We start from the raw sequence: 115,343 nt of genomic DNA, 5'->3' as shown, positions 1-115,343 counted from the left end.
GGGTACCGGCAGGCAGTAGCGACCGCCGTTGAGCGTATGAAAGCGCATCAGCTGGATAAGATTGTGCTCTCTCGCCTGCTGCGGGCCGATTACGCGCCGGGCGCCCTCGACTGTGCCGGGGTGTACAACAACCTGCGCGCACAGCAGCCCAACACGTTTGTTTTTAGCGTTAAACTGCCGCAGGGGCATCGCGGGTTGGAACGTCCGTACCTGATGGGTGCCTCCCCGGAACTGATTTTCAGTACTGAACCAGACACCGGGGAAGGCAGCGCTTTCAAAACGCACCCGTTGGCGGGCAGCGCCCCGCGCATCGCTGAGCGCGGCAGCACCGAGGATGAGGCTATTGGGCGGCGGCTTATGGCTTCGCCGAAGGATCGTGGCGAACATGCGACCGTTATTGCCAGTATTCGCGCGCAGCTGGAACCCATGACCCGCCAGCTCACTATTCCTGAGGAACCTTCGCTTCTGCAAACCCCGCAGCTGTGGCACCTTGGCACCCCCATCTCGGGTGTGCTCAAGCAGGGTATGACCTGCCTGGATGGTGCGCACGCTATTCACCCCACCCCCGCGATCTGCGGCACCCCCACCGAGGTTGCGCGGCGTATGATTACCGAGCTTGAGCCGTTTAGCCGCGACTATTTCGGCGGGCTTGTTGGCTATATGAACGCGGACGGAAGCGGCCAGTGGGCGCTCGTGCTGCGCTGCGCTGAAGTTGATGCGCAAACCGCCATCCTCTACGCGGGCGCGGGCATTGTGGCTAAATCAGACCCGGTGCTGGAACACACCGAAACCGGCACGAAGCTGCGCAGTTTCGGGCGTGCGCTGGGGATTAATACGCTCCCTGAAGCGCCCCCGGCGGCGTAGGGCGCTTCCTCATCGTCTTTCACTGCGCCGCCCGGTGCGCCAGTATACGGCAGGGGTGGTTAGGCGGTGACGGGGTCAGCCCCCATCCTCATGGCGGGCAGTTGGGAAAAAGTGAGCGGCGCCAGGTTATTGCGCAGCTCAACGGGGGTGGCCACCGGGTGTACGTGCACGCTGTTGGGCACCCCTTCAGTTGCGGTGGCTAGGAGGAATTGTTCGGCAGCGACATCGCTGCCGTGCGCCGGGTTGGTGCTCTGCGGGCTGTTGTGGGCGGGCTGCTTCTCGGGGTGTAGGGTGAGCGCCGTCCAGGTGATATAGAACGACCGTTCTTCCGTGGTGTCGCTGTTATCTCGTGAAGGCACGGTGAACACTGCGCGCGCGGAGCAGACGGATGCGGCCGTCACCTCTTCGTCAGCCAGCTCATGGGATGCCTCGAAAGCCTCCGCCAGCTGGTCTGTTAGGGAGTCGCTGAAAAATACGCGCACCGCCGCCGGGGAGACGCTCAGCCCGTGGCCGGTGGCTTTGAGCACTGCCTCTTTCGCGGTCCATAACGCCACCCCCAGCAGGTTGCGTGCCTCACCGGTGGTTGCCTCATATATTTCACGTTCACGCAGTGACAGCGCCACCCGCGCGAACCCGGGGAATAGGCGGTCTCGACGGGGCTCAAGATCAACCCCGAGCACCTGCGCATCGTCGGGGCAGAACCCGCCCACCGCCAGGGATGAAACCTGCGACATATTAAAGTTCATGCCCGCAATGCGGGGCTTACCGTGCGGCTTGGTGCTGTTGCATAGGGTGCAGGTACGATCCACTTCGATCGTGTGCGCCGCGCTGGAGGCAACCCCCAGCCGGCATGCCGCCATAGAGCGCATGAGCGCCTGGGTGGAGAGGTAGCTGACCGCCCCGACGGGGGTGGGCAATTCGGCGGCGCGGCGTTGTTCAGCCGCACCTAGGTAGCTGAGCCAGCTGACCCGCAGGCCGCTGTACATGGTGCGTGTGGGCAAGGCAAATACCGCCACCTGTGCACCGCCGGAAGTAGAGACAGTGGTGATCATGCTCTACAGTCTACTCCCACCGGAGGGAAAATATACAGATATGTGCATGACGAACATGTCACTGTTTGCACCCGCCGGTAGGGTAAAGTCGAGTGCATGAGCGAGATTATTGCGGCTGCTGACGGTTCGGCGCTGGGCAACCCCGGCCCGGCGGGATGGGCCTGGTATATTGACGACAATCACTGGGCGGCTGGGGGCTGGGAGCACGGCACCAACAATATGGGTGAGCTGAAGGCTGTCCTTGACCTGTTCGAGGCGACCGCGCACATGCCCGAACGTAAACTTGTGGTGTACTGCGATAGCCAGTATGTGATTAATTCCCTCACCAAGTGGATGCCCGGCTGGAAGAGCCGCGGCTGGAAAAAAGCCGACGGCAAGCCGGTATTGAACCGTGAACTGCTGCAAGAGCTGGATGCTGCCACCGCTGGGCGTGACTACCAGCTGGTGTGGGTCAAGGGCCACTCCGGCCACGAACTGAACGAGGCCGCGGATGCGCGCGCAAACGCCGCCGCGCAGGCGTACCAGCAAGGGAACACCCCGGATGCCGGCCCGGGCTTTGGTGCGGCTGCGGGGGCATCTTCAAGGGCCTCCGGCGGGCAGGCTCCGGCTGCGGAGACCGAGCCTGAGCAGGGCCCCTCGGCAGATGCGCATCTGAGCGTTGAAGAGTTCACGATGGAGCAGGCGCAGCAGGCCCGTGAAGGATTCAACGCCCTCAAACTCAACGGTGTGCTCAAACCCGCCTCTGCTGTTGCTGCCCCCGACCCGCAGGCGGTGGCGGAGCGTAAGGAGAAATTAGCGCAGGCGGCGCAGCGAGCCGAGCGGCAGGAGCAGGCCGCTCATATTCAGAGCCCACAGCAGACACAGCAGCAGCTCACCGCCGACCCTGATGAGGCGCTTGCCGCAGAAGAAGAGCTTGAAGCCAACGGCGCGGCCATGGGCGAGGAGGAAATCGCCGAGCTGCTGGATGAGAACCTGGTGTGGGTTACCTCTGCTGGCCGCCCGGTTTCGCGAGCCTCCACCATTGAGTACCGTGCCCGCGCATTTACTCAACGTGGGGAACCAACTCACCGCGTAGTGGAACTGGTGGACACCGCGAATGTGCTGGTGATGGCGGTGGTGGATACTGCGCGCGGTCGGGTGAACCGTTCCAGCCTGTGGCATTATGATGCGCCAGCGGGCTCTTGGCGCCTGCGGTTCAGGCAGGATACCGCCATGCCCGGCTAGTTTCACCTGCCGCGCCCGGCCTCACATCGCTGTGTGCTGCTGGCTAGCAGCCGCCAAAAGTGCGGCGCTGGCCGGTTCGGTACGTTCGGGCGGGTGAGCCTGCGCCCAGAAGGGGCGGAGCGCGGGCCTGCGGGTACTGGGATGGTAGCAGGTTAAAAGATTGGGGCGGGTACATCATGTACCCGCCCCAAACCGTTAAGATAGACTCACCACATATCTTGAGTTACTTATATCGGTTTATTGAATTGAAATTGCAGAATTCGCTTATTATATTACCCCATAAACATCGAAGCGTTCGACTGTTCGGTATCGGAGTAGTTAACACCGGCGCGTGAAAGCGCTTCGTTGATCTGGGCGATGGACTCTTCCACCTGCCGCTGGGTTGCACGCCACTTATCGAGCACGCCCTGGAAGTTGGTTGAGGCCGAGCCGGTCCAAGAGCTCTGCAAATCCTGCAGGGAAGCAGTCATGCCGTTCACCTCTGCGGTGATGGAAGCAACGTGTGCTTTTGCCTGCGCGCTCTTTGACGCAATAACTTCGGAATCGACAATGAACTGTGCCATGATAGGTTCTCCTTCAGTAGGGTATGTATTGGTTGTGCCTCTAGCACCTAATTCCTAAGCGCTTGTTACAAGACTAAAACGAATCAAAAAATATTTTCATGAATTAAAATAAATCTGTGGATAACTTACGTTGCCTGGTCGTAAAACCAGCTTATCCACAGAATAAAACTCAATTTTCAGCCCTGAATACCCCCACAGGCCCCATCAGTATGAAGAAATGTGAAGCTACGTGGGGCTGGCGGCGCCCAGACCACCAGCCCGTGGAACATCCCTGCACACGCGAAAGGGGCGCACGGTTCGGCTCTTACACCGTCACCGTGCGCCCGCATGTACCGCAGCTTCTTTTAGCCAGCGCCCGCCAAAACCGGCAGCGACACCACGAACGTGGCCCCGCCTCCATCAGTCTCTTCAATACGGATATGCCCGTCGTGCTGCTCCACGATTGCGGCCACAATCGACAGGCCCAGACCCGTGCCCCCGGTCTCCCGGGAGCGTGAAGTGTCGGTGCGGTAGAAACGCTCAAACACGCGCTCACGATCCTCACCGTGAATACCGGGGCCGTGGTCGCGCACCTCAATAATGGCGCGCGGCACCCCGGGGGCCTCCTGCCGCACACCCACCGCAACTTCAAGAGGCGAGCCCTCAGGGGTGTACCGCATGGCGTTGGTGAGCAGGTTCGCCACCACCTGACGCATCCGCGGCTCATCACCAACCACCGGTGCGGAGCAGGGCGCCACATCGTCGGTCAGGCCCACCAGGGTAATCTCACGGTCGGGGGAGGTGGCGAAGGCATCGTTGGTGGCGTCCACCGCCAGGTGGAACATATCGAACGGGGCCAGCTTCGATTCTCGGCGCTCATCAATGCGGGCCAGCGTCAGCAGATCCTCCACCAGCTGCCCCATACGTTTAGATTCCGCCTCAATACGGCCCATAGCGGTGGCCACGGCGTCCTCATTCGGCAACGCCCCCTGCCGGTACAACTCGGAGTACCCGCGAATACTCACCAGGGGGGTGCGTAGCTCGTGGGATGCATCGCCCACGAACTGGCGCATCTTCGCCTCAGATTTTGCCTGCGCATTGAACGAGGTCTCGATCTGGGCGAGCATGGTGTTCAGCGACGTGGCAAGACTGCCAATCTCATTGCCGGGGTTGTAGTCCTCAATACGTTGTGACAGATCCCCTTTAGCGATCTTCGCCGCCGTCTGCTCCACGCGCGCCAGCGGCTCGAAAGTGCGGGTGACAATCACCCACGTCATTGCAATAGCCGAGGCGAGCGTGGCCAGCCCGAACGCGAAGGTGAGCACACCTACGAGAGCAACCACCTGGTTGGTTTGCTCCAGGGGTAAGGCAACCACCATGGACGTGGCGTGCACCCCGTTCACGCTGGTGTCGTTATTAAGCGTCATCGGCAGCAGGCGCCAGTCTTTCGACCCTTCCACCGAGTTAACAGTAGTGCCGACCCCGTTATTTTTGCGCACTTTATCGGCTGTCCAGCCGGTTACTTGCGGCTCGTCCCGGGAGCTCGTATCGGGGCTGAGCGCGTACAGGGTGTTGCCGTGCTCATCCAGCAGGTACACGTGGTACGAACCGAGCGTGGCCTCCTGCACGGGATGCTGGCTATTGTTCGAGACAAGGGAAAGCAGGTTCGCCGAGTTCGCCTTCATCTCGTCATCCAGCTGATGCACCATCTGCGCACGCAACGCCGAAATCGCCACAAGGGAGGTCACAACGATCGCCAAAGCAATCAGTGCAGAGGTCACCAGCACCAGCTGCGTGCGCAGCGACAGTGTGAACGGTATACGCTCAAGGGGTCTGCGCCCCATGTGCTTCTGCGTGGAGGTGTTCTGTTGAGCCGCTTCCGGGGCCTCCGGGGGCTGCTGTGCGGGTTCGCGGTTGAACAGTTTAATAGGTACCGCCCCTAGCTGCGGGAACCACGAACCATGTACCCTACGCCGCGTTTGGTGTGGATCAGGGGTTCGTGGCCCTCACGGTTGTTATCGATCTTGCGGCGCAGGTACGAGATATACGACTCCACAATGGACGAGTCGCCGTTAAAATCGTACTCCCACACGTGGTCGAGGATCTGCGCCTTCGACAGCACCCGGTTTGCGTTGAGCATCAGGTAGTGCAGCAGATTGAACTCGGTGGGGGAGAGGTCAATCTCCTCCTCGCCAAGGAACACCTCATGGGTGTCGGTATTCAGGCTCAGATCATCCACCCGCAAAATAGCAGTATCTTCCTCCTGCAGCGAGCGGGAACGGCGCAGGATGGCTCGGATACGGGCGATCACCTCATCCAGTGAGAACGGCTTAGTCACGTAGTCGTCACCGCCTGCTGAGAGACCAGCAACTTTATCTTCGGTGGCGTCTTTCGCGGTCAAGAACAGCACAGGGTAGGTGCGTCCGCCTTCACGCAGGCGGCGCGTCACATCAAACCCGTCCATGCCCGGCATCATCACGTCAAGCACAATCAGGTCGGGCTGTTCCTGCTCGGCCTTCTCAATGGCCTCGCGTCCGTTTCCGGCGGTCACCACTTCAAACCCGGCAAAACGCAGGGAGGTGGCGAGTAGTTCAAGAATGTTGAACTCGTCATCAACGACGAGCAGCTTAGCTTCAGCAGACATGTTCACTCTTTTCTGACGTATATATGTGGTTGCGCGGCCGGAAGGCCCTCTAACTTGACTTACGCCGAAGAACCGCAAGGAGGAGGGCAAGCATTAGCGCGATGAAAGCGACGGGGAACAGCACCAGGGGAACCTGGCTCATAACGGCGGGAGGATGAGCATCCACCCACTTGAGTACTAGCATCACCACCCCCGAAAGGGTGCACAGCAGTGCGAGGATGCCGCCACCGGCTCCCAACCAGCGGATAGCGCGGGTGTAGGGGAGCTCATTGGCTACTTCAAGAGGCGTTTCTCGTTCGCTAGTCATGGCATAACCGTAGCAGGTTTAGACCCCTTTAACGGGGTGGAAATACTAATATTGCGGCGTTGTGGACGGTATTCACATCTTTTTTGCAGGTTCCCTTCGGAGGTTTGCCAGCCCGATAGCGCGCATACCGTATTCTCTGCGAGGAATAAGAAGCCGCATCAGGGCAGAAAAACGGCGGAAAACCGCGCCATAATGGCATACCGGCGCGAACCGTGAGCGTAAGAGGTCAAGGCAGGCCGCCCCGCCCTCCCAGCGAACCTTAAGAATGCTTTAATAGTGGTATGTCTGAACAGGTGATTGACCAGAACCCGACCGAAACCGCCAGCTTTGACCCGTTTGCCGACCACACATACGAGCAGGTTGGTGAACCCACCCTTGGGCAGCCGCATAAGCGCCGCCGCACCAGCCGTGTGGACACGGTCTTGGCACAGGCCAAAGACGTGGCGTTGGCCGGTATTGAGCAGATCGCCCCCAAAAACACCATTGGCCTGCTGCACCATCTGCGCGGTGAAGAGGATCGTTTAACCACCCACCTGTTTGAGTGCACCCTGCCCGGTTACCGGGGGTGGTTCTGGTTCGCCACATTAGCGCGGGCGCCACGTTCGAAGGTGGCGACCGTATGCGAGGTTGGTCTGCTGCCCGGCGATGACGCACTGCTAGCCCCCGACTGGGTTCCGTGGGCGCAGCGTCTTCAGGAGCTGCCTGATACCGCCGATCTTGACGAGGCGCTCGCTGCGGACCCTGAGGATGTATACGAGGATGAGGAGCCTCAATTCGACGCTGCTACTGAGGCACCCGAAACCGGCGGCAAGAGCCGTAAGGCGCGCCGTAGCGCCCGAAAAGCACAGAACCGGAAGAACCTGAACCGGCAGCGAGCAGGCGGGCAGAAAGCATCCCAGGGGGATTCCGCTCCGCAGCAGGACGCCCCGCAGAAGAGTGGCGGACGTAAGGGCTCCGGGCGGGGATCGGGCGGGCGCAAACGCGCAAAAACCTCCGCCGCACGTAACTCTGAGGGCTAGACTGCGTGGCGATACAGGCCCGCCAGGTGTACCTGGCGGGACGTTCGCTTCGGGCGACGCGCCACGCAATCCGTGGCGAAACACGCTAAAAAGGTACATAATAGTTACTCAGAAGAGCATCATAACTAAGGCTAGGTTGTCCTAGTCGGCAGGGAAAAGGGATACAGGCGGCATGACCGATCTTATTGACACTACCGAAATGTACCTGCGCACCATCCTTGAGCTTGAGGAAGAGGGCATTACCCCCATGCGTGCGCGCATCGCCGAACGTCTGGAGCACTCCGGGCCGACTGTTTCGCAGACTGTTGCCCGTATGGAGAAGCACGGGCTACTCAGCGTTGAGCCTGACCGTCACTTGGCGCTCACCGATGCTGGCCGTAAGAAAGCGGTCGAGGTGATGCGTAAGCACCGCCTGGCGGAGCGCCTGCTCTCCGATGTGATTGGGCTGGACATTGAGTATGTGCACGATGAGGCGTGCCGCTGGGAGCACGTGATGAGCGACCATGTGGAAAAACGCATCCTGGCGATGCTCAATAACCCCAAGTTCTCGCCGTACGGAAATGCAATTCCCGGTCTTGAAGAGCTGGGCGTGGAAAGTGAACACAACGACGAACGGACCGTGCCCATGTCGATTGCGGCCCGTGATTCGGGGCCGGAAGACCGGTTTACTGTCTCCCGATTCCCAGAGTCGATTCAGACCGATATTGAGCTTCTCAAGCTTTTGGCGGATGCCGGTATCTCATTCGGTGCCAGCGTGTCGGTTGTCGCTGGTAAAGACGACGACGTGATTGTGCGTGCAGATGGGGAGGAGACCTCCCTGTCGCTTGATGAGGACGTTGCCAACGCTATTGTGGTGAAGCGTTCGTAGCGCGGTGCCGCCGGATGCGGGGCGGTGCGGCCAGTTATGGCCGCACCGCCCCGCATTATTTGTTAAGCTCTTCCCTAAGGGGCAGCGTTTCTTGAGGGTCACCTGAGCCTTTTTAGCCCGAAGCCAAATTTTTTTATATTCATCGGCAGGTGCGCCCTTACCGGCCGCCTGTTTCCTATGGGATACGTGGTTTCACCTGGGATTATGCCTGTTTGTTATCGGAAAAATATTTAAGAGATAAAGCACACCTGTGTTTTTCTTAAGAAAATTTATGCACGCATCGGTTTGCCTGTCTCTTAGCCCCTGAATCTATCGAATTCCCTTGTCAGAGAAGGGTCTACAGGGGGTGGCGGGGACCGTTTGAGGGGCCGCTGTGGGCCATGATTTATGTATATAAACCGTAGGTTTTTGAGAAAAAACTCAGATTGGGATGTGACAGCTGGGAGTTTTCTGTGTATTCTCGTATCTGTGTCCAAATCCTAATCGTAAGAGGGCACCACGGAGCGGATCCGCTTAGTCCTGCCGCCGCAACGTGAAACATCTACCCATAATGGCAGGAGCGGGGGAACCAATTTTTGGCTCCCTTATAGGGGGCCTAGGGGCTAAGCTACTTCGGTAGCCGGGTGAATCCATACCCGAGTCCGACAGCTCACCTCGTGAAGCAATGGAGGAAACATACACAATGGCTAAGAAGATCGTTCGTAACGCAGGTATCGTGGCATTCGCTGGTGCAGCTCTGGTGGGTTCCACTGTTCCCGCTAACGCATTCGCACAGGTTCCCGCAGCAGCAGACCTGAGCTACGATTACAACAACTACGAGACTGACTACACCAGCTACCAGACCGGTGCTACCAACTACGTTGCACCCCAGGCTGAGTACCAGACCGAGTACGTTGCTCCTACCCCGAGCTTCAGTCAGCAGCAGACCACCAACACCAGCTCCACCACCCCCTCCGCTCCTGTACAGACCGCAACCGGTGGCCACGAGGGCGTTGTAGAAACCGCTAAGACCGGTATCGGTGGCGGCTACGTTTGGGGCGGCCGCAGCTTTGGTGCATGGGACTGCTCCGGCTTCGTATCCTACGTTTACGCACAGCACGGCGTGAAGCTGACCCCCTACACCTTCGCTATGAAGAACGAACTGCGTGCAACCGCTAACCCCCAGCCCGGCGACATCGTCTTCCAGAACGGCTACAACCACGTGGGCATCTACGTTGGTAACGGCATGATGATCTCCGCTCTGAACCCGAGCCAGGGTACCCAGCTGCACCCGGTTTCCTGGATGTCGGTTGACGGTTACTACACCGCATTCTAATCTCGACTCCAGAGATATTTAGACTCGGAGGAAGGCACCCCCAACGGGGTGCCTTCCCCATGTTAAACCGCGCATCACGCGCTGACCCCGAATACACTGGTCGGGGCTACACGCGGGGCACGGGGCGTACCGAAGGGTAGCGGACGCCCGGTAGAATAATGAACATGCAGTACCAAAGCCCCAAAAGTAGCTCCGATCAGGAATTCACCTACCTGGCCGTCGGCATGGTCGCTGGCGCCATACCAGGCATTATTATCGGCCTGCTGCTGGCTATTCCTCTTGGCAACCCCGCCATGTGGGTCTCTATCACCGGCGGGATTGGCATCGTGATTGGCATGGTCACCGGTAAATTCATCTACCGTAAGAAATACAGTAACCAGCCTCAAAGCCCTTCTGAAGGCCCGCAGCACCCCAACGATAAAAAGCAGTAAGGCGCGCGCTCCATATCTATATGGGCCGTGCTAGCACTACGTGAGCGCTTTAGAAGAGGGCTTTTAGGTGTAGCTCTCTAGCTCAGCGGCCATATTCGTCCGAGCCGCCGCATCCCACAGCGAATGCCCCGCCGCAGAGGCAAAAATACGGTCTCTGCCTAAGAACTCCCGTAAAAACCCTGACCTTCCCTGCGCAAACGCCTGCGGCCCGTAGTGGCTGTACTCCGTGCGTACACCTGCAATGTAACGGCCATACCGGGCGGTTTCTGCTGCGAGAATCGCAAGGTCGGCATCCATGAAAAAATCGGCGTCGGCGCGGGTGAGCGCACCACCGGTCAGCCCGGCAAGCTCTTCAGGCACCCGGTGGGAGGCGGTGAACTCCACCAGCTGTGCGGCGGCGGTAACCTCCGCAGCGGTCAGAACACCGGTTCTGGTGAGAGGCATAAGATTGGTACGTACCAATTCGGCGCTGGCGGCCTCGTCCTGGCCGGGCTGCGCCTCATATACGGCATCATGGAACCACGCCGCAAAGAGCACAGTGCGCGGCACCGGTTGGGGGGAGTACAAAAGGGTAAGAGCGGCGAGCATCTCTGAAAGATGAACACTATTGTGATAGGCCCGGTGCGGCTGCTCCCACCGCTCAAGCAGGTCAGTGCCCACAGCGGAAGCACCGGGCGCGAGCGCCTCCCAGGCACGCAGAAGACGCGGACGGATCTTACTGGGGCGCTCTTTGAGCGGAACCCGCAGCCCGCTGCGGATGAGTATGCGAGTTAGTTGGGTGCCGGTTACTTCCTGCGCCCCAGCGTTTACGAGGGCCGCGTAGCGGTGCTGCGGCACGTCGTAGTGGTCGGCGTCGAAGGCGCGCGGGCTGATCTCGTGGGCGGCCGCGAAGTCATGCAGTTCCTTCAGGCTGGTGTCTGAGATAAGGTGCGAGAAGAAAGTGCCGTGTGCCGGCCAGAGGGGCGGGTCAATGAAAATACTCACCTACCTATTGTAGTGAGCGTGACGCGCCGGGGCCCGGGTGGAAAACTGCCGTGATGTTGCCGCTATAATAGAGAACGTTGCCCCCGTAGCTCAGGGGATAGAGCACTTCTCTCCTAAAGAAGGTGTCGGACGTTCGAATCGTCTCGGGGGCACAGTTACAGAACCCGCTTGATGCGGCTTCCTCACGGAGGCGCACCAAGCGGGTTCTGCTGTATGCCTGAGTTTTAGGGGGCGTGTACTGCGCAAGCTTGGGCCAAAGGTCTACATTTCATAGAACGTAACATTGAAGTTTTATTAAAGACACACCTAAAAATTATGATGTGACACATAACATGTGGGCTAGTCTGAAAGTGACGGTATTGACCGATTCTAAGGAGGCTAAAGATGTCTTCCCATCTTAATCGTCGAGCCGCACTGCTGCTGCTCGGCGGCGGCGCAGGAGCCGCTTTTCTCAGCGCATGCGGCAGCTCGTCCTCAAACGCAGGAGGCGCTTCATCCTCAGCGAGTGCTTCAAGTAGTGCATCGTCCCCAGCGCACGGGCCTGAAACCGGTGGTGGTGCTGCCAGCAGTTCTGCGGCTGCAGTGAATGAGCCCAGTACGCAGCAGCCAGCGGGACCTAACAGCGCCGCATCCAATAACACCACCCAGAACGGCACAGCATCTAGTAGCGCAGCCCAGAGCGGTGCCGCGGATGCTACCCCTCTTGAATCCGGAAATACTCCCGGTGAGGGGCATACTGAGCTATCTGGGGAAGTCTCGCTTGAAGTGGACAGTTCCGGCCCCCGCCAGGAGTATGCAACACGCGAGAAACCGCAGCAGAACACCTACCCGCCGAAGAAGCCCTCCACCATTAATGACCGCACGGAACGGGGCCTGTACAGCAGCATCTCGTTCGCGGTGACCTCTCTGGATTATGCGCTGCAGACCGGTAATGCCCGCTACATGGAGCAGTCGGCGATCGTTGAATCGGAGCAGCTGTATTTCAAGAAGTCTACTAACCTGATCGATACCCGCGACGGAAAATACTGGACGGCGGCAGGCAGCATTTTGCAGTACACACTGGTGGGCTCGCACCCTGTGGCATCCAGCGGAGGCGAGTACGTGTGGGCGTACAACCTGGTGCTGCTCAATGGCGACTTCTATGTGAAGGACGGCAAGGTGCATGAGGTAACCAAGGAAACTTACTCCGGTAAGGGCGACTGGGGTAAACGCTACCACACGAACGGCGAAATTCGCGCTAAGTATGTGAACGGGCAGTGGCAGATTAGCGGGCTGCTCTCCAATGATCTGCCTCTCGTGCCACCAGAAAATGGTGGTCAGTAGGTGCGTATCCTCCTCAACCATGGAAGAGGAAAGCTTTAATGGTGCCGCTATAGCAGGGCATACTGCCGGTGGTTTAGGTCTGTCAAAGACTTCTCTTCCGGGGCGGGTGCTGAATGCCCGCCATGTGTTGAGGTGCGGTATCCGCCCGGCGTGGTCTCTCATAGCGGAGGCTGCACCGGGCGGTTTCGCCTGAGGACCTGGGCGGGACAGCAGGTAGAACCTTGAGAACATGAAGGTTACTGCTGAGCTTTAAAGTTAATGGTTTATTGTTAGGGCTCAGAGAGGAGAGTAATAATGTCTTCCATTTTTAACCGTCGTGCAGCATTGGGCGTACTAGGCGCAAGCGCTGGTGCCTTTGTTCTGGCGGCATGTGATGCCAACCGTTCCGTTTCAAAAGGGTCATCTTCCTCATCAAGCGAACCCTCAGAGACTAGCCCATCCGCATCGTCTGCTACCACGCAGACCGATATAGATATGAGCGGCGACTATAAGGGAAAGATTAACTTCGAGTCCGTTTTAGAGTATAAGAAGTCGGGCACCTACGAACCTGCCACGGAGGAACATGCGGCGCGAAACGTGCCCCAGCCTAAGAAACCGGAGGATGCCAACGATAAATCTTTGAAAGGTCTCTACCTGAGTGTCGCGTTTGCGGCGGCAGCCACCCAGTACGCCTACAACACTGGGGACTACTCCCTGGCGGAGGAGAGCGCCCTATCAGAGTCGGAACGCGACAACTACAAAGGGCTTGAGAAGGTGCGGCTTAAGAAAATCCGTGAAGGCAACTACTGGCCGGATAACGTCACCATTGAATACGAGATTACCGAGCCGCAACCGTTACAAGAAGATGACCGGTATCTGTGGTCCCGTACTTTCAAGATTACATACGGCAAGTTTGAGGTGGAAGACGGCCGGGTAATCTACCCCAAGAGCGGTAAAGGAACCGTTGCAGCCGAAGAGTTTATTGGCCTGGTATCCGCGCAGTATGTGAATGGGGCGTGGGAGATTAGCTCACACGATAACCGTCGCAAAGAGTAATGTGGCTTCGGCCCGAACGATTACCGGGTACGCAGGGGGATTGGTTGTTCCGCGGATGGCGGGTGCCTTCCGGCAGCGTGTCGGACGTAAATTCTACTGCCTCGTGCAGTCTGGAGGGGCGGCGCTACTCGGTGGGCGGCCCACCCGCAATAAAAGCAGCAACCGCCCGCTTGAACGCCCGCACACCACGGTATGCCAGGCTCAGAAGCGAGAGCACCAGAAGAGCCCAGCCCAGAGGCAGAAGCACCACAAGTGCACCCGGCTGATGCGCAGGGTCAGCCAATGATGCGTCCACCGCAAAAATTGTGGCCGTAAACACCGCACTGTACACCAGCGGAAGCGCCGTCAATAACACCCGAAGCGGCTTTTTCGCCGTCGCCGCCCACGACAGGCCCGCCACAGACAACCCGAAAAACACTGCAAACGCCAAACCCACTGAACGGTGCGCATACGTGTAAGGCCCCAGGGCGTCACCCGCGGGGGAGGAAGAAAGCCCGTGTGCGAACGACCCCAGCGCATCCGTACTCAGGGCCAGTGACAGCTCGGGAACGGGGGCACCCGCCAGCCTGCCGTAGCCGGGAAGCACCCACGCGAAAAGGTACACGCCCATGAGCAGGGAAATAGCGACCGCAACGTGGAGGAAAACACGTGAACCCCGCCCGGTCGCTTGATCGTGGGCGGCGCGTTCCTCCATAAACTGCCGAAGCTCACGGGTTTCGCTATGCTGCGGGTCGGGGATTCCGCCCCCTGGAATGTGAGCGGCTTTCGTGTTCGCGCCGTAGCGGCGTTTCTTCTGACCTTGTGATAGACCCATACCTTCCATTATTGCGCAGAGCGGTTGGGTGCGTCAGCGTGGGGCCTTTACCAAAAGAATGCTGTGGAGTATATATACGGGGCAGGCTTCTTGGTCTTCTGCCGCGCGACATTGCTTATTTGCTACCGGAAACTGACAGCCGCAAAGTCGGTTATATCCTGACATACCATACCTAGTTTTCTTTACTTGCGCGTATTACTCACCCAGACTCGCAATTGTCCTCTCTCCGCTTTCCCAGTCACTACGGATCACCGCATATCCCATGACATCGCACCTGATACCCTGAACGGTAACTCCAGCTTCTCGATAATGCGCCTCGTGAACCCAACCTGCAGAGTTAAAAGCACGACGCATAGCAATATTGTCGCTTCGTGTATTGCCCTCAACACGGATAATGGAGCTTTTGGATTCAAAAATAAGGTCAGTTAGCTTAATGAGCGCAATACTCCCAATCCCTTGATTTCTATATTTCGCTGCCATACGCATATCTATTTCTGCTGTGGAATCTTGCAGTCCGTGTACTATGGCAATACCGACGTGCTCTCCATCGTTGTGAATAAAGGCAACACGGTTATTAGGTTCCGAGAATTCCTGCTCTTCAAACCGGCGTATGAGGCTCTCATGCGATACGTTATGTTCAAGATGGAATGGCCAATCGCTGCCGCAGAACACATTCTCAAATGGTTCCCATTCGTGCTTTATATCTGCCCAACGAACAACACAATTCATGTTTTTCCTAACTTATTTTTCAGCTCAAATTTTGTGTTTCGAGAACGTATGAATCTTATCTTCAACACTGAGCGCACATAATAAAACATAGGAGGAATCAACCGTAATAATCTGATAGTACAGGGTATTACTTTCGGACCTTATACCACCGATTACGCCAAGGGGTTTCATGGTGGAAATTCCTTTTACTATTTACTGAGGAGTCCTCACAGTAGGGTCAGATGATGTCAGTACCCTATAGCTTGGCCAGGTCGATCTTGCCCATGTGCAGGATCTTATCGCGTGTGGCGGCGTCGGCCATGAGCTCGGCGATGTTGTAGGGGACGACCTGCCACGAGACACCCCAGCAGTCGACGCACCAGCCGCAGCGCTCGGCCTCGGGCACAGCAGAGAGCCCCGCCCAGTAGCGGTCGATCTCTTCCTGGTCGCGGCAGGAGACGATCATGGAGACTCCGGGCGTGAAGGTGAAATCGTGGAAGGTCCCAGAGTCCGTGGCTGCCATCCAGGTGCCGCGCAGGGTAAAGTCGGTGAATATGACCGTACCCGCATCCAGCGGTCCGCCTTCCTCGTAACGGTACAGAGCACCGCGGCGGGCGTTATCAAACAGGGCGATCCAAGCGTCTGTGGCTTCCTCGGCATGAGCGTGATTAGTACCGCCGAACATGAAGGATGGGATAACAAAGGGGCGCGGATCGCCGTCCGGGTCGGTGAGCATGAGCTGCCAGGTCATGCCGAAACGGTCACGAACCCAAGCGTAGCGCGGGGAGAAGGGGTACTCACCCAGCTCCATGAGTACGCCGCCGGTGCTGAGCCGCTCATAGAGCTCATCAAGGTAGTCTCGGGCCTGTTCCTCTCCGCCGAATAAGAGCGGATCAAAGTTCAGGATGCAGCTGATCGACGGGTTCGGGGCATATTGGTTACCGCCGTTGATGAGCGAGAGCTTGAAACCGTGGATGCTGACCGTCGCCGTGAGCCCGGGCGCCTGCTCGGCAATGGATGTATCGCGGAAAACATCAGTATAGAACTGTGCTGCTTCGTCGGCGGTGCCGTCGCACCACATAGCGGGAGTGATGACCTGATCCATCCGGTCATCGTAACATGGGTGCACCGCGCGGTGGGGTACCGCTAAGAGCGAATTATGCGCGGCAAACGGGCGCTATGGGTGGGAGCGAGAGGGCAAATACGGTAGCATGGAATATCGAACGTGTATTCTAGGCAGCGAGGTAGATCATGAGCGAACCCACCAACTCCGCATCCGGCGTTGAGCCTGCCGCAGATACCCTCTTTGCCGATCTCGAAAACACGCAGCCGCCCTACGATCCCGAATATGATGCCCATATTCCGCCGGAAGATACTTCCGCACCGGAAGAAGACCCCTTCGCGCACGAATCTTTTATGCCAGAGCTCAACCCTGAAGCGGTGACCTCCCAAACCGTCACCGCTCACGAGGATGCGCTCGGCGAGTTCATGCCGCCCGCCTACCGAGTGGGCGGGTACGGAAGCGAGTACAACCCCGAAGACCCTTATGGGGAGCGCACTTATTCGCTGAGCACCATCGACCCTGAAACCCTGATCGACGGGCTTAACGACCGGCAGCGCGAAGCTGTTTTACACGCCGGTTCACCCCTGTTGATCGTCGCCGGGGCCGGGTCTGGCAAAACCCGCGTGCTGACGCACCGCATCGCCCATCTGCTCGTAACCGGGCGGGCGACTCCCGGGCAGATTCTCGCCATCACCTTCACAAACAAGGCTGCGGCGGAAATGCGTGAGCGCATCCAAGCGCTGATCGGCCCGCGTGCACAGCACATGTGGATTTCCACCTTCCATAGTTTCTGTGTGCGCGTGCTGCGCCGAGAAGCCAAGGCACTCGGGCTCAAATCGACCTTCACGATCTACGATTCGGCGGATTCGCAGCGCCTGCTCACGCTCATTATTAAAGAGCTGAACCTGGACACTAAAAAGTTTGCCCCCAAGGCCGTGGGGCACAGGATTTCTGCCCTCAAAAACGAGCTGGTGAGCGCCGAAGAATACAGTGCGGCGGCAGCGAATAACCCGTGGGAAAAGACTATCGCGCAGATTTACACCGTCTACACCCAGCGCCTTCGCGCCGCGAACTCCCTCGACTTTGACGACCTTATTGGCAAAACCGTGTTTTTGCTCAAGAAATTCCCCGAAATCGCAAACTATTATCGCCGCAAATTCCGGCATATTCTGGTGGACGAATACCAAGACACCAACCACGCCCAGTACGCACTCGTGCGGGAGTTGGTGGGGGCGCATCCGCAGGGAAACACCCGTGAGCAGGGGCCGTACCCGGATGCTCCGCCGCCCGGCGAACTGACCGTCGTGGGCGACTCAGACCAGTCGATTTACGCCTTCCGCGGCGCCGACATTCGCAATATTACGGATTTCGAGAGCGACTACCCCAATGCGCACATTATTCTGCTGGAACAGAACTACCGTTCCACGCAGAACATTCTCTCCGCCGCGAACGCCGTGATTGAACGCAACCCCAACCGCCGCCCCAAGAAGTTGTGGACGGCATCGGGGGAGGGCACCAAAATCGTGGGGTACGTCGCTGAATCCGAACATGCGGAGGCGCGCTACATTGCCCAAGAAATAGACCGGCTTGCCGACGAACACGGCATCAAACCCTCGGATGTGGCGATTTTCTACCGCACCAACGCTCAGTCCCGCGCCCTCGAAGAACTCCTGATGCGCGCCGGACTGCCGTACCGCGTGGTCGGCGGCACCCGGTTCTACGAGCGCAAAGAAATTAAAGATGCGCTCGCCTACCTGCGCGCCCTCTCAAACCCGGACGACGACGTGAGTGTGCGGCGTATTCTCAACGAACCTAAACGCGGTATCGGTGCGAAATCTGAGACCGTGGTTGCCGAACACGCATCGGCACAGCGAATTTCTTTCTTCGCCGCCGCCCGTGCCGCTGCCGCGGAGCCAGGGAGTGTGCCGGGTTTGGGCGCTGCCGCCGTGAAAAAGTATGCTCAGTTCGTCAAGCTCATGGACGACCTCGCCCAGATTGCGCGCACTGAATCAGCCGCCACAACCCTAGAGGCGGTGCTTGAACAGTCCGGCTATCTCGCCGCCCTGCGCGAATCTAAGGATATTCAGGACGAATCCCGGGTGGAAAACCTCTCGGAGCTGCTGGATGCGATGGTCGAGTTTGAGGCGGAGAACCCCGGCGCGGATTTAGAACAGTTCTTAGAGCATGTCTCGCTGGTGGCGGATGCCGACTCGATCCCCTCCCGAGGCGCCTCCGCCGACGGGCAGACCCCGTCTGCCGCGCAGATTGCCGCCGAGGCCGCGGAGGCGAAGGCGCAGGGCATGATTACCCTGATGACCCTGCACACCGCCAAAGGTTTGGAGTTCCCGGTTGTTTTCCTGACCGGGCTGGAACACGGGCTGTTTCCGCATCAGCGGGCGCTGACCGACGAGGGCGAGATGAGCGAGGAACGCCGCCTTGCCTACGTGGGGCTCACGCGCGCGATGCAGCGGCTCTATATCACCCGCTCTGAGACCCGCACGATGTGGGGCAAGAGCCAGTTCAACCCGCCCTCACCCTTCCTGGAAGAGATTCCCGAGGAGCTGATCGAGTGGCGCCGCCTGGGCGGTTTTGCCGGGTTTGGTGCCTCCGGGATGGGGGCATACGCCAATGGCGCCAGCGGGTATGGCGGCTATCGCGGGGCGAGCGGATACAGCTCCGGCGGTGGGCGCAATGCTGATGGGCACGGTTTTGACGGGCGCAGCACGGGCGGCTACGGCACGGGATACGAGGACTCTCGCTCCCGGGCGAACCGTGAACCATCAACCGCCGAGGTCAATGGTTCGGCAAGCTACGGTTTGGCGGCCGCAGCCAGCGCATCCGGAGCGGTGCGTAACCGCTCGCGGGTGCATCAAGGCAAGGAAATTCCGCAGCTGACGGTGGGTGATACGGTGCGCCATAAATCCTTCGGCGAGGGCCGGGTTCTTGCCCTGGAAGGCACCGGCGATAAGACTGTGGCGAAGGTGCGTTTTGCCTCCGAGGAGAAGCGCCTGCTGCTGCGGTACGCACCGATTGAGAAGGTCTAGCCAAAACCCAACACACCGAATAGTGATGCCCATTACAAAAATAGCGTGTGTGTTGTCTGATAAGTACACCCTCAACCAAATATCCGATAGAGTAGAACCGAGAGAAATTTAGAGCGTGACAGCGCGCCCTCTCAGGGGCGTAAAACACGTCGAATAGTAACTCACCAGACCAAGCCGCCGCACCCTAAAACGGCGGCACCACTTCGACGAAGAAGGACACCTGTGGACCTTTTCGAATACCAGGCGCGCGATCTCTTCGCAAAGCACGGTGTACCCGTGCTCAAGGGCATTGTTGCGACCACTCCCGAAGAAGCAAAGGCAGCAGCTGAGGAAATCGGCGGCCTGACCGTCATTAAGGCTCAGGTTAAGACCGGCGGCCGCGGTAAGGCTGGCGGCGTGAAGCTCGCTAAAAACCCTGACGAGGCATACGAGCACGCTCAGCAGATTCTTGGTATGGATATCAAGGGTCACACCGTTCACCGCGTGCTGGTCGCACAGGGTGCTGACATTGCTGAAGAATACTATTTCTCGATTCTGCTTGACCGTGCAAACCGTTCGTACCTTGCCATGTGCTCGGTCGAAGGCGGCATGGAAATTGAGCAGCTCGCCGCTGAACGTCCCGAGGCTCTCGCCAAGGTTGAGGTAGACCCGCTGGTGGGTATCGACTCCGCTAAGGCGCAGGAGATCGTTGAGGCCGCCGGGTTCTCCGCTGAACTGCAGCCCAAGGTGGTTGAGGTTCTCGTGAAGCTGGGCGATGTCTTCAAGAAGGAAGACGCAACCCTTGTTGAGGTTAACCCCCTCGTGCAGACCCCCGAAGGCGATATTCTGGCTCTTGACGGCAAGGTCTCTCTCGACGATAACGCGGAATTCCGCCAGCCCGATCACGTGGCGCTTGTCGATAAATCCGCCGAAAACCCGCTGGAAGCTAAGGCTAAGCAGCACGACCTGAACTATGTGAAGCTCGACGGTGAAGTTGGTGTTGTCGGCAACGGCGCCGGTCTGGTGATGTCTACCCTGGATGTGGTGGCATACGCTGGCGAAAAACACGGCAACGTGAAGCCCGCCAACTTCCTCGACATCGGTGGCGGCGCATCCGCTGAGGTTATGGCTGCGGGCCTTGAGATTATTCTGGGCGATGAACAGGTTAAGAGCGTTTTCGTGAACGTTTTCGGCGGTATCACCTCGTGCGATGCTGTGGCTGAGGGCATTGTGAAGGCGCTTGAGATTCTGGGCGATTCCGCAACTAAGCCGCTTGTGGTGCGGCTGGACGGCAACAACGTGGAGGAAGGCCGCCGCATCCTCTCTGAGGCAAACCACCCGCTTGTGGTGCAGGCAACCACCATGGATTCAGGCGCCGACAAGGCAGCAGAGCTCGCTAACAAGGCGTAATCGCCACCGAAGGATTTATAGGAAAAAACTATGTCTATCTTTGTGAACAAAGACTCTAAGGTCATCGTTCAGGGCATCACCGGCGGCGAAGGCACCAAGCACACCGCTCGTATGCTCGCAGCCGGCACAAACATTGTGGGCGGCGTGAATGCCCGCAAGGCTGGCACCACCGTTACCCACAAGGCAAAGGACGGCTCCGATGTTGAGCTGAAGGTTTTCGGTACTGTTGCCGAGGCTATTGCCGAAACCGGTGCGGACGTTTCGATCGTTTTCGTGCCGCCCGCCTTCACCAAAGCCGCCGTGCTGGAGGCTATTGAGGCTAAGATCGGTCTGGTCGTCGTCATTACCGAGGGCGTGCCGGTGCAGGATACCGCCGAGTTCTGGGCTGCCGCGAAAGCTTCGGTGGACGAGAACGGCAAGCAGATTACCCGCATTATCGGGCCGAACTGCCCCGGCATTATCACCCCTGAGGAGTGCCTGGTTGGCATTACCCCGGCGAATATCACCGGCAAGGGCAAGATCGGTCTTGTCTCCAAGTCGGGTACCCTCACCTACCAGATGATGTTCGAGCTCGCCGACATTGGGTTCACCACCGCTATCGGTATTGGCGGCGACCCGATTATCGGCACCACCCATATTGACGCTCTGGAGGCTTTCGAGGCTGACCCGGAGACTGAGGGTATTGTGATGATTGGTGAGATTGGTGGCGACGCGGAGGAGCGTGCCGCCGAGTACATCAAGGCGAACGTCACCAAGCCCGTGGTCGGTTATGTGGCTGGCTTTACCGCTCCTGAGGGCAAGACCATGGGCCACGCTGGTGCGATCGTTTCGGGTTCTTCGGGTACCGCTCAGGCGAAGAAAGAGGCCCTGGAGGCTGCTGGCGTGAAGGTTGGCAAGACCCCCTCCGAGGCCGCTAATTTGATGCGCGAAATCTTCGCCAACAAGTAGCATCCCGCCCGGTTCGGGCAGCTAATAAGACCCCCGGCGGTGCGAGTATTACGCTCGCGCCGCCGGGGGCTTGTGTATTTGGGATAGAAAATTTATCGAAAAGAGCTGAAGGAACCTACCCCAGCGTAGTGCCGAAGGCTAGACCCAGCAGGTAGGTGATGCCCGCCGCGCCCAGTCCAATGAGGATTTGGCGCAGCCCGCGGCGCATCGGGGAAGACCCCGAGAGTAGGCCCACAATACCGCCGGTGAAGCCCAGCGCCATGGTGACGAACAGGAGCGAAAGCGCCATCGCCCAGACGCCGGAAAGCCCGAAAATATAGGGCAGAATCGGCACGAGCGCCCCGGATGCGAAGAAGCTAAACGATGCCGCCGCCGCGCCAATATCCGTACCCAGTGCTACGTTTTCTTCCTCGCCTTCCTCATTCGCACGGTGTGACAGCGACGGGTCGCAGTCGCAGTCGAGGTACCCGAAACGTTCCAGCGCGCGGTGATGCGCCGCCTCCTCATCCATACCGCGTGCCCGGTAAATGAGCTCAAGCTCGTTCGCATCAATATCAAGGTCGCCCGCCACGCGCAGGGTCACCTGGGTCGGCTGGGATGCATCCAAAAGTTCGCGCTGGGAACGCACCGAAACGAACTCGCCCGCCGCCATGGAAAGCGCGCCCGCGAGCAGCCCGGCAATCCCCGAAAGCAGCACCATAGAGCTGGATGCGCCCGAGGCCGTGATGCCAATCGTTAGCGCCAGATTCGAGACCAGCCCGTCGTTCGCGCCGAACACCGCCGCGCGGAAGTTGCCGGAGAGTTTTTCGCGCCCGCTGGTGGCTAGGGCGCGAATGATTTCTTCGTGAATAGCCTCGTCAGCCGCCATTTCTTCGGTGGCGTCCGGGTCTTCGGCGTAGGGGGAGCGGGATTCGGCCATTTGCGCCATTGCCAGAATAAAGACCGACCCGAAATGCTTCGCCATGAACTGCAAAAATGCGGATGAGAGCGACGGGCGGACGGGTTTGCCAACGTGTTCACCGAGCATGTCGCGCCAGTGCTGTTGGTGGCGTTTCTCAGCCTCGGCAACCTGCATCAGAATCTCACGGTCTTTACCTTCGGTGCGCTGGGCCAGGTAGCGGTAGATGCGCGCCTCCGACTCTTCATCGGCGAGGTAGCGCCGCCACCGCCGGATTTGCGCTTCACTTGGCTGGGTGACGGGGTGGTGCCGTGCCGGTACATGGTCAAGCGCTCCTGTGCGTGCCGCCGTTGGGGAAGGGGCTGAGTGTTCGGGGTTGCGGCATGCGGGGACATCCGGTGCGGTGAACGCCTGCGTGGTGATGGGCTCTCGCCGGTTTCTACCGGGTGTTGCCTGGGCGGGGGAGTGGTTGTTGCTGCCGGGTGCTTCGGGTGTGTGTTTGCGGGGCTCGGGTGACATGGGGTGTCTTCCTCAGGGTGGCTGGTGCGTGCAAAACACTAGAATAGACGGGCGCTGGGCGAAAATCTAGGTAAACCCGACCGGGTGCTGATGTTCGCCGGGCCGAAAAATGCGGGCAGCCGTCACCATGCTGATCGGGCTTATTCGCCTAAGTGTCGCACCCACCTGCGCCCGCACTTCTGCCGGAATATGCGGCGCATATGGTTATGCCGTGGCTGGTGGTTCCCAGGCAGCAGGCGTGAGGGGTGGCAGCAAAAAGGGTGGGTGCTTTCCCCAGTTAGGGGAGGGCACCCACCCGGTGAACCTATAGGGCTCAGAAAGGCTGCCTGTTAGGAGATTTCGCCTGCGCTGTTCTCTAGGAATGCGCGAATGAACCACTGGAACTTCTCCAGTTCGGCGGTCTGGCCGATCAGCAGGTCTTCGGTGATGGGGTCAACCTTGCCCGCAAATTCGATAGCCTTGCGCTGCTCCTTGATCACGCGGGTGTACACCTCGTTCAGGGCGTGCAGGTGGTCGGTGACGCGGGCACGGCCTACGGGATAGTCTTCGTGGCTGCGCGCTGCGACTAGGGCACCTGCGAGGCCGTTGGGGGTTGCACCCAGGGTTGCCATACGCTCTGCGATGTCGTCTACGAAGTTACGCACAGTATCAACCTGCGGGTCGATCATTTCGTGCACGGCGATGAAGCCGGGGCCGGTCACGTTCCAGTGTGCGTGCTTCAGGGACAGGTGCAGCTCGTTCAGATCGTGCAGGCGGCTCTGCAGAACTTCCGAGATTTCTTTGCCCTCGTCAAGGGTAAGACCGGGTGCGGTGTATTTTGCGAATGCCATAGTGACGACTCCTTAATGCTGTGTAGATGCCCGCCCGGTGGTTATCGTGAGAAAACCCGGTCGGTACGTTGATATTAGTAAATCATTTTTAGACCGTCCCGTCAAGATTATTCTTATTTATTCATAATAAGCATTGCTTGATATGACGCCTTGAAAACCCTAAGAGTTTGAGAAAGCTAGGCTAACCTCAAGACTAGCGTCCGAGCGCCTTAAACACGCTCAGCTCCAGCTCCTCATGCCGAAGACGCACATCCCCTAAACCGGCGGGAACCTCAAGCTCACCGGGGACTACAATCACCTTCATGCCCGCATCCGTAGCGCTGCGCACCCCGGAAGGGGAATCCTCAATCGCCACGCACTGGCTGGGATCCACACCCAAACGCTGTGCCGCTAAAAGATACGGCTGCGGGTTTGGCTTCGGGTGCGTGGTCTCATCATTACCAATAACAACCGAGAACGTTCCCTCAGGGGCGGCATCAGCCGTGCGCTGAGCCACCGCAGTCGTAGCATTTGTAACTATTGCCGCCGGGATACCCGCATCACGAACCTGCACCAGAAAACGCTCAATCCCGGGCAGAAACTCCACCGGAGAATCCGCCAATGCCGCACGCACCTTACCCACCAGCCGATCATTAATCTGCTGATCCGGCAGGTTCACCCCGCGCTCACGTAACCTATCCAGCGTGAACTTCATGGAATAACCCAGGCAATCCAGGGTGTCCTGCGCGGTCCACACACCACCAAACTCCGCCGCCAGCTCAACCTTCGCGGCTGCCCACACCGGCTCAGTATCAACCAGCGTGCCATCATGATCAAAAAGAATCGCCTGAGGAAAATCCCCCTGAATATTACTGCTCATGCCATTAAGCCTACCGGGCATTTCTAGGCCGCCCGTATGACAACATCCTCAATCGTCACCAGAAAATCGGTACCCGCATTCAGTGGGTCTCCCGCAATATCGAGCAGAGCATCGGCAACGTCCTCACGGGCAATCGTTGGGATACCCGGAACATGCGCAACACTCGTCACGTCAACCACCTTCGCCCCGCCCTTACCAGGCTCATCTGTGAGCCTGCCCGGCAACGCCCGCGAAATATACGGCTGATACTTAGCAACCATAGCGTCGGCCTTCGCGCGGTCCCTAAAAATACTGCGCATAATGGTCTTGCATGCCACACGCATGAAAAAAGATGCGCTCCGTACCGTATCACCCACCCCGTAGGCGCTCATAAGAACACAGTGCGGTACACCCGCACCCACCACCGCCTCCATAATGAGCGGCAGGCGCTTCTGCATGAACTTGGTCGATAGAAACTCCCGTACCGTAGCTTTCTGCCCCAGGATGCTAACCATCACATCCTGCCCGGAAGAAATCGTGTCAAGCTGCTCGGAATCGTTCAGGGCACCTGGAACAATAATGAGGTTCTGGTGCGCTCCCAAAAGCGCCACCGCCTTATCGGGGTTACGCACATAGGCGGTGACCGTGTGCCCCTCCTCTAACGCTTTGCGGGTGAAAAGACTTCCGGTGCGACCGCTCGCTCCTAAAACCAGTATTTTCATGTAGGCTCCCATTATTTATCGGTGTGGTTGGTATGGGTTTAACGTGGTTGGTGTGGGCACCCGCAAGCACCCAATGTGCTCAGTATAACAATAAAGTTTTTGGCTAAAGTTTAGGTTTATGTGGGTTTTACTGCGGAAAAACCACTGACATGGTGAGTGCTGCCCCAACCCGGGGCGCAAACCGTTTAGGATGGCACAGTGAACGAAAAATCAGAGCGCTCCGGATCGCACCCGCACGTAAACTCATTGGCTGCACGCACACCTGCCGTCATACAGGTTGCAGCCCTCTACGCCGCCTACCCCATGGCGTTTGTCTCTGCCGCCTGGATTACCGTAGGCCGTGCCCTCTTCGGTGCAGCCGGTGACCTTGTACCTATTTTTGCTATCTCATTCGGCCCGGCGCTCGCGCTCATACTGTGCCTGGCGGCCCGCTGGGCCTTTGCGGATGCGCGCCGCGCTGTCGCGGCCGCAGAGCTCACCCGCCCCGCCTGCCGCTGGGGTGTGGCGATTGCGCAGTCTACCTGCTGGGTGCTCGCATTTCTCTTTGGGATGTTCATTCCCGACTACCGTGCCGGGGTGCCGGTGTCAGGAATGGGTGCGCTTGTGGGCGGCGAGTACGTGGGGTATGCGGCAGGGTTCGGTAACACCTTCGGTATTCTGACGTTCGCGGCCGCTATTACTGCCGCCGCGTTGGCGTACAGTGCGAACCGGCGTGGGGCGCGCCTGCAGCAGGGTGTTACCGACGAGGTTTTGGAGGAGCAGGCGCGACAACAAAGCCCGTATGACTTCCTGGACTGAGACCTAGTCTGATCCTCTTATCCCGCGCCCTAAAAAGGCTCTTGATGCGAATAAAGCGTATTTTTCGCCGATTTATTCGCATCAAGAGCCTTTTTTAGCACTGAATTTTGGTCCCGAAAATCGGCAGTAGCCCCTTGCATCCAAACCTTGAGTGTAGTAGACTCAAGTTAGCTGTAAAAAGAAGGCGCAGGATGCGCCCCGCACAAGACGCGAAAGGATAAGATTTATGGACGCAAAATTCACCACCAAGAGCCAAGAAGCGCTCTCCGCCGCTAATATGAACGCGCAGACAGCGGGTAACCCCAGCATTGAACCTGCGCACATCCTCAAAGCACTGATGGACCAGCGAGAAGGCGTTGCCGTAGCGGTTCTCAAGGCCGCAGGGCTCGATATCGACGCCATCTCGGAAGCTGCATCCGCAGAGATTAAGAAGCTGCCGAAGGCATCTGGCGCATCTGTGCAGAACGCAAACTTCAGCCGCAGCGCCCTCGCCGCCATTCAGAGCGCACAGACCCACGCACAGAAATTCGGTGACACTTATATCTCCACCGAAATGCTGCTGCTGGGCATCGCAAGCGGCGATAGCGATACCGCTCGCGCGCTTGAAAACCTGGGCGCAACCGCCAAAGTCATCGAAGAGACCATTCCCCAAGTACGAGGAGACCGCACCGTGGATACCCCGGACCCCGAAGGCACCTTCCAAGCCCTTGAAAAGTACGGAACCGACCTGACCGCGCTCGCCCGCGAAGGTAAGCTCGACCCCGTGATCGGCCGAGACTCCGAAATCCGCCGCGTGGTGCAGGTGCTCTCACGGCGCACCAAGAACAACCCCGTGCTCATTGGTGAACCCGGCGTCGGCAAAACCGCCGTGGTCGAAGGGCTGGCGCAGCGCATGGTCTCCGGCGACGTCCCCGAATCCCTGCGCGGTAAAACCCTGATCAGCCTTGACCTTGGGTCCATGGTTGCGGGCGCTAAATACCGCGGAGAATTCGAGGAACGTCTCAAGGCTGTGCTTGAAGAAATCAAGAAATCCGAAGGCCAGATCGTCACCTTTATCGACGAGATGCACACCGTGGTTGGTGCGGGCGCATCCGAAGGTTCTATGGATGCGGGCAATATGCTCAAGCCCATGCTGGCGCGCGGCGAGCTGCGCATGATTGGTGCCACTACGCTTGACGAGTTCCGCGAGAACATTGAGAAAGACCCCGCCCTGGAACGTCGTTTCCAGCAGGTGTACGTGGGTGAGCCTAGTGTTGATGACACTATCGGTATTCTGCGCGGGCTCAAGGAACGCTACGAGGCGCATCATAAGGTGCAAATCTCGGATGCCGCCCTGGTTGCCGCCGCAGCACTTTCAAATAGGTACATTCCCTCACGTCAGCTGCCCGATAAGGCGATCGACCTGGTGGATGAGGCCGCATCGCGCCTGCGCATGGAGATCGACTCGGCCCCCGAGGAAATCGACCAGCTGCGCCGCGCCGTAGACCGCCTGACTATGGAAGAACTGGCCCTCAAGAACGAGACCGACCCGGCGTCGAAGGAACGCTTGGCGGCGCTGCGCAAAGACATGGCCGATAAGAAAGAACAGCTGGATGCGCTCAACGCCCGCTGGGAAGCCGAAAAGGCCGGTCTGAACCGCGTGGGCGATCTCAAGAGTGAAATCGACGAGCTGCGCTCGCGTGCCGAGGTGGCACAGCGCGAGGGTAACCTGGCGGACGCATCCCGCCTGCTCTACGGCGAAATTCCCGCCAAGGAGAAGGAGCTGGAGGAAGCTCAGCGCGCCGAAACTGAGGCCCATGGCGAGGCTATGGTCTCTGAAGAGGTCACGGCTGACGACATTGCCGAGGTTATCTCTTCCTGGACGGGTATTCCCGCCGGGCGCATGCTTCAGGGCGAATCTGAGAAGCTGCTGGAGATGGAGAAACGTATCGGTGAACGCCTGATCGGTCAGGAAGCTGCCGTGGTTGCCGTAGCGGATGCGGTTCGCCGCGCCCGCGCCGGAATTTCCGACCCGAACCGCCCGATTGGTTCCTTCCTGTTCCTGGGGCCGACCGGTGTGGGTAAGACCGAGCTTGCGAAGGCTCTGGCGGAGTTCCAGTTTGATGACGAGCACGCCCTGGTGCGTATCGACATGAGTGAGTACGGCGAGAAGCACAGCGTTTCCCGCCTGGTGGGTGCGCCTCCCGGATACGTGGGTCACGAAGAGGGCGGTCAGCTGACCGAGGCTGTGCGCCGTCGCCCCTATTCCGTGGTGCTGCTGGACGAGGTTGAGAAGGCTCACCCCGAGGTCTTCGATATTCTGCTGCAGGTGCTTGATGACGGTCGTCTGACCGACGGTCAGGGCCGCACCGTGGACTTCCGCAACGTGATTCTGATTCTGACCTCGAACCTGGGTTCGCAGTACCTGGTCGATCAGGAGATGCCGTTTGAGGAGCGCAGCGAAAAGGCGATGCAGGTGGTTCACCAGGCGTTCCGTCCCGAGTTCCTGAACCGTCTGGACGACATCATCATGTTCGAGCCGCTCTCTTCCGAGCATCTGGGGCAGATTGTGAACCTGCAGATTCAGGGCATGGGCAAGCGTCTGACTGACCGCCGCCTGACCCTGGATGTTACCCCCGCCGCCCTGGAGTGGCTGGGCTTGGCAGGGTACGATCCGGCCTTCGGTGCCCGTCCGCTGCGCCGCCTGGTACAGCGCGAGATCGGCGACCGTCTGGCGAAGGGCATCCTCTCGGGCGCCATTCACGACGGCGATACCGTAGAGGTGGATGTGAACCCGGATGTTGCAATGGACGGTCTGTCAGTGACCTCTAAGCGGTAACGGGTAACGCAGCTCGCACAGATAATGCGCGCCGCACTGGGAAGTATCCCGGTACGGCGCGCATTCTTGCTAACAGATGAAAGGTGTTATGCCTGCTTGCGGCGGCGTGCCACCAGTACGACGGTGGTACCCGCTACGAGGGTGAACAGGCCAACCCCGGCAATGGTTAGCGCACCCGAAGCGCCGGTGCTTGCCAGCCTGCCGCGAGTGGTTGAAGCCGCCGAGTAGCTGCCCGTGCTGCCGGTTGAGGCGACAGTCCCGGAGGAAGAGACACGCGATGCGGAGCCACCCGAGTAGCTGCCGGATACCCTGGACTCGCACGCTACCCCGTCTTTGTCACGGTCAAGGTGGCCGCTGTAGTGTTCGCTGCCTGCCTTAATATTGTTCAGACCGCGGGCACGGGCTTCGGTGCAGTTATCAAGCTCATCATTGGTGGAGGTGTCAGCGGCTGCTGCCTGCTTGCCTCCGGTGGTGCTGGCGGTGCCGGAACCGGAAGTGCCGGTTGCTTTAGTCTCGCACCCCACCCCGTCCTTGTCACGGTCAAGGTGCTCACTGTAGTGCGGGCTGTTCGCATCAATATTGCTGAGTCCGCGCGCCGATGCTTCGGTGCAGTTCGTGGGGATTTCCCCAGCTACGGCCGAGCCCTGAGCGGCGGCGGCCAGGTGTTCCGCGTTTGCGGATGCGTTCGGCACGTTATGTTCAGCAGAGGAAGGGTCCTGCGCCGAATTGTTTGCTGCCTGCTCGCTCTGGCTGGGGACAGCGGAAGGCTGCACCGCAGGCTGCGGCTTGCCCGTCACCGCTGCGGAGGCGCTTGAAGCAGCGGGTGCCTCGGTAGTGCTCTGCGCGGCAGAGGCTGAGGAGCTGGGGGCCGCTTCGGTCGGTGCGGGCGCAGCGGAAGCAGCAGCCGTATCGGTGGGGGAAGCGCTAGGAGCTGCTGCCGCCTGGATTGTCACGGTTGCAGCGTCGCCGCCGCGGCGGGGATCCTGCTTATTGAGCGACCCGGTGAGCACCGTGAGGGTCACGGTCTGCCCGGGTTTGAGCCCTTCCTGCCAGGGGATGGTGCCCGCCACGTTGCCGTTTGCGTCGGCCTCAACACGCAGGTAGGGCTGTCCGCTTACGCCACCGCCATCAATTTTGAGGGCGAGTACCGAGGGTGAGCCGTCTTTGGCTTTGAACCCGGTGCCGGTGAAGCTTAGACCCTGCCCCACGGTCCAGGAGCTGGGGAAGGTGATGGTTGCCCCGTCGTCGTAGGTGTGGCTTGTGTTTGCTGCGGGTGCTACGGCGGCGGTGTTGGTTGCGGGTGCCGCGAATGCGGCGGGGACGGCGGTCGCGCCTACGAGGCTGAGGCTGAGTGTGGCGACGGCGCCAATAGTTGCGAATTTGTGATGAGTTGTCATACCTAAAATTCTATAGGCACCGCGTAGGGTAAAATGCCCGAAAAGACGCTTCGGGACTGTGGTGTACAACAGTATGGATACCCTATCTTTAAGCTGTTAGTTGAGGTTTACCCCCAGAAATTCTTTTCGTGCGCGGGTGAGCAGTGCGCGGTCCCAGCCGACGCACGGTCATTCCCGGTACGGATACCCGCAGCGTGCACGGTCATGGCGGGGCGCATCCTACAATGGGTGCAGTACATTCTTGAACGACGGCACACTGGGACGCAATGGATAAATGGACTGACACGACCGGATTCGATAATCACGAGATTGCCGCCGTGCACCGTGCCGCGATCCGTTCTATCCAGCGTGTTGTTGCCGAGACCGCCCAGCCGCACCAGCCTGAGGTTGCCCTCGAAGGGGTGGCTGGTATGCTTCGTGCAGGCCGGGTGCTTGCGCTCACCGGGGCGGGGGTTAGTACCGAATCCGGTATCCCTGATTACCGTGGCCCCGCCGGTTCCCTGCGTGAGCACCGCCCCATGACCTACCAGGAATTCCGGTATGATGACGCTGCCCGCCAGCGCTACTGGGCGCGTTCCTATGTGGGGTGGCGGCGCATGAAGGAGGCCAAACCTAACCGTGCCCACTATGCGCTGGTTGAGCTTGAGCAGCACGGTGCTGTTTCTGGGGTGATCACCCAGAACGTTGATGGGCTTCATGCCCAGGCGGGGAGCAGAAACATGCTGGCTCTGCACGGTGATCTCTCAACGATCATATGCCTCACCTGCGGGCACCGTGAGGGGCGGGCGAGCCTGGATATTCGTTTGGATGCCGCAAATCCCGGCTATTTGGCGCGTCTTGCGGGCACTGATTTGCGGGTTAACCCTGATGGCGATGTTGAGTTGGATAACGATTTCATCCGTGATTTTGTGATGATCGGGTGCATTGCGTGCGGCTCCCAGCGCCTTAAACCGGATGTGGTGTACTTCGGTGAATCTGTGCCCGCCGAGCGGAAGGAGCGGCTGCGGCATATGATGGCTGATTCGACTGCTCTGCTGGTGGTTGGTTCGTCGGTGGCGGTGATGAGCAGTTATAAGATTGTGTTGGATACGCTCAGGGCCAATAAGCCGGTTGCCGTGTTGAACGGTGGGCCGGGCCGGGCGGATGCGCGCGCCACCTATCTGTGGCGCACCAATGTGGGGGATGCGCTGGGCCAGCTGCTTGACCGGTTGCAGCTGTGAGCACCGTGGCCCAAGGCGCCGCCACGCACAGGAGAAGAATAATAAAGAAATACGCAAGGTGCGCCAAACACCGGGTTAGAGTATTTCCCCTAATGGGGGCGTACATTAGCGCAAAATAGTGCGTGCCCTATCGCCGCTATTTGACCCACACCATAATCGTAGGCCATGTAATATTATTGCTTCGCCGATAGAATATAAGGCATGACAATTCGCACCAAGATTGCCACTTTCGGTATCATAGCCGCGCTTGCGGGCGGCATGGTAGGCACATCCGCTCCTATTGCCTCGGCCGCGCCGGTGGCTGCTCCCACTGCCACCAGTTATTTCAGAGCTGGAGCAACCGTTAATTTCCCCACCACCTGGACGGCGGGGCAACCGCTAACTGTTACCGGGCAGGGGTTTAGAACCAGAAGCGGCCGGTCGGTGACTGTTGTATTGCGTGGCGATGAGGGCGAAATTTACCACGAGGTGCGTCCGGATGCTAATGGAAAATTCACTACTTCTATCCCGTGGTCGAATAGTTTACAGGCCGGGCAGAGCATTGAGTTTGAGACTTTCGCGTTGACTCGGGGCGGTTTCTACGAGGGCAGCGAGGTTGATGTGCGGGTTGTGGCCGCCCCGGCGCGGCAGAACCCTGCCCCGCAGCCGAAGACCACCACCGGTGCAGCCCAGAAACCGGCGGAGAAAGATAAGTCTGGTGAAAATAAGAACGGCGGGGGCTCTAACGGCGGCAGCACTTCTGGGGATAAGAATAATAAGGACGGTAACGGCGGCTCTGGTGACAATAAGAACCAGGGCGGCAGTGGCGGCGACAATAACTCCGGCGGCAATAATAATAATGCTGGCGGTGCCCAAAGCGGCGGCGGCAGCGACCCCTCAGCCTCCCCACAGGGTGGGCAGCAGGATAGTAACGGGGCCTCTGGCAGCGCTATAGATTCCTCCGAACCGGATGGTCCTTCCGATAAGGTTTCGGCCAGTGCCAGCGAGTCCAGCCCCAGTGCGTCAGCCTCAGCCTCTGCCAGCGGGAATAAGCGTTTTCATAACTGTAAAGAGGTGAAGGACGCCGGGCTGGCCCCTATTCATAAGGACCACCCGGATTTTCAGGAGGGTTTTGACGCTGACCATGATGGTGTGGGGTGCGATAAGCCCGCAGACTTCGGCAACGAGCCTGTGACGATTACCACGGGTGCTGCGGCTGGGGATTCTTCTGCCTCTACGGAGGCCTCGGGTGAGCAGGGTTCTTCCGGGCAGGGGTTTAGCCCGGCAGATCTTGCGGACCCCGGTAAAAACGGGGTTTTGCTGGCTGCCGGTTATGTGCTGATTGTGGGCGGAATTGGTGGAGCAATATTCCTGGCCGTGCGCAAAATGCGTAAAGAGTGATGCCGCTCTCGCGTATAACCCGCCGTGGGTGAATTATTCTCTACATATTCAAGAACGTGCCTATAAGAATGCAAGAGTGTATTGCGGGTCAATTTAGAGCACTTATGCGATGAGCCGCCCGCCACAGAAGCCGTGTCTTATACCGTTAATATGTTCCTCAAAGCCTGCCAGATCAGGGATATAGCACCAATGATTTAAGGGTGGGTTTTACGTCTAAGGAAGGTTAACCATATTGACGAACACCATAGTCTTCTGCGTGCAATAACTGAATTTAATACTGTGCGTACAGATAAAATTAAGTCATGAGTATTCGCACTAAATTTACTACATTCAGCATCGTTGCCGCACTGGGGTGCGGCATGGTTGGTGCAACTGTTCCCGCTGCTTTTGCAGCACCTGGTTCGGTTCCAGCCGCAGCCGCTCACGTTTACGAAGATGGGGCGAGCCTGCAGTTTCCGGACACCTGGACCGTAGGTCAACCCCTGCACTTTACAGGTACCGGTTTCAAAGCAACTGATGGTTCCCCTTCTATTTTGGCGGTTAAAATCAACGGCGGCCCCGTCAGCGGCGCCCGCTACCTAGAGGTTAAAGCGGATGCGGACGGCAATATTTCTGGCTCTATCCCTTGGCAGGAGAACCTTAAGGCAGGGGAAAGCGTCGAAATTAATGTGCTCACCGGCTCGTTGAATAAGAAAGACCGGCAGCGTGGCGGCGTGGCGGCTACGGTGACCGTCGTGGACAATTCGGCTGCCCCGTCTGATTCGTCTGTACCGAAGGACACCCCTTCTGAGACACCGTCACCTTCTGAGAAACCCAGCAGCGTGCCTTCGGAGTCTCCTTCAGCTCCTGCTCCCAGCGCGAGCTCACCCGTTGCTGCCCCATCTGAATCACCCTCTGAATCACCGGCTGAATCGCCCTCGGCAACCCCGAGCGAGACCGCCCCTTCGCAGCAGCCCTCGGCGACCTCCAGCGAAACCTCATCGGCTTCCACTGAGGTATCGGAGGGTGCTACCGCAGAAGCATCACCAACCCCGCGTTTTAAGAACTGCAAAGAGGTGCAGGATGCTGGTCTGGCCCCCATCCACAAGGGCCACCCGGACTTCCAGGAGAAGTTTGATGCCGATCATGATGGGAAAGGCTGCGAGGAAGAAGCTGACTATGAGAACAGCGCCTCCCGCGTGGATTCTAATAGCGGGGTAGCCGCTAGCGACAGCAATAATAATAGTGGCGGCAGTATCTCTGGGCGGCTGGCAAGTACGGGTGCGGCCGGTGTTGCCACCATTGCGGGCTTGGGTCTGGCTGCTGTGGGCGCTGGTGTTGCCGCAATTGTGGTGATGCGCCGCCGTAAGCAGAACTCCTAAGCCTTGATTCCCTAGATGTTGGCTGGTGCGCGTTACCTAATGCGTGCTGCCGTGGAGTATTCCAACCGACAACAATAGTGCAGGTCTCTTGCATACCGCAGTATGGCGGGGCAGAGGCCTGCACTTGTGTGTAGGGGGGGCACTTTCGGCTTGGGGGATGGGACGATGAACGCTTGCAGAAGCTCTTCGGCCAAGAGGTGTAGGGTGCTCTGAAATACAAAGGTACGGTACGGCGCATTATGCGTGGGTATAGTGCTCATAGGGGCAATACGCCACGCCGAGCGTAAAATTTCTTGACGATGTGCTGAACGTATCATAAACCTGCAATAAAATAACAATGTATGAATAGATAAACACTATACCCTCAGTATTATAGGAGATATGTGCATTTTTATGTTTTATACCTTTTATAGTGTGTAGTTAAGATGTAGTCTTTTAGAGTGTCTTGATTGAAATACTGAGGATATAAAGGTTGATAGTGCAGGGTGAATTCAGTCAAAAAGTGAATTATTACACGGGGGAGTTTTAATAATACGGTAATACTATCCACACGGTGCACATCATTTTCGATAGACTGGTGATATGACATTCCGTAAAAAAATCGCTACTTCCGGCGCTGTGCTCGCTCTTGGGTGCAGTCTACTAAGCAGCTCGGTTTTGGCACCGGCCGCTTATGCAGCGCCAGAACCATCTGCAACGCCTATTGTTAAGGAATACACCGACGGCGCCACCCTTACCTTCCCCTCAACCTGGACTGAGGGCGAACCCCTAGAATTTTCAGGCGTTAACTTCTTTGCCACCGACGGCACCCCCTCAGTACTTGCCGTGCGTCTCAACGGTGGGCCTGTGGGCTCGTCAGACTACTTGCAGTTCGAAGCTGACGCTGACGGTAAAGTGAGCGGCTCTATTCCCTGGCAGGATCGTTATACTGCCGGTTCGACCGCCACCATTAACGTGCTCACCGGGTCTTTGAACCCCAACGATAATAAGCGCGGAGGCATAGCCGCTTCTGTGACCGTGGTAGATAAAAACGGCGGCACCGGCAATGCCAAACCCTCGGAGTCAGCCTCAGCCGATGCGAACAAGTCTGAAAGCCCCAAGGAAGATCCTTCTAAAGGCGCTAAGACAGAGACTCCCGCTAGAGAAGAAAGCAGCCCCGCAGCTAAGGAAGAAGAAACTCACACCGCTGCTAGCAGCGCCACCACAGATGCGGATGAAAAGCCGCTAAGCCCGATCAGCAGCAGCGCCAGCCCCACCGCAGTGACCAGCGCATCTTCAAATAACTCGGGCGGGAATATGATGCCGTGGCTTGGCTACGGGCTGATTGGCGGCGGTGTGGTACTCGCTGCGCTCATCATTTTCTTCAATATTCGGCGTAAATCATAAAATATCGCCCGGCTGGTACTTTATACTGCCGCATTGTGTAAATATTCACTTAAATCCCCCTTTGCATGGAATGCAAAGGGGGATTTTGGATTTGTGGGGATATCCCCACAGAAAACCATAAAACAGGTCACACTATAAATGATTTCGTTCGCAAAAGGCGTTATGTGAATGTGATTTTTATGCACATAAATGTCAAGGCAACTCTATCTGTATAGGTTGAATTTAAGCCATAGAACGTGAAGGTGCGTTAAAACCTAAGCCTTAGATTGATAAAATGAGGGGAAAGGTAACAGATATATTCTACTGACAGTTACCGCCCAAAAACCCACATGAAACATGTAGGAATACAGCACATGAACCGCCAACAGAAAAGAGGCGATACAGGATAAGACCAGCGCCGTTGGAAGACATACCTGCGATCTAAGTAGGACACAGCTACAACACAGGATTAAGTGCGAATCTATAAATATCCGAATCACTACACTACAGACGGAGAATCCTATGCACCTAGTGAGTATGGTAATCGCGGACCTTATAGCAATTGCCGCTCTGTGCACCATCTACCTCGTCCGCCACAGCCGCCGTGAGCTAGTGGTCTCATACACCATCATTAACTTCGGCGTTTTTGTGGTCACAGAAGCACTCTCATTTGCCTCCGGCACGAGTGCAGGAATGGGGCTTGGGCTATTCGGTGTGCTATCCATCATCCGCCTGCGTTCCACACCATTGGCACAACGCGAAGTCGCCTACTACTTTGTCTCATTGGCATTGGGCCTCATAGCAGGTGTCAGGCTGGATCCCGAATATATGGCATACGCCCTCATGGCGATGCTCGTTATTATCATGGCCGTCGTCGATCTGCCCTTCTTCGACAATAAGCAGAAGACCCAGATCATTACCGTCGATCGTGCCATTAGCGACCCTGAAGAACTCAAAACATACTTGAACCAGAAGCTCTCCTACGAAGTGCTCAGCGTGAAAGTATCGGAGCTCGACATGGTCAACGACACTACCAGGGCAGAGGTTAGCTACAACCCTGACCCACCGGCAGAAGATACCACCGCAGAACAGGGAAACACCCCCGACTATGCGGTAACTGCCACAGCGCAGAACACCCCAACACAGCAGGGTGCAGGTGCCACTCAGGGCTATGGCAACCAAGCCCAAGGGTACGCCTCCTCACAGCAAGGCTACGGCCACCACCTGCATGAGGCGTCCCGCAATATCTAAAGGATTCGCGCATATCCTGCTACTTTCGTAGCTCTAACCGACAATACCGACCCGGCACGGCTTCCGCACAGTCACCGGGCGGTGCCCGAAAGGAACAGCATCATGGAAATTATTCCCAGCTACTGGCAGAGCATTACCCTGAACGATCTTAATAACAAAGCTGCCATGCAGACCCGCATGGACCGTAAATACATCGTAGACGCAGACTACGCGGCATCGGTACTGGCAGAGCTGCCCGCCGAGGCATCCGTACTCGAAATTGAGGGGCAGCGCGAATTTGCCTACGACTCCGTCTACTTCGATACCCCCAACCTGGTCAGCTACTACGCGGCCGCCACCGACCGCCCCGACCGGTTCAAGGTGCGCACCCGCAGCTACCTCGACACCAACACATGCTTCCTGGAGGTCAAGACTGAAGGTGAACGTGCCATGACCGTGAAGGAGCGCATTCCTTACTCCATTGATGACCGTGACAAGCTTACTGAAGAGGGCCGACAGTACGTCAACGAGGCACTCTACGGGATTCTTGACACCCCGGCCATTGAGTTCGAACCGGTTATTAGCACCGGGTATCGACGCACCACCATTTACCTACCCGCCTCAGAGCAGAACCCGGTGGACTCCCGCCTGACCATTGACCGTAACCTCACGTGGACGCCCCTGTCAGATCATGCGCTCTATGCGGGGGTAACCCGGGAAAACTACCACGGCCATAAGGTGGGGGTTGAGTACACGATTCCCGGCACCGTCATTATTGAAACGAAATCCGGCACGGCCCCCTCAGTCGCAGACAAGCACCTGTGGCGTGCGGGCATCCGGCCCGTCAAGATCTCCAAGTTCGGTACCGGTCTGGCGGCACTCAACCCGCAGCTGCCCTCCAATAAGTGGCACCGCATTATTGAGCGGTGGATGAACCTGGTGCCAGCTAAAGTTGCCGTCTAGGCAACCCGCGTCACCGTATAGAAGGGAGAATAACCAACCACAACCGACACTAAACTAAAACCGGCACAAGAACGAACACATTAAATTGCCGGTACGAGACGGCACCTGCCGCGCAGAACGTGATAAGGCCCAATGCCTCACACAATAAGCGCAGCAGGTGCCGTACCCTTTTTAACCTCACAGTGAATGCTATGCCGCAGGGTTCAGGCGTCACCCATTTAGTATTTTTAAACCCACCTAATGGTAGGGTAGAATGCGTGGCTTACCGCCACCTAACTCATGGCGCGTATTCGACGGAGCCCCCTCACCCAGGGGGATTCTAGGGTGCAGCGCGCAGACAACATGCAAATAACCGCCAATAACACCAACCACCGGTAAGGGTACATGGGGAGCCAAACGTTACCCGGTACCGTTATGACACGCGTATACAGACACCGATATACGCAGGCAGGAAGAAGACGCATAGTGAAGAAATCCCCTTTAAACGTGGCAGCCTCTCTACCCCTTATTGTGGGTTTGGGGCTGGCCGGATGCTCAGGTAGTAATAATGAATCTAGTGCTGCCCCGAAAGACTCCCTAGGCCCGACCAATGCCGCACCCGCTCAACAGGCAAAAGCCCCCTCGGGCAAATATAGTTCGAATACGAAAACCGGCGAAAAAATTAATGCTGAAACCCACCACACCCACGGTAGTCTCACCTGGGATACTGGATCTGAAATCCGCCTTGACCTTGCGAATGAACCTTCCGCTGACGGGGTGAGCGTTGAGGATGGTGCCCTAGTGATTACCAAAGCCGGGAACTATCATCTAAGCGGCGACTACACCGGGCAGGTACGCATTAATACTGCCGAGCCTGAGACAGTGCGGCTCATCTTAGATAATGTGACTATTACTAACTCCACGGGGCCGGCTATTGCTGCCACCGGAGGCGGCACGACACTCGTATATACGATGGCTGGCACCACCAATACTGTCAGTGATGGGGAGCAGTACACGGTAACTGGTAAGAAAAAACCAGACGCAGCGATCTACTCCACCGCGAACCTGACCCTCGCTGGGGAAGGCACGTTGACGGTGAACGGGAACCATGAAGAAGGAGTGCATACCACTGGCGGGCTGGTAATCTCCAACGGAACCCTGAATGTGAACTCCGTAAAAACCGGGATTAAAGGCAAAAACTATGTGGATATTCTGGGCGGTGAGGTATCCGTCAACTCCCAGAAAGATGCTATTAAAGCCACCAACTCTAAAGAGGAAGGGTATGGGTGGGCTCGTATTACCGGCGGCACCGTGAAGGTTATTGCTGGTGATGACGGACTTAAAGCCATCCGCACCGTTGAAGTAGCCGACGGTACGCTCAATATTGAAAAGGCCCGAGAAGGTGTGGAGGGCCAGTACATTAATATTTTCGGCGGCACGGTATCTGTAAACAGCATAGACGACGGTATTAACGCCTCCCTCAAAGACCCCCTGCCCGATGGGCAGGAAGCCGAGGACGACCCCACACCTGACGGTCAGCCCCAGCAGGAACCCAGCGGCAGCGTGGGAGGTGCACGGGATACCACTGAGGTCATTGACGCCGCCATTAATATCAGCGGCGGACAGGTCACGGTGAACGTTGAGGGGGATGGTATCGACTCGAACGGCTCTCAGACCTATACCGGCGGCACTGTTATCGTTAATGGCCCCCCAACCTACCTGAATAACTCGGTGGATGCCAATGGCGAGCTGCTGCTGAACGGGGTGAATATTGCGGCGGCCGGCAGCGGTGCAGAAATGTTTAAGGTTCCCTCCGAGAAGTCAACGAACGGGTACCTGCGAGTGGTTAATCTGGACGTGTTTACCCCCGGACGCACAGTGCAGGTGACGGATACCAAGACCGGGGCGGTGGTGGCGAACTATACGGTGGTTACCACCGGCGTGCAGCTGTTCTTTGTCTCGAACCCATCCCTTGTAAAAGGTAATAACTATACGGTATATACGGTGTCTGAGCCGGTGCAGGAGGGCAGCACGACCCTCGCTCCGGGGGCGGTTGAAGTGGGCACGTACGCCGCAGAATAGCCCAACAATACCTATAAACCCGTTGTGACAAGGCGAAATAACGGGGAAGGCGTGGAGCTGCTGTCTTTCGGCTCGTAGCGGTACGGGGGTGAAGGTACACAATAAGAAGACACGCGATGCTCAAACCGGTGCATCGCGTGTCTTCTTTATATTTATTTATCTATGAATCAGGTTACACAATCCTTCAACTTAATGTACACTCTTAAAGTCTTGAGCCACTGCCGAGACTCTAATAATCACCGAAAGATAACAATAAATATGAAGAAAACAACGGTCAAAACCGTAGCCTCCGTAACTCTGATCACCGCGCTGGGGTCTACCGGGTACCTTGCCGCCAATGGCGCGCCTCCCGTCGCTGCCGCACCCAACGCAGCCGCAGTGCAAAAGCTAGATGCACAAACCCACTACTCCGATGAAGACCTCAAATGGGATTCCTCCGACGAAGAAGCCATTGACCTGGCGAACCCCGCCGCTGCCGACGGGGTAAACGTTAACAATGGCACTATCACTATCACCGCAGACGGTACCTACCGGCTCTCCGGCGAGTACAACGGCCAAGTGAAGATTGAAGCCGGTAAGTCTGATACGGTGCGGCTGGTGCTCGATAACGCGAAGATTACCAACTCAACCGGGCCAGCCATTAATGTGGCGGGCGCTGGTGAAGCGATTATTTACACCGCTTCGGGCACGGCAAACACCATTGCAGATGGGGCTAACTATGCTGCTAAAGGCGCAGATGACCCGGACGCGGCCATCTACTCCACCGCGAACCTGACCCTCGCCGGGGAAGGCAGTCTGTCTGTGAAGGGCTCCTACAAAGCGGGTGTTCACACCACTGACGGGCTCGTCATCGCCAACGGCACCCTTGACGTCAACGCTACAAAAGCCGGTATTAAAGGCAAAGACTATGTAGACATTGTTGGCGGCACCGTGACGGTTACCGCCGGGCAAGACGGCATTAAATCCACCAACACCGATGATGAAAACAAGGGCTTTACTCGCCTCAGTGACGGGTCGGTGACTATTTCGGCTGGGGATGACGGGCTCAAGGCCCCGCGCACCCTCGAAATTTCCGGCGGCACCCTGAACATTGAAAAGTCCGATGAGGGTATTGAAGGGCAGTACGTTAACGTCCTTGACGGTGAGGTGACCGTCAATAGCACGGATGACGGCATTAACGCCTCCTTGCCCGCAGCCGACAAGGTAGATGATGACGGCGATGCCGACCAGGAACAGGAACCCGCTGATGGTGCTGGCGCCGCTCCGGTAGACGCGGACGTTAATATTAGCGGCGGCACCGTGGTCGTCAACGCTGATGCTGACGGGATCGACACGAACGGCAACGCGGTATTCACCGGCGGCACCATCATTGTGAACGGCCCCATCGCTGGCGGCAACAGGGCTATTGACTTTGACGGCAAGCTGCTGCTGAACGGGGCAAACGTCACCACCGGCAGCGCCGCCGAAAAGTTCCAGACACCCTCAACGGAATCAACCAGCGGGCACCTGAAAATCGTTAATAACGCTGCCCTGACCCAAGGCAAAACCGTTCAGGTGGCCGACTCCTCCGGCGAGGTGGTGGCGAACTATAAGATCACCAAGTCAGGGGTGCAGCTGGTGCTCGTCTCGAATAAGAATATTGTCAAGGGGCAGGACTACAAGGTCTACGTGGCCTCCGGCGATGTGGATATTGACTCCACCGATGTGGCGAATGGCGCAACCGAGCTGGGCAGCTTCACCGCCGCTTAATCCAGTGCCCTGCTGAGCCAGATGCGGCTTCCTGTTCCCTCCCAACACAATGGGAGGAGGCGGGAAGCCGCTATCTTTTTGGCTTGTCACGGTACGGGGCTGAAGGCGCGCAGCCAGAAAACACGCGATGCTCAAACCGGTGCATCGCGTGTCTTTTTATGCTCATCTCTCAATGATTCAGGTTATCTGCTGCGGCAACTGGGGGCAGCCCCTAAGACATTGCGCAGAAAAAGCCCGAGCACAGCTGAGGCTTAGCTAACTGCCGAAATATAGGAGGTATGAAGAACTCAATGCTCAAAACCGTAACCTCCGTAACTCTGATCGCCGCGCTGGGGCTCACCGGATGCTCCACCGCCAGCGGCACCACTCTCACCTCCGGCACCTCTACCGTGCACAGCGCAGTCTCAGGAACCACCGCCGGAACGTCCACCTCCAATACGGCCGCAGGGCAGACACTGGATGCCCAAACCCACTACACCAATGAGGACCTCACCTGGGACTCCTCAGGCGAGAAAACTATTGACCTGGCGAACCCCACCGTCACCGATGGGGTCAGCGTAGAGAACGGCACCATCACCATTACCTCCGGCGGCACCTACCGGATCACCGGTGAGTACAGCGGCCAAGTGAAGATCGAAGCGGCCAAGACCGACACGGTGCGGCTGGTGCTTGATAACGCGAAGATTACCAACTCAACCGGGGCGGCCATTAATGTGGTGAGCGCCGCTGAAGCAATTATCTACACTGCTGCGGGTACCACGAACACCGTCGCTGATGAGGCTAACTACACTGCCACCGGTGACGACGACCCGGATGCTGCCATCTACTCCACCGCGAACCTGACCCTCACCGGGGAGGGCAGCCTGTCTGTGGAGGGTGCCTACGAGGAGGGCATCCACACTACTGGCGGGCTGGTTATTGCCAGCGGCACCCTTGAGGTCAACGCCGCGAACACCGGTATTAAGGGCAAGGACTATGTGGATATTACCGGTGGAATCGTCAATGTTACTGCCGCACAAGACGGCATTAAATCCACCAACACCGATGACGAAAGCTTGGGCTTCACCCGGCTGAGCGCCGGGTCGGTGACTATCTCGGCTGGGGATGACGGGCTCAAGGCCCCGCACACCCTCGAAATTTCCGGCGGCACCCTGAACATCGAGAAATCTAATGAAGGCATTGAGGCGCAGTACATTAATATTCTTGATGGTGATGTGACCGTCAATAGCACGGATGACGGTATTAACGCCTCCCTCAAAGACAGCTCATCTGACACCTCATCCGATACCACCAGTGGGACGGCCACCACCGGGCAGCAAACCCAGCAGAACCAGAACGGTCAGGTGCAGCAGGCCCCGGCGGGCGGGGGAGCCGCACCCGGCGGCAGCCAGGGCAGCACTGGGCAAAACCAGAATATACCCCAGCCTCCGACTGACGGTGCTATGCCCGGCGGTGGCGGCGGCACCTTCGAGGTGGTAGACGCGGCCATTAATATAAGCGGCGGCACCGTGACGGTCAACGCCGAGGGTGACGGGATCGACTCGAACGGTACCGCAACGTTCAGCGGCGGCACCGTCACTGTAAACGGCCCTGTCGCTGGCGGCAATAACGCCCTTGACTCCAATGGTGATTTGCTGCTGAATGGGGGAACCGTCACCGCTGGCAGCACCGCCGACATGTTCGAAGCCCCCTCATCAGCATCGACCAGCGGGTACCTGAAAATTACTGATTCGTCGGCCCTCACCCAGGGCAGCACCGTTCAGGTCACCGATTCCTCAGGCACCGTGGTCGCGAACTATAAGATCACCAAGTCAGGGGTGCAGCTGGTGCTCGTCTCGAATAAGAATATTGTCAAGGGGCAAAGCTACACCGTCTCTGTGACCTCCGGCAGTGTAGATGCTGTATCCACCACTGCGGCAAGCGGGGCGAGTGAGCTGGGTAGCTTCACCGCCGCCTAACCCAGCGGCCTGTTGTGCCGGATTCGATTTCCCGTCCTCTCCTAACACGTCGGTAGGAGGGGACGGGGTATTCCGCACTCTCGGGGTGCTAAAGCTGCCGATAACCCGTGCAAAATAAAAAGGGTGTTCGGTAAGCTTCAAACCCGCAATAGGCGGTGTTTGCCCCCAGTTTTTCTGAGATTTCTAGCAGAATATGTGTCTGTCAGGAAGACAATAAGGGGTCAAACAAGGTACCCTAGAAGGCAGGAAAGACTGTACAAGCGATCCGTCGGTTGCGCGCGCCATGCGGGCGGCAGTCACGGACAGGATGAAAGAGGGGGTCACGCCATGGGGCGCGGCCGTCAGAAGGCTAAGGCAACACGGCAGGCTCGGGAGATGAAGTACTTCAGCCCCGAAACTGATTACAGCGCACTTGAGCGTGAGCTCAGTAGCGCTAAGAAGAGTAAAACCTCCGACTCGTCCCAACATCGTTACGATGATGAGGATGACTACTCGGCGTACGCAGAGAAATATGCAAACTACGACGACGAGGTATAGCTGAGGTGCATCGCTAAAAGTATAAGGCGCGGCACTGGCTCTCATGTCGCCTGCTATGCAACCGGTTTGGGCATCCCCTAGGGGATGCCCAAACCGGTTTTTGTGTGCCTTCAGCTTGGGTAACTGGATGGGGCAGGTGGTGCTGGCCCGGTTTGGTGTACTGGCGCTTCCCAGATGCGTTCTGCATATAGCAGGAAAAGGTGAGCAGCGGGTAGGTGAGAGATCAGAAAATAATAAGAAAATATGAGCTGCGATGCATAGCTAAAATAAAGGTTCTTCATACCCCATGCATGGGATGGTATTTCAACCTATAAATATGAAGAACGAACAGAATATTACCGGCTCAAACACTCTCACCGAAGACACCCCCGCCCCGGCAGATAGCACCCCCAACACCCCCGGCGGTACCAAAACCGCAAAGAAAATGACCCGCCGCGTCCTCATCGGCGGCGGCATCGGCACCCTCGCCGTCGCGGGGGTCGGGGCTGGCTGGGCCTACAACCGGTACCTCGCCGAACACACCCAAATCGAAGACACCCTCGCCTACGAGGCGGCGCAGCAAAGTAAAAACAACCCATCTGGGGCCGCAGACCCCACCGAGCTCACCGGGGTGAGTATCACCGACAGCGGGCTCACCGCGCAGGAAGGTTCTATCACCCTCAAAAGCTACACCGAAGGCAGCGGCAATAACGCCGTCGTATCGTTCACCGCCGAGGTAAAACTCAATAATGCCACGCTGCTGCGCTCCGCCTTCGCCAATAACAAATTCGGCCAGAACATTATCGACACCCCCTCCAATATTGCCGCGCAGCACAACGGTATCTGGGCCATAAACGGCGACTACTACGGGTTCCGTGACACCGGCATCGTCATCCGCAACGGCGTCACCTACCGCGATTCGCCCGCCCGTGAAGGGCTCGCCTTCTACCGGGACGGCAGCGTCAAACTCTACGACGAAACCAGTACCAACGCACAGGCGCTCATTGACTCCGGTGTGCTGAACACCCTCTCCTTCGGGCCTGCGCTCGTCAAAAACTCCGAGGTTATGAGCGGCGTCGACCAGGTTGAGGTCGATACCAACTTCGGTAACCACTCCATCCAAGGCAACCAGCCACGCACCGGCGTGGGTGTGCTGGGAAACAACCACCTGCTGTTCATGGTCGTAGACGGCCGCTCCGACGGGTACTCGCGCGGGGTTACCATGCCCGAATTCGCCCAAATGTTCAAAGAACACGGATGCGAAACCGCCTACAACCTTGACGGCGGCGGCTCCTCAGTCATGGTTTTCAACGGGAAACTCGTCAATAAACCCCTAGGAGGCAGCAAAGAACGCGGCACCAGCGATATTCTCTACATTGCCGGGAGCGCCGCATGATAGTACTCATTCCCGCCTACAAACCCGACAACTCACTCACACGGCTAACACACCAGCTCACCGCCCACAGCGAGAACATCCAGGTGCTCGTAATTGACGACGGATCCGGCAGCGAATACACGCCGATCTTCACCGAACTCACACTCACCGGGGCAACCGTTATCACCCACCCCGTCAACCTGGGCAAAGGCGCAGCCATACGCACCGGCCTGAACTGGGCACGCATCTATCAGCCCCGGCAGGTAGTCGTCACCGCCGACGCGGACGGCCAACACCTGGTGCGGGATATCCTGCGGGTCGGCGCACACACAGCAACCCACGCTGACAGCGGCAAACACTCACTCGTGCTGGGGGTACGCACCCTCCCCGATAACGCGGCCCAGGGGAGCGGCACAGTACCCGTGCGCTCAAAAGTGGGCAACGCCCTCACCATCGGGTTTTTCACCCTCGCCACCGGCACCCGGTTAGCAGACACCCAAACCGGGCTGCGCGGCTTCACCCCGCAGATGATCGAATGGGCGCTGAACATACCGGGGGACAAGTACGAGTACGAATTCACCATGCTGCTGCGGGCCACCCGTGCGGGCGTCAACCTGGTGCAGGTGCCCATCGTGAAAGTGTATGAGCCCGGCAACCCCACCAGTCATTTCCGGCCCGTGCGCGACTCGGCGCTTATATACGCGCCGCTCATTGGGTTCCTCGCCTCCTCGTTCGCGGGGTTCCTGATTGATGCGGCGGCACTTTTCACACTCGTCGCACTCGGTACGCCCCTGCTGGTGGCCGTCATTGCCGCACGCATTATCTCGGCGCTGGCGAACTTCAGCGTGAACCGGCTAATGATGCGTGACGGGGCAGCCCGGCCCTCACCCGGGAACTCGCTGATGCGGTACGCAACGCTGGCGGTGGGCATCCTCGCGGCAAACGCGGCCCTGCTGGAGGCGCTCATGACCCTTGGTGCGCACCTGGCGGTTGCCAAGGTACTCACCGAGGCGGTGCTGATTCCCGTGAGCTTCGCGGTGCAGCGCCGCTGGGTGTTCCTGCCCGCCCGCACGCCCCAGCGTGAAGAGCGCACCGCGCCCGAGCTGCAGCTGAGCAAACTCAGCGGTGCATCCGTCGAAGAAGAATATACGGGCAGGCGCTACTAGATTTTCAGGTGCACAGTGTGCATGGGGTACCCGAACATTGCTACTCATCCACTCTACTCGCGGGTGGCCCGGGCAGACTGGCACGAAACCCACCAGCTCAGGAGGTGATGCGTATACGGTGAACAGCACCGGGAGCGATACGCTCGCTGGAGAACTTCATAGGGTATACAAACACAGGCACGCGGTGTTCCCACGCCCCCGGAAGGGGGAGCGGGAACACCGCGTGCTCTGCTGCGCCCGCTACACAACGGGCAGTAAATAATTATGCGTACTGGCCGAAGAGGCGCACCGCGCCGCCATTGACGCCTTTAGCGCCCTGCACATAGTCGGGGCTGTCGGTATCGGGCTCGGTGGCGGCCACCACATCGCCCATGACCCAGGCGGGAACACCCCGGTCGTTAAGGCGGCGTGCGGCGGCCTCGGCAACTGACGGGTCAACAATAGCGACCATACCCACACCCAGGTTCAGGGTGCGTTCCAAATCGGGCAGCGGCACGTTGCCGAGCGAACCGATCAGCGAGAAAATCGCCGGAATCTGCCAGCTGGAGCGATCCACGCGGGCCTCCAAGCCCTGCGGCAGCACGCGCGCCAGGTTCGCTGCTAAACCGCCGCCGGTCACGTGTGAGAACCCGCGAATACCGGTGCCGGTCTGCCCGTCGGGGCCATTGACGGGGAATGCCTGCGCCAGATCCAAACAGTCCGCGGTGTACACGCGGGTGGGTTCCAGCAGTTCCTCACCCAGGGTGCGCCCCAACTCGTCTACCTGACGTTCCAGGCCCCACCCCGCAACATTAATAACTTTACGAACCAGTGAATAACCATTTGAGTGGATGCCGGAAGACGCCATACCAATGAGCACATCGCCCTCACGTACCCGCTCAGGGCCCAGCAGCTCGTCAGCCTCAACCACGCCCGTGGCGGCACCGGCAACATCGTACTCATTCGCGGCCAGCAAACCCGGATGCTCAGCCGTCTCGCCACCCACCAGGGCCGTACCCGCCACAGAACACGCCCCCGCAATACCGCGCACAATATCGGCAATACGCTCAGGAACCACCTTGCCCGTGGCAATATAGTCGGTCATAAACAACGGCTTCGCACCGCACACCACAATATCGTCCACAACCATACCCACCAGGTCATAACCGATCGTGTCATGTACATCAAGCGCCTGCGCAATAGCGACCTTCGTGCCCACCCCGTCCGTGGAGGTTGCCAAGTACGGGTGGCGGTACTTCACCAGCTGCGAGGCATCATACAGGCCCGCGAACCCGCCCACGCCACCTACCACGGCGGAGGAGTGGGTGGCGCGAATCGCGTCTTTCATGAGCTCAACGGCGCGGTCGCCCGCCTCAACATCAACGCCCGCACTGGCGTAGGTGACGGCGGCGGTATTCTCAGTCATTCGGGTTAGTCCTTATCGGTAGCAGTTTTCGTGGCGGATGCCGGAACAAGATCATCGTCGGTCAGCAGGGCCTCAAGGTCCGCATCGGGCCCCGGGTTGCACATCCCACCGGCTGGTGCGTCCTGACCCGGTGCGGGCTCACCCCCGCCCGCAGGTGCCGCTGGCAGCGGGCTGCTCTCAAACTTGTGCTCCAGCGAATCAGTGCCTGCGCGGGTCTCAATCGACACGGCCTCAGCGTGCTCAGGCTTAGTGGGGACAGGGCGCTCAACCGTCACCTCAGCAGCCATACCAGACAGCGGCCCGCCCTTACTCTCTGAGGCGTCGAACAGGGACTTGCCGCGCCGTTCCTCGGCGGGAAGCTCAATCGGGTAGTTGCCGGTGAAGCACGCCGTGCACATGTTCCTCGTGGGCTGCTCGGTGGCGGCCATCATGCCATCCTGCGAAATGAAACCAAGCGAATCAGCCCCCAGGGACGCAGCAATCTCGTTGACCGAAAGCCCGTTCGCAATCAGCTCTGCGCGGGAGGCAAAATCAATACCGTAGAAGCAAGGCCATTTCACCGGCGGGGACGAGATACGCACATGCACCTCTTTCGCACCCGCCTCACGGAGCATCCGCACCAGGGCCCGCTGGGTGTTGCCGCGCACAATCGAATCATCAATCACGATCAGGCGTTTGCCCGCCACCACAGACTTGAGCGGATTCAGCTTGAGCCGAATACCCAGCTGGCGGATAGTCTGCGATGGCTGGATGAAGGTGCGCCCCACATAGGCGTTCTTCACCAGGCCATTGCCGAAGGGGATGCCGGACTGCTCCGCGTAACCGATCGCGGCGGGCACACCGGACTCGGGGGTGGGCATCACCAGGTCAGCCTCGACCGGGTGCTCACGCGCCAGCTGCCGCCCCATCTCCACACGGGACTCATACACTGAACGCCCCGAAATGGTCGTATCAGGCCGGGCCAGGTACACAAACTCAAACACGCACCCGGCGGGCTGGGCGGGCGCAAACCGCTGCGACCGCAGCCCGTCCTCATCAATGATGATCAGCTCGCCCGGCTCTACCTCACGCACGAAAGAAGCACCCACAATATCGAGCGCCGCCGTCTCGGAGGCCACCACCCAGCCCCGCTCCAAACGCCCCAGCACCAGCGGCCGCACACCCTGCGGGTCACGGGCCGCGTACAGGGTGGTTTCGTCCATGAAAGTGAGGCAGAACGCCCCGCGCAGGGTGGGCAGCAGATCAAGCACCGCCTCCTCCAACGAGGCAAAATCGTGCTCAGCTAAGAGCGCGGTCACCAGGGCGGTATCGGTGGTGTTGCCCTGCGCCAGCTCGCCAAACGCCGGAGGTTTACCGCCGTTCTTTGCCAGCAGACGGTCGTAGAGGTCAGCCGAGTTCGTGAGGTTGCCGTTGTGCGCTAGGCAGAGCGTGCCGTGCGGGGTGGTGCCCAGCGTCGGCTGCGCATTCGCCCAGTGGGATGCACCCGTGGTGGAGTAGCGCGCATGGCCGATAGCGTGATCGCCGGGCATGGAGCTGAGCGTTGCCTCGTCAAAGACCTGGGAGACCAGCCCCATATCCTTATACACGTTAATGCGCTTGCCGTTGCTGGTTGCTATACCGGCTGATTCCTGGCCGCGGTGCTGAATCGCGTACAGGCCGTAGTAGGTGAGCTTTGCCACGTCTTCACCGGGTGCCCAGACGCCAAATACGCCGCAGGCGTCCTTGGGTCCATGATCAACCGGATCCAGATCGTGAGTGAGTTTTCCGTCGGGGCGAATCAATTCACTTCTTTTCGACGTCGGGACTGTGGGAACGCCTTAACCAGCCTTCGCGTGTGATGCTGAAAATTTTGCCGGATTAAGACGCACAACCAGTCTACCCCCTCCAACAGAAAAAAGTGGTGCGGCATACGAATATTTCTCACAGGCTGGCTGCTCTTAGTCTTCAGGCTCGACGCGGGCAATACGGGCTTTCTTCACCGACCGGCGGTCAAGCCACAGCCCCAAAAGCGCCCCCAAGGCCGTACCCACGGCACCAAAAATGACGGCGATCACCCCAAACACTGCCTCAAACGTGTAGGAGGGATTACCCGGGCCGAACCACACCGAAACAAACGCCGCAATAAGCCCCACGACCAGGCCCAGAATCATAAACGCCGGAATGGACGGGGCACGGCGGATACGCACCTGCGAGTACTCGACCTCGGTCTCGGGGGATGCTTCAGGCTCAGTGGTGGGGGAATGCCCCGAAGAATCAGGGTGGGAATTAGAAGGTGTGTGTGCGCTACTCATATCTTCAAGTCTAGCTTTTGGGCTGTGCCCTGCCTAGCAGCTCCCTCAACGGCGGGAGTGCGGAAAACGCAGCTTAAGGCGTATTACCTTACCCCTAAGGCGTGGGCGATACACCATAAGCTGCGTTATTCAGGCAGTTGGTGCCTAGATCCGGCGCCTAGAATAACGGGAAATAGCGGGAAATATCAGACCGCTCACCGCTTGCACTCAGCTGGGCTGACCCCAACGCCTCAGCCCACCCCAGCACCCCAAGCGCGAGCGCACACCACACGAAAGCGGACGCCTCAACCACACTCGGCGGGGTGCCGCGCGTATGCCGCGGGCCAGCCACACACTGGGTCACCCCAAACGGGGGCACCCGCACCTCAACACTATTGCCGGGGGCTAAAGTGCCCAGCTCCTCCAGGCTGTACCGCACAGCGGTGGCGCGCACCCCACGCGGCAGAGACGCGAACAACCGTTCCATCTCTTCCCGGTTCTGCCCGCCCGTCAGCGGTGTGCCCGCCTCAAAAACGCCGCGTACAGTGGCCAGCGCAGCCGCCCCGTCAGCCTCCGACACCTTGCGCCGTATCGCCACTAACGCCTGCCTTTCTTGCCGTTCCTGCGGCCCTTGAGCGCATGACGCACGGGCCTGCCGTTGACGCCCCGACCGGGTGCTGCCCCCGCAGAACCGCCAGCGGCCCCGGATGCTTGGGTGCCGGTTGCCTCCTTGCCGGTGGCTGTGCTGTCGGCTCCATCTGGCTCACCCGGTATTTTCTCACGCTGCGTTGTCTCTTCGTGTGCTTTTTCCTCATGCACCGTGAGGCAGACCCCGTCTGAGCCGTGCCGTGCCGCCACCGCGGGCGCCACCCCAGCCAGTACCGCCGCAAGATCCGTGCCAGGCACCAGCTCCCCCACAGTACGCGGCTGCCCGTCTTCAACACCGCCGGTAATGGGGCGAAGCACCGCAGTCAGCAGGCTATCCACCGTCGTCTGCGTCAAAAACCCTGCCGCCTGCAGCGCCCGCAGCGCCACCAGGTGCGTGGCGCGGGATGAGCCGTCAGAAATCTTCACCACGGCGCTCGCCCCCGAGCGCAGGCCAATGCACAGCATCCCCTCCGCGCCGCTTTTCACCACAGCGTCCAGGCGTTCACTCACCACCGTGTCGGGGGAGTCTGGGCCCTGAATCAGTTCGGGGTAGTCCACCATCGCGGTTGCTACGGTTGAGGCGCGCGCATCCGCCTCCATATTGCGGATCGCCGTGCCCAGGGTTGCGTAGGCGCGGGCCAAACCCACCGGTGATAACGCGAACACGGGCGCGCCGCACCCGTCGACGCTGGCGTGCGCAACCTGCTCGCCGGTGAACGCCTCCACCTCTTCAACGATCATGCGCTGCAGCGGGTGCTGGGGGTCAAGATAAGCGTCGATGCTCCACAGTGCCGCATCCGGCTCAAGCTCGCCGCGTTCACTTTTGGCCGCGCACGCCCACAAGAACGCGGCGTGTTTGCCGGAGCACTCGAACGCGAGTGGTGTTTTTGACAGCCCCGCCTGGAGCATGGTGGCGCGCGTGCCCGAGTCGGTGGGGTACACGGCGGGGCACTGGAGCGCGTCGGCGCTGAGCCCGGCTGCCGCCAGCGCCTCCTGTACCGCGCGCATCTGCTCGAAAGTGCCCCGGTGCGATGCGCACGCGATCGCCACCTGCGCCCCGCGCAGCGGCGCCCCGGCTTTGAGCGCCCCAATGGCCTGGAATGGTTTGAGAGTGGAGCGCGCGAAGATGGGGCGGTGGGCGTCTCCGAGGGCGAGGATAACATCGCCGCCGGGGGAGAGCACCACCACGGTGCCGCGGTGGCGGGATTCGATCATGCCGCCGCGGGTGGCAACCGCCAGCTCGGCGTCGCGTACGGGGGTGGCGGCCTCTGCGATGTGTGCGCTATTCATACACCCTATTAAAAGGGTTTTGCGGGCTTCAGTGCGCATTATTCGCCTCGGGCGTGGCGCGGGGAGTTCGAGTGGGGCGGATAAGGCGGCTACATGAGCGCGGTGACGGCAGCCGTGCCGCCAAAAATAATGCCGGGCGCATTCGCAATTACGATGGGCCAGTCTTTCTTCTCGCGCCAGATACCGTATGCTACCCACAGCGTGCAGTTAATGGCGGCGACGAGCGGCTGAATCCAGTCGCCCTTATGGCCGTTAATATTGCCGATAATTTGCGGGAAGTAGAAGACGTACATGAGCACCGCGGTTACGGATGCTACGCGCGCTAGGATCGGGAAAAATCTGGCGTGAACATCGGATTCGCTGTGCGTATCTTGGGTGGGGGTCTGAGTGCTGGAATTTTGCGCGCTCATGAGGGTCCTTTCGTCTGTGTAGTATGCCCTGCGATGCGCCCAACCCAGTAGATGCAGACCGTATTCACAAGACAATTTAGCCTACTCCCGCCCCTGGAATGACGCAAAATGCAGGCCACGGCGGCGGCCCTAAACTATCCTGCTAAAAAGAGCCTTTATACGAAAAAAGCGTTAAAAACACCGCTTTATTCACATAAAGGCTCTTTTTACGGCCTGAGGGATAGGCACCCCACGATACGGAAGAGCGCCGAAACCCCCGCCCGTACCGCATCCGACACGGTACCCTTATGTACATGAAGGTTTTGGTACTGGGCCCCGGCGGCCGCGAACACGCAATTATCCGTGCGCTTGCGCGCGATCCACAGGTAACCGAAGTTCACAGCGCACCCGGCAACGCGGGCATCGCTCAGGACGTTCCAATACACGCCATCGACGCCAATAACCCCGAGCAGGCTGTTACGCTCGCCCGTGAGCTCGCCGCAGACCTGGTGGTTATCGGCCCTGAGGCACCTCTAGTCGCCGGTGTTTCCGACGCCTTGCGCGAGGCGGGCTTCGCGGTCTTCGGCCCCTCTGCGGCTGCGGCACAGCTTGAGGGCTCCAAAGCATTCGCCAAGCAGGTGATGGAGGAGGCAAACGTGCCGACCGCCCGCGCTTTCGTCGCCACGACCGAGGCCGAAGCGGCGCAAGCCCTTGATGAATTCGGTGCCCCCTATGTGGTGAAAGACGACGGACTCGCCGCGGGTAAGGGCGTGGTTGTCACCGAGAACCGGGATGCCGCCTTAGAGCATGCGAACGCCTGCTTTGCCGCCGGCGGTTCCGTGGTGATCGAAGAATTCTTGGACGGCCCCGAAGTGTCGCTCTTCGTCATCAGCGACGGAAAGAACGTGCTCCCGCTGTCTCCTGCGCAGGATTTCAAGCGCATCTTTGACAACGATGAGGGCCCAAACACCGGCGGGATGGGCGCCTACACCCCACTTGACTGGCTGCCCGAAGGATTTGTGGACGACGTGATTGAGAAGATCGCCCGCCCCACCATCGCTCGCATGGCAGAACGCGGCACCCCGTTCGTGGGCGTGCTCTTCTGCGGGCTCGCCGTTACTAGCCGCGGCGTGCGCGTCATCGAATTCAACGCTCGCTTTGGTGACCCCGAAACCCAGGCGGTGCTGGCACGCCTGCGCACCCCGCTCGGGCAGCTGCTCTTTGCGGCATCCCGCGGCGAGATCGCCGAAGACACCCACCTGGAATGGGATCCCCGCACCGCCGTAGATGTGGTCATGGCGGCAGAAAACTACCCGGGAACCCCGCGTAAGGGCGATGCGATTGCGGGGCTTGAGAACGCATCCAACGTGCCCGGTGTGCATGTGGTACACGCCGGAACCGCCGTCGCGGGCGAAGAGATTGTGACGGCGGGCGGTCGCGTGCTCGCTGTCGTCGCGCTTGGTGATACCCTCGCCCAGGCACGCGATGCCGCCTACGAAGGGGTACGAGCCATCACCTGGGAAGGCGCACAATACCGCACCGATATTGCCCTGAAAGCAGTGCAGGGGGCGATTACCGTGCCCGAACTCCGCGTCTAACGCAGCGGGGGGGCATCGGTATCTGGTGCGGCATCCTATTCGATGCTCCCGACCGGGCGCTACCCCGCCCGTCAGAAGGTGACCGGCAACGCACCCAAACGCCGGTCAACTCATTCTTTTAAGAGTGCCACCTCACCCTCAGAACCCGTGAGGGCGTACTATTGCACGCCGGGGCATCATATCGGGTATGTTAAAAAGTACACAGCTCTTCAACCACCGCAGAACACATCTCAGGAGATGCCCATGACCTCCCGCACCGCCCCCATTGAGATTCCAGGTTGGACTCACGTCTACTCCGGTAAAGTCCGCGACCTGTATGTTCCCGAAGAAAGCCGTTACGACGCTGCCGGGCTAACTATCAGCGACGACGCTGAGGTACGCGCAGGCTCCGTCATGGTGGTCGCCTCCGACCGCATTAGTGCTTTCGATAAGATCCTTCCCACCGAAATCCCCGACAAAGGCGCGGTTCTGACGCAGCTTTCCCTATGGTGGTTTAAACAGCTGGGGGACGTGCCAAACCACGTGCTTTCCACGGACGTGCCGGACGAGGTGGCGGGGCGAGCCATGATCTGCAAGTCGCTGAATATGTTCCCGGTGGAGTGCATTGCCCGCGGGTACCTGACGGGGTCGGGGCTGGAGACATACCGTGAGAACGGCACCATTGCGGGGATTGAGCTTCCCGCTGGGCTGGTGAACGGCTCCCGCCTGCAGCCGCCAATCTTCACCCCCACCGGCAAGGCTGAGGTTGGTGAACATGATGAGATGGTCACCCGCCAAGAACTGTGGGAAGAAGTGGGGGAGGCCGTGGCCGAGCGGCTTGAAGAGCTGACCCTGTACATTTACACCACCGCCGAAAAGATCGCCCGCGAGCAGGGTATTATCCTTGCGGATACCAAAGTTGAGTTCGGCACCGACTCATACCGCGGCGAAATCACCCTCGGCGATGAGCTGCTCACCCCCGACTCCTCACGGTTCTGGGACGCGAGCGAATATGAGCCAGGCAAATCCCAGCCGAGCTTCGATAAACAGTATGTGCGCGACTGGCTGCGCTCGCCGGAGGCAGGCTGGGACGGCTCCGATAATGTGCCTCACCTGCCCGAGGCTGTGGTGGAGAAAACCCGCGCCCGCTACATTGAAGCCTACGAGCGGCTAACCGGCACGAAGTTTTAATCTTCCCCCATATTGAGACACCCTTCCGGTGGTGGACCATGCGCCCCACCGCGGAGGGTGTCTTTTTTCAGAATATAACCAAAATAATGCGGTATTTAGGAAAAATTTTCCTAGAAAAGCCTTTATTTTGCTAGTATGGGTATATGCTTCTTGAATTCTCGGTTGAAAACTATGAATGTTTCAGGGATGAAGCATGCCTGTCGATGGTGCTTCCCTCTCTCAAAACGCAGGTGCCAAAAAATGGGCAAACCTGGGAGGAGGCCACGAGCCGAGTGGCTGCTATTTTTGGGGCGAATGCATCCGGCAAAAGCACCATTATTCGTGCTCTCGTCAGCTTGAATCGGGCTATTCGTAGGCCCGGCGAGCGCCTGTACTACCCATATCTGCTTCAGGGCCCGCCTGAACCGCAGACCACCTATACGCTGAGTTTCACGCACGAGCAGGTGCGCTATGACTATCGGGTACAGGCAGATAAACGTGGTGCTATAGCCCTTGAGACCATGCACGCCTACCCAAAAGGTACAGCACGGTTACTCTTTGAACGCCGCACCCAAGAGAACGCCACAGTTACCGTAAAGGCTGGGCCCTCGCTGAAAGGTGCCACCCGTGAGGTCAGCAAAATTACGCAGCCAGATCAGCTGTTTTTAGCGGTTGCTCGGCAATATGGGCACGAGAGCCTTGCCCCTATCGCACAGACTTTGACTCGCAGTTTCTCACTGACGAATAATGTGTCTTCTCGTCGGAAGAATACCGTCACACTGATGCGCCAAGTGTTAGACAATATTGGTCATTGGGAGCGCTACCTGAGTGTGCTGGCTCAGGTAGCTGACATTGGTATTACCCGTATTGAGGTAGACCGTCAGGAACTACCACCTAAACTGATTCACGCGATAGAGGTTAGGGACGCAGCGGGGGTTTATTTCCATCCTTCTGATGAGGATATGTTGGAGGGAGCCAACGCGATTTTCATGTATCATCGCGGAGCTAATGGGAAGGAATCACGGCTGGGTCTTAACGCGCAGAGCGATGGTACCCTCAGCTGGCTTGCTCTCGTCAGCCAAGCGGTGGTGGCTCTTCAGCGAGGAATCACGCTGGTGGTGGATGAACTGGACTCCAGCTTGCACCCCACTTTGGCGGCTGAGCTAGTGAGTATGTTCAAAAATCCTGACGTGAATAAAAGCGGGGCGCAGCTGATTTTTAATTCGCATGATGCAACACTGTTAGGAAATATCCCCATGCGGCTGCTTGATCCTTCTGAAGTGTGGTTTACCGAGAAAAATGACGAAGGCGCGAGCGAAATTTTTTCCTTGGAAGAGTTTGATACCCGTCCCAAGAGCAATATTCAGAAACAGTATCTCACCGGTGCTTTCGGGGCCATCCCCACCACATACATGTCTGAGTTACGTGCTCTCTTAGAGGCGGAACAATGAGCCGTCGCACTAAGAGCACCAAAAAACGCAGCACAAAGACCACTGTTTTAGTTGTGACCAATGGGGAAGTTACAGAGCTTCGCTACCTTGAATGGTTACGGGATAAGGTCAACGGGCCGCACGAGAAATACTCAGTAACGGTCAAAGATATTCCGGGGGATCCTTTATGGGTTCTCTCAAAAGTAACAACCAAAAACTATGATCAGGTGTGGCTCGTGGTGGATCAGGACGACCACAGCAGTAAAAAGATGCAGAGTTTTATCAAAGACTGTCAGCGAGAAAACATAGCTGCTGTTGTGAGCGTACCGTGCTTTGAAGTGTGGCTTAACGCACATTATGCACGAGTCAAAAACTACCAAGACCAGAAGGAAGCACAACGGCACTATCGTCAGCTATCGGGAGTCTCGGAGAAAGATGAGAAAACTATTCCTCAAAATTTTCCTTATGACAATTACGAGCAGGCATGTGCTAATGCTCATCTGGCAGGAAAACATAAGAATCCCAGACCGAATGTGTTAGCCAAATCCCCAGCCACACCTATGCCTTTCCTTCTATCCGCCCTTGGGCTGATAGAAGAGTCAAAAGCCCAAGGGTAAAAGTTTTAGCTCACCGAAACAATACGCCGGGTGGCTTCCGCTTTTACAAAGAATAGGTACAGTGGTTTTAAGACAATGAGGTGCGTACCCTCAACGTACGATAGTGAGGAGGGTAGCCACGGTGGCTACCGGTGAACATCGTCAAAGGAACAGTAGGACCATGCGAACAGGTAAACGCTCACTGCTGGCGGCTGCCGCGCTCATGCTGGCTTTGAGCGGGTGCGGCGGGATAGATAGCGGGCGGGCGGGCGCCACACAGCAGGAGGCAACCTCAGGGGATGAGCAGGCTGTGCTTGAGTACCTGAGCGGCCCCGCAGAGATTAATACTGCGCTTCAGAAGGTGGGCGCGCAGTGCATGCGTGAGGCCGGTTTCACCTCTGGAGGGTGGGAGGCGCGGCTGCGGGCGCATGAGAGTATTTCCGAAATCAGCGGCCGTTTCGAGAGTGAGGAGGACGCGAAGTTCCGCGGCTACTCCACCACCCTGTGGATCCCCGAAACTTACCCGACCCTCAGCTACCTCTCGTCGGCGCAGCGGCAGGCCATGTACGGTTCCCGCCCGCAACTGGATTCCAGGAACCTGCGCCCGCAAAAGTACGACTGGGGCAAATCGACGGCCCCCTCCGCCCCGAACCTGTTCACCCCCATTGCGGTCACCGCTGACCCGGCTGAGTACGGGTGCAAAGGTATAGCCATCCAGAAAGTATTCGGTTCCCTAGAGAACTACGCCACCTATGAGGCGCTGTACCCCGATCTGAGGCAGCTGGGCGCGCGTTCAGCCGAGGCGGCCCGCAAAGTGCACGATGAGAACCGGGGCGCCTACCAGCAGTGCCTAGAGGATGCTGGTTTTAATAATGTGGGCGCGCCGCCGCTGGTGGCTGAGCGGGCTGAGGCGATCGCCGGGCTGTACCGGGGTGAAGGTGTTCTCACCAATACGAAAGAGCAGCAGCTGGCCGCCGCGGACTACGCGTGCGATAAGAAGCTGCACTATTTCGAGAAGCTTGACCAGGCGGTGCTATCAGCTAACCGTGAGTGGGTGCAGCAGAATGCGGGGCGCATCCAGCAGGTGAAGCGGATACGGGATGAGGCCACCGCTCGCGCTAAAACCATGTAAAACCGGTCTGGGGCCTGTGCACCGGGTATGGCCGGGCGTGTGGCGTTGCGGAGGCGTCGGCGTGGGTTAGAATGGGTGATGCTCGGGTGGCAGACGGGCAATACAGCACAAGACCGTGTACGCCGTGTATCCCAGTCGTGTGGCTGCGGGCCCCGCCCACCTGCGGAGGCGACGGGCAGCAGCATATTGGGCGCGGCGTGCGGTGACGGAAAGAACCTACCAGGGAGAAGAATGTCCACACCCACCAATGAGGCGCGCCCCGATACCACGAACGTACCCGTCCCTTGGGCTGGTAAACGCCGCTATTTTGACCTGCTGCTGGGCGCATCCTGCGTGATTCTGATCATTTCGAATATTGCGGCCACGAAGAGTATTGAGTTCGGGCCGCTGCCGTTCGAGTTCCCGCCGTTCACGAACGGCAACTTCATTCCCAGTGACGGCGGTTTCTTCCTGTACCCGCTGGCCTATGTGCTCGGTGACGTGCTCTCTGAGGTGTACGGGTTTAAGCGCGCTCGCCGGGCTATTATCGCCTCGTTTGTGGCGGCGGCGTTCGCTGCTGGGTGCTTCCTGCTGACCGTCGCCCTGCCGCCCGCCAGCTACTATGCGAACCAAGAGGCGTTCGCCATTATTCTTGGTCCCGTATGGCAGATTTTTGCCGGGTCGCTGCTGGGGTATTTGACGGGTCAGCTTCTGAACGCGTGGGTGATGGTCGCCATGAAGAAGGCCACCTCCGGGCGGTTCATGTGGGCGCGTATGATCGCCTCAACCCTTGTGGGTGAGTTGGCGGACACCATTATTTTCTGTGCGATTGCTTCGCCTATTCTGGGGATTACCACCCTGGATCAGTTCATTAGCTACACCCTGGTCGGGTACGTGTATAAGTGCCTGGTTGAGATTGTGCTCATGCCTATCAGCTACCCGGTGATTGGCTGGTTCAAACGCCACGAAGTCGAGTACAAGAGCTAAAACGTCATGCGGGGCGCCTAGCATATGGCGGGGTGGAGGATTGCGTGTTCTCCGCCCCGGCTGCTTTTAAAATTCTGTACCGCCAAAGAGACCCTCTGCGGGGCGGCTGCGCCAGGCAGCAGGCCGAAGCCCCCACCCCATGTTTCACATATTGAGATTTTAGGGGTCGGATGCGTGAAAACCCCACCCAAAACCCGGTAAACCCGCCTGTGCCCCTGCCAGCGGGTTTGCGCCCGCCCCCGCAGAGAGTAATAGTTATTCAGTACCCTGCGCACACTCAATGCGTGAGGTGCCGCACCAAGAACCCACCGAAAGAAACCTATGAGCACCGCAGAACAGGGCCCCGTGAAGCCTGCTGATAACCCCGCAACCGGCGACGGCGAACTGAAACGTTCCCTCTCGCACGGTCAGATGACCATGATCGCGATGGGCCTCGCCCTGGGAACCGGCCTTTTTCTGGGCTCTGGTTCCGCCATCAAAATTGCGGGACCCGGTGCTATCATCGCCTACGCTGTTGGCTCCATGATCGCCGCTATTATCGCGGCGTGCGCGGGCGAAATGGCGGTTCGCCACCCCGTTCCCGGCGGGTTCGGCACCATCGCCACCAGATACCTCAGCCCCTACGCCGGGTATATTGGCCGCTGGGCGTACTGGGCAACCACCGTGCCGCTGACCGGCGCCGAACTCGTGGCGGTCGGCAAATATTTCTCGTACTGGTTCCCCGATATCCCGCTGTGGGTGACGGTGGCGGCCTCCGGCATCCTGATTCTCATCCTGAACCTGGTGAGCGTTAAATCCTTCGGCGCCCTCGAATTTTTCCTCTCCTCCATTAAAGTAATTGCGGTCATCGTCTTTATTGTGCTGGGGCTGCTTCTTGTGTTCGTTGGCCTGCCCGGGCACGCTGCGGCGGGCACCGCAAACCTCGTGAACGACGGCGGGCTGCTCCCCAACGGTCCCGGCGCCGTCTGGGTTTCGATGGCAATTGTGATGTTCTCCTTCGGCGGCGTTGAAATGCTTTCCATCTCCGCCGCAGAAGCGAAGAACCCTGCGCGTTCGGTGCGCACCAGTGTTAAAGCCATGATCTGGCGGCTCTCCAGCTTCTACGTGCTCTCAATGCTGATCATTCTGTGCCTGATGCCCTGGCAGCAGGCGGCGCAGACCGGCAAAGACATCGGCCAGTCACCCTTCGTGATGGTGTTCTCCGAACTGGGTATTCCCTATGCGGCAGACATTACCAACTTCGTGATTCTGATCGCCGCGCTTTCGGGCGCGAACGCTTCACTGTACGCGGCAACCCGCCTGCTCCACGCGCTTGCGGGCGATAAAATGGCGCCTCAGTTCGCGGGCACCACGAACCATAACGGTGTGCCCGTCACCGCGCTTCTGCTTTCCTTCCTGGGTGTAGTGGTCGCATCTGTTATGGCGGTGGCAGAAATCAGTAATATTTTCGAGCTGCTAATGGCCCTGGTCACCCTGTGCATTCTGGTGGTATGGATCATGATTCTGCTGACCTACCAGGCGTACAAGAAGCACCAGGGGAACTCCTCAGGGTTCACCGTCTGGGGTGGGCGCATTACGGCGGGTGTGGGGCTTGCCGGGGTGCTTGCAACCTTGGTTGCCCTGTTCATGCTTCCCGATTCGAGCGCCGTAGTATCCGTGCAGGTGGGTGTGGTGTTCTTCGCCATTATCTCCATTTTCTACGTGGTGCTGGCGAAAAAACGCGGCGGTTTCCCACGGGCCGACCTGGAGGCATTTACCGAACCGCAGAAAGAAGACGCGTAGCCTGTTGAGCTATAACCGCGGGCAGAGGATATTTCATCCTCCGCTTGCGGTTATAGTGACGGCGACGGGTGTACTACCCTAGAAACACAAACACGCTCATCATAGTTCCCCAGCATCTCCGTGAAAGGCTAACCCCATGACTGACTCCGACCCTCAACACTCCGCATCACCCAGAACCGGTGCCGAGCACCCGCACAAGCGCCCCGACCGTGCCGAACTCAAGCGCTCCCTCTCACACGGGCAGATGACCATGATCGTCATGGGCTCAGCGCTTGGCACCGGCCTGTTCCTGGGGTCCGGGCGGGCAATCGCCATGGCCGGGCCAGCCGTTATTCTCGCGTATGCTATCGGTTCGGCGCTCGCCTCCGTCATAGGTGCGGCCACCGGCGAAATGGCGGTGCGTTACCCGGTGCGAGGCGGTTTCGGCGCCATCGCCACCAGGTACCTTGGCCCCTACGCCGGTTTTCTGACGCGGGTGGCCTACTGGACGGCGACCGTGGTCATTACCGGCGTGGAACTGGTCTCTGTGGCCACCTACCTGAATTACTGGTGGCCGCAGCTGCCTCTGTGGGCGGGCATCGCAGTATTCGGTGTCGCAATTATTATCCTGAACATTACGAGCGTGAAATCCTTTGGTACGCTCGAATTTTTCCTCTCGTCCATTAAAGTTATTTCGGTGATCGCCTTTATTCTGGTGGGTCTGTGCCTAGTGTTCTTCGGGCTTCCCGGGCATGCGGCGGCTGGCACCGCCAACCTTTTCAACGACGGCGGGTTCATGCCCCACGGGTTCGGTTCGGTCTGGCTTTCACTGGCGGTCGTGATGTTCTCCTTCGGCGGTATTGAGATGATCTCTATCTCCGCCGCAGAAGCCAAGGACCCCGCCCGGTCAGTGCGTTCCAGCGCGAAGGCTATGATGATTCGTCTGGCAACGTTCTACGTGCTGGCGCTGTTTATTGTGGTGTCGATTATTCCGTGGCGTTCGGCGGGTGAGCTGGGGGAGAAAGTCGAAACCTCCCCGTTCGTTCTGGTTTTTGACCAGTTGGGCATTACGGGCGCGGCGCATTTCGTGAACTTTGTGGTGCTCATTGCGGCGCTGTCCTCGGCCAACGCTAACCTATATGCCGGTGCCCGCCTGATGCACTCGCTGGCAACCGACCGTATGGCGCCCCGTGCATTGGCTGCGGTAAACGCCTCCGGGGTGCCTTCGCGTGCCGTATGGGTTTCCACCAGCGGCGTTGTTATCGCTATTCTGCTGGCGTTGTTCAGCCCGCAAGAAGCATTCCTCTCCATGATCTTCCTGATTATGGTGTGTGCGCTCACCGTGTGGGTGCTGATTCTGCTCGCGTATATTGTGTACCGGCGGGTTGAAGGTGAAAGCTCAGCATTCCGCCTGTGGGGCGGGCGCGTGACGGCGGGCGTGGGCATCATGGTGCTTTTCACCGTGTGGGTTGCCCTGTTCATGGTGCGCGGCTCGCTCGTCCCCGCGATTGTGGGCGTGGGGTACTTCCTGGTTCTGACGATTGTGTACTTCGCGCGGGTCAAGCACACGCTCACCGTGGATGAGGACGCGTTCACCCAGGCGCAGCAGGCTTCCGCCGAGCACACTGCGGCCCTTGACGAGGAAGCTGAGGCCCATAAAACCTCCGCTGAGACTGGGCACTAGAGCACAGGAAACCAGGTGCCCCAACAACGGGCAGCCTCCCCGTCCCCGGCACGGTTGCGGTTATTGTATGCACATTCCCGCGCCGCTGCATCACCGGAACTGTACCCCATGCGCGTACCTTGGCACAGGAGCGTGCGGGGCTTGGCGACCCGTGGTAATTATTTTCAGAATTTTATGTAATATTCCCGCGAAAATGAGGTTTTACCGAGGCCGCAGAGATATAGTATTTAGTGAACCGTATGATCTTGTATGCGTTCAAATGTCTGTGTGTTGTCTGCTCCCCGAAGGCATTGAAGCCTTCGGGGAGCAGTATTTTAGTAAATATAAAACCTTTACTATAAGCTTTAGCAATTTTATGTGCGGTATGCCGTATATCTACACCGTATATGATTATGGTTAGAACACAATTAGTGTGCGTGCCTCTTCTGTACACCGCCTGCGGGATAAGGCGCCGCTGAGCCTTTAGTGCTTCCCACACCCGCGCTGTACAGTTGAACTATGAGCGAAGAAAACACGAACAAAACAACCACAGACCACACCGACCGTGAAATCACCGTATACGTGCCCCCACGCTGGGGAGATATGGACGCCTACGGCCACGTAAATAACGTGGCCATCCTGTCCATTATGGAAGAGGCACGTATCGCCCTATTCGGCCCGCCACCATCGTCCGGGCAGAAACCGAAGAACCTGCCCGCCCCGCCTATCCCGCTGTTTGAGACCATGGCCGACGGGGTGCAGGCGCTCATTGCTGAGCACGGTATCCGCTACGTGGCGCCGCTGCCGTATACGGGTGAGAACATACCGGTGCGGGTGCGCATTGAGAAGATTACAGCCGCCTCGGTGCGGGTGGGGTATAAGATCCTTAACCCCGTCAACGGCACCGACTGTGTGCGTGCTTTTACGGTGCTGGCATTCTGGGACTCAACCGCCGAGCAGCTGGCACGGCTGAACCCGTCTCAGCGCGCCATGCTGGAGGGTCACAAAATGCTCGGTCACGGGTCGGCCACAGCCATTACCCAGTAAGCGCCTCACAGGCGGGCAGTAACATGCGGTGGCGTGGCTCCCCTTGGAGGGATGCGGAGATGTTTGTACTGAATATACAAGGCGCGCTCCTTGGGGAGCCACGAAGTTTACTAGTATAAAAACTAAGCTGTAGCGGATGTACTTGGTGGTGTACCAAGTGCTGCTGGTGTGTATTTAGGCGGTGGCTTCTGCTTAGTTTATCGGTTTTTCTTGGGTTACACCGAACCTGTCTCATACAATAAATACATAAATTCGAGTTAGCAGCTGGTATTTCTTTAGATAAATACAATAAAAGGGCTAAGCCGATGGGTGATTTATTAAAAGCTTTACAGCAATGGTATCAATCAAAATGCGACGGAACCTGGGAGCATATGTACGGGGTTGAAATTGATACCTTAGATAACCCGGGGTGGACGGTCTCTCTTACGGGAGAGACCGATAAGAAAAGCATGAATATTTTCGTTGACCGTTCCGAGGACAACTGGCTGTCAGTAAAATCCTGTAACGATAACTTTGTTGCTTACGGCGGCATCAATAACTTAGAGGAAATACTGGCGCACGCGGTGGAATGGATTAATAGTTAATAGTGGCCCCGAAATAGAGAAGACATAACTCATGAATAAAGGATTCTACACTAGCCATGTTTAAAAATATTTTACAAAAATCAGTGCATGGAATTATTGTCTCAGGGTATACGGAAAACACCGGTGGGAAGCAGTTTTATCAGCCCATGTACCGGTGGCTCTTTTTCGAGCTGGAGGACGGCTTCGCGGTGTTTTCCTCCAATGATGGAGATATAGAAGTAGAACTGGCCGATGAGATTACTTGTCTTTTCGACATTGAAGAGGGCGATATTTTTACGCTAATGCATATTACCAATGAGGATTTAGGGGTCATTCACAGTGTGGAATGCCAAAGAGACGCGCTGGGTAATCTTATTGAAGTGACGATCTGCACGCATAAGAAAAATATAACTTTGAATTCATTAACCCTAGAGGGGTTTGAGATTAGTATTGCGTAAAACTACTAGCGTAATAAGCGCAGGCGGCAGGGCACAGCCTATAGATGTCTTACACCCCTGGTGTTGAACCGAAACGAAAACATGAAAAAACTAGCTCAATACGTCAAAACTCCCCTTCTGCTCATCACCCTGATCGATGGATTCGCGGACGCATCCTTCGGGCTGATCCTCATCGTTTATATCTCGCGCATTGCCGAGCCCTGGTGGCTCACCGTCATGGCCGTCGGCGGGTTCTTCACCGGCATACTCTTCGGTCCTTTCACGGGTTGGGTCGCCGATCGTTTTTCGGGGCGGGCCTGCTGGTCTGGCTCCCTGGCCGTATCCTCGCTCTGCGTAGCGGTCATTGCGTTTTTCCCGCATCCGGTCACTATCGTTGCCATGAGCGTGCTCAACAGAGCCGCCGGAAATCTCACCAACGCCGCCGAATTCAAACTACTGCCGAAAGCGCCGGGTATGACCCCGTCGAGCGCATCCGCCGCTATTGTGGGAATCGGTTCGTTCTGCTCGATCGTAGCCCCGCCTGTGGGTGCCTTCTTCGCTACCTGGAATATGACCGCCACTATAGTAGGCTCTTCGGCGCTCTTGCTGGTCGCGGCAGTCATCGCCTGGTTTAACGTGCCAGCACAACCCGATCATGAGCTGTCCGATGCGATTAAACGCGATAGTTTTAAAGATATTTTCCTAGGATTCTCGGCTATTTCCAGCGCCCGCGCCCTCGTGGTTTTCTTACCCGTGATGGCGGTCGTGGTCGCTTCCACCACGATGGAAGGCATCGCCGGGGTGTTCTACCTGCAATCCATCACAAACACCGCATTCGAGTATTCGCTCGTATTGGCAATGTGGGCTGTCGGCGCGCTCATCGCCAGCGTTTTCTACGGGCGCGGATGGTACAAACCGCAGCTGGTGAACGCGATTCTGTGGGGCGGATTCTTTATCGGCGCCGTGATTCTGCTGGAAGGGCTGGTGGCGAACCCTTGGATTGTAGGAGCTGGGTTCCTGGTAGGCGGGTTCTTCAACTCGATCCACAACATGGGTATTCGTGACATGGTGTATATGCAGGTACCCGAGCATCGCCAGGGGCAGTCTTGGGCTCTTATCGGCTCGCTGTTCAGCTCGATGGTGCTTGTGGGTGACCTGCTTGGTACGCCGGGAATACTGGGGGATGCGCGCACTATTGTCATGATCGGCGGCGCGACGGCAACCGGTGCGGCGGTGGCGAACCTGCTGCTGTATGCACTGGTGCGCAGCCGGTGCGGGGTAAGAGTCCCCGGCGGGGAGAGGTAAAATTAAACCCGGCTTATTACACCCCGATAAATCAAGGAGAAAACCCCGTGAAAGCTTACCCGGTTCTCGCCGTTGGTGCGGCGCTCGCTCTGGCGCTAACAGCATGCTCGTCAGGAGATCAGAAAGCGCAGGAAAGCCCCAGCTCATCAGCCGCCTCAAGCAGCGCCAGCGCCAGCGCCTCTGCGAGTGCTTCTGTGGCGAGCGCATCCCCGCGGGTGAGTACCGCCGCGCAGGAGCCCACGGTTGGTACCGCCCCCGCCACGGTATCTGACGAACCCACCTGGGGCACTATCACCACCAGCTCGGCTGCCGCAGGGGCACCCACAGCCGCAGCGGCTGGCGAAAGCGCCAGCGCCGCCGCAGGCTCCGGGCAGGGCGGTGCCAACAATAACCCCAAGAACCCCCAGGCTCCCACCGAGAGAATAGCCCGTGCAGGCGAGAGCTGCGGCAATATTCAGGCGCAGAATGGCAGTGCGGTCGTTACCGTACAGAACGGTGCGGTAGTGTGTGACCGCGCGCTGACGGTGATGCAGGAGTACGTGAATACCTCGGCGGCTTCGCGCGCCAGCCAGACCATTCAGGATGCCCAGTGTTCATGGAATGAGCAGTCCAGCTCTGCCGAATGCACGGCGGCTAATGGGGGCGTGAAGTTTACTGCACAGCTGAGCAACCCAGCCTCCCAGCAGCAGGGCGGCGGTACTGCCCCTGCGCAGCCTGGCGCATCCCCGAGCACCGCGGCGGCTTCTGAGTCGGCTGCTGGTGCCGCAGCCCAGTAGCCGCAGCTATTTACTGCTGGTTCCTTCTTAAGGCGCTTTAGCGGCAGACAACGGCCCGAAACCGTTATCTGCCGCTAAAGCGCCTTTGTGTTGGCTGCGATTTGTTCCCCCTTTTTCTGCCGGTGAGGGGCGCGGACTATGAGTTCACGTCTTCCAGCTCGGAGAGCTTGGGAAGGGTGCGCAGGCCCGGCTGTACGAGCATAAGCACCAGCGAAAGCACCATGAATACGGCGAAGAACAGTAGGGTGGTGCCAGCACCCCAGGCACCGAAAAGCACCCCGGCGGCGAGTGTCGCTGCGGGCATTAGCGCCATGACGGGCACGCCCAGCGCCGAGTGTACCCTGCCTATTGCGGCCTCGTCGGTGGTGGCGTTCACGTAGGCCATAATGCTGGCGTTAAACGCCGGTAGCGGCACCCCGGCGAGCGCGAACACAACGGCTGTCGCCCAGAATGTGGGGTGTATGAATACTGCGGCGAGCTGCCCTGCCGCGATCGTACCCACGGCGCATATCCCCAGGGTGCTCAGCGCCAGCCGGTCGGTGAGAAAACCTACCAGGGTGGAGCCGGTGAGTACGCCCGCCCCGAAGGCGCCCATGAGTACCCCCACCCACAGTGCTGAGAAGCCAGCCGACTGGTAGTAGTAGATGAGGGTGAGCGGAATACCGGTGGTCGCAAAATTTGCTATTCCGGTCACGGCGGCTATTGCCAGTAGGGTTTTGTCGGCGAGTACTCGCCGCCACCCGTCTTTGAAGTCCGCGAGTATCCCGGAGGTCGTTTCAGGTGCCGCGCTGTCGGTGGCCGATACGGTGCTGCCGCCGGGCGCGGGGTCGTCGCTGTTGTTTTTCGTCTTCCGGTACTGGTCGATGCTTCTGCGGCTGGGAACCACGGCGAGGGCCACCAGGTTGAGCAGCCCCTGCGCCGCAAGCAGCAGGTGAAGCGATATCCCCGCGATGAATCCTGCGATTGGTGCCCCGAATAGGCTGGCGGCTGATTCGCGTGCTTGCCCTATGGCTGAGGCGCGCCCAAGATCCGTGACGGGAACGGTCGCGGCAATGATTTTCTGCTCGCTGGGGTAATCCAGCTGGGATGCGGCGGTCAGCAGCACCAGAATAAGTGTTAGCACCACAATAGAGTGGGACCCGCTCATGCTGAGGGCAAGCACGCCCACCCAACCCAGTGTTTGGGTGGCGCATGAGAGGATGAGTGCCCGCCGCGGGGTCATACGGTCTACGATGGTGCCGGAAATAATACCGGCGGTGATTGCGGTGAAGCTGCAGCAGAAAAGCACCAGGGAGGCGAGCTCGGGGGAGCCGTTCATCGCTATCACCATGAAGGTGATGGTGATGAGAGACATTGCGTCTGAGAGCTGGTTGAGGGCGAGGGCCGCAGCGGTGCGCTGAAATGCTGTGTTGGCCCGTAACGGGTTTTTGGGCGCGCTGGCGGGGGTATTGGGGGTCATGTGTTTGTTCCTTGAAAACGTCGAGTGCTTTTATACCTGTGGGGTGTTGACGGCATACGTGTAGAACCCGCGTCGTCAGTGTTCGCGGGTGTGCGTGTGCCGTGGGTATTAGCGGTCGTTTTCGTAGCAGCGGCGCTGAATAATCATGATCCTATCCAATTCGAGGGTGACTGGAGTCATTTTTAGTATAGGGGGTGTGCGGCACCCCGCGCCACATAGGGCCAAGAATGAGGCGATGCGCGGCTTGCCTCTAGCGAGGGCCCGATGCCTGGCCGGGGCCGTCATCCGTTTGTTCGGGGCTGGCATCTTCTTGTTCAGGGTCGTCGTGTTCGGTGAGCAGCGCATCCAGCCGGGCGAAGGTGGAACACCAGCTGGTGCGTACCTCCTCGTGAACGTTCGGGGGCATGGGGCCGATCTCCACGGTGATGCGCGTGCCCTCACCCACGCCCTCGGGAGTAATCACCGTCTCGGGGTGAAAACGGAACCGGGAATACACCAGAATGTCGCTGGGCTCACCCAGGTGGTTTGGCAGCTGTTCGGCGTACTCCAGCTCGTGGTACGGCTCAATAGCCAGGAACCTGCTCTGCAGCACGCAGGTGGCCCCCGGGTCGAAATCGTTCACCATCCGCACCCGCTGAATACCGCCCACTACGGACTCCACAACAAGGTCGTCTGTTTGGGCCCGCCACCCCGCCGGACCGTACCAGCGGTGTAGCTGTGAGGGGTCAAGGTAGGCGGTAAACACCCGTTTGGGGTCTGCCGCGATCTCGTGGTCAAACACGAGCAGCTCTTCATCAGGTACCTTCGTAACACTCACAGTAGGCCTTTCGTAGCTATGGTTTCTTCCCAGAGTAATAGTTGCCGAGGAATTCGTCACGGTACTCGAAGTAGGTGCCGTCGGCGATCGCGGCGCGTGCATCATCGACCATGCGCACGATAAACCGCTCATTGTGAATGGAGGCGAGGGTTGCCGCCAGCCGCTCATCCGCCTTGAATAGGTGCCGCAGATAGGCGCGTGTATAGTGTGCGCACGTGTAGCAGTCGCACCCCTCATAGATGGGCGAGAAATCTGCCTTGAATCGGGCATTCGTCACGTTAAAACGCCCGGTGGGGGAGTAGAGCGCCGCGTTACGCGCCACGCGGGTGGGTGAGACGCAGTCGAAGGTGTCCACACCATTTTCCAGCCCCACAAAAATATCGTCCGGTTCAGAAATACCCAGCAGGTGGCGGGGTTTAGTCTCCGGGAGTTCTTCGGCGCACCAGCGCACAATGGTACCCAGGTTCTCCTTTTCGAGGGCACCACCGATACCGAACCCATCGAACGGCATGGCACCTAAATCGCGGCAGGCTTTGCGGCGTAAATCCTCATACTGCGCGCCCTGAATCACCCCAAAAAGTGCCTGGTAGGGTTTGCCCGTGCGCTCATCCGTGAGCCGTTCATGCTCCGCAATGCAGCGCAGCGCCCACAGACGGGTGCGTTCCAGCGCCTCTTCCTGGTACCCGCGGGAATTGTACAGAGTGGTCAGCTCGTCGAAGGCAAACATGATATCTGCCCCGATCTGATGCTGCACCTGCATTGAAACTTCGGGGGTGAAACGGTGAATAGACCCGTTGATATGGGACTTAAAGTTCACGCCGTCATCATCAATATGTGCCAGGCGCTCTTTGCCGTGAGCCACATCGTCGTCGCCAATCGGGCGCCCGTCGGCACCCTTTGCGTCGGCAACGGTTCCCATGTCAATCACCTTTTTGAACCCCGACCCCAGGCTCATCACCTGGAACCCGCCGGAGTCGGTGAAGGTTGGCCCGTCCCAGTTCATAAACCGCCCCAGCCCGCCGGCGGCATCCAGAATCTCGGGGCCGGGCTGCAGATACAGGTGGTAGGCGTTCGCCAAAAGCGCCTGCGCCCCGAGGTCCTTCATCGCTTCGGGAAGCACCGCTTTGACGGTCGCTTTCGTACCTACGGGCGTGAAGGCGGGAGTCTCAATATCGCCGTGCGGGGTGCGGATCACACCTGTGCGCCCCAAAAACTGCCCGCCGTTAGCCTCCACACGCTTAGCAGACGGGGATGCGGTCTCGGCCAGGCGGCTGGTGACGGTGAACCCGAAACCGGGGTTGGGAAACTCGCTATTGCTGCTGCTCATGTGTGCCTTTCCACCGTGGGAGGGGTGCTCGCCGCCGGGCATTGGCGCGCGGAAATACCGCGCGAAGAACCCGCACAGAGAATAAAAACGGTAATTTTGGTGACGTTAGCGCGCCCGCCCTGGGGGGCGCACCGTCTAGGATACGCGCGTCAGCAGGGCTGATGCCTCTAGCACCATCCATGCCTGCAGCTGCCCGGAGAGCTCCACGGGGGTGCCCGCCGGCAGTACCGTGTGCGCCTGCTCCGTGAACTTGGGGGAGAACACCGCCACCGCGTCGCCGCGGATTTCGCTGGTGTTCACACCCGGTTCGCTCAGCGGCAGCTCGGGGTCGAACTCGCGCCGCCCTTCCCACACTGCGCGGGCACTGCCGTGCACCAGCGAGGCCGCCAGCAGGCGTGCATCCTTGCTCAGCAGCTCGCACTGTGCCGCCTGTGCTAAGTACCGCACCAGGATGCCGGTAAACAACGCGCCGTCGCCGTCACCGCCGGATGCGAGCACACGCCCGCGATGGCCGTCGCTGAACACGAACTCCTCGCTCAGGTGGGTCACAATACCCACAATCAGCTGCTCGGCACGGCGTACCAGGGAGTGTGCCTGCTCGGGGCTGCGTTCTGCGACCGCCAGCAGCGCGGCCAGAGCCGTACCCTGGTTGTATGTGTAAATATTCTGCTCATAATCCAAGTCGATGTCGCGGGCACCGACCACATCACGGACTTTGCCGGTGCGCACGTTCACCCCGTCAATGTAGAGTGAACGCTCTGCATCCCACAGGGTGTTATTGAGCCAGGTCACCAGGGCGGAGGCGTCGGCGACGTCACCGGCGCGGGCGAACGCCAGGGCGGTGGGGGCCGTCGCCGGGGTGTTAATGAAATCCCGTTTCTGCTTTGACCAGCTCACCCCACCGTAGGGTGACATGCCGGAACGCAGCTGCGGGAACAGAACGTTCCCGGCGTCCTGCGCACCGGTATCACCTTCGCCGCCGTTCATGGCGCGGGACAGCTCATTCATGCGACCGGCGGCCAACGCCAGCCACGCCATATCGTCGTAGAAGCCGTTCACGAATGTGCCCAGGTTTCGGGCGTTAATGCCGCGCACCAGCGCGCGGGCGCGCGAAAGCCATTCTGAGGCACCCAGCCGGTTACCGGCGTGCAGCTCGCGTTCCCCGGCGTCTACCACGCACTCCAAAAAATGCGCCTGCCACCAGTAGTGCCAGTCTTTAAGCCGTTTGCTGAGGGGCCGGGTTTCGGGCACCTGCACGGAACCAAGAAGCGTTCCGGGCACGCCCAAGGGACGGTGCGCAAATTGGTGAAGCACCGAATCCGCGGCTAACCGGGCACGATCAGCCGCACGCTGGGCGTAGTCGGCTGCGGTGTGGGTGGGCGCCTGCGATGTGTGAGTGGATTCCATAAATGCCTTTCCCGGGGGCCGAGACAGTTTTGCTCATCTATACTTTACCCTTATTTACCTTTGACATTATCCCATCTTGTGGGAAATGTTCGCCTTCACGTGCAGGCTTATGGCCTCAGGGCTGAATTTATGGTGGATTATGACGGTAGAAGAGCCAGCTTCCGCATACTGCGTAACCGCACCCGCTCGCCCGTGACTGGGTGCTCAAACTCCAGTCGGTGCGCCACTAGCTGAAGCGGCAGCTCCGGGGCATCGGCTGGCGGCAGCACCTTCGGGTAGAGCACATCCCCTGCAATGGGTGCCCCCAGCAGGTGCAGGTGGGCGCGCAGCTGGTGGGTTTTACCGGTGTGCGGGCGTAACCGGTACAGTGCCAGCTGCCCACCTGTGACGGGGCAGCCCGGTGCTGGGTGCGCGATTGTGCCGGTGTGCTGAGGGGTATCGGCTGTATGGTGTGCACCGGGCGCATCGAAAACTGTGAGGATGCGCACCCCGGTGGTGGCGTTGGGGTTCAATAGTTCCCGCTCACACGATGGCTGATCCCACTGCCGCACCTGCAGTTCACCCCGTATTTTCTCAATGCGGGTGCGCACCGTCAGCTCACCCGATAATGCTGCGGCGCGCACCTGAGGATCGGGTATGGGGCGTGCCACCGCCAGGTATTCTTTGAAGACCTCGCGGCGGGCAAACATGGTCTGAAATAATCCCCGCGCCGGAACCGTCTTGGCGAAGAGCAGCACCCCCGCCGTCGCCCGGTCCAGCCGGTGAACCGGCACCAGCAGCGGGTTTCCCTCGCGTACCCGCAGCTTGGTGAGGGCCGTCTGGGCCACAAACGCCCCGCGCGGGGTGGTGGGCAGAAAATGCGGTTTATCGACTGCCAGCACATGTTCATCTTCGTAGAGTACCGGCAGGTCATCGGGGAGCTGGGGCTCCTCGGGCAGTTCCCGGTAGTACCAGATGGTGAGCCCGGGAACGTACGGTGAATCGCCGGTGAGGATACGCCCGTTATCGGTGCGGATCTCCCCGCGCTCAAGACGGTCAGTAATAACTCGCGGGTTATGCGGGTAGAACCGGGCCACTAAAAAATCTGCAACAGTTCTCACCGGCTGATGGGGGTGCGCTGACCCCGCGATGTCAAGCGCGGCCCCCGGGTCATTGGGGAGGGTAAACGCTACCGGGTCAATACCCGCCCGCTGGGGCAGCGGCGGGGTTTTAGTGTCTCGTGTGGCTCGTCTGGGCATACGCCGATTCTACCGGCGGCCCCCGTTGGCGTAATATTTCCCCCGAAATACCCACTTTATCTGTCTAATTAAAGCTGAAGTTTATGCAGTATAGATTTTTTCTATAGTTTTTGAGGCGTTAAATATGGCCGTCCGATGCCCGTTTGAGCGTCATATTTTCTGAAAACCCACAGCCGTTCAGGGTGAAGCGGTAGGATTGAAAAAAGAGGGTTCGAGCAATCGAACATATAAGGGACAATTATGGAACACTATATACGCAACGAAGCCGAAATGAGTCAAGACGCACCCAACCACACTAAAAATAAGACAAGGAAGCTTCCTGTGCCGCACCGTACGCGGCTGACCCCCGCCGCCCGCGAAGAGCAGATTATTAATGTTGCCGCCGCACATTTTGCCCGGCGCGGAGTGGTAGGCGCCTCCATGCTCGACATCGCCAAGGAAGCCGGGATTACCCGTGCTCTGCTGTACCATTACTTCCCCGGCAAGGAGTCCCTGGCTGCTGCTGTGACTCGCCGTGAAGCCCGGGCGGTTCTGGAAACCCTCAGTGAACATCACGAAGACCCGCAGGATGCGCTGCACACGGCGTTACACGCCTATTTTGACCGTGTGGCCGGGCGCGGCACCGAAGCCACCAGCGACGTTCCCGACACCCCGGATGAGTACCTCAAATGGATGCTGCACCGCACCGGCATGCCCGTGAACGACCGCACCCGCATGATACTTGGCGGATGGATGTACCTCGTCGATTACTTCGCCCGGCACGTGGTGCAGGGGAAAGCACGCGGGCGTGTCTCGGCGGGGGCGCGGGCAATGCGCACCGAAGAAGCTATCGAACTGTGTATGGGCGCCGCCGATAACCTCACCGGAGGCGGCTACTAGAGCCTCTCTACGAGACCCCACATCGGGAGCTGCCGAAAATATTTCGGTTCCCTTGATGCGGGTTTCTGCGTTTAAAGCACCCACATATCTGGATACCCCAGATGCTTAGGTACCCCAGTATTTTAGAGGGAGCGGCGCATCCGCAGACCGCGCGGGGTTGTGTAAAAGCCCTGTGCAAGCAGTGCGCGCCGTAACGCCACCACCGGATGCTCGGTCAGCCGGTTAGAATCGGTCTTCGACGCTCCCCGATGAGTCGGCGGTTCCGGGGTCGCCAGAATATCGCAATCGTTGAGTTTTTCCACCACGATTTTCTCAGCAATACCCGCCTGCACGATGCGCGCCAGCAGCGGGACCGCAGCCTCAAGTTTGAGAGGGTCGGCAGTGAAAGACAGCAGGGTTTTGCCGCCGCGTTCCAGATAGAGGGCCGCTTCACCATCGAGCAGGATGAGGCAGGCACCCGCCTTACGCCCCGGACGATGCCGCACGGACCGAGCGGTCTCTGTGCCTTCGTGCGCAGCCTCTTCCGTACCGCCGGGTGTAGAAGAGGCCGAGAGCAAGCTGGGGACGGAAGGCCATGTGAGCGCCGCGCCATAGGGATTCGCCGGGTCTGTAGCCGCCAACAGAACACCCTCAAATACACCGAATACTTCCTCGGTTTTTGTTCGCTTTACTCCGGTATTCTGCGGATTATCAGCGCCAATATTAGCGTAGGAGCGCACCGCATCCACCGTTGCCGGGGAGGCAAACTGAGCCGCACCCAGCCCCTCGATAAAGTATCCACGCCGCACCAGGGCACGCTCTTCGGCAGCCGCATAGACGCGGTACAGGGCCGCAAAGCCGCCGGGCACATCCTCAGAGGCGAGCGCGCCGCGCGTGAGCACACCGTACCTGTCTAAAAGAAGCTCCGCGCGCGCATAGGCGGTAACGGTTGCATCCGCCTCTTGCGAAGACTCGGTGCCCCCAGTATGAGGGCGGCTCTGGGGAAGGCTAATATGGCTGAAACGTCCGGAATCCCGGGCCGAAACCTGCGGGTCAGAAGAGCTGGCGCGGGTGCCGCCCAAGCCGCTATACCTACGCGGATAAGCACCCGCAGAAGTACGCGCCGCCGACAGTCGTGCGGCACCGCGCCTGCGCACCGGGCGCGCTAGGGGAGCGGCGGGCCGCACCGGATGCGCACTCGACCCGCCCGCCAGCATGGCACGTACCGGGGCGAAAGTATCATTTGTGACCAACCCCGCCCACACCAGGCGCCACAGCGCAGCAGACACCTCCGAAGCTTCCGGAAAATGCACAACCTCGCCCGAGGCGGCGCGAGAGGCCAAGATGTCGTTCACGCGCTCACGAAGCGGAATAAAGAACAGCCCGCCGCCGGAAAGCGCCTCAAAGACGGCGTGCTCCACCGGACCCAGCTCATCCAAGGCCTGCGTGCGGGAAAAATCGGGCAGGGTCAGCTCGGCGGATTCGGCAAGATGCAGGCTCACCCAGCCGTCATCGCCGGAGATTTCGCCCTCACCGCGCCAAAGCACCTCTCCGCTGGCCAACAGACTATCTAAGAGCTGCGGCGAATAATCACGTACCCGGGCTGGCAAGACGAGGGTCTCCAGGGCAGAGGCGGGCACACGCACCCCGGCCAGCTGATCAATGACCGTCAGCAGGCCCTCGCGACCCTCTAATGCCTCGGCGGATGAACCTTTGTTTTCGGTGAGAACCTGAACCGTGCGTTCGGGCTCGTAATACGCACCGTACTCCGTGGTTTCTGCGAGCCTGCGCGAAACCTTGACCGTCTGCGTGCGCACTCCCTGCCAGGCGGGCAGGAACGCGCCATAGGCACGCTGCGGTACCGGCTCAATCTCGCGGCGCAGCGCCGCCAAAGACCGGGCACGAAGCAGGCGAAGCACCTCGGCATCCACCCATTCCAGGCTTGCCGTGGGCTCGGGGGAGAGCGGTATCGTATCGGCTGCCTCCGCGCGAGATACACGCAGTTCCTCGGGCATGTACTCGCCCGAGAACAGCCGATTCTGTGTCTCTAAAGCGCGTAAAACCGGCAGAATAGCACCCGAACCCGTCGGCGTAATACGGCTGAAATGGGCGCTCGCCTCGGCTGCGGTAAAGGGGATGTGCGTGCGCGCATACCGCGAGATTAGGTCTTCGAGCGGCGCGACGACCGGCGTGAGGTACGCCTGAGCAATCCCGACCGGAAGCGGCAGCCCTAACCCGTCGCGCAGCCGCGCGGCGTCCTCCACGGCGGCATAGATCGGTTCCGTGCTACCCGCTGTGTTCGAGCGCGGATTAATAACGAATGCCCTGCGGGATGCGACCAGCTCTTCCGCCAGCTCGCGTGCCTCTTCGGCGGTGGCGTGCGGGGTAGTTTCAAGGTCTTCTTCCGGCAGACCCCCGTCGGTATTTTCGGCTGAATCCCCTGTTTCATGTGAAACATCAACCTTTTTAGATTGATTTTTACTGCCTGTTGGGGTGCTTCGAGAGATCTCGGGCGCGGCCTCAGCCCCGGACCCCTCATTCCCGCGCAGCCGCAGCGCCAGCTCCCTCGCCGTGAGCGGACCGAGCTGGCGCAGAAGATCCGCCACGCCCTCAACCCCGCGTGCCCGATACTTCGCCCCGGTGCGCTGAAGACGCTCCTGAACCTCAAGAATCACCTGCGGATCCAGCAGATCGCGCAGCTGAGCGGTACCCAGCAGCTCCGCCAAAAGCGCCGGATCCAGTGCCAAAGCGGCAGCGCGGCGTTCGGCGGCGGGTGCATCCGTATCGTAAATATGCTCCGCCACGTACTCGAAAAGCATGGTGCGGGCAAAAGGCGAAGGCCCCTCGGTCTGCACCTGCGACAGGCTGATGCGCCGCGCGGCAATATCCCGATGCAGCTGAAGAAGCGCAGGAACATCATATACATCCTGCAAGCATTCGCGGGCGGTTTCCAGCAGAATCGGGAAATCGGGGTATTTGCGCGCAACATCCAGCAGCTGCGCCGAACGCTGGCGCTGCTGCCATAGGGGAGTGCGCCTGCCCGGATCGCGGCGCGGCAGAAGCAGGGCACGGGCGGCGCTCTCTCGAAAACGAGATGCGAAAAGCGCCGATTCGCCCACACGCTCCTTGACAATCTCCTCTAGCTCATCGGGCTCGAAGAGAAAAAGCTCAGCACCCGGCGGGGTATCTTCCACCGCGGGAATACGCAGCACAATACCGTCATCTGCCGCAAGTGCGCTGGCATCAATACCGTACCGTTCCTGCACGCGGGCGCTCACCGCCACAGCCCAAGGTGCATGCACCGGATATCCGTACGGCGAATGCAAAATAACGCGCCAATCTCCCAGTTCATCGCGGCAGCGCTCCACCACAAACCGCGTATCGGTGGGGACCACGCCGGTAGCCTCGCGCTGCTCCCGAATATAGGCAAGCAAATTATCGCTCGCCCAAGAATCCAGCCCTAACCGGGTCAGCTCGGCGCGTATCGCAGCCGTCGCTGAGGCGCCTTCGCTTCCGGACTCAGCGCCCGCAGACTTCGCTAACTCGCGGGTAAACTGTCCCAGACGACGGCCCAACGCCACAGGGCGGCCCACCCGCTCACCATGCCAAAACGGCAGGCGTGAAGGCTCGCCGGGTGCGGGGCTCACGCGCACCGCATCGTGCGAAATGTCCTCGATGCGCCAACTGCTCGCACCCAAGGCGATCACATCGCCCGCCCGCGACTCGTAGACCATCTCCTCGTCCAGCTCACCCACCCGTTTAGGCACCTTGGAATCCTCAGAACCGGCCAGATAGACAGGAAAAAGCCCACGATCGGGAATCGTCCCGCCCGAAGTCACTGCAAGCCGCTGCGCGCCGGGCCGCCCCTCAATCGTGCCGCTTGGCGCATCAGCGGTGGCGGTGCGATCCCAAATAATACGCGGGCGAAGCTCCGCAAACTCATCGGAAGGGTACCTGCCCGCCAGCATTTCTAAAGTACTGTCAAAGAGCGCGCGCGAAAGGTTCGCGAAAGGGGCGGTGCGGCGCAGCGCCTCGTACCAGACATCCACCCCGATAGGCCCCAGAGCGCAGGCGGCGACGGTCTGCTGGGCAAGCACATCCAGCGGGTTTGCGGGAACGGTAAGCGGTTCTAAAGATCCGGCGAGCATACCGGACAGAGCTACGGCAGAGCCCAACAAATCCCCGCGATGCTTCGGATAAAAAAGCCCGCGCGAAACCTCGCCCACGCGGTGCCCGGCACGACCCACCCGCTGCAGACCGGAAGCCACCGACGGCGGGGATGCCACCTGAATAACCGCATCCACATGCCCCATATCGATGCCGAGTTCCAGGGAACTTGTGGCGACCACACACCGTAGCGAACCATTCTTGAGGGACTCTTCGATGAGCGTGCGCTGATCCTTCGCCACCGAACCGTGATGCGCCCGCGCCAACGGCGCAATATCTGGCTCCTCACCAATCTCAGGCAGGGGCTCACCCGCAAGCTCGCGCCGTGAGAGCTCACGTCGCACATGAATATCGTTGAGAGCCGCGGTAAGTTTTTCGGCAAGCCCACGCGAGTTCACGAACACGATCGTAGAACGATTATTCTCGATATCGTCCACGATGCGTTCCTGAACATAGGGCCAAATCGAGGCACGATACCCGGATGCGCGCTCGCCCTCACCGGCTGGCTTCCGTGCTCCTGCACTCGCTGCCGCGCTCGCAGTACCGTCTTGTTCGGCAGAGCTGTTCGGATGCTCAAGAGATAATCCTTCTTCGCCGGGGAAGGTGCCAATAGCATCCGCAAGCGTATAGGGTGGCGCATTATCGGCTGCTTGAACCTGTAAATCCGGGGCGTTCGGGGCTGGGCCGGGCGAATCCTGCCCGCGTGGTGCCCGTTGCTCCCCGGGGGCATAGCTGCCCTGCCCGTAATCGTTTGCCCCGCCGAGCGCCGCCATATCCGGCACGGGTACCGAGAGCCGCAGATCCCAACGTTTGGGCACCTGCCGCGCCACGATTGTCACCGGGTGAACCCCGCCTAAAAATGTGGCGACGGCTTCGGGCGGGTTCACGGTTGCCGACAGCCCGATGCGCTGCACCGGTCGCTCCACCAGCTGATCGAGCCTCTCTAGGGACACCGTCAGATGCGCCCCGCGCTTGGTCCCCGCCAGGGCGTGCACCTCGTCCACAATCACAGTTGTCACGCCGGTGAGTGTCGAACGTGCCGCAGAGGTCAGCATAAGGTAGAGCGATTCGGGGGTGGTCAGCAGAATATCGGGCGGGTTGCTGATCAGCTGCCGCCTCTCACGCGCCGGGGTGTCACCGCTCCGAATACCCACGGTAATATCGGGCGGGGTTCGCCCGGATTCCTTCGCCGTATGCGCAATCCCCGCAAGCGGCGCGCGCAGGTTGCGCTCCACATCCGCCCCGAGAGCTTTCAGGGGCGAAACATACAGGATGCGCGTACCGCCCGCACGCTGCTTCTTAGTCTTTTGTGTTTCCCGAGCGCCCCCGTTTTTCCGCGCCTGAGCCGATGCCGTAAGCTCGCGCTGACCCGGTTCTGTGCTTTTGTCGCGGTAGAGCGCATCGAGCGCCCACAGAAAAGCGGCAAGGGTTTTACCGGAACCCGTGGGGGCGATAATAAGCGCGTTTTCGCCCTTGCTGATACTCTCCCAAGCGCCTTCCTGCGCGGCGGTCGGGGTGCCAAAAGCGTTGCGGAACCATTGCTGAGTGGCGGGCGAGAAAGGTGCTAGAGCGTCGGGCATGGTTCCATTATCCCGAAAATGTGCGGTGCGCAGTGGGGTTTAGGTCATGGTGGGCTGTCGTGGCTATGGCGGCTTGGCGAGAAGACCCCTGTGATGGTGAATATGGGGTGCCACCTGGGGCTTTGCCAGTACAGTTGGGGTGTTCATAGTGTGGACTGTTCCTGTATGTTTCGCGCTACATTTTCTGTCAGGTAAACAACGGTGAGGTGTTGCGCGGTGCACTGAAGCCTTCCGAGTGGCACGTCTGCGCTTGGTATATCTCTGGTAAATACAGGGCTAAGGATCGCGCACAGTGAGGGAGAGGATGTTTACGGTGATGTTTGACCGGCCCCCGGTAGCAGGGTAATGTTTTATCTGTAAAGTTTCTAAAGGTAACAATTAGAGGAGCCTCATCATGACTCGCCTGAACGACGAACAGCTCAACGCCCTTTTCAACGAACCCCGCACCGTGAACGCATTCACCAAGCAGCCCGTCACCGACGAGCAGCTGCAGAAAATCTATGAGCTGGCCGTTATGGGCCCCACTGCTTTTAACAGCCAGCCGCTGCGCATCACCTGGGTAAAGACCCATGAGGCTCGCGAGCGCCTGGTCAAGCACATGATGGACGGGAATAAGGAGAAGACCCTCAACGCCCCCGTGACCGCTGTGCTGGCCTTCGATAAGAACTGGCAGAAGCGTTTTGGGGAATTCGCGCCTCAGGCCGCTGCCTTTGAGTCCTACTACGAGGCTGAAGAGGCGCGTATTCCCGCAGGCGCGCTGAGCTCTGCACTTCAGGCTGGCTACTTTATTACCGCCGTGCGCGCTCTCGGTTTGGATGCGGGCCCCATGACCGGCGCGGATTTCGACGGTATTGCCGCTGAATTCTTCGAGGGCACCGACCAGCAGCCTTTCCTCGTGGTGAACCTGGGGTATGGTGTGGCCCCCGAGTATCCGCGCGGTACCCGTTTTGCGTTTGATGACGTAACCCGCAGCCTCTAAAAGCTGTGCTTTGCACTCGCTGAGTCGCCGCATATTCGGCATTGAGCGAGACCAGCGAGAGTAAGCCGCAGAACTCCGGTAGTGATGTACATGTGTCCGGGGACCTGCGAGCGCCTGATTTTTGCCGGTGGCTGCCGCATCTGACTGATGATGCGGCAGCCACCGGTTTTTGTTAAACCCTGAGGGAACGGGGGAACTGTTGCAGTGCGAATTTTGGGGTAGCTTTATGGCACGGGCCGGTGCATGATGGGATGAGCGGCGCGGTAGCCTTTCGTGGGGCACATAGATTCACCATGCCAAAAGAACCCGACGTCATAGGAAAGGATATGAGAGATGACCCGTTTGTCTGAGGACCAGATCACTGCTCTTTTCCGTGAGCCCCGAACTATGCGTAAATTTACTGATCGGCCCGTCACTGATGATCAGCTTCGGGAGATTCAGGAGCTCACCTATCTGGGACCCACGGCCTTCAATAGCCAGCCTTTGCGTATCACCTGGATTAAGAGCCCTGAGGCCCGTGAGCGCCTGGTGAAACACCTGATCGAAGCCAATCAAGAAAAGGCTCGTCAGGCACCCGTTAACGCCATACTCTCATACGATAAGGCGTGGATAGACCGTGCAGATGTGTTTAACCCCCGCGCGGCAGAGACTATTAGGAGCTACTGCACGACCGAGGAAATTGTTACCTTTGCCGCTCAGCAGAGCGCCAATCTGCAGGCCGGTTACTTTATGACCGCTGTGCGCGCCCTTGGTTTAGATGCCGGTCCCTTATGGGCTGATTTTGAGAGGCTGTATGAAGAATTTTTTGCGGGGACCGACGAGCATCCCATCCTTGTGGTGAATCTAGGGTACGGTGTTCCTACCCAGCACCCGCGCGATACTCGGTTCGGATTCGACGAGGTGACCCGCAGCCTCTAAACACTGTGTTTTGCGTTTGCTGAGCCGCCGAGGAACATTTATGGCACCCGGCGAGAGTGCCGCAGAGAGGAAAACACAATGGCCCCTCACTACCACGACACCATTAACCTGGCGAACCCCACCCGCACTGTCTAGGCCCACGGGGCGGGGAATATTCTCGCCCAGTAAGTGTGTCCAACTGGTAAGCTAAGGTTCAACTAGTGTATAAATAAAGTATTGTGTAGATGCTTAAAGGCGGCTCTCCCGGTTTCTCGGGGGAGCCGCCTTATAGTTAGGGCGTATTTGGTGCATAGAACACAGAACCTGCGCCCCACCCGGCACCGCAGGTACGCCGTGCCGCTGCGTGGCTAGGCGCCGAATTGGCCCACGAAGAGCTGCGGCACGTTAGTGCACGTATCCTGGTCGAAGTCGAAAGCATACCCTTTACCCGACCCGGGCAGCCACACAGTGAGCTTAGGGGAGTTCTGCACCACACAGTTATCGCCGTGCGATGATGCGCTCACGCGCCGCATGGCGGCTGTGGTGGTCTCGCCCGACTGGAGCACCACCCCGGAGGGGTTCATAAGGTTACCATCGAGTTGGGAAGATATGCCCATAATGCTGCTGCCGTCCGTGTTGGTGTGCGCCACATCCGGGTTGCCTTTCAGGCGGCAGGGTCCGGCAGAGACATTGGTGAACGACAGGGTGTACTGCTGTGACCCGGCGGTTGAAGGGCCGGGGGTGAGCGATACCGAGACCTGGTTCGCGGTGCACGCCTGCGCACGGCTCACAAGTGTGCCGCCGCTGGATTCCTCGCTGGAGGCCCCGCCGCTTCCGCCTCCTGCAGGCTGGGCGGCGGGCTCTTGCTGAGTGCTGGAGCCGCTTGAGCCGCCGCTGCTGCCTGAGGAGCTGGAGCTGCCTGAGGTGCGCCCCGAACTGCCTTGTGAGCCGCTTCCTTGCTGTTTCTTGGTGCCGGAAGAGCTAGATGAAGAGGAGGAAGAACCACCTTTTTCGGTGCGTTTACCGCCGTCTTTTTTCTCCCCGCTGGTGCCGCCTTTGTCGGAGTGCTCATCGGATGAGCCGGGCGACTCTTCAGAGTTCTGGTGCTCTTTCTCGTCTTCTTTTTTCTTGTCGTTATTGTTTCCGCCGTTGACCACGTTAATGTCGCCGGGCGCGACCGAGCCTGAGGGGTTAGCTGAGGCATTGGGGGAGGCGATGGTGATGGTGCCGGGGGAGACGCTCGCACTGGCCTCGTTCTGGGCCGGTGCGTTCTGCGTCTGGTTGGTGTCGCTGGAGCCGCATCCGCTCAACGTAAACGCGCACAGTAGCGCCGTGGAACAGATGAGAGTCCGTGCCGAAAGTTTCATTACATTGCCGCCTGTAAGGTGATGGACGCGCCGTCCATATCTGGGGTGTATTCTACCTGGCAGCATAGGCGGGAGTATTCGTTGGCCACATCGTCAACCATATCAAGTAGGTCAGCTTCTGCGTCTGTACGCTCGCCGGATGCTGCAATATGTTCGGGGTCAATAAAGGCGTGGCAGGTCGCGCAGGATGCGTTCCCTCCGCAGGTTGCCAACACCGGGAAACCGTGGGAAAGAAGCGATTCGAGTAGGGTGTGGTGTTCTTCCCACTCGACCTCACGACTATCGCCGGTCTCATCGGTTACCTTAATCATGACGCCCATGCGTTCCTCCTGTGCGTTTGTGTAGATGCATATCCATTCTATGCGTCAGGAGGGGTATTAATCGCCTTCGAGAGGCGAATTATGGGGGTGCAGTGGCGGACATTATAGCCTCTATAAAGTTGCTATTGCCTTACTAACACTAGGCTTAGCCTACCCCAAATCAGTGGTTATTGTCAGGCGTCCTCCACGGAACATTTCACAGTATATCCCCATTGTGCACACCATGTGAGCCACACATTCGGCGTGCACCCAGGCCGCAGATAAAGCCCGCCTGCTCCGGTGCTGCCCAAGCGGTGGGTGGGCCGGCGTGCGGGAGCGTTTTCCAAAAAGCCCGTGACAGGCACAAAGACCCCAGGGGTGCCCGCCGGGCGAGGCGTATGGGCTGTGGGGCACCCCATAAAACCGCCGCTGGCACCCCTTCTGTTCAGGGGCGCCAGCGGCGGTATAACGTGAGGCAATACACGGGCTATATTTGCAATGTGCGGGCAAAAGATTCAAAGACGCACCGGCCCGCTAAACCCCGCACCTACAGTAGAGCCTTTACAAAGGCTGTAACTGCATTGGAGGGTCAGAGCCTTTCGTGCCTGGGGGTGGGTTCACCGCGGCGCGTGTACTCGGGCCGGTCCCGTTTAAGGTTCACCCCGAACTCGCGGCGCATATCGCTGACCGAGTTCTTGTACCAGCGCTGACTATCGGAGGGGGTCACCGGCATGCTCACGCTCTTGCCGGGGAACGCATCATGAGTGACCTTGTAGTGGGTCTTGCCGTGCTCAACCGTGAACCCGTGGGTCTCAAGCAGTTTAATGTAGCTGGGCATATCGTTCGGGATTTTCACGCCGCGCTGGGCCTTCTGCCCGCTGAGCCGGGGCTGATTGTGCGGGGTGGGCCGAGTACCCGGTGAGGCAGAAGCCTCCGCCACACTCAGGATGGTTTTACGCACCGAATCGACGATCACCTCGTACCCGTTGAGCCGGTACCCGGTGCGGGCGCTGTGCCCAGGGACCGCTGACACCTCAGAGTCGATACTCTCCAGCACCAGAATCAGCTCTTCTTCGCGCAGCCCCAAATCCTTCATATGCTGCTCAGCTGCCTCGGCCAGCGAGTATTTGCCGACCATCCCATCGTCAATTTTCCGTAGCGACATAATGGCTGAGCTGTTGTGGGTGAGCACCACCCGGTACCCCAGTTTTTTGCTAGTGTACACGGGTACCTCGTACCCGTTGTTATGGCTGGTGCTGTATTCGGCGTCGGGGTCGTTAATGATGTCTAGCAGCAGTGCATACCCCAGGTTTTCCCGCATCATATAGTGCTTCAGCCCGGGGGTCACCCCGTAGTTGCGTTCTTCCTCGGGCACGCCCGCATAGAATTCCTCTTCAAGGGACGCCCAGTGGGCTTCCTCTTCGGCGCGTTCTTTTTCCACCTGGATGAGGGGGGTCAGCTGGGCCTTAGGCATTTTAATGGCGGAGGGTGTGGGCACCGCCGAGAACGTATTGAGTGCTCGCGGGTGCTGCTTGGCGAAGAGCGTGGCAATCTGCGGGAGCACCTCAAAATACAGGTTGAGCAGGTCGGCATCCAAAACACGGTCTTCGGTGAGGGCGCTGTGCCCGGCGGGGGAGAGAAGGTCCCAGTCGCCGTCCTCATCAGTGTAGGTGTAGGTGGCGTAGGGGGCCATCTTCTGCAGTGCTTCGTAAAGTTCTTCGGGCACGTCGAGTGTGTAACCGGCCATGACTAGTCCTCTTTCAGGGGTTTAATGGAGCGGATGGTGCGGCCGTCTGGGGCAACGAACACTTGGTACTCGTCGTCGCTGTAGACGGTCAGCCACGAGGGGGCCGGGTCCACGCTCTTAGGTTCTTCAATGATGCGGATAACGCGGTTGTACGGGATGCTGCGCATCACCATGTAGTGTTCTACGGCGGGGGCGAAGGTGTACGGCAGTTCTTCTTCGCTGGTGTCGTCTAGGAACTCGTTGTAGAAGTCGCGTTCGTCTTCAACGTTCAGCACCGTGTTCGAGCTGGTGTTCAGCTCCACCCGGTAGTCGTCGTAGCGGTAGTGGGTGGTCCAGCCGTTGATTTTTTCGGGTACCCCGCAGTCGATAAACCGTTTAATGTCTTCGTAGTCGAGGTTGAGCTCTTTAATGTGTTTGAGCATTTCGGGCCGGATCTCTGGGTATTTCGAGCCGGGTTCCTCCGGGCGGTGCCGCGTTTTATGCAGCCTGTGCAGCAGCGAGTCTCGCTTAGTGCCGCGCAGGTAATATCGGTCGCCGAGGGTTTTGCTGAGCTGCTCGGTATCGAGCAAATCGGTGTGTTTCTCTTGGCCCACTGTGTAAGGTTCGATAGCTTCCACCTCTTTGAGTGGCCACACCCTTTCTCCTGCGGCTGCTTCCCCATGCCGTGCGCCCCGGGACGGCTTAGTGGCGTAGTATGCGGCGATGGCTGGCGGCTTGTAGGTGAGCGGTTTGAACTTACCTGCTAGAGCGGTGGGGTTTGGGATGGGGCCGGTGGGGGTTTTCGGCTCAGCCTTGGATACTTCCGCCAGTTTCGGCAGCGGTGAGCTGGGCGGCTGCGGTATTGGCCGCGTAATATTTGGATGGTTCCGCTGCTGTGCTTCGGCGACGGCGGGCTTTGGGGCGGTAGGGGTGGGGCGAGACGGGGTAGGGATGGGGCGTGAAGTTTGCTGTTTTTGAGGGTTTGTATCTTCGGTACGTTGATGTATTTCTGCTGAAGTATGATAGTCGGTTTTTTGGGATTTTGTATCTTTTATCTGTTGTGTAGTATTCGCTCGGGAAAACGGTGTTTCGCAAGGCTCACTACGCGGCAGGAAATTTTCTTGAAGAATCGACGCCATTGTGCGTATGAGTAGTTTTGCGTCCGGCTCTAGCGGTGCGCACGGGCAGGCGAGCTCCGTTTTATGGGAATCATATACGGCCCAATGCGAGCATTTTGGGGTGGCTGGAAAAACACTAAACTTACCCAGTTGGGCGATTTCTGTGAGCTGGCGAGCTATTACTCGCGGTATGAGCAGGGTGGTTGTAGCCACTGCTACCTCCTAGGGCGTGTAGGCATACTGGTTGCATTCTTGCGTGGATATAAACTTAGGGTTGTGCTACTGTCGTCGCTGCCCTAGAGTTTTACCTCATACCAGGACGACACCGGAAGTGGTGCTGTCCCATACACCTCGCGCCTTATCGTGATGCGAGGGCGGTATACCAAACACACTTTCCAGGGTAACTTTTTTGGGGTTCTGTGGCTATGAAATCGGCTCATAGCCAAAAAATAGTTTTTCCGATAGGTGCATAGTACGGTCTTTTTTACAGATTTGGTGGCAAAACTGTGCATTCGCCACCAATTTTTTCCTGTGTAACTGTTGCAGGTTGAGCTTTTCCGGTGCATCTTCTTTCGTGTTCTTTCGTGCGCTCAGATTTTCCGCCGCAACAGCAAGGGAGAGGGGTGGTTTCCTGGGCTGTACCGCTGCCGCTGCTCACTTCACGTTTCTTGCGGGAGGGCGCACTCACACCCTTTCGTTATCGAAACGTAACTTTTGACGAGGTTAAAGAAGTAAAGCCAGTACTGCACGAACTGGCATCTGGTGAAGCAGTCGAACTTATGTGGATGGAGCACCGACCCTTTTGTTGTGCCGTCTTGCGCCTCAGAATGCGGTGGCGCTACCGGTGTTCCACAGGTGCAGTCGTGCGTTGGGTGGGCATCAAAAAAGCCCTTCCTGATGAAGAGGAAGAGCTTTCACAGTGTGCGCCTGGAGGGATTCGAACCCCCAACCTTCTGATCCGTAGTCAGATGCTCTATCCGTTGAGCTACAGGCGCATGTTCCGTGGTTTGAATTTTTTCAATCCGTCGCGGCAACAGGTAATACTCTACGGGATTCCTTCACACACTGCAAGTTGAAATTGAGTGTATTGGCTCACAATTAAGAACGGCGGTTTTCTTCCCCGGCGTACCCGCTCTGTCGAGCCGCACAATCCCCTGGATGCTCACTCCCGTTGCGGTGTTGGCATCCTGTCCGCCTGGTGCGGTATCGCCCCAGGTCAGCGCAATATTTTGCCTCTGCGCGGCGCACGTACCGGCAAAAAATATGGGATACGTATCGCAAACACCCCAGATGTTCCACACAACAAAGGTATATGCGCTATTCTGTAAACACACGAGGGAGTGGAAAATTTCATCGGCGTGCGAGCCCCTCGGCCCTGTGCGCCGCTGTTATTTAACCGCCCCAACCAGTCAGACGCGCCTGGCCAGCGAAGGTGCCCGGCATACAAACTCAAAGGGGAATAAAGTCAATGACTGATATTTCACGCGGAGCTCTTTCCGCAGAGCTAGAAAAAGACCTGCAGAACGCACCGACCACCCATGCCGGTCTGCTTGAATGGGTGCGCGAGGTTGCAGCCCTCACCGAGCCCGACCGTATCTACTGGGTTGATGGTTCCGAAGAGGAATACAACCGGCTCGCCCAAGAACTGGTCGATGCAGGTACCTTCGTACGGCTAAGCGATCATGAGTTCCCCAACTCGTATGCAGCGTTCTCCGACCCCGACGACGTGGCACGTGTGGAAGAGCGCACCTTTATCTGCTCACAGACCGAAGAAGGTGCTGGCCCCACTAACAACTGGCGTGACCCCGTGGAGATGAAGCAGACGCTCACCGGCCTTTTCAAAGGCTCGATGCGCGGGCGCACCATGTACGTCATTCCTTTTGTCATGGGCTCTTTGAAAGCGAAGAACCCCAAGATGGCGGTCGAAATTACCGACTCCGCCTATGTGGTGTGCTCAATGCGTATTATGGCAACTATCGGCAAGGATGTGCTCGCGAAACTGGACGAAACCCAGGGCTTCTTCGTGAAGGCGCTTCACTCTGTAGGCGCTCCGCTTGAGCCCGGGCAGGCAGATGTGCCCTGGCCCTGCAACCCCGAGAAGTACATTGTGCAGTTCCCCGAGACCCGCGAAATCTGGTCCTTCGGGTCGGGCTATGGCGGCAACGCGCTGCTGGGCAAGAAATGCTATGCACTGCGTATCGCCTCGGTTATCGGTCATGATGAGGGCTGGATGGCTGAGCACATGCTCATCCTCAAGGTCACCAACCCCGAGGGTGTTACCCGCTACATCTCCGCCGCATTCCCCTCTGCCTGCGGTAAAACCAACTTCGCGATGATGGACCCCACCATCGACGGCTGGAAAGCCGAAATGGTCGGCGACGATATCGCGTGGATCGAATTTGACGAGAACCACCAGGCTCGCGTCGTTAACCCCGAGGCGGGTCTTTTCGGCGTGGCACCCGGCACCGGTTACTCCACTAACCCCAACGCCATGAAGGCAATCTCTAAGGGCAACACTATCTTCACCAACGTGGCGCTCACCGATGACGGCTCCGTATGGTGGGAAGGCAAGACCGACGAGGCACCCGCGCACCTGACCGACTGGACCGGCAAGGACTGGACTCCTGAATCGGGGCGTCCCGCAGCGCACCCCAACTCGCGTTTCTGCACCCCCGCATCCCAGGTGGATATGCTCGCCCCCGAGTACTACGATCCTGAGGGCGTGCCGCTGAGCGCCATCGTGCTGGGCGGTCGCCGCAAGACCACCGTGCCGCTGGTCTCCGAATCCGACAGCTGGGAACAGGGCGTATTCCGCGCGGTCACCCTCTCCTCTGAGACCACAGCAGCCGCAAAGGGCGCCGTCGGCGTGGTTCGCCGTGACCCCATGGCAATGCTTCCCTTCATCGGGTACAACGCGAGCGACTACTTCCAGCACTGGATCGACCTTGGCAAGAAGCATGGTGCCGAGAACATGCCGAAGGTCTACTACGTGAACTGGTTCCGCCGCACCCCCGACGGTGGCTTCGCATGGCCCGGCTTTGGCGAGAACTCCCGCGTGGTCAAGTGGATCTTCGACCGCCTCGACGGCAAGAGCGGCGGCACGCAGACCTTCCTGGGCACCGTACCCACGAAGGAAGACCTCGACCTGACCGGCCTGAGCATCAGCGATGAAGAACTTAACGCGGCACTCGCTGTCTCGAAGGACGAGTGGGTGGCTGAGCTGCCCGGCATTGACGAATGGCTGGCGAAGTTCGGCGATAAGCTCCCCGCAGAGGTCAAGGCTGAGCGTGACGCACTGGCGCAGGCGCTTGAGAACTAAGTAACTCTTCATCCCACGCGCGGCACCTCAGCGAGAGAACAGGGCAGAAACCTGTGGTCTTGCCGAGGTGCCGCGCAGTGCGTGCGGGGCACCTGATGGCTGCACACGCACATGACACAAAACCTTGCAGGATTGTGCCTTGGGCATAACGGCGGTACCTCGCCTGGGGAGCCGGTACCTGTATTTTTCGTATAGTGTGAAGAGCCTCGGTGCCGGATTATAAAAGAACTGTTGCGCTAAAAGGCGCGGCACGCTGGGGTGAATCCCACGCCCACGAAATTATGCGGAATATACTATATGTATAAAGCATAAAAATTGGGTGCCGGTGCAGAAAGCCGGGATGGTTAGGCAGCGGACCCTAATTTTTTTCACGGTATGGTCGGGGCTACAATTCCCACAGATGACTATGGCTAGCGCCACCTTTAATAGTTTTTAGGGTGATCTTCCAGCCCCCATACGAGAGGAGAGAACGATGCGGCTTACAGCCTTTTCAGACGTATCGTTACGCATCATGATGCTTCTCTCTGCCTTAGACCCTGATCAGAAGCTCTCTACCCAAAAAATTGCTGACGGCGTGGGAACCCCCTATAACCATGTGGCGAAGTCGGTGGCATTCCTGGTAAATCAAGGCCTGCTACAGTCCACCAGAGGCCGCTCCGGGGGTGTGCTGCTCTCAGCGAAAGGCCGCCAGGCAACAGTGGGTCAGGTACTCCGTACCACCGAGGGGGATATCCCCATGATTGAGTGCGAAGATCAGGACGGTAACTGTCCTCTCGATAGTTTCTGCCGCTTACGGAACGTGCTGGCGGATGCGCGTGAGGCATTCTACGCGGCGGTGGATGATGTGGTGATTTCGGATCTTCCCGGCCCCGCCAGGCCTGCCGGGCCTGTATTTGTGGAGCTTGGGTTGGGGCCGCTGGCTGCGAGTTTTGACCGCGAAGTTCTCTAAACCTCTTATTATCAGCGTCGTGGCGAGGTTCTGCCGCCCGGTAAGCACAGAGCCGCCTGTTATTGTCTGACCCCGTGTAGTGCGCGGCAATAAGCGTGAAACATGCAGCGACTATATGAAAAGAAACCCTGCAGTTATTTCACCTGCTGCGAACTTAAAGAAGTATTTCACCTGCGCTTCTAAGTAACCGTTAGTTATTATGCCGAGAAATATTCGTATACAACATATAAAAAGTGTGCGGGGGCAGATATATAAAACTGCGGGTATTTCTGGGCGCTCCCACCAAAAGCAGGTTCCAAGGGAGCCCTGCGTGCCCCTGTCAGAAGTGCTACCGTGTAAAAGGCTTTACGTGTAAAACGTTTAAGGCGGATTTCATCATTTACGGAAGAAGGCACCTATGCTCTCTGAAAAGTCACGTCCCATTATTGAGGCAACACTGCCCATTATCGCCGACCGTATCGGTCACATTACCCCTGACTTCTACGAGCGGATGTTCGCTGCCCGACCCGATTTGATGGACGGCCTGTTCTCCCGTTCTTCTCAGCTTGAGGGCACCCAGCCGAAAGCACTTGCCGGGTCTATTGCGGTTTTTGCCTCCTACATTGTGGAGCATCCCGACTCCTACCCCGATGAGGTACTTTCCCGCGTGGCGCATAAGCACGCTTCTTTGGGGCTGCAGGAGAAAGAGTACCCCACCGTCTACAAGTATCTTTTTGAGGCGATTGCCGCAGACCTGGGCGAAGCAGCAACTGAAGAGGTCGTGGACGCCTGGAGCGAGGTGTACTGGCTCATGGCGAACGCCCTCATTAAGATTGAGAGGGGCCTGTACGCGTCCCAGGCGAATAATGTTACCCACGCGCCCTTCAAAGTTGTTGATCGCCAGGAGACCGGCGATAACGTGGTTGTGCTGACTTTTGAGCCTGCCGATAACACCCCTATGACTGAGGCGAAAGCAGGCCAGTACATTTCCATTATTACGAAGGCACGTGATGGTCTGCGCCAGCCCCGCCAATACACCCTGCTTCCGTCCGATAAAAACCAGCGCCGTATCGGCGTAAAGCTCGACCCGAACGGCGAAATGACTTCGATCATTCACGGGCTCACGATTGGCGATGTTGTCGAGATTTCCAACCCTTACGGTGACCTCACCCTGGAGGGCTTCGGCTCTGCGGATGCACCCCTCTACCTTTTCTCGGCGGGTATCGGCGTGACCCCTATGATTAGCTTCCTCAATGAGCTGATTGAATCCGGCTCGCAGCGGCAGGTGACTGTGGTTCACGCCGACCGTCGCATGGATACATGGCCGCTGCGCGAGGAGATGACCGCGCTGGTTGAAAAGCTCCCGCACGGTAAGCTCGTCACGTTCATGGAGGATGAAGAAACCGGTGATTATCGCGGCCGCGTGGACATTGCGAAGCTGGGCGTACCTGCGGAGGCGAACGTATACCTGTGCGGCCCGCTGCCGTTCATGAAGGGCGTGCGTTCCGCTCTCGTGGATGCAGGTGTACCGGCACAGAATATCAATTACGAGATCTTTGGACCGGACCAGTGGATGCTGCGCTCATAAAGGCTGCTTTGGCGCGTAAAAGTTTGGATACAGAATAGGACGCGCCAGGGCTGTAAGGCGATCGTATAACCCGGCACCAATAATGCATAGAAGAAGGGCGGATACCGATAATAATCGGCATCCGCCCAAAATAATGGAGTTCAGAGAATTACTGGCGCACCAGAGCCAGAATCTCGTCGCGCACGCGCTCCATTGTGGGGGTATCCGGTGCTTCAAGGTTCAGACGCAGGAACGGCTCAGTGTTGGAAGGCCGCAGGTTCGCCCACCAGCCTTCTTCGGTGTTGGTGAAGGTAGTACCGTCGGAGTCCTCGACCTCTACGGGCGCGCCAGCGTAGTGCGCGCGTACACGGTCCACAGCGGCTGCCTTGTCCTCAATCTCGGAGTTGATCTCACCGGATGCCACATAGGGGGAGTAGCTGGCGCTGATCTCGGAGAGCGCCTGGTGACCGCCGCCGAGAGCCGCGAGCACATGCATCGCGGCGAGCATACCAGTGTCTGCGTTGAAGAAATCCTTGAAATAGTAGTGCGCAGAGTGCTCACCGCCGAAAATACCGGATTCTTCAGCCATGACTGCCTTGATGAAGGAGTGACCCACACGGGTTTTCACGGCGCGCCCACCGAGCTTTTCAACGAGCTCGGGTACAGCCTTGGAGGTGATGAGGTTATAAATAATAACCGGCTGCTCAATGCCTTCCGCCTTAGCACGCGCGATTTCACGCTCTGCCACGAGCGCGGTAATGGCGGAGGGGGTGACCGCGTTCCCTTTCTCGTCAATCACGAAGCAGCGGTCGGCATCGCCGTCAAAGGCAAGGCCGATGTCTGCGCCGTGCTCAACAACCGCTTTCTGCAGATCGACAAGGTTGGCGGGTTCAAGCGGGTTAGCCGGGTGGTTCGGGAAAGTGCCGTCAAGCTCAAAGTAGAGGGGCACAATCTCAAGCGGAAGCGCGGGAAGAAGAGCATCCCCCAAGACGGCGGGTGTGGTCATGCCGCCCATGCCGTTACCCGCATCCACAACAACCTTGAGGGGGCGGATGCTGGAGAGGTCTACGAGCTGACGCAAGTACTCGGCGTAGGCTTTGAGAACGTCCTTTTCGGTGACAGCGCCAGGGTTCTCAACGGTAGGAATGGAGCCTTCGTCAAGGTACTTCTGCGCAAGATCACGAATATCGAAAAGACCGGTTTCGGAGGATACAGGAACAGCCCCGGCCTTAGCCATTTTCATGCCGTTGTATTCGGCGGGGTTGTGGCTTGCGGTGAAAGTAACGCCTGCCGCATTCTCAATACCGCATGCAAAGTAGAGCACATCGGTTGAGATGAGACCGATTTTTTGGACGTTTGCGCCGCGTGCGGTGGCACCTTCAGCGAATGCATCCATGAATTCGGGGGAGGAGGGGCGCATGTCACCGCCCACCAAAACGGTCTGACCAGCCAGGCCGAGCACATCAACGAAAGCGGCGCCGGTTGCACGCACAGTTTCGTGGGTAATAGTTTCGCCGACGATACCGCGAACATCGTAGGCTTTGAACGAGTCATGTAGATTGATAGTAGTCACCCCCTCATTCTAACGGGAAGGCCAACTAATATCCCTCTATAATTGGGGAAGAAACGCTGGGAATTCCATAGATATTGTAGGTTTTCCATCACTCAGTTTTAGGCCGTCAGGGTGGTTCGTGAAAGGATATGCACGCGCATGGGCGAAATTTTCCGTCTGAAAAATAAGATTCAGAACTATGCATGGGGTTCGCGCAGCATCCTGGGCCGTATGCGTGGGGTGCCCGTGCCCACTGACAAGCCCGAGGCTGAAGTGTGGGTAGGGGCGCACCCGGCCGCCCCGTCGGTTGCCACCGTTGACGGCTTTGAGCAGCAGCTTGACGAACTGGTTGCTCAGCAGCCCGGCAGGTTCCTGCGCCCCGACCGGAACAGCGACTGGTTCCCGTTCCTCTTCAAAATCCTGGCGATTGACGCCCCCCTGTCTATCCAGGTGCACCCCACCGACGAGCAGGCCGCCGCAGGGTTCGAGGACGAGCAGGCCCGTGGCGTGCCCCTAGATGCACCGCACCGCAACTACAAAGACCGCTACTCCAAACCCGAGACCGTGATCGCCCTCACCAACATGCGGGTGCTCACCGGTGTGCGCCCCGCCGAGCAGCTCAAAAATCTTGCCCGAGCATTCAATGCGTCCTGGCTGGCGGACAGAGCGCACCTTGCCCCCAAAGAGCTGCTGACCGCCATTATTCGTATGCCCGAACCCGAAGCCGCCCAAGCCGTGGATCAGCTGGCGGCCACCGCCCATAAACTCGCGCAAACACGGCGTAAAGCGGCCCCCTCCGTGCTTGACGCTATAGAGCTGGTGAACCTGGTAGCGCACAAATACCCCGGTGACCGCGGCCTGCTGGTGGCTTTCGTCATGAACCTGGTGCACCTAGCACCCGGTGACTCCGCCTTCACCCCCGACGGGCAGGTGCACGCCTACGTCTCGGGGACCGCAATCGAACTCATGAACCCCTCCGATAACGTCATGCGCGCCGGGCTGACCCCCAAACATATTGACACCGAAGAACTGATTCGGGTGCTGGGCGACTCCCAAGACGCCCCCGAAATTCAGCGGCCCACCCCCGATAACGCCGCCGTAGGCGAGTACACCATGTGGGATGAGCGGATGAGTGTAACCCGCATCCGGGTGGCGCCGAAAGAAACCATCGACTATGTCTTTGAAGGAACCTCAGCGGCACTGGTAGTGGACGGGACCATCACTATCACCATTGCTGGTGCCGTCACCGGCGCAGGCCAAGACTACACCCTTGGCGGCACCGAATCCGTACTGCATGCGGGGGACCCCACCCCCGTGACCATCACAGGCAGCGGTGAACTGTACATCGCCCAGTACGTATAAGGGCGGGCACGCCACGGCAGGGCGGGGCCCAAAAGCAGGCAAATAACCACCCAGTGGTGTGTTGCGGGTCTCCATATCAACCGGGATGCGTTACAATTCCTAAAAACTATCCTGCCCAGAAACCATGCCACCACCGTAAGGAATCACCGTGAAAATCATCCTCACCGTCACCGGCATCGACCACGAAGGCATCATCGCCGCCGTCACCAACACCCTCGCAGAACGCCACGTGAACGTCCTCGACGTCTCCCAAACCATTATGGGTGAATACTTCACCATGATCATGCACTGCTCCTTCGACGAAAACGAGCAGAACCTCATCGACCTGCAAGAAGCCATGATCCCCGTCGAACACGCACAAAAAGTTCAGATCCGCATCCAGGCAGAAGCGATCTTCAAAACCATGCACACCATCTAACGCGCCCAAGGGACCCCAACCGCATGATGAACGACAACATCCTCGAAACCCTACGCATGATCGAGGAAGAAAAACTAGATATCCGCACCGTCACCATGGGCATCTCCCTGCTCGACTGCGCCGACTCCAACGGCGCGGTAGCCCGCCAAAAAATCTACGACAAAATCACCTCCAGCGCCAAAAACCTGGTGAGCGTGTGTGAAGGAATCGAAGCCGAGCTGGGCATCCCCATTGTGAATAAACGCATCGCCGTCACACCCATCGCCGTCATCGCCGGAGCCAGCAGCGAAAACGACTACATCGAATACGCCCGCACCCTCGACGCCGCCGCAAAAGCCGTGGGCGTGAACTTCATCGGCGGGTTCAGCGCACTCATCGACAAAGGCGCAACCCCCGCCGACAACACGCTCATGAACTCCATCCCCACCGCGCTCGCCGAAACCGACGTGGTGTGCTCCTCAGTAAACATTGGCTCCTCCCGCGCCGGCATTAACATGAGCGGCGTTAAACGCATGGGTGAGGTGGTGCGTGAAACCGCCGACCTCACCGCAGACACTAACGGGTTCGGGTGCGCCAAACTCGTGGTCTTCGCCAACGCCGTGAGCGATAACCCCTTTATGGCTGGCGCATTCCACGGCGTGCAAGAAGCAGACACCACCATCTCAGTGGGTGTCTCCGGCCCCGGCGTGGTACACCGCGCCCTCCACAAAGTACGCGGGGCACGATTCGACGCATGCGCCGAAGCCATTAAACAGGCAGCCTTCAAAATCACACGTGTAGGGCAGCTGGTTGGCAGCCTCGCCGCCGAACGCCTGGGAGTGTACTTCAACATTGTTGACCTCTCACTAGCCCCCACCGCCGAAATCGGGGACTCCGTGGCGCACATCCTCGAAGAACTGGGGCTGGAAACCGTGGGAACCCACGGCACAGTCGCAGCGCTTGCCCTGCTCAACGATGCGGTGAAAAAGGGCGGGCTCATGGCCTGCTCGCATGTGGGCGGGTTATCTGGCTCATTCATCCCAATCTCCGAAGACATTGGCATGATCGAATCCGCTGCCGCAGGGCATATTACGCTCGATAAGCTAGAAGCAATGACCGCGATCTGCTCGGTTGGGCTGGACATGGTCGCAGTACCTGGTGACACTCCCGCCGCGACGCTTGCCGCCATGATCGCCGATGAAGCTGCAATCGGCGTGATGAACCACAAGACCACCGCCGTGCGCGTCATCCCCGCCGTCGGTCTAGGGGTGGGAGATACCGTCGAGTTCGGTGGGCTGCTGGGGCGCGCCCCGATCATGCCGGTACATACACCATCCTCAGAGGCGTTCATCGCCCGCTGCGGCAGGATCCCCTCACCGGTGCACGGGTTCAGAAACTAGGGGAGCAAACGGAAGAGGGTTTCTTTATCCGTTCTCCCTCTGCAGAGGTGTTGGGCTTATGCTAAAGGTTTCTGAATAGTTTCCCTAGCCCAAATGAATGCCCCTCCTACCTCAGGTAGCACATATCAGGCGGTGAAGATGAAGGCTACCATCGATCAATGGCAGGGGACGCGCAGGCATGAGGAAACCTTTGATATAAAATCTCAGGAAGAACTCACCGAGACGCTGCGGCGACTAGATTCAAAGGTACATACAGAATTAATTCTTCACAGAAGAATTGATGATGATTATTTAACTATCTCTGGCGGTCGTGGCACCTATCTAGTTTTCGGGCAGGAAGCGCACAGCGAAGGACAGCTGAGAGGGTTTAACTTATTGTGCCCAGAAGGCGAAGAAGTGAACTCTATAGATACAGAGAATATGAAAGCCGGCGGGCAGTATGGGCCATATGAGGTTAATATGTTATCCCCGAATACCTGGCGTTTAGCTGTGTGAGGGAATATTTTAGGCTCGGTGGGATTCCATGCGACGATAAAAGTTTCCCTTGGGAAGTGTATGAGACATATTAGACTATGGTGTGCGGTTCTCGGCAGGATTTAATCTCTGGATACGTGGTATAAAAGGCACGAAGAGTCGGGTAGTATATTTTGGGATTTTACATATGCAGGATGGTTATTAAAGATGCTAAGTAACAAGAAATATGGAAACGTATATGAGATTCTTCTGACAGCAGGGAAGTATGTGTATGCCTGTCTTATATCTGAAAAGAATTTCGGGATTTTTAATTATATTTCTAAGAATAAAATAAGCGACGTCAATATTTTGCTTCACAAAGGGTTTAAAATGTATAGTGCCTGTGATGAAATGAATATTGATAATAATACATGGAAATATATCGGAAATATCGACTTAGAATCGGAAGGCATTACATTCCCAGATTTGGCTATATATCTAGCGTGGAACGTATCCCATTCTTATCAGAATTCTCAGGTTATGAGTAATGGGAATATAAAAGGTGTTAGTTTTGATACGTACGATACGCTAGTTAAAAGTGGTCGTATATATGGATTTTTTGCGAAACCCAGTACGTTTGAGATGTGGCTAAGCATGTTTTTTGAAGACTACCCTGAAGGAGTACTTGATTTTCGCATAATGTCTGAGCGTATGAAAGAATACAAGAACAGGCAGTAGCCAGCTTGGGCCCCGGAACTTGGCTAGGGGGAAGAGAAGCGGAAAGAGGCTCTGTGCTTGTGTGCATCAAAGTACTTCACATCAGGTAAAATGTAAATATTCTTAGATAACTATAACTTATACAATACGAAGAGGGTATGTGATGAATAGTCAAGACGTTTTTGAAGGCCTCGATGCTTTGATGGATTCATTTATCGGAGGGGAATCTAGCTATCAAGAAATTAGTTACTTTATTAACGAATCTATTTCTGGCAGAGACATTGACATTTTGGATTTTCTTCATGAATATATTGAAGATGGGATTAAAAATAAAGATGGTGACAGAATCGAATTTTGTATAGTGCTTTCGGGGCTGTTGAAAAAAGACAAATTTTTGCTTAATGTGTATAAGCAATTATTATGCGAAGGGTGGCATAGCAGGCAAGAAGACATTGTAGATATTATTGACTACTATGGAGATGCGTCAGCAGTCCCGGTCTTAATAAAATGTTTTGATCTAAAATATGACTGGTTAGCGCTCAACAGTTTTTACTCCTTTCATAGAAAACTTATGTGGACCATCCGTAATGTGGATAGTAGAAACTATAAAGAAACCTTACGTTCTGTCTCGAAAAAGGTGTCACCCAAGCTGAAGGCAGAACTTAACCAATGTATAGGTAAATAGTATGCAGCCATGACCTACCAGAAATTCGCTGGAAACATTAGGAAAATGAGAAGTCTCAGAGGTTAGGTGTTCTATGAGTAATAGGGAGAAAGTTTTAATAAAAATATGTCATGACGTTCTAAACTCATATGAGAACCCGGAGAGCCCAAATTTTAGTTTTGTTGGTAAGAGAATTAATGAGGGTATGTACGATGAGTTTCTAAATGCTGTAGAAACGCAATACATAGTTTCTGATCTATCGGACTTAAATTATTCCTCATGTTTGGACTGGTCAATAACCAGTCGGCAAGACGAAAAGAATAGGTATGGGGTGAGTCTTTCCCTGGTGGGTAGGTATGCTGTGGCACAACGATATAAATCCGGGCGCTATTTGTCGCATCAATCCCCTGGTATTAGTAGCGAGGATTTGCCATTAATAACTTTATTTCAACAACATAATATAATCCTTCTTGATGGTTTTGTTCTAAATAGCAAACTACCGGTAAAAATTGAGGATGAAGATTTCACTGAAGAAACACAATCTTGCGTATATAATTTACTTTTTGAAAGACTGTAAGATTGTGGGTATGTAACGTAACTGAAAAATATTTCATAAATTATCCAAAATGAGAAATATCTATTGATTAATACGTGGTAAATATTTAGGAATGATAGTATGATTGATGACATGGTTCGGGGAATGATTTCGGTGTGGATGGGAATATCCATGAAGTCATATGAAGATTTTAATGAATACACGGAAGGCATGGAATATCTGGGATCAGGTTGTCCGGCGTGCAGGGATTTTGGAACCTCTTTTATTGACTCTGATTTCTTTGGTGCGTATCGAACAGCGAGTCATGAAATTGTTCCCATCGAAGTTCTGGCTGAAGAAGTGGCGACTCATTCTCGGGCGGCTACTGAAAAGGTGATTGCGGCGGCCAAAGCTAAAGGGGTAACCGAGGGAAATTCGTTATATTATTATGGAAATGCAGTTTTTCATGAGGATACTCCGGGCAAATTATACAATGATTTAACATTTATTGGTTCTTTTGAAGATCCCCGAAGAAAATACTTCTAATGCTCCGCTCAAAATTATATTAAGCGCAGGTTTTCAATAATATTAGTGTGCCTACGCTTGCCTATACGCTGAAAGCCATGTGCCGCGGATTAAAACTGTGAGTGGCTGAAAGGTGAAGAACAGCATCTTCGAGCACGTGTTGCGATACCTTAAATAGCTCACCTCAACGACCTTATATGTTGAACCAGCCCGGGTAACCCGGTAAGGTCTAAAACACTATAGACCAACCACTACACAAAGATAACGAAAAGATAATAGTAATGGCACGTAAAATCTTCCTCTTAGCCGGTGCGGCGGGCGCCGGTAAGAGCACCTGGATCGCCGCGCATCCCGAACTTGCAGACCTCACCCATTCCTGGGACGCTGAGCGCCGCAAATGCGGATACATCACCTACACACTCGATAATCAGCCCGCACTAGCCCTATCACAAAACACCAGTGCCGAATCGAAGGCTATCCGCCGGGTAAACGACTGCGTGGAAGAAAATATGCGGCACGGCAACACCGTATTTATCGACAATATGAACGTGCTGCTGCGCAACATGAAAACCTTCCTCGAATTCGCGCGCAAATACTGTTACACCGCATACCTTGTCGATTTTCAGGGCGAACTCACCCTCGACGAACTGTATGCACGCAACAGAACCCGCGAATACACCAAACGCGTCCCCGAAGAGGTTATCGAGACCGCCTACAACAACCACCGTGAACTGCGCGAGAACTGGCGCAACACCCTCAAAAACTACCGGGATGTGGTCGCCGGGTACATCGCCCCCGACCAGGTTTTCGCCGAGCTCTTTACCCCGGTGCGTGCGCTCGATAACTACCATAAAGTAGTCGTGGTCGGCGATATTCAGGGCATGGGTGGTGAACTCGAAAAACTTATTGACACTCTCTCACCCGAAACCGGGTTGAGCGATGAAAACATCTGCTGGATATTCGCCGGTGACCTTTTTGACCGCGGGCAAAACCCCGAAAAAGTCTTTGACATTCTCGAACCCGCCCTTGGCACCCTGCCCAATGTGCACCTGGTGATGGGCAACCACGAACGCTCCATCATGCACACTATCCGGGGAGTGCGCCGCTACCGTGACGCCCGCGAAACCCTAGATGCTCTCGCCGCCCACGGCGTGTACAACAGCCGAGTGATCGCTATGCTCAACACAGCCGTAAATATGATGCCCTTTACCCTCGGGCAGGAGCGTTATTTCGTGACTCACGCCGGGGTTGCACCGCAGCTCTTCGCGGATTCCCATCGCACGCTGGAAGGCGTAGGGGAGGGGTACCTCACGGGGCTGTATGCAGATGAAACGTTCTATTTGGGTTCTAATCCGTACCCGCAGGCGCGGGCGGGTAAAACCCAGTACGCGGGCTACGAAGACACGCTCAACGACCTGAGCCGGGCCGCCGGTATCACCCAAATTTACGGTCACCGCCCGGCGGCGCTCGGTTCGGAAGGATACAGTAATCTCATTCCGTTAGAAAGCAGCGTCGAATATACCGGCGGCGAGCTGAGTGCCGCGGTGTTCAGCCGTGAGGACAGCGTATCCGGGGCACCTGAGAAAGCCGTGTGGAAGCGTGAAATCGTGAAAATTCCATCGAGCTCCCTCATCCCCGACCCTTACACCTCGGGGAGTAGAGCGGCGGGCGCCTCAAAAAGCACCGCAGACGGTGCCGCAGAACCGCTCAACGACGGGCATCGCCTGCTGGAGGAGATGCGCACCAACCCCAACGTGAACGTGCGCGCCACCGAACCAGCGGGAGTGCTCGCGTGCAATTTCACGCGTAAAGCCTTCTACAAAGGCGCCTGGGATAAGACCACCGCCAAAGCGCGCGGGCTGTTTATTCACGCCGAAACCGGCAAAATTGTGGGGCGCGGGTACGAAAAATTCTTCAATATGGACGAGCCCGGGCACGAGAGCGAGGCACACGTTCGCAAACGCCTCGCCTACCCGGCCGTGGCGCGCGCCAAAGAAAACGGGTACCTGGCGATTATTACGGTTTTCGACGGTGTGCTGACCGTCTACAGTAAAGGCGGGGCAACCGCCTACAGCCGCCACGCCGAGAGCATCCTGCGCGCGGCCCTCACCGAGGAAGAACTCACCCGGCTCACCGAGGCGCTCACCCGCATAGATTCATCCCTGACCGTTGAGGTGGTCGACCCGTTCCGCGACCCGCACATTGTGCCCTACGAACAGGTCACGCTCTACCTGCTCGATCTGGTTGCGAACACCGCGCAGTTCAGCGTGAAACCAGCCCGCTTTGAAAACCTGTGGCTCTCCCCGCAGGCCTTCGCACAGCCGCGCCCCACCAAGGAACACGGCCCCGTGCGCATCGCAGCGGTTACAGAAATCGTCTTAGAGAATGACGCCGATTTCACCCGCCTGCTTCAGGATTCGCGCACAAGCGACGCTGAGGGCTGGGTTATCCGCGACTCTACAGGCTATATGGTCAAAATCAAGGCACCCGGGTACTCCGCCACGAAACGCGCCCGCTCAATCCCTGTGCTCGTGGACTACCTGAAAACAGCGGAGAAACTTGAACACTCGCCGCACGCCTATGAGGATATAGAACGGTTTGAGCACAATGCGCGGCAGGCCGGAATTAACCTTGACGACTATATTGTGCAGGACATCTCCGCACGCCCGGTGTGGAACCTGCCGCGCCTGGCACCCCACCTGAATGTGCTGCTTGACGGGGTGCGCACGCGCGGCCGCTGGGGACAAGCGCAGTAGCTACCGCACGAACCTGCTCATGAGAGCTTCCAAGGCCAGGCGGGCGTTCGCGTTAGTGCGTAGCCGCCGCAGGGTTGTCTCAACCGCCTGAACATCTGAGAGGGTCTGCGCGGGGCTGGTGCGCGCCGCGTACTCCTGCAGCGGCTCCCGCAGATACTCGTTCAGCAGAGGGGCCTGCGCCCCCAGCTGCAGGGTTAGTGCATCCCGCAGAACCGTCTGAATATCGGCCACCGCGCGGATGAGCGTATCGGTTTGGATGCGCCGCGCCCGCCGCTTCTGCTGCTCCTCCAGACGGCGCACCTGAGCCCGCAGGGTCGGGGCCACCCGCTCACCCTCAGCGATGCCCAGCATCGCCAGCAGCTCGGCGCGTTCGGCGGCATCACGCTGCTGCGTCGCGTCGGCGGCATCCTGCTCAGCCAGCGAAATCAGCCGCTCAGCCGCCTCCATTGCCGACGACAGGGTGCGGATACGCAACGGCAGGCGCGCAAGATCCTCCCTGCGGGTCAGCGCCTGCGGTACCGTTGCCAGCCGGTGCGCTACCTCGGCGTCACCGAGGCTGAGGGTGGCGGCGCGGCGGGCCAGCCCCGCCTCAACCCCTGTGCTTTCAAGGTACGCGGCGATCGCCTGTGCCTGCGGCACCGGCAGCTGCACGGGGCGGCAGCGTGAACGGATGGTGACCAGCACATCGGCGGGGGAGGGGGCGGTCAGCAGCCAGATCGTGTGCGGCGGCGGCTCCTCAATCGCTTTCAGCAGCACGTTGGAGGTGCGCTCAGGCATGCGTTCGGTGTCTTCCAGCAGAATCACACGCCAGCGGCTCACCGAGGGGCGGTCTTGGGCTTTGAGAACCAGTTCACGTGCCTCATCAATGCTGATGCTCACCGCCTCAGTACGGAAATGTGTGAAGTCGGCGTGGGAACCGTTCATGACGGTCACACACCCCCGGCAGGTACCGCACCCCCGGTCTGCCGGGTCGGGCTGGTCACAGAGCAGGGTTGCGGCGAAAACGGAGGCGGCCTGCCGGTTGAGCGAGCCCGCCCCGCCGGTAAAAAGCCAGGCGTGTGTGGGAGCCTGGGAAGAGGCATCTTGCCGTAGCTGCGCCGTCACGGGCTCAGGCGCTAGGAGGGCGTCCCACAGGCTCACAGCGCCTCCTTAGTTGGTGCGGTGTTTTCGCGCGGCAGTGACCGCTGGGCAAGTAGCGGCGTGATGGCGGCAAGCACCCGCTCGTGCACCTGCTCAATGGTGCCTGAGCCGTCAATGACCGTGTGCGGGCCTGTTGTTTCGGCGTGCGCCAGGTCGGTAAAAGCGGTGTGGGTGCGGGCCTTGAACTGTGTGTTTTCGGCTTCGATACGGTCGGTGGTGCCGCGTACGCTCACACGCTGCTCGCTTGCTGCGGGCGGCACCTCAAGGAAAAGGGTGGCATCTGGCAGCAGGTTACTGGTGGCCCAGCGGCTAAGGTCAATGATGCTCTCCACCCCCAGGCTGCGCCCCGCCCCCTGGTACGCGGCAGACGAGTCAATATACCGGTCGCTGAGTACAACCGCCCCGGCGGCGAGCGCAGGACGGATTTTCTGCGCCGCGTGTGCCGCGCGGGAGGCGGCGAAGATGAGAGCCTCGGTGCGGGCATCAACCGGGTCGCCGCTGTTGCTGAGCACGAGGTCCCGCAGTTTCTCCCCGATCTCGGTTCCGCCGGGTTCACGGCTGGTGATCACGGTGTACCCGCGGGCGGTGAGCGCATCAGCGAGCAGGGACAGCTGGGTGGTTTTGCCGGAGCCGTCGCCGCCTTCAAAGACGATAAAAAGCCCGGTTGCGGTGCCGTCACTCACACGCGGGTGGTCTGCGGTGCCGGGGGTGTAACTCAGAGAATCCTTCACCCTATCTAGGGTACCGTGCCTGCCCGGTCCGCGCGGGGTGCGGGGTGTTTGCGGTCTCGGGCGCAGGTTACAGCCGTGTAAAACCTTGTAGCCTTGTGGCAGGGCCGGGATGCGCCGGGCGTGAACCTGTGCCACTCTTAAGGGTATGACTTCTGAACGTTTCTCTGCCGATACTTTTGTTGTGAGCGGCGGGCGTCCCGCGCATGAGCATGATGCGCCGGTGAACCCGCCCATTATTCTTTCCTCCACCTACCGTGGCACTGACACGGTTGATACGGTGAATGACCGCGTGTATGCGCGGTTCGCGAATGATACGTGGGAGGGAATGGAAGAAGTCGTTGCCCGCCTTGAGGGCGCCACCCAGCCGGGTCTGCTGTTTCCTTCGGGTATGGCGGCGGTTGCTTCGGTGATCGACTTGGTGCCGGTTGGTTCCGTTATTCTGGTGCCGAAGCACGCCTATATGGCGTCGGTGACCATGTGTAAGGATCTGGAGCGCCGCGGTATCGCTGAGGTGGTGCGTTATGACCTTGAGGATACCGCCTCTGTTATTGCTGCCCTTGAGGATGCGGCAGCCCGTACCGGTGTCACCCCCGGCACTGTTGACTATGCCGCCCCGAAGGTGCTCATCTGGATTGAGAGCCCCACGAACCCCATGCTTGAGGTGGGGGATGTGCCCGCAATTTGTGCGGCTGCGAAACGGCTGGGTGTGGTTTCTGCGGTTGATAATACGTTCTCCACTCCGCTGGTGCAGCGGCCGCTGTCGTTCGGGGCGGATGTGGTAGTGCATTCGGCTACTAAGTTCCTGGCGGGGCATTCGGATGTGCTGTTGGGCGTGAGCGTTACCTCAAACGAGGCGCTGTACCAGGCGATGCTGCACCACCGCATCACAAACGGGGCGATTGCCGGGCCTATGGAGGCGTGGCTGGGGCTGCGTGGGCTGCGTACTTTGGCGGTGCGGGTTGAGCGTTCCATGGCGAATGCGCAGGTGCTGGCTGAGCGGCTGGGGGAGCACCCGGCTGTGGTGCAGGTGCGTTACCCGGGGCTGCCCACTGATAAGGGGCATGAGCTGGCGAAGAAGCAGATGACCGGCGGGTTTGGTGCGGTGCTGTGCGTGGTGCTGAATACGGATGCGGCTGGTGCCCAACGCGTGGTTGAGGCACTGAAACTGTGGACCCCGGCCACAAGCTTGGGTGGGGTTGAGTCGCTGGTGGAGCGCCGCCGCCGTCACGGTAATGAGCCGGATTCCATTCCGGAGTCTTTGCTGCGCCTGTCGGTGGGGATTGAGAATGTGGATGACCTGTACGACGATCTGGTAAATGCGTTGAAGGAGATCGCTTAATGTCGCCGATTCAGCTGGTGATGCTGTTCATGTACTGGGCGGATCTGGTGTTGTCAGTAGCCGCCGCTGCCACCTGCGTGTGGGCGTTTGTGCAGGCGGCTGCGGCAGCCCCGAACGCCTATAAGTTCCACGATAAACGCACTAAGGGGTTCTGGATGGGGCTCACCGGCGGTTCGGCCCTGTTTTCGGTGCTGATGCTGTGGCTGGTGCTGAGGGGCGGGATGATGAGCAGCATGCTCCTGTTTGAGCTGATTGCCATCACCATTGCGATGGTGTTTTTGACGAATGTGCACCCCAGCGTCCGGCGCCGCCTGTAACTGGTGCCATAGTGGGGTACTGCCGGGTGCGGTGATCCGTGCGGGTGTGGGCAGCGGCATTTGTGCCGTAATGTGCCCACACCCCGGCTTTTAAGCGTCTTAAAGCATGACAAGCCGCGCTGGGGGTGGAAGAATAGGGGTATGACTTATAAACTAGTACTCCTTCGCCATGGCCAGTCTGAGTGGAACGAGAAGAACCTGTTCACCGGCTGGGTTGATGTTAATCTGACAGATAAGGGCCGTGCTGAGGCTCAGCGCGGCGGCGAGCTGCTGAAAGAGCGCCACATCCTGCCGGATGTTGTGCACACCTCCCTGCAGCGACGCGCTATTAACACCGCAAATATTTCCCTGGATGCGGCTGACCGCCTGTGGATCCCGGTCAAACGCACTTGGCGCCTGAATGAGCGCCACTACGGTGCTCTGCAGGGTAAGAACAAGTCTGAGATCCGTGAAGAATACGGTGACGAGAAGTTCATGACTTGGCGCCGCTCCTACGATGTGCCGCCTCCGCCGCTGGACGATAACGACCCCTACTCGCAGGCGAACGACCCCCGCTACGCTGATGTTGAGAACGCACCCCGCACCGAGTGCCTCAAGGATGTTCTGGGCCGTATGCTCCCGTACTGGGAATCCGATATTAAGCCTGATCTTGCTGAGGGTAAGACTGTGCTGGTGGCGGCGCACGGCAACTCACTGCGCTCGCTGGTGAAGCACCTGGAGAATATCTCCGATGAGGATATTGCCGGTTTGAACATCCCGACCGGTATCCCGCTGTACTACGAGCTGGATGAGAACTTTAAGCCCGTCAAGCCGGGCGAGTACCTTGACCCTGAAGCCGCGAAGGATGCGATTGCGGCCGTCGCCAACCAGGGTAAGTAAACTCTCACCAACTGATTTGTAGGCGTGAAGCCCGTCTCCTCGGGATAATGTGTGACGTAGGAGGCGGGTTTCATGTTTTTGCTGGCCCGCACCGGCGGACATCTGACAACGGCGACGTTAGGAAGGAGGGGGAGCCGCCCTGGTTATTCTCATATCGGGTATTATTGGCCTGCTGCTGGGTGCTGTGAGCATGAGCTTTCTGCGCCGCAGCGAACGTGAGTGGGCGAATAATAGTGTGGTTGAGCCCGCCCTGAGTGACGGAGCGGCGCAGGTGCTCGCGGTGATTGGCCGCGCCTACGTGGTGGTTGATGAGGTCGGCGGCGTGGCGCAGGCGTCCCCCGGGGCCTACGCGATGGGCCTGGTGCGCGGGCATACGGTGGTTTCTGAGCAGCTGTCCGAGATGATCCGCGCCGTGCGGCACCGGGGTATTTTCGTCGAGCAGGAGGTCGAAGTGGACCGCGGCGAGGGCGAGACGCTGGTCATTGACCTGCGGGTGGCGCCGGTGGGGGACGAGTACATGCTGGTGCTGGCCGATGACCGCACCGAAATTTCCCGTGTGCAGCGTGTGCGCAATGATTTTGTGGCCAACGTTTCACATGAGCTGAAAACCCCGGTGGGCGCTATTGGCCTGCTGGCTGAGGCTATTGAGGAGGCATCCGACGACCCGCAGGCGATTGAGTACTTCACGGGCAGGCTTCGCCGTGAATCGCAGCGGCTCTCGGCGCTGGTGCGGGATATTATTGAGCTGTCTCGGCTGCAGTCAGCGGATGTGATTGCCTGCGGCACCCTGGTATCTACGGATGCGCTGGTGAACGAGGCGCTTGACCGCAACCGGTTAGCGGCCGAAGCGAAAAGCATTGTGCTGCAGGCTCAGGTGCACTACAGCGGTGAGCTGTACGCCGACCCTGAGCTGCTGGGGACCGCCCTGCACAACCTGGTGGAAAACGCGGTGCGGTACTCGCCCGAAAAAACCCGGGTGGATCTGCTGGCTGAGCGTGAGGGGGACACCCTGAACATTTCGGTGACTGACCAGGGCGCGGGCATCCCGGAGGAAGAGCAGGCGCGCATCTTTGAGCGGTTTTACCGTGTTGATGCGGCGCGTTCACGCCAGACCGGCGGCACGGGCCTGGGGCTGAGCATCGTCAAACATGTGATGGGGCAGCACGGCGGGCAGGTGTCGGTGCAGTCGGTGCCGGGGCAGGGGTCCACGTTCACGCTGTCCCTGCCGATTGCCGATACGGCGGTTTAGGGCAGCTGGGGCGGCAGCGGCCGCAGGGGCGTATACGGCATAATGGTAGTAGCCGTCACGAACCCTAAGCGGAGGTATAGACCCCGGTGAAAATCCTGATAGTTGAGGATGAGGAAGCTCTCTCAGACCCCCTGGCGTACCTACTGGGCCGGGAGGGCTTCACGCCTGTTGTGGTGGATAACGGGCTGCAGGCGGTGCCCACCTTCGAACGTGAAGGCGCCGACCTGGTGCTTTTGGATGTGATGCTCCCGGGGCAGTCCGGGCTTGAGGTGTGTAAACAGCTGCGGGCGGTTTCTTCTGTGCCGATTATTATGCTCACTGCCAAAGATACCGAGCTTGATAAGGTGCTGGGCCTTGAGCTGGGCGCTGACGACTATGTGACAAAACCGTATTCTTCGCGTGAGCTGATTGCGCGCATCCGGGCTGTGCTTCGCCGCCGCAGCGGCGGGGACCCTGAAGAGGACGAGAGCCGTGCGCCGCTGGTGGCCGGGCCGGTGCGGATGGACGTGCAGCGGCATGTGGTGACTGTGGACGGTGTCGAGGTTTCGATGCCGCTGAAAGAGTTCGAGCTTCTTGAGATTCTGCTGCGGAATGCGGGGCGGGTGATGACGCGCGCCTCCCTGATTGAGCAGGTGTGGGGTGCCGACTATGTGGGGGACACGAAGACTCTGGATGTGCATATTAAGCGTCTTCGCTCCAAAATTGAGCCGCAGGCTTCTTCCCCCCGGTACGTGGTGACGGTGCGCGGGCTGGGATATAAGTTTGAGGCGTAGCCCCAGCGGTACCACACTGTAAACGGCGGGTGCCGCAGCTGCAGGATGCAACAACCTGCTGGCGGGCACCCGCCGTTGTTCTGTTTTAGTGTTTTTCTATAACCGGCCGCTGAACTTGTTCTAACGCTGGGGTGAGGCGCTTGAGGCGGACTGCTCCGCACCGGTGGGTTCCTCCGTCGCCCCCGGGGCCAGGCTCAGGGTGGGTGCCTGGCTGGTTTCGGCGGTCGCCTCTGGGGTGCGCCCGCTGGTGGCATCGTGTGATGCGCGTGGGGTCTCGGGTACAGCGGAGGGGCTCACGCTGCCGCTGGGGGTCGCTGCATGACTCGCGGATGGGGCACCGGTGTGGGAGGCGCTGGCTGAAGCGTTCGCATTACCAGGCAGGTACGGCTTGTACTCTTTGAGGGTGCCGTCCATGACGGGGATGTTCAGAGTGCCCGATGCATCGCCCACGGATACACGCGTGTTGCTCAGGGTTTCTCCGGGCTGTGGCGCCACCTGCGGGATCACGAGCTTGTGGTCATCCTGTTCCAGGCGCACCTGCTGCCCCTTGGGGACGTTCACGGTTTTCGCCCCAGAGGGGAAGTTGAAGGTGACGGTCGCGTCGTTGTTGCCTTTGTTCAGTACGGTGCCTAGCACTCGCCCTTCGGCGCCTTTACCGTGGGAGACAACCATAATATTGCGCAGCTCAATATTGCCGTTAATGGTGCTGTGTACTCCGTCGGATGCGGCGTAATGCAGGGTAGTTGGCTGGGTGTAAATATACCCGCACCCGCTGACAGCCAGTAACGTAGCCCCTAGCGTTAGGCCCGCTCCGGCGCGTTTGAGTGCTGTAGAAACGGTGAACTTCACGACCCGTCCTCCTTGGTGTGGTGGCGAGCCGGTGAGGGCTCGGTGTGCGTGCTAGACGCCTCAGACGCGGGCGTTCTCCCGGACGGTGGGCGGCCGCGAACCGTGGCGTGAGATAAGTAATCTCTTGCACCATTCTAGCAATTTATCGACAAGACGTCGGTATATGACTCCCCAGGTTTCCCCAATGGGCTGTTCACGCCGTAGCGGCGGTTAGCGGACGGCTCTAGCTCGGGTGTATTGAGAGCTTTGGGTCGTGGACGGGAACACGCATAGCTCAATATCACATAGTGCCCGCGGCTTTCCCCACGGGCTGGCGGCTTTTGCGGCCTCCACCTGCGCGTATAGTGCACCGTATTCCCTGCAGTAGCCGCTGCGGGGCGCGGTTTCACCTCCCCGGCGGGGGCTGGTTTTGTTCAAGTATCCGCCGTATCGGGTACGCTCATTACGTGATGAATAAACTTGGTGTGACCGATATTGACGTTGCGGTCATTGTGCTCGCCTCGGGCTCGGGCACGCGCCTGGGGGAGCCGGTACCCAAGGCCGCCGTTAAGGTGGGCGGTAAAACCCTGCTGCACCATGCGCTGCAGGGGGTTCACGACTCCGGGGTCGCCGATATGACGGTGGTGACTCTGCCCCCCAACTGTAGTGAGACATGCCCGCAACTCTACGATGACGCCAATAGGTTCGGGGCGATGGTGAGCACCGGCGGGGACACCCGCACCGCCTCTGTGGTGGCGGCAATGCGTACAGTACGTGCAGTATGTTCGTTGCAGCAGATCCTTGCCCCGCGTGTGGTTCTGATTCATGACTGCGCCCGGCCGTTTACCCCGCCGAAAGTGTACCAGCGGGTACTGGATGAGCTGAACACTGGCTCGGACGCAGTGATCCCGGTGCTTCCAGTGGTCGATACGATTAAGACAGTAGACGCCTACGGGTACGTGACGGGCACCCCGCCCCGCTCACAGATGCGCGCCGTACAGACCCCGCAAGGGTTTGAGTGGCGGGTTCTTGAGGCGGCGCACCGCCGCAGCCGACGGCTGCCTCCTGAAGAGTCTGAGAAGATCACGGACGACGCGATGGCCGTTGAGGCGGCGGGCCGACGGGTAGTGACCGTGCGCGGGCACATGGACGCCTTTAAGATTACGACGCCCATGGATTTGCGCATTGCCAGGGCTCTCTACGCAGCACCCGATTCTTCTGCCGCCTAACCCGTACACCTGCCCCGCCGGGTCATGACGTTTCGTCACAGGAAGGTGAGGGTGGGGGATCCACAGTACACCGCGACGAAAGGCACGCCATGACAGATACAACCAGCACACAGAACCGCCCCGCCCCTCAGACCCCCCTCATACCCCGCGTAGGAACCGGTGTAGACGTGCATGCCTTTGGGGAGGAAAACACCGAGCTGTGGATCGCGGGGCTGTACTGGCCGGGCGAACGCGGGCTCAGTGGGCATTCCGACGGCGATGTTGTTGCGCACGCGGCCGCCGATGCGCTCTTTGCCGCCTCCGGTACCGGAGACTTGGGCAGTAACTTCGGGGTGGATCGTCCAGATATGGCGGGCGCATCCGGGGTGCGTATTCTCTCGGAGGCGGCGGCAATCGTGCGAGCGGCAGGTTTTGAGATCGGCAACATTAGTGTGCAGCTGATCGGTAACCGCCCTAAATTTTCACCGCGCCGCGCAGAAGCCAGTCGCGTTCTGAGTGAAGCGGCTGGGGCTTCGGTGACCGTTACCGCGACCACGACCGACGGTTTGGGCCTGACCGGACGCGGCGAAGGCGTTGCAGCCGTTGCCACCGCACTCCTTTACCCTGTGGTGTAGTTCCCCGGACGGAAGATTATTAAATGAGAACCCGGCGGTACCCGCCGCTTGGGTGCTGTACCCCGTAAACTAGGTACTGTGACTATGCGTTTTTATGATTCAGCAACATCAAGCATCCGCGATTTTGAACCGGTAGTCCCCGGCGAGGCACGCATCTACTACTGCGGCGCCACCGTGCAGGGCGAACCGCATGTGGGGCATATCCGTTCCGCCTTGGTCTTCGACCAGCTTGCGCGGTGGATGCGCTACTGCGGGTTCAAAGTCACCACCGTGCGCAATGTCACGGATATTGACGATAAAATTCTGGCGAAGTCCGTTGAATCTGCACAGCCCACCTACACTGGGGAACACCCCAACGAGCAGTGGTGGGCGCTCGCGTATCGATACGAGAAAGTTTTTGCGCGCGCATATGCGACGTTGGGTATTGACCCGCCAACCTATGAGCCGCGCGCGACCGGTCACATCCCAGAAATGTTTGAACTTATTCAGCGCCTCATCGACCGCGGGCACGCATACCCGGCGCTTGACGATTCTGGGGATGTCTACTTCGATGTGCGTTCTTGGGAACAGTATGGCGCGCTCACCCGCCAGAGCGTGGACGACATGCAGGATTCCGCCGACGCAGACCCGCGCGGCAAGCGTGATCCCCGCGATTTTGCCCTGTGGAAGGGGTATAAGGAAGGCGAACCCCTGACCGCAGCGTGGGATTCGCCGTGGGGCCGCGGTCGTCCCGGCTGGCATCTGGAATGCTCCGCGATGGCGGGTAAATATCTGGGGAAGCGGTTCGATATTCACGGCGGCGGGCTGGATCTGCGTTTTCCGCATCACGAGAATGAACTGGCGCAGTCCACGGCTGCGGGCGATGATTTCGCTAACTTCTGGATGCACAACGGTATGGTCACCTACGAGGGCGAGAAAATGTCGAAGTCAATCGGCAACACCATTTCGCCCGTGCAAATGCTGCAACAGGCTCGCCCCTTGGTGGTGCGCTATTACTTGGGTTCGGCACATTATCGTTCGGTGCTGGATTACCGCCCCACTTCATTAGAAGAAGCACGGGTTGCTATCGAGCGTGTGGAGGCATTCCTCGCCGCCACCTTGGAGCTTATGGTCCCGAATCCGCAGGATCGTCGCGTACCGCGGGAGTTTGCGGATGCGCTCGATGACGATATGAATATTCCGCGCGCGCTCGCGGTGCTGCACGAGCAGACCCGCGCCGGTAACGCCGCGCTTGCCGCCGGTGCGGATGCCTCCGAATGCGCAAACGCCGTGTGGGCGATGGCGAACGTGCTGGGGCTGATTTCGCTCATGAGTCTTGACGGTTCGGGAGCATCTGGCGCGGAGCATCAGGCATTAGATGCGCTTATTCATACTATTCTGGAACAGCGCGCGAGTGCCCGCGCCGAGAAGGACTGGGTGACCGCCGACAGGATGCGCGATGTTCTCGCCGCCGCAGGTATTACGGTCAAGGACGGCGCGCAGGGCTCTACGTGGAGCCTTAACGCATAACACATTCCCCGAAAATCGCCCCGGAAGCGGGCATGACAGACGTTGAACTAAAGGATTACAGATATGGCTAAGGCAGGTTCGCGCCCCGGCGCTACCGCAAAGAAAAAGGGTGCAACGAAGGGCACCGGCGGCCACGGTCGGCGTGCGCTGGAAGGTAAAGGGCCCACCCCGAAGGCTGAGGACCGCGTTTATCACAAGGCGTATAAGATGAAGCGCGCAGCGGAGCGCCGGGCGGCTACCAGCACGAACCGTAAGTTCCAGACGCGTCTGGGTGGCAAGCGCGTGAGCGATGAACTTGTTACTGGCCGCAACGCGGTTCTGGAGGCGCTTCGCACCGATATTCCAGCGAAGCACCTGTACGTGATGAGCCGTATTGAGGTTGATGACCGCGTGCGCGACATTATGACGATGGCGAATAAGAAGAACCTGCCCATGCTGGAGATTCCCCGCAGTGAGCTGGACCGCCTGACGGATGGTGCCGTGCATCAGGGGATCGCAATGCAGATTCCGCCTTACCAGTACCCGGATGCTACCGATTTGGTGCTGGATGTTATGGAGCGCTGGCATGCTGGCAAACTTAAGTCGCCTCCGCTTTTCGTGGCGCTGGATGGTATTACCGATCCTCGAAATTTGGGCGCAATTATTCGTAGTGTGTCGGCTTTTAGCGGTGATGGAGTCATTATTCCCGAGCGTCGCTCTGCTGCGGTGACTGCGGGCGCCTGGAAAACGAGTGCGGGTGCGGCGGCGCGCATTCCGGTGGCGAAGGCAACGAACCTGACGCGCGTGCTGCAGCAGGCAAAAGAGCAGGGTATGTTTGTGATTGGTTTGGATGGTGGGGGAGACATAGACCTGCCGAATCTGCAGCTCGCTTCTGAACCTCTGTGCGTGGTGGTTGGTTCCGAGGGTAAGGGTCTTTCGCGTTTGGTGACGGAGACCTGCGATCAGATCGTGTCGATTCCCATTGATTCGGCTATGGAGTCTCTCAATGCCGCAATGGCAGTGGGTATTACCCTTTATGATGTATCGCGCCATCGCACCGAGTCTCACTAGCGGTACCCCTTTACCACTGTGCGTGTGTAGAGAACTCATTTGTGTAAAATTTTAACGTTAGCTTCATATTTAAAGGTATTTCAAGGTATACGGTGCTATAGTCATACCGTCTTCGACGTACATGTGAAGACGTACAGTTTTTACTTGAGGGAAGTGAATCATCACATGAATATCCGTCCTGCTTCTGCTGTAGTGTCGCTGAGTATTGTCGCTATGCTGGGTTTGAGTGCATGCGGGAGCTCAAATAGCTCAGCATCGAATAGCTCTTCATCATCAGCTGCTTCCAGTTCTAGTGCATCATCTTCAGCCTCCGCATCGTCTTCGTCTGCGGCATCGGCCTCTTCATCTTCCGCTAGTGCAAGTAGCAGTGCATCATCTTCGGCAAGCTCAACTGCGTCGTCTTCAGTATCTGCAAGTACTGCTCCGGCAGATGGTGCAGACAGCAGCGGTAACCGCACGGCTACGGCTAGTGATCCTGTGGGTGAAGCAATTGTTAATGATGATGGCTCGTGGAGTAAGAACTACAAGACCGCCCAGCTCATTGTGAAGAAGGACGGGTCTTGGGAAGAGAAGGATGATCTTCGAGAGTTAACTGTTAACGCTGATGGTTCCTACACCTACGCGGCGACTAACGGTTACAGGACGTATGAAGTGAAGGCAGACGGCTCCTGGACTCTTAAATACCAGGACGGAACTGTCTACAGCGTATCTGCAGACGGAAAAATGACGAAGGAGGGCGGCGACGGCAAATCATTAGCTTCTCCTTTTGAACAAGCCACAAAACAGCAGGGTGTTGGGGCGCGCCAAGCATCGGAGCCTAAGGCTGTGAAGGCTGCGGCCCCGGTGGAGCCTGTGACGGCCAAGAATAAGGAGTAAGAACTTTTCTGTAGGTTGCTATGCCGAGAAGATAGCGTATATGGGGGTAACTGCGTTGAGCAGTTACCCCTAGTTTTGTAGGTAGCACCCACATGCTGCTTTATGTGTGGTGTAGTTCATGGTATGTGGATTTGCGTGTCGTGTGGGGGGTGTGTATAGTTGTATGAGTCGCCGCGGCGAGGGGCCCTGAAGGGGTGCTGTTGATGTTGTGGTTGGCTCTGAATGATGACTG

98 protein-coding genes, 2 tRNA genes and 1 riboswitch (1 of these 101 running past the window's edge) are annotated in these 115,343 nt (G+C 58.5%); of the genes, 64 read left to right on the top strand and 36 right to left on the bottom strand.

What is annotated here, in order from left to right; all coding sequences use genetic code 11:
* On the top strand, nt 1-864 hold the 3' portion of the coding sequence (locus tag D8M23_RS09255; protein ID WP_126854551.1) for an isochorismate synthase. It extends 264 nt beyond the left edge of the window; the window shows 864 of its 1,128 coding nt (coding positions 265-1,128); its start codon lies off the left edge, out of view; the stop codon is at nt 862-864.
* Between the two features lie 59 nt (nt 865-923).
* On the opposite strand, the gene D8M23_RS09250 is transcribed toward D8M23_RS09255, so the two are convergent.
* Nucleotides 924-1,916, bottom strand: coding sequence for a 4'-phosphopantetheinyl transferase family protein (locus D8M23_RS09250; RefSeq protein WP_126854550.1), 993 nt, complete (start codon nt 1,914-1,916; stop codon nt 924-926).
* Between the two features lie 96 nt (nt 1,917-2,012).
* Here D8M23_RS09250 and D8M23_RS09245 point away from each other — a divergent pair, with 96 nt between their 5' ends.
* Nucleotides 2,013-3,140, top strand: coding sequence for an RNase H family protein (locus D8M23_RS09245; RefSeq protein ID WP_126854549.1), 1,128 nt, complete (start codon nt 2,013-2,015; stop codon nt 3,138-3,140).
* Between the two features lie 272 nt (nt 3,141-3,412).
* Here the strand turns inward: D8M23_RS09245 and D8M23_RS09240 are convergent, their stop codons facing one another.
* The 4 genes from D8M23_RS09240 to D8M23_RS09225 form a co-directional block, all read right to left on the bottom strand.
* Nucleotides 3,413-3,703 carry a WXG100 family type VII secretion target gene (locus tag D8M23_RS09240; RefSeq protein ID WP_006887070.1) on the bottom strand — a complete coding sequence of 97 codons (291 nt, stop codon included), beginning with the start codon at nt 3,701-3,703 and terminating at the stop codon, nt 3,413-3,415.
* Nucleotides 3,704-4,047: 344 nt separating this feature from the next.
* Nucleotides 4,048-5,526, bottom strand: a complete 1,479-nt coding sequence (locus D8M23_RS09235) for a sensor histidine kinase (RefSeq protein ID WP_006887004.1) — start codon at nt 5,524-5,526, stop codon at nt 4,048-4,050.
* Nucleotides 5,527-5,621: 95 nt separating this feature from the next.
* Nucleotides 5,622-6,326 (bottom strand): response regulator transcription factor, encoded by a 705-nt coding sequence (locus tag D8M23_RS09230; protein WP_006887005.1) that lies wholly within the window; start codon nt 6,324-6,326, stop codon nt 5,622-5,624.
* A gap of 49 nt (nt 6,327-6,375) precedes the next feature.
* Nucleotides 6,376-6,633 (bottom strand): hypothetical protein, encoded by a 258-nt coding sequence (locus D8M23_RS09225; protein WP_126854548.1) that lies wholly within the window; start codon nt 6,631-6,633, stop codon nt 6,376-6,378.
* A gap of 281 nt (nt 6,634-6,914) precedes the next feature.
* Between D8M23_RS09225 and D8M23_RS09220 the strand changes: the two genes are divergently transcribed.
* From D8M23_RS09220 to D8M23_RS09205, 4 genes are all read left to right on the top strand, one after another.
* A complete protein-coding gene (locus D8M23_RS09220; protein ID WP_126854547.1) occupies nt 6,915-7,652 on the top strand; it encodes a DUF3027 domain-containing protein in 738 nt (245 codons plus the stop codon).
* A 172-nt stretch (nt 7,653-7,824) separates the two neighbouring features.
* The gene (locus tag D8M23_RS09215) at nt 7,825-8,520 is read left to right on the top strand and encodes a metal-dependent transcriptional regulator (RefSeq protein ID WP_126854546.1); all 696 of its coding nucleotides are present in this window, start codon (nt 7,825-7,827) and stop codon (nt 8,518-8,520) included.
* Nucleotides 8,521-9,048: 528 nt separating this feature from the next.
* A riboswitch (cyclic di-AMP (ydaO/yuaA leader) is annotated at nt 9,049-9,197 on the top strand.
* 5 nt (nt 9,198-9,202) lie between these two features.
* Nucleotides 9,203-9,835: a C40 family peptidase gene (locus D8M23_RS09210; RefSeq protein WP_126854545.1), complete on the top strand. Its 633-nt coding sequence runs from the start codon at nt 9,203-9,205 to the stop codon at nt 9,833-9,835.
* Between the two features lie 164 nt (nt 9,836-9,999).
* Nucleotides 10,000-10,266 (top strand): hypothetical protein, encoded by a 267-nt coding sequence (locus tag D8M23_RS09205; protein WP_006887677.1) that lies wholly within the window; start codon nt 10,000-10,002, stop codon nt 10,264-10,266.
* 63 nt (nt 10,267-10,329) lie between these two features.
* Here the strand turns inward: D8M23_RS09205 and D8M23_RS09200 are convergent, their stop codons facing one another.
* Entirely contained in the window at nt 10,330-11,250 is a 921-nt protein-coding gene (locus D8M23_RS09200; RefSeq protein ID WP_126854544.1) for a DUF4031 domain-containing protein, read from the bottom strand.
* Nucleotides 11,251-11,329: 79 nt separating this feature from the next.
* Between D8M23_RS09200 and D8M23_RS09195 the strand changes: the two genes are divergently transcribed.
* From D8M23_RS09195 to D8M23_RS09185, 3 genes are all read left to right on the top strand, one after another.
* Nucleotides 11,330-11,402: transfer RNA gene (locus D8M23_RS09195), tRNA-Arg, on the top strand.
* A gap of 232 nt (nt 11,403-11,634) precedes the next feature.
* Nucleotides 11,635-12,573 carry a DUF6318 family protein gene (locus D8M23_RS09190; RefSeq protein ID WP_126854543.1) on the top strand — a complete coding sequence of 313 codons (939 nt, stop codon included), beginning with the start codon at nt 11,635-11,637 and terminating at the stop codon, nt 12,571-12,573.
* Between the two features lie 294 nt (nt 12,574-12,867).
* Entirely contained in the window at nt 12,868-13,608 is a 741-nt protein-coding gene (locus tag D8M23_RS09185; protein WP_126854542.1) for a DUF6318 family protein, read from the top strand.
* A gap of 124 nt (nt 13,609-13,732) precedes the next feature.
* On the opposite strand, the gene D8M23_RS09180 is transcribed toward D8M23_RS09185, so the two are convergent.
* The 3 genes from D8M23_RS09180 to D8M23_RS09170 form a co-directional block, all read right to left on the bottom strand.
* Complete coding sequence (locus D8M23_RS09180; protein ID WP_238693837.1) at nt 13,733-14,422, bottom strand: TANK-binding kinase 1-binding protein (TBK1-binding protein 1); 690 nt, start codon at nt 14,420-14,422, stop codon at nt 13,733-13,735.
* A gap of 195 nt (nt 14,423-14,617) precedes the next feature.
* On the bottom strand, nt 14,618-15,151 hold the full coding sequence (locus D8M23_RS09175; RefSeq protein ID WP_126854540.1) for a GNAT family N-acetyltransferase: 534 nt from the start codon (nt 15,149-15,151) through the stop codon (nt 14,618-14,620).
* Between the two features lie 235 nt (nt 15,152-15,386).
* A complete protein-coding gene (locus tag D8M23_RS09170) occupies nt 15,387-16,235 on the bottom strand; it encodes a VOC family protein (RefSeq protein ID WP_126854539.1) in 849 nt (282 codons plus the stop codon).
* A 146-nt stretch (nt 16,236-16,381) separates the two neighbouring features.
* On the opposite strand from D8M23_RS09170, the gene D8M23_RS09165 reads away from it, so the two are divergent.
* The 3 genes from D8M23_RS09165 (at nt 16,382) to sucD (ending at nt 21,574) form a co-directional block, all read left to right on the top strand.
* Entirely contained in the window at nt 16,382-19,237 is a 2,856-nt protein-coding gene (locus D8M23_RS09165) for an ATP-dependent helicase (RefSeq protein WP_126854538.1), read from the top strand.
* Nucleotides 19,238-19,459: 222 nt separating this feature from the next.
* Nucleotides 19,460-20,626: an ADP-forming succinate--CoA ligase subunit beta gene (gene sucC, locus D8M23_RS09160; RefSeq protein WP_006887662.1), complete on the top strand. Its 1,167-nt coding sequence runs from the start codon at nt 19,460-19,462 to the stop codon at nt 20,624-20,626.
* Between the two features lie 30 nt (nt 20,627-20,656).
* Nucleotides 20,657-21,574, top strand: a complete 918-nt coding sequence (sucD, locus tag D8M23_RS09155; RefSeq protein WP_004005553.1) for a succinate--CoA ligase subunit alpha — start codon at nt 20,657-20,659, stop codon at nt 21,572-21,574.
* Nucleotides 21,575-21,689: 115 nt separating this feature from the next.
* Here sucD and D8M23_RS09150 read toward each other — a convergent pair whose 3' ends face one another.
* The 4 genes from D8M23_RS09150 to D8M23_RS09135 form a co-directional block, all read right to left on the bottom strand.
* Nucleotides 21,690-22,991, bottom strand: coding sequence for a VIT1/CCC1 transporter family protein (locus tag D8M23_RS09150; protein WP_126854537.1), 1,302 nt, complete (start codon nt 22,989-22,991; stop codon nt 21,690-21,692).
* A gap of 329 nt (nt 22,992-23,320) precedes the next feature.
* A complete protein-coding gene (locus D8M23_RS09145) occupies nt 23,321-23,821 on the bottom strand; it encodes a Dps family protein (protein ID WP_006887621.1) in 501 nt (166 codons plus the stop codon).
* 193 nt (nt 23,822-24,014) lie between these two features.
* Complete coding sequence (locus D8M23_RS09140) at nt 24,015-24,680, bottom strand: HAD family hydrolase (RefSeq protein WP_037237076.1); 666 nt, start codon at nt 24,678-24,680, stop codon at nt 24,015-24,017.
* 23 nt (nt 24,681-24,703) lie between these two features.
* Nucleotides 24,704-25,381 (bottom strand): NAD(P)-dependent oxidoreductase, encoded by a 678-nt coding sequence (locus D8M23_RS09135; protein ID WP_126854536.1) that lies wholly within the window; start codon nt 25,379-25,381, stop codon nt 24,704-24,706.
* A gap of 198 nt (nt 25,382-25,579) precedes the next feature.
* Between D8M23_RS09135 and D8M23_RS09130 the strand changes: the two genes are divergently transcribed.
* Nucleotides 25,580-26,179, top strand: a complete 600-nt coding sequence (locus tag D8M23_RS09130; RefSeq protein ID WP_126854535.1) for a hypothetical protein — start codon at nt 25,580-25,582, stop codon at nt 26,177-26,179.
* 226 nt (nt 26,180-26,405) lie between these two features.
* A complete protein-coding gene (gene clpB, locus D8M23_RS09125; protein ID WP_126854534.1) occupies nt 26,406-28,997 on the top strand; it encodes an ATP-dependent chaperone ClpB in 2,592 nt (863 codons plus the stop codon).
* A gap of 86 nt (nt 28,998-29,083) precedes the next feature.
* Here the strand turns inward: clpB and D8M23_RS09120 are convergent, their stop codons facing one another.
* The gene (locus D8M23_RS09120) at nt 29,084-30,394 is read right to left on the bottom strand and encodes an excalibur calcium-binding domain-containing protein (protein WP_126854533.1); all 1,311 of its coding nucleotides are present in this window, start codon (nt 30,392-30,394) and stop codon (nt 29,084-29,086) included.
* 266 nt (nt 30,395-30,660) lie between these two features.
* On the opposite strand from D8M23_RS09120, the gene D8M23_RS09115 reads away from it, so the two are divergent.
* The 12 genes from D8M23_RS09115 (at nt 30,661) to D8M23_RS09060 (ending at nt 46,738) form a co-directional block, all read left to right on the top strand.
* On the top strand, nt 30,661-31,614 hold the full coding sequence (locus tag D8M23_RS09115) for a Sir2 family NAD-dependent protein deacetylase (protein ID WP_126854532.1): 954 nt from the start codon (nt 30,661-30,663) through the stop codon (nt 31,612-31,614).
* Nucleotides 31,615-31,815: 201 nt separating this feature from the next.
* A complete protein-coding gene (locus D8M23_RS09110; RefSeq protein ID WP_023134551.1) occupies nt 31,816-32,994 on the top strand; it encodes an excalibur calcium-binding domain-containing protein in 1,179 nt (392 codons plus the stop codon).
* Between the two features lie 302 nt (nt 32,995-33,296).
* The gene (locus tag D8M23_RS09105) at nt 33,297-34,355 is read left to right on the top strand and encodes an excalibur calcium-binding domain-containing protein (protein ID WP_126854531.1); all 1,059 of its coding nucleotides are present in this window, start codon (nt 33,297-33,299) and stop codon (nt 34,353-34,355) included.
* A 582-nt stretch (nt 34,356-34,937) separates the two neighbouring features.
* The gene (locus D8M23_RS09100; protein WP_126854530.1) at nt 34,938-35,741 is read left to right on the top strand and encodes a hypothetical protein; all 804 of its coding nucleotides are present in this window, start codon (nt 34,938-34,940) and stop codon (nt 35,739-35,741) included.
* 501 nt (nt 35,742-36,242) lie between these two features.
* A complete protein-coding gene (locus D8M23_RS09095) occupies nt 36,243-36,971 on the top strand; it encodes a DUF4956 domain-containing protein (protein ID WP_126854529.1) in 729 nt (242 codons plus the stop codon).
* 102 nt (nt 36,972-37,073) lie between these two features.
* Nucleotides 37,074-37,913, top strand: a complete 840-nt coding sequence (locus tag D8M23_RS09090; protein WP_126854528.1) for a polyphosphate polymerase domain-containing protein — start codon at nt 37,074-37,076, stop codon at nt 37,911-37,913.
* 465 nt (nt 37,914-38,378) lie between these two features.
* On the top strand, nt 38,379-39,974 hold the full coding sequence (locus tag D8M23_RS09085; RefSeq protein ID WP_126854527.1) for a carbohydrate-binding domain-containing protein: 1,596 nt from the start codon (nt 38,379-38,381) through the stop codon (nt 39,972-39,974).
* 258 nt (nt 39,975-40,232) lie between these two features.
* Entirely contained in the window at nt 40,233-41,723 is a 1,491-nt protein-coding gene (locus D8M23_RS09080) for a carbohydrate-binding domain-containing protein (RefSeq protein ID WP_126854526.1), read from the top strand.
* Nucleotides 41,724-42,001: 278 nt separating this feature from the next.
* Nucleotides 42,002-43,681, top strand: coding sequence for a carbohydrate-binding domain-containing protein (locus D8M23_RS09075; RefSeq protein ID WP_126854525.1), 1,680 nt, complete (start codon nt 42,002-42,004; stop codon nt 43,679-43,681).
* A gap of 327 nt (nt 43,682-44,008) precedes the next feature.
* Nucleotides 44,009-44,218 (top strand): DUF3073 domain-containing protein, encoded by a 210-nt coding sequence (locus D8M23_RS09070; protein ID WP_126854524.1) that lies wholly within the window; start codon nt 44,009-44,011, stop codon nt 44,216-44,218.
* Nucleotides 44,219-44,642: 424 nt separating this feature from the next.
* Nucleotides 44,643-45,593 (top strand): phosphodiester glycosidase family protein, encoded by a 951-nt coding sequence (locus tag D8M23_RS09065; RefSeq protein WP_238693850.1) that lies wholly within the window; start codon nt 44,643-44,645, stop codon nt 45,591-45,593.
* A complete protein-coding gene (locus tag D8M23_RS09060) occupies nt 45,590-46,738 on the top strand; it encodes a GtrA family protein (RefSeq protein ID WP_126854522.1) in 1,149 nt (382 codons plus the stop codon). The genes D8M23_RS09065 and D8M23_RS09060 overlap by 4 nt, the downstream gene beginning before the upstream one ends.
* Before the next feature lie 262 nt (nt 46,739-47,000).
* On the opposite strand, the gene purM is transcribed toward D8M23_RS09060, so the two are convergent.
* From purM to D8M23_RS12190, 6 genes are all read right to left on the bottom strand, one after another.
* Nucleotides 47,001-48,143 (bottom strand): phosphoribosylformylglycinamidine cyclo-ligase, encoded by a 1,143-nt coding sequence (gene purM, locus D8M23_RS09055; RefSeq protein ID WP_126854521.1) that lies wholly within the window; start codon nt 48,141-48,143, stop codon nt 47,001-47,003.
* Nucleotides 48,144-48,148: 5 nt separating this feature from the next.
* Nucleotides 48,149-49,924 carry an amidophosphoribosyltransferase gene (purF, locus tag D8M23_RS09050; RefSeq protein WP_126854520.1) on the bottom strand — a complete coding sequence of 592 codons (1,776 nt, stop codon included), beginning with the start codon at nt 49,922-49,924 and terminating at the stop codon, nt 48,149-48,151.
* 156 nt (nt 49,925-50,080) lie between these two features.
* Nucleotides 50,081-50,434, bottom strand: coding sequence for an AtpZ/AtpI family protein (locus tag D8M23_RS09045; protein WP_126854519.1), 354 nt, complete (start codon nt 50,432-50,434; stop codon nt 50,081-50,083).
* Nucleotides 50,435-50,591: 157 nt separating this feature from the next.
* Complete coding sequence (locus D8M23_RS09040; protein ID WP_126854518.1) at nt 50,592-51,011, bottom strand: sterol carrier family protein; 420 nt, start codon at nt 51,009-51,011, stop codon at nt 50,592-50,594.
* Nucleotides 51,011-52,351, bottom strand: a complete 1,341-nt coding sequence (locus D8M23_RS09035; protein WP_126854517.1) for an asparaginase — start codon at nt 52,349-52,351, stop codon at nt 51,011-51,013. The genes D8M23_RS09040 and D8M23_RS09035 overlap by 1 nt, the downstream gene beginning before the upstream one ends.
* A gap of 89 nt (nt 52,352-52,440) precedes the next feature.
* Nucleotides 52,441-52,761, bottom strand: a complete 321-nt coding sequence (locus D8M23_RS12190; protein ID WP_126500562.1) for a hypothetical protein — start codon at nt 52,759-52,761, stop codon at nt 52,441-52,443.
* 293 nt (nt 52,762-53,054) lie between these two features.
* On the opposite strand from D8M23_RS12190, the gene purD reads away from it, so the two are divergent.
* The 13 genes from purD to D8M23_RS08965 all read left to right on the top strand — a co-directional run bounded on the left by purD (nt 53,055) and on the right by D8M23_RS08965 (nt 67,163).
* Nucleotides 53,055-54,338, top strand: coding sequence for a phosphoribosylamine--glycine ligase (gene purD / locus D8M23_RS09025; RefSeq protein WP_126854516.1), 1,284 nt, complete (start codon nt 53,055-53,057; stop codon nt 54,336-54,338).
* 243 nt (nt 54,339-54,581) lie between these two features.
* Nucleotides 54,582-55,508 (top strand): phosphoribosylaminoimidazolesuccinocarboxamide synthase, encoded by a 927-nt coding sequence (locus tag D8M23_RS09020; protein ID WP_006887624.1) that lies wholly within the window; start codon nt 54,582-54,584, stop codon nt 55,506-55,508.
* A gap of 143 nt (nt 55,509-55,651) precedes the next feature.
* Nucleotides 55,652-56,938 (top strand): AAA family ATPase, encoded by a 1,287-nt coding sequence (locus D8M23_RS09015; protein WP_126854515.1) that lies wholly within the window; start codon nt 55,652-55,654, stop codon nt 56,936-56,938.
* Nucleotides 56,935-57,534: an RloB family protein gene (locus D8M23_RS09010; protein WP_126854514.1), complete on the top strand. Its 600-nt coding sequence runs from the start codon at nt 56,935-56,937 to the stop codon at nt 57,532-57,534. Before D8M23_RS09015 ends, D8M23_RS09010 begins: the two co-directional genes overlap by 4 nt.
* A gap of 160 nt (nt 57,535-57,694) precedes the next feature.
* Complete coding sequence (locus D8M23_RS09005; protein WP_126854513.1) at nt 57,695-58,645, top strand: hypothetical protein; 951 nt, start codon at nt 57,695-57,697, stop codon at nt 58,643-58,645.
* 231 nt (nt 58,646-58,876) lie between these two features.
* Nucleotides 58,877-59,611 (top strand): queuosine precursor transporter, encoded by a 735-nt coding sequence (locus D8M23_RS09000; RefSeq protein WP_037236931.1) that lies wholly within the window; start codon nt 58,877-58,879, stop codon nt 59,609-59,611.
* 321 nt (nt 59,612-59,932) lie between these two features.
* A complete protein-coding gene (locus tag D8M23_RS08995) occupies nt 59,933-61,393 on the top strand; it encodes an amino acid permease (protein ID WP_232018556.1) in 1,461 nt (486 codons plus the stop codon).
* 136 nt (nt 61,394-61,529) lie between these two features.
* Nucleotides 61,530-63,056, top strand: a complete 1,527-nt coding sequence (locus D8M23_RS08990; RefSeq protein ID WP_126854512.1) for an amino acid permease — start codon at nt 61,530-61,532, stop codon at nt 63,054-63,056.
* 498 nt (nt 63,057-63,554) lie between these two features.
* Nucleotides 63,555-64,082 (top strand): acyl-CoA thioesterase, encoded by a 528-nt coding sequence (locus D8M23_RS08985; RefSeq protein WP_023134514.1) that lies wholly within the window; start codon nt 63,555-63,557, stop codon nt 64,080-64,082.
* Nucleotides 64,083-64,387: 305 nt separating this feature from the next.
* Nucleotides 64,388-64,666 carry an immunity 53 family protein gene (locus D8M23_RS08980; protein WP_126854511.1) on the top strand — a complete coding sequence of 93 codons (279 nt, stop codon included), beginning with the start codon at nt 64,388-64,390 and terminating at the stop codon, nt 64,664-64,666.
* Nucleotides 64,667-64,722: 56 nt separating this feature from the next.
* Nucleotides 64,723-65,103, top strand: coding sequence for a hypothetical protein (locus tag D8M23_RS08975; protein WP_126854510.1), 381 nt, complete (start codon nt 64,723-64,725; stop codon nt 65,101-65,103).
* Nucleotides 65,104-65,184: 81 nt separating this feature from the next.
* A complete protein-coding gene (locus D8M23_RS08970; protein ID WP_126854509.1) occupies nt 65,185-66,387 on the top strand; it encodes an MFS transporter in 1,203 nt (400 codons plus the stop codon).
* A 47-nt stretch (nt 66,388-66,434) separates the two neighbouring features.
* The gene (locus tag D8M23_RS08965) at nt 66,435-67,163 is read left to right on the top strand and encodes a hypothetical protein (RefSeq protein ID WP_126854508.1); all 729 of its coding nucleotides are present in this window, start codon (nt 66,435-66,437) and stop codon (nt 67,161-67,163) included.
* A 136-nt stretch (nt 67,164-67,299) separates the two neighbouring features.
* Here the strand turns inward: D8M23_RS08965 and D8M23_RS08960 are convergent, their stop codons facing one another.
* The 5 genes from D8M23_RS08960 to D8M23_RS08940 form a co-directional block, all read right to left on the bottom strand.
* On the bottom strand, nt 67,300-68,622 hold the full coding sequence (locus tag D8M23_RS08960) for an MFS transporter (RefSeq protein ID WP_126854507.1): 1,323 nt from the start codon (nt 68,620-68,622) through the stop codon (nt 67,300-67,302).
* 250 nt (nt 68,623-68,872) lie between these two features.
* Entirely contained in the window at nt 68,873-69,439 is a 567-nt protein-coding gene (locus D8M23_RS08955; RefSeq protein ID WP_126854506.1) for an SRPBCC family protein, read from the bottom strand.
* A gap of 16 nt (nt 69,440-69,455) precedes the next feature.
* Entirely contained in the window at nt 69,456-70,766 is a 1,311-nt protein-coding gene (gene tgt, locus D8M23_RS08950; protein WP_126854505.1) for a tRNA guanosine(34) transglycosylase Tgt, read from the bottom strand.
* A gap of 135 nt (nt 70,767-70,901) precedes the next feature.
* Entirely contained in the window at nt 70,902-72,173 is a 1,272-nt protein-coding gene (locus D8M23_RS08945; RefSeq protein ID WP_023134504.1) for a glycoside hydrolase family 76 protein, read from the bottom strand.
* A gap of 137 nt (nt 72,174-72,310) precedes the next feature.
* The gene (locus D8M23_RS08940) at nt 72,311-73,411 is read right to left on the bottom strand and encodes a pseudouridine synthase (protein ID WP_126854504.1); all 1,101 of its coding nucleotides are present in this window, start codon (nt 73,409-73,411) and stop codon (nt 72,311-72,313) included.
* Nucleotides 73,412-73,651: 240 nt separating this feature from the next.
* On the opposite strand from D8M23_RS08940, the gene D8M23_RS08935 reads away from it, so the two are divergent.
* Nucleotides 73,652-74,290: a TetR/AcrR family transcriptional regulator gene (locus D8M23_RS08935; RefSeq protein ID WP_126854503.1), complete on the top strand. Its 639-nt coding sequence runs from the start codon at nt 73,652-73,654 to the stop codon at nt 74,288-74,290.
* Between the two features lie 122 nt (nt 74,291-74,412).
* On the opposite strand, the gene D8M23_RS08930 is transcribed toward D8M23_RS08935, so the two are convergent.
* Nucleotides 74,413-80,016, bottom strand: a complete 5,604-nt coding sequence (locus D8M23_RS08930) for an Lhr family helicase (protein WP_126854502.1) — start codon at nt 80,014-80,016, stop codon at nt 74,413-74,415.
* 394 nt (nt 80,017-80,410) lie between these two features.
* Here D8M23_RS08930 and D8M23_RS08925 point away from each other — a divergent pair, with 394 nt between their 5' ends.
* Nucleotides 80,411-80,995 carry a malonic semialdehyde reductase gene (locus tag D8M23_RS08925; RefSeq protein ID WP_126854501.1) on the top strand — a complete coding sequence of 195 codons (585 nt, stop codon included), beginning with the start codon at nt 80,411-80,413 and terminating at the stop codon, nt 80,993-80,995.
* Between the two features lie 333 nt (nt 80,996-81,328).
* Nucleotides 81,329-81,913: a malonic semialdehyde reductase gene (locus tag D8M23_RS08920; protein WP_126854500.1), complete on the top strand. Its 585-nt coding sequence runs from the start codon at nt 81,329-81,331 to the stop codon at nt 81,911-81,913.
* 347 nt (nt 81,914-82,260) lie between these two features.
* On the opposite strand, the gene D8M23_RS08915 is transcribed toward D8M23_RS08920, so the two are convergent.
* From D8M23_RS08915 to D8M23_RS08895, 5 genes are all read right to left on the bottom strand, one after another.
* Nucleotides 82,261-83,259: a DUF4232 domain-containing protein gene (locus tag D8M23_RS08915; RefSeq protein ID WP_161971666.1), complete on the bottom strand. Its 999-nt coding sequence runs from the start codon at nt 83,257-83,259 to the stop codon at nt 82,261-82,263.
* Nucleotides 83,259-83,579 (bottom strand): 2Fe-2S iron-sulfur cluster-binding protein, encoded by a 321-nt coding sequence (locus tag D8M23_RS08910; protein WP_006887635.1) that lies wholly within the window; start codon nt 83,577-83,579, stop codon nt 83,259-83,261. The genes D8M23_RS08915 and D8M23_RS08910 overlap by 1 nt, the downstream gene beginning before the upstream one ends.
* A 568-nt stretch (nt 83,580-84,147) precedes the next feature.
* On the bottom strand, nt 84,148-85,305 hold the full coding sequence (locus D8M23_RS08905; protein WP_126854498.1) for a hypothetical protein: 1,158 nt from the start codon (nt 85,303-85,305) through the stop codon (nt 84,148-84,150).
* A 2-nt stretch (nt 85,306-85,307) separates the two neighbouring features.
* Nucleotides 85,308-86,615 (bottom strand): hypothetical protein, encoded by a 1,308-nt coding sequence (locus D8M23_RS08900; protein WP_126854497.1) that lies wholly within the window; start codon nt 86,613-86,615, stop codon nt 85,308-85,310.
* A 709-nt stretch (nt 86,616-87,324) separates the two neighbouring features.
* Nucleotides 87,325-87,397: transfer RNA gene (locus D8M23_RS08895), tRNA-Arg, on the bottom strand.
* Nucleotides 87,398-87,870: 473 nt separating this feature from the next.
* On the opposite strand from D8M23_RS08895, the gene D8M23_RS08890 reads away from it, so the two are divergent.
* The 3 genes from D8M23_RS08890 to D8M23_RS08880 all read left to right on the top strand — a co-directional run bounded on the left by D8M23_RS08890 (nt 87,871) and on the right by D8M23_RS08880 (nt 92,237).
* Nucleotides 87,871-89,721, top strand: a complete 1,851-nt coding sequence (locus D8M23_RS08890) for a phosphoenolpyruvate carboxykinase (GTP) (RefSeq protein ID WP_126854496.1) — start codon at nt 87,871-87,873, stop codon at nt 89,719-89,721.
* A 472-nt stretch (nt 89,722-90,193) separates the two neighbouring features.
* Nucleotides 90,194-90,670, top strand: coding sequence for an RrF2 family transcriptional regulator (locus D8M23_RS08885; RefSeq protein WP_037236993.1), 477 nt, complete (start codon nt 90,194-90,196; stop codon nt 90,668-90,670).
* A 397-nt stretch (nt 90,671-91,067) separates the two neighbouring features.
* Nucleotides 91,068-92,237 (top strand): FAD-binding oxidoreductase, encoded by a 1,170-nt coding sequence (locus D8M23_RS08880; RefSeq protein ID WP_126854495.1) that lies wholly within the window; start codon nt 91,068-91,070, stop codon nt 92,235-92,237.
* 148 nt (nt 92,238-92,385) lie between these two features.
* On the opposite strand, the gene D8M23_RS08875 is transcribed toward D8M23_RS08880, so the two are convergent.
* Nucleotides 92,386-93,789 (bottom strand): phosphomannomutase/phosphoglucomutase, encoded by a 1,404-nt coding sequence (locus D8M23_RS08875; protein WP_126854494.1) that lies wholly within the window; start codon nt 93,787-93,789, stop codon nt 92,386-92,388.
* 138 nt (nt 93,790-93,927) lie between these two features.
* Between D8M23_RS08875 and manA the strand changes: the two genes are divergently transcribed.
* From manA to D8M23_RS08830, 9 genes are all read left to right on the top strand, one after another.
* A complete protein-coding gene (manA, locus tag D8M23_RS08870; RefSeq protein ID WP_126854493.1) occupies nt 93,928-95,130 on the top strand; it encodes a mannose-6-phosphate isomerase, class I in 1,203 nt (400 codons plus the stop codon).
* Between the two features lie 148 nt (nt 95,131-95,278).
* On the top strand, nt 95,279-95,548 hold the full coding sequence (locus tag D8M23_RS08865) for an ACT domain-containing protein (RefSeq protein ID WP_006887639.1): 270 nt from the start codon (nt 95,279-95,281) through the stop codon (nt 95,546-95,548).
* Between the two features lie 23 nt (nt 95,549-95,571).
* Complete coding sequence (locus tag D8M23_RS08860) at nt 95,572-96,927, top strand: PFL family protein (protein ID WP_126854492.1); 1,356 nt, start codon at nt 95,572-95,574, stop codon at nt 96,925-96,927.
* 138 nt (nt 96,928-97,065) lie between these two features.
* Nucleotides 97,066-97,422: a hypothetical protein gene (locus D8M23_RS08855; RefSeq protein ID WP_126854491.1), complete on the top strand. Its 357-nt coding sequence runs from the start codon at nt 97,066-97,068 to the stop codon at nt 97,420-97,422.
* Between the two features lie 186 nt (nt 97,423-97,608).
* On the top strand, nt 97,609-98,118 hold the full coding sequence (locus tag D8M23_RS08850; RefSeq protein WP_126854490.1) for an Imm26 family immunity protein: 510 nt from the start codon (nt 97,609-97,611) through the stop codon (nt 98,116-98,118).
* Nucleotides 98,119-98,260: 142 nt separating this feature from the next.
* Nucleotides 98,261-98,782 carry a hypothetical protein gene (locus D8M23_RS08845; protein ID WP_126854681.1) on the top strand — a complete coding sequence of 174 codons (522 nt, stop codon included), beginning with the start codon at nt 98,261-98,263 and terminating at the stop codon, nt 98,780-98,782.
* 73 nt (nt 98,783-98,855) lie between these two features.
* Nucleotides 98,856-99,338, top strand: coding sequence for a hypothetical protein (locus D8M23_RS08840; RefSeq protein WP_126854489.1), 483 nt, complete (start codon nt 98,856-98,858; stop codon nt 99,336-99,338).
* 99 nt (nt 99,339-99,437) lie between these two features.
* A complete protein-coding gene (locus D8M23_RS08835; RefSeq protein WP_126854488.1) occupies nt 99,438-99,842 on the top strand; it encodes an immunity 22 family protein in 405 nt (134 codons plus the stop codon).
* Between the two features lie 260 nt (nt 99,843-100,102).
* On the top strand, nt 100,103-102,577 hold the full coding sequence (locus D8M23_RS08830) for an RNA ligase (protein WP_126854487.1): 2,475 nt from the start codon (nt 100,103-100,105) through the stop codon (nt 102,575-102,577).
* Here the strand turns inward: D8M23_RS08830 and D8M23_RS08825 are convergent, their stop codons facing one another.
* Both D8M23_RS08825 and tmk read right to left on the bottom strand, forming a co-directional pair.
* Entirely contained in the window at nt 102,578-103,717 is a 1,140-nt protein-coding gene (locus D8M23_RS08825) for a DNA polymerase III subunit delta' (protein WP_126854486.1), read from the bottom strand.
* Nucleotides 103,714-104,448 carry a dTMP kinase gene (gene tmk / locus D8M23_RS08820; RefSeq protein WP_126854485.1) on the bottom strand — a complete coding sequence of 245 codons (735 nt, stop codon included), beginning with the start codon at nt 104,446-104,448 and terminating at the stop codon, nt 103,714-103,716. Before tmk ends, D8M23_RS08825 begins: the two co-directional genes overlap by 4 nt.
* Nucleotides 104,449-104,593: 145 nt before the next feature.
* On the opposite strand from tmk, the gene D8M23_RS08815 reads away from it, so the two are divergent.
* From D8M23_RS08815 to D8M23_RS08795, 5 genes are all read left to right on the top strand, one after another.
* On the top strand, nt 104,594-105,787 hold the full coding sequence (locus D8M23_RS08815; protein ID WP_126854484.1) for a trans-sulfuration enzyme family protein: 1,194 nt from the start codon (nt 104,594-104,596) through the stop codon (nt 105,785-105,787).
* A complete protein-coding gene (locus tag D8M23_RS08810) occupies nt 105,787-106,104 on the top strand; it encodes a DUF2516 family protein (RefSeq protein WP_006887602.1) in 318 nt (105 codons plus the stop codon). The genes D8M23_RS08815 and D8M23_RS08810 overlap by 1 nt, the downstream gene beginning before the upstream one ends.
* 141 nt (nt 106,105-106,245) lie before the next feature.
* Entirely contained in the window at nt 106,246-106,983 is a 738-nt protein-coding gene (locus tag D8M23_RS08805; protein WP_006887623.1) for a phosphoglyceromutase, read from the top strand.
* Between the two features lie 190 nt (nt 106,984-107,173).
* Nucleotides 107,174-108,232: a sensor histidine kinase gene (locus D8M23_RS08800; protein WP_126854483.1), complete on the top strand. Its 1,059-nt coding sequence runs from the start codon at nt 107,174-107,176 to the stop codon at nt 108,230-108,232.
* An 86-nt stretch (nt 108,233-108,318) separates the two neighbouring features.
* A complete protein-coding gene (locus tag D8M23_RS08795; protein WP_006887604.1) occupies nt 108,319-109,005 on the top strand; it encodes a response regulator transcription factor in 687 nt (228 codons plus the stop codon).
* A 120-nt stretch (nt 109,006-109,125) separates the two neighbouring features.
* Here the strand turns inward: D8M23_RS08795 and D8M23_RS08790 are convergent, their stop codons facing one another.
* Nucleotides 109,126-109,854 carry a hypothetical protein gene (locus D8M23_RS08790; protein WP_126854482.1) on the bottom strand — a complete coding sequence of 243 codons (729 nt, stop codon included), beginning with the start codon at nt 109,852-109,854 and terminating at the stop codon, nt 109,126-109,128.
* Nucleotides 109,855-110,303: 449 nt separating this feature from the next.
* On the opposite strand from D8M23_RS08790, the gene ispD reads away from it, so the two are divergent.
* The 4 genes from ispD to rlmB all read left to right on the top strand — a co-directional run bounded on the left by ispD (nt 110,304) and on the right by rlmB (nt 114,235).
* Entirely contained in the window at nt 110,304-111,062 is a 759-nt protein-coding gene (gene ispD, locus D8M23_RS08785; RefSeq protein WP_126854680.1) for a 2-C-methyl-D-erythritol 4-phosphate cytidylyltransferase, read from the top strand.
* An 89-nt stretch (nt 111,063-111,151) separates the two neighbouring features.
* Entirely contained in the window at nt 111,152-111,676 is a 525-nt protein-coding gene (ispF, locus tag D8M23_RS08780; RefSeq protein WP_126854481.1) for a 2-C-methyl-D-erythritol 2,4-cyclodiphosphate synthase, read from the top strand.
* A gap of 78 nt (nt 111,677-111,754) precedes the next feature.
* On the top strand, nt 111,755-113,185 hold the full coding sequence (gene cysS, locus D8M23_RS08775; protein ID WP_126854480.1) for a cysteine--tRNA ligase: 1,431 nt from the start codon (nt 111,755-111,757) through the stop codon (nt 113,183-113,185).
* 63 nt (nt 113,186-113,248) lie between these two features.
* Nucleotides 113,249-114,235, top strand: a complete 987-nt coding sequence (gene rlmB / locus D8M23_RS08770) for a 23S rRNA (guanosine(2251)-2'-O)-methyltransferase RlmB (RefSeq protein WP_126854479.1) — start codon at nt 113,249-113,251, stop codon at nt 114,233-114,235.
* Between the two features lie 161 nt (nt 114,236-114,396).
* On the opposite strand, the gene D8M23_RS08765 is transcribed toward rlmB, so the two are convergent.
* Nucleotides 114,397-114,693 carry a hypothetical protein gene (locus D8M23_RS08765; RefSeq protein ID WP_126854478.1) on the bottom strand — a complete coding sequence of 99 codons (297 nt, stop codon included), beginning with the start codon at nt 114,691-114,693 and terminating at the stop codon, nt 114,397-114,399.
* A 19-nt stretch (nt 114,694-114,712) separates the two neighbouring features.
* On the opposite strand from D8M23_RS08765, the gene D8M23_RS08760 reads away from it, so the two are divergent.
* Complete coding sequence (locus D8M23_RS08760) at nt 114,713-115,111, top strand: hypothetical protein (protein WP_126854477.1); 399 nt, start codon at nt 114,713-114,715, stop codon at nt 115,109-115,111.
* Nucleotides 115,112-115,343: the final 232 nt, after the last annotated feature.

It is taken from the genome of Rothia sp. HSID18067 (assembly GCF_003989445.1).
GTDB classification, from domain to species: Bacteria; Actinomycetota; Actinomycetes; order Actinomycetales; family Micrococcaceae; genus Rothia; species Rothia aeria.
The sequence above is the reverse complement of the archived record's forward strand: the minus strand, read 5'-3'. Positions and strand labels throughout refer to the sequence as shown.

Bases quoted from the DNA above. Each gene is read 5' to 3' on its own strand.
- D8M23_RS08890 (WP_126854496.1), top strand. From the start codon at position 87,871: ATGACTGATATTTCACGCGGAGCTCTTTCCGCAGAGCTAGAAAAAGAC.
- D8M23_RS08835 (WP_126854488.1), top strand. From the start codon at position 99,438: ATGATTGATGACATGGTTCGGGGAATGATTTCGGTGTGGATGGGAATA.
- rlmB (WP_126854479.1), top strand. From the start codon at position 113,249: ATGGCTAAGGCAGGTTCGCGCCCCGGCGCTACCGCAAAGAAAAAGGGT.
- D8M23_RS08880 (WP_126854495.1), top strand. From the start codon at position 91,068: ATGCTCTCTGAAAAGTCACGTCCCATTATTGAGGCAACACTGCCCATT.
- D8M23_RS09165 (WP_126854538.1), top strand. From the start codon at position 16,382: ATGAGCGAACCCACCAACTCCGCATCCGGCGTTGAGCCTGCCGCAGAT.
- D8M23_RS08930 (WP_126854502.1), bottom strand. From the start codon at position 80,016: ATGCCCGACGCTCTAGCACCTTTCTCGCCCGCCACTCAGCAATGGTTC.
- D8M23_RS08920 (WP_126854500.1), top strand. From the start codon at position 81,329: ATGACCCGTTTGTCTGAGGACCAGATCACTGCTCTTTTCCGTGAGCCC.
- D8M23_RS09080 (WP_126854526.1), top strand. From the start codon at position 40,233: ATGAAGAAAACAACGGTCAAAACCGTAGCCTCCGTAACTCTGATCACC.
- D8M23_RS09220 (WP_126854547.1), top strand. From the start codon at position 6,915: ATGTCTGAACAGGTGATTGACCAGAACCCGACCGAAACCGCCAGCTTT.
- D8M23_RS09205 (WP_006887677.1), top strand. From the start codon at position 10,000: ATGCAGTACCAAAGCCCCAAAAGTAGCTCCGATCAGGAATTCACCTAC.
- manA (WP_126854493.1), top strand. From the start codon at position 93,928: ATGGGCGAAATTTTCCGTCTGAAAAATAAGATTCAGAACTATGCATGG.
- D8M23_RS08800 (WP_126854483.1), top strand. From the start codon at position 107,174: ATGAGCTTTCTGCGCCGCAGCGAACGTGAGTGGGCGAATAATAGTGTG.
- D8M23_RS09245 (WP_126854549.1), top strand. From the start codon at position 2,013: ATGAGCGAGATTATTGCGGCTGCTGACGGTTCGGCGCTGGGCAACCCC.
- D8M23_RS08910 (WP_006887635.1), bottom strand. From the start codon at position 83,579: ATGGGCGTCATGATTAAGGTAACCGATGAGACCGGCGATAGTCGTGAG.
- D8M23_RS08945 (WP_023134504.1), bottom strand. From the start codon at position 72,173: ATGGAATCCACTCACACATCGCAGGCGCCCACCCACACCGCAGCCGAC.
- D8M23_RS09240 (WP_006887070.1), bottom strand. From the start codon at position 3,703: ATGGCACAGTTCATTGTCGATTCCGAAGTTATTGCGTCAAAGAGCGCG.
- D8M23_RS09000 (WP_037236931.1), top strand. From the start codon at position 58,877: ATGTCCACACCCACCAATGAGGCGCGCCCCGATACCACGAACGTACCC.
- D8M23_RS09230 (WP_006887005.1), bottom strand. From the start codon at position 6,326: ATGTCTGCTGAAGCTAAGCTGCTCGTCGTTGATGACGAGTTCAACATT.
- D8M23_RS09210 (WP_126854545.1), top strand. From the start codon at position 9,203: ATGGCTAAGAAGATCGTTCGTAACGCAGGTATCGTGGCATTCGCTGGT.
- D8M23_RS08970 (WP_126854509.1), top strand. From the start codon at position 65,185: ATGAAAAAACTAGCTCAATACGTCAAAACTCCCCTTCTGCTCATCACC.
- D8M23_RS09190 (WP_126854543.1), top strand. From the start codon at position 11,635: ATGTCTTCCCATCTTAATCGTCGAGCCGCACTGCTGCTGCTCGGCGGC.
- D8M23_RS08815 (WP_126854484.1), top strand. From the start codon at position 104,594: ATGACTTCTGAACGTTTCTCTGCCGATACTTTTGTTGTGAGCGGCGGG.
- ispF (WP_126854481.1), top strand. From the start codon at position 111,152: ATGACAGATACAACCAGCACACAGAACCGCCCCGCCCCTCAGACCCCC.
- D8M23_RS09135 (WP_126854536.1), bottom strand. From the start codon at position 25,381: ATGAAAATACTGGTTTTAGGAGCGAGCGGTCGCACCGGAAGTCTTTTC.
- D8M23_RS09060 (WP_126854522.1), top strand. From the start codon at position 45,590: ATGATAGTACTCATTCCCGCCTACAAACCCGACAACTCACTCACACGG.
- D8M23_RS09070 (WP_126854524.1), top strand. From the start codon at position 44,009: ATGGGGCGCGGCCGTCAGAAGGCTAAGGCAACACGGCAGGCTCGGGAG.
- D8M23_RS08885 (WP_037236993.1), top strand. From the start codon at position 90,194: ATGCGGCTTACAGCCTTTTCAGACGTATCGTTACGCATCATGATGCTT.
- D8M23_RS08960 (WP_126854507.1), bottom strand. From the start codon at position 68,622: ATGACCCCCAATACCCCCGCCAGCGCGCCCAAAAACCCGTTACGGGCC.
- D8M23_RS09110 (WP_023134551.1), top strand. From the start codon at position 31,816: ATGACAATTCGCACCAAGATTGCCACTTTCGGTATCATAGCCGCGCTT.
- D8M23_RS08915 (WP_161971666.1), bottom strand. From the start codon at position 83,259: ATGAAACTTTCGGCACGGACTCTCATCTGTTCCACGGCGCTACTGTGC.
- D8M23_RS08845 (WP_126854681.1), top strand. From the start codon at position 98,261: ATGAATAGTCAAGACGTTTTTGAAGGCCTCGATGCTTTGATGGATTCA.
- D8M23_RS08905 (WP_126854498.1), bottom strand. From the start codon at position 85,305: ATGGCCGGTTACACACTCGACGTGCCCGAAGAACTTTACGAAGCACTG.
- D8M23_RS08985 (WP_023134514.1), top strand. From the start codon at position 63,555: ATGAGCGAAGAAAACACGAACAAAACAACCACAGACCACACCGACCGT.
- D8M23_RS08855 (WP_126854491.1), top strand. From the start codon at position 97,066: ATGAAGGCTACCATCGATCAATGGCAGGGGACGCGCAGGCATGAGGAA.
- D8M23_RS09090 (WP_126854528.1), top strand. From the start codon at position 37,074: ATGGAAATTATTCCCAGCTACTGGCAGAGCATTACCCTGAACGATCTT.
- D8M23_RS09180 (WP_238693837.1), bottom strand. From the start codon at position 14,422: ATGGGTCTATCACAAGGTCAGAAGAAACGCCGCTACGGCGCGAACACG.
- D8M23_RS08940 (WP_126854504.1), bottom strand. From the start codon at position 73,411: ATGCCCAGACGAGCCACACGAGACACTAAAACCCCGCCGCTGCCCCAG.
- ispD (WP_126854680.1), top strand. From the start codon at position 110,304: ATGAATAAACTTGGTGTGACCGATATTGACGTTGCGGTCATTGTGCTC.
- D8M23_RS08860 (WP_126854492.1), top strand. From the start codon at position 95,572: ATGATGAACGACAACATCCTCGAAACCCTACGCATGATCGAGGAAGAA.
- D8M23_RS09065 (WP_238693850.1), top strand. From the start codon at position 44,643: ATGACCCGCCGCGTCCTCATCGGCGGCGGCATCGGCACCCTCGCCGTC.
- D8M23_RS09020 (WP_006887624.1), top strand. From the start codon at position 54,582: ATGACCTCCCGCACCGCCCCCATTGAGATTCCAGGTTGGACTCACGTC.
- D8M23_RS09175 (WP_126854540.1), bottom strand. From the start codon at position 15,151: ATGAATTGTGTTGTTCGTTGGGCAGATATAAAGCACGAATGGGAACCA.
- D8M23_RS08980 (WP_126854511.1), top strand. From the start codon at position 64,388: ATGGGTGATTTATTAAAAGCTTTACAGCAATGGTATCAATCAAAATGC.
- D8M23_RS09035 (WP_126854517.1), bottom strand. From the start codon at position 52,351: ATGAATAGCGCACACATCGCAGAGGCCGCCACCCCCGTACGCGACGCC.
- D8M23_RS08840 (WP_126854489.1), top strand. From the start codon at position 98,856: ATGAGTAATAGGGAGAAAGTTTTAATAAAAATATGTCATGACGTTCTA.
- D8M23_RS09235 (WP_006887004.1), bottom strand. From the start codon at position 5,526: ATGGGGCGCAGACCCCTTGAGCGTATACCGTTCACACTGTCGCTGCGC.
- D8M23_RS09015 (WP_126854515.1), top strand. From the start codon at position 55,652: ATGCTTCTTGAATTCTCGGTTGAAAACTATGAATGTTTCAGGGATGAA.
- D8M23_RS09045 (WP_126854519.1), bottom strand. From the start codon at position 50,434: ATGAGTAGCGCACACACACCTTCTAATTCCCACCCTGATTCTTCGGGG.
- purD (WP_126854516.1), top strand. From the start codon at position 53,055: ATGAAGGTTTTGGTACTGGGCCCCGGCGGCCGCGAACACGCAATTATC.
- D8M23_RS09075 (WP_126854525.1), top strand. From the start codon at position 42,002: ATGAAGAACTCAATGCTCAAAACCGTAACCTCCGTAACTCTGATCGCC.
- D8M23_RS09250 (WP_126854550.1), bottom strand. From the start codon at position 1,916: ATGATCACCACTGTCTCTACTTCCGGCGGTGCACAGGTGGCGGTATTT.
- D8M23_RS09170 (WP_126854539.1), bottom strand. From the start codon at position 16,235: ATGGATCAGGTCATCACTCCCGCTATGTGGTGCGACGGCACCGCCGAC.
- D8M23_RS09100 (WP_126854530.1), top strand. From the start codon at position 34,938: ATGACATTCCGTAAAAAAATCGCTACTTCCGGCGCTGTGCTCGCTCTT.
- D8M23_RS09150 (WP_126854537.1), bottom strand. From the start codon at position 22,991: ATGTCACCCGAGCCCCGCAAACACACACCCGAAGCACCCGGCAGCAAC.
- D8M23_RS09010 (WP_126854514.1), top strand. From the start codon at position 56,935: ATGAGCCGTCGCACTAAGAGCACCAAAAAACGCAGCACAAAGACCACT.
- D8M23_RS09225 (WP_126854548.1), bottom strand. From the start codon at position 6,633: ATGACTAGCGAACGAGAAACGCCTCTTGAAGTAGCCAATGAGCTCCCC.
- D8M23_RS09005 (WP_126854513.1), top strand. From the start codon at position 57,695: ATGCGAACAGGTAAACGCTCACTGCTGGCGGCTGCCGCGCTCATGCTG.
- D8M23_RS08995 (WP_232018556.1), top strand. From the start codon at position 59,933: ATGAGCACCGCAGAACAGGGCCCCGTGAAGCCTGCTGATAACCCCGCA.
- D8M23_RS09145 (WP_006887621.1), bottom strand. From the start codon at position 23,821: ATGGCATTCGCAAAATACACCGCACCCGGTCTTACCCTTGACGAGGGC.
- purM (WP_126854521.1), bottom strand. From the start codon at position 48,143: ATGACTGAGAATACCGCCGCCGTCACCTACGCCAGTGCGGGCGTTGAT.
- D8M23_RS08850 (WP_126854490.1), top strand. From the start codon at position 97,609: ATGCTAAGTAACAAGAAATATGGAAACGTATATGAGATTCTTCTGACA.
- D8M23_RS08810 (WP_006887602.1), top strand. From the start codon at position 105,787: ATGTCGCCGATTCAGCTGGTGATGCTGTTCATGTACTGGGCGGATCTG.
- D8M23_RS12190 (WP_126500562.1), bottom strand. From the start codon at position 52,761: ATGAGCGCGCAAAATTCCAGCACTCAGACCCCCACCCAAGATACGCAC.
- D8M23_RS08805 (WP_006887623.1), top strand. From the start codon at position 106,246: ATGACTTATAAACTAGTACTCCTTCGCCATGGCCAGTCTGAGTGGAAC.
- D8M23_RS09105 (WP_126854531.1), top strand. From the start codon at position 33,297: ATGAGTATTCGCACTAAATTTACTACATTCAGCATCGTTGCCGCACTG.
- D8M23_RS08975 (WP_126854510.1), top strand. From the start codon at position 64,723: ATGTTTAAAAATATTTTACAAAAATCAGTGCATGGAATTATTGTCTCA.
- clpB (WP_126854534.1), top strand. From the start codon at position 26,406: ATGGACGCAAAATTCACCACCAAGAGCCAAGAAGCGCTCTCCGCCGCT.
- D8M23_RS08830 (WP_126854487.1), top strand. From the start codon at position 100,103: ATGGCACGTAAAATCTTCCTCTTAGCCGGTGCGGCGGGCGCCGGTAAG.
- D8M23_RS09120 (WP_126854533.1), bottom strand. From the start codon at position 30,394: ATGACAACTCATCACAAATTCGCAACTATTGGCGCCGTCGCCACACTC.
- sucD (WP_004005553.1), top strand. From the start codon at position 20,657: ATGTCTATCTTTGTGAACAAAGACTCTAAGGTCATCGTTCAGGGCATC.
- D8M23_RS09095 (WP_126854529.1), top strand. From the start codon at position 36,243: ATGCACCTAGTGAGTATGGTAATCGCGGACCTTATAGCAATTGCCGCT.
- D8M23_RS08935 (WP_126854503.1), top strand. From the start codon at position 73,652: ATGGAACACTATATACGCAACGAAGCCGAAATGAGTCAAGACGCACCC.
- D8M23_RS09185 (WP_126854542.1), top strand. From the start codon at position 12,868: ATGTCTTCCATTTTTAACCGTCGTGCAGCATTGGGCGTACTAGGCGCA.
- D8M23_RS09115 (WP_126854532.1), top strand. From the start codon at position 30,661: ATGGATAAATGGACTGACACGACCGGATTCGATAATCACGAGATTGCC.
- D8M23_RS09140 (WP_037237076.1), bottom strand. From the start codon at position 24,680: ATGAGCAGTAATATTCAGGGGGATTTTCCTCAGGCGATTCTTTTTGAT.
- tgt (WP_126854505.1), bottom strand. From the start codon at position 70,766: ATGAGCAGCAGCAATAGCGAGTTTCCCAACCCCGGTTTCGGGTTCACC.
- D8M23_RS09215 (WP_126854546.1), top strand. From the start codon at position 7,825: ATGACCGATCTTATTGACACTACCGAAATGTACCTGCGCACCATCCTT.
- D8M23_RS08990 (WP_126854512.1), top strand. From the start codon at position 61,530: ATGACTGACTCCGACCCTCAACACTCCGCATCACCCAGAACCGGTGCC.
- D8M23_RS08925 (WP_126854501.1), top strand. From the start codon at position 80,411: ATGACTCGCCTGAACGACGAACAGCTCAACGCCCTTTTCAACGAACCC.